At 64.7% G+C, this 114,134-nt stretch carries 107 protein-coding genes and 3 tRNA genes (2 of these 110 running past the window's edge); 36 read left to right on the forward strand and 74 right to left on the reverse strand.

Going from position 1 to position 114,134, the window contains the following annotated elements; translation table 11 throughout:
• The 6 genes from bamA to frr form a co-directional block, all read right to left on the reverse strand.
• On the reverse strand, window positions 1–1,622 hold the 5' portion of the coding sequence (gene bamA, locus C4S73_RS06485) for an outer membrane protein assembly factor BamA (protein ID WP_103871645.1). 868 nt of this gene lie to the left of the window's left edge; only the first 1,622 of its 2,490 coding nucleotides appear in the window; it begins with the start codon at window positions 1,620–1,622; its stop codon lies beyond the left edge, outside the window.
• Window positions 1,623–1,838: 216 nt separating this feature from the next.
• Complete coding sequence (gene rseP / locus C4S73_RS06490; RefSeq protein ID WP_103871646.1) at window positions 1,839–2,987, reverse strand: RIP metalloprotease RseP; 1,149 nt, start codon at window positions 2,985–2,987, stop codon at window positions 1,839–1,841.
• A gap of 24 nt (window positions 2,988–3,011) precedes the next feature.
• Window positions 3,012–4,190, reverse strand: a complete 1,179-nt coding sequence (gene dxr, locus C4S73_RS06495) for a 1-deoxy-D-xylulose-5-phosphate reductoisomerase (protein WP_103871647.1) — start codon at window positions 4,188–4,190, stop codon at window positions 3,012–3,014.
• 7 nt (window positions 4,191–4,197) lie between these two features.
• On the reverse strand, window positions 4,198–5,028 hold the full coding sequence (locus C4S73_RS06500) for a phosphatidate cytidylyltransferase (RefSeq protein WP_244595466.1): 831 nt from the start codon (window positions 5,026–5,028) through the stop codon (window positions 4,198–4,200).
• Window positions 5,025–5,786, reverse strand: a complete 762-nt coding sequence (locus tag C4S73_RS06505; protein WP_103871648.1) for an isoprenyl transferase — start codon at window positions 5,784–5,786, stop codon at window positions 5,025–5,027. Before C4S73_RS06505 ends, C4S73_RS06500 begins: the two co-directional genes overlap by 4 nt.
• Window positions 5,787–5,901: 115 nt before the next feature.
• Entirely contained in the window at window positions 5,902–6,465 is a 564-nt protein-coding gene (gene frr / locus C4S73_RS06510) for a ribosome recycling factor (protein ID WP_103871868.1), read from the reverse strand.
• 190 nt (window positions 6,466–6,655) lie between these two features.
• On the opposite strand from frr, the gene C4S73_RS06515 reads away from it, so the two are divergent.
• Complete coding sequence (locus C4S73_RS06515; protein WP_103871649.1) at window positions 6,656–7,069, forward strand: VOC family protein; 414 nt, start codon at window positions 6,656–6,658, stop codon at window positions 7,067–7,069.
• A 31-nt stretch (window positions 7,070–7,100) separates the two neighbouring features.
• Here the strand turns inward: C4S73_RS06515 and pyrH are convergent, their stop codons facing one another.
• From pyrH to C4S73_RS28865, 13 genes are all read right to left on the reverse strand, one after another.
• Entirely contained in the window at window positions 7,101–7,808 is a 708-nt protein-coding gene (pyrH, locus tag C4S73_RS06520) for a UMP kinase (RefSeq protein ID WP_103871650.1), read from the reverse strand.
• 122 nt (window positions 7,809–7,930) lie between these two features.
• Entirely contained in the window at window positions 7,931–8,854 is a 924-nt protein-coding gene (gene tsf / locus C4S73_RS06525; protein ID WP_103871651.1) for a translation elongation factor Ts, read from the reverse strand.
• A 193-nt stretch (window positions 8,855–9,047) separates the two neighbouring features.
• On the reverse strand, window positions 9,048–10,058 hold the full coding sequence (locus C4S73_RS06530; protein ID WP_103871652.1) for a 30S ribosomal protein S2: 1,011 nt from the start codon (window positions 10,056–10,058) through the stop codon (window positions 9,048–9,050).
• A gap of 227 nt (window positions 10,059–10,285) precedes the next feature.
• The gene (locus C4S73_RS06535; protein WP_103871653.1) at window positions 10,286–10,630 is read right to left on the reverse strand and encodes an MmcQ/YjbR family DNA-binding protein; all 345 of its coding nucleotides are present in this window, start codon (window positions 10,628–10,630) and stop codon (window positions 10,286–10,288) included.
• Window positions 10,631–10,767: 137 nt separating this feature from the next.
• Complete coding sequence (locus C4S73_RS06540; RefSeq protein WP_103871654.1) at window positions 10,768–11,166, reverse strand: pore-forming ESAT-6 family protein; 399 nt, start codon at window positions 11,164–11,166, stop codon at window positions 10,768–10,770.
• 262 nt (window positions 11,167–11,428) lie between these two features.
• Complete coding sequence (gene pncA / locus C4S73_RS06545; RefSeq protein WP_103871655.1) at window positions 11,429–12,058, reverse strand: bifunctional nicotinamidase/pyrazinamidase; 630 nt, start codon at window positions 12,056–12,058, stop codon at window positions 11,429–11,431.
• 11 nt (window positions 12,059–12,069) lie between these two features.
• Window positions 12,070–15,543, reverse strand: a complete 3,474-nt coding sequence (gene dnaE, locus C4S73_RS06550) for a DNA polymerase III subunit alpha (RefSeq protein ID WP_103871656.1) — start codon at window positions 15,541–15,543, stop codon at window positions 12,070–12,072.
• A gap of 364 nt (window positions 15,544–15,907) precedes the next feature.
• Window positions 15,908–16,606: an ABC transporter ATP-binding protein gene (locus C4S73_RS06555; protein WP_103871657.1), complete on the reverse strand. Its 699-nt coding sequence runs from the start codon at window positions 16,604–16,606 to the stop codon at window positions 15,908–15,910.
• 7 nt (window positions 16,607–16,613) lie between these two features.
• Complete coding sequence (locus C4S73_RS06560; RefSeq protein WP_103871658.1) at window positions 16,614–17,933, reverse strand: lipoprotein-releasing ABC transporter permease subunit; 1,320 nt, start codon at window positions 17,931–17,933, stop codon at window positions 16,614–16,616.
• Window positions 17,934–17,970: 37 nt separating this feature from the next.
• Window positions 17,971–19,302: a proline--tRNA ligase gene (gene proS, locus C4S73_RS06565; RefSeq protein ID WP_103871659.1), complete on the reverse strand. Its 1,332-nt coding sequence runs from the start codon at window positions 19,300–19,302 to the stop codon at window positions 17,971–17,973.
• 136 nt (window positions 19,303–19,438) lie between these two features.
• Entirely contained in the window at window positions 19,439–19,939 is a 501-nt protein-coding gene (gene coaD / locus C4S73_RS06570) for a pantetheine-phosphate adenylyltransferase (RefSeq protein WP_103871660.1), read from the reverse strand.
• Between the two features lie 66 nt (window positions 19,940–20,005).
• On the reverse strand, window positions 20,006–22,141 hold the full coding sequence (locus C4S73_RS06575) for a methyl-accepting chemotaxis protein (protein WP_146071288.1): 2,136 nt from the start codon (window positions 22,139–22,141) through the stop codon (window positions 20,006–20,008).
• A gap of 72 nt (window positions 22,142–22,213) precedes the next feature.
• Complete coding sequence (locus C4S73_RS28865; protein WP_280177575.1) at window positions 22,214–22,336, reverse strand: hypothetical protein; 123 nt, start codon at window positions 22,334–22,336, stop codon at window positions 22,214–22,216.
• 153 nt (window positions 22,337–22,489) lie between these two features.
• On the opposite strand from C4S73_RS28865, the gene C4S73_RS06580 reads away from it, so the two are divergent.
• The gene (locus tag C4S73_RS06580; protein ID WP_103871662.1) at window positions 22,490–24,370 is read left to right on the forward strand and encodes an ABC-F family ATP-binding cassette domain-containing protein; all 1,881 of its coding nucleotides are present in this window, start codon (window positions 22,490–22,492) and stop codon (window positions 24,368–24,370) included.
• A gap of 205 nt (window positions 24,371–24,575) precedes the next feature.
• Here C4S73_RS06580 and C4S73_RS28590 read toward each other — a convergent pair whose 3' ends face one another.
• The 3 genes from C4S73_RS28590 to C4S73_RS06595 are packed head-to-tail and all read right to left on the reverse strand — an operon-like array spanning window position 24,576 to window position 26,966.
• Window positions 24,576–24,974 (reverse strand): hypothetical protein, encoded by a 399-nt coding sequence (locus C4S73_RS28590; RefSeq protein WP_244595467.1) that lies wholly within the window; start codon window positions 24,972–24,974, stop codon window positions 24,576–24,578.
• Window positions 24,971–25,423, reverse strand: a complete 453-nt coding sequence (locus C4S73_RS06590) for a DNA polymerase III subunit chi (protein ID WP_103871663.1) — start codon at window positions 25,421–25,423, stop codon at window positions 24,971–24,973. The genes C4S73_RS28590 and C4S73_RS06590 overlap by 4 nt, the downstream gene beginning before the upstream one ends.
• Before the next feature lie 49 nt (window positions 25,424–25,472).
• The gene (locus C4S73_RS06595; protein ID WP_103871664.1) at window positions 25,473–26,966 is read right to left on the reverse strand and encodes a leucyl aminopeptidase; all 1,494 of its coding nucleotides are present in this window, start codon (window positions 26,964–26,966) and stop codon (window positions 25,473–25,475) included.
• A gap of 159 nt (window positions 26,967–27,125) precedes the next feature.
• Here C4S73_RS06595 and lptF point away from each other — a divergent pair, with 159 nt between their 5' ends.
• The 5 genes from lptF to rsmA all read left to right on the forward strand — a co-directional run bounded on the left by lptF (window position 27,126) and on the right by rsmA (window position 33,919).
• Window positions 27,126–28,319, forward strand: a complete 1,194-nt coding sequence (gene lptF / locus C4S73_RS06600) for an LPS export ABC transporter permease LptF (protein ID WP_244595468.1) — start codon at window positions 27,126–27,128, stop codon at window positions 28,317–28,319.
• On the forward strand, window positions 28,319–29,410 hold the full coding sequence (gene lptG, locus C4S73_RS06605) for an LPS export ABC transporter permease LptG (RefSeq protein ID WP_103871666.1): 1,092 nt from the start codon (window positions 28,319–28,321) through the stop codon (window positions 29,408–29,410). The genes lptF and lptG overlap by 1 nt, the downstream gene beginning before the upstream one ends.
• 57 nt (window positions 29,411–29,467) lie before the next feature.
• Window positions 29,468–31,981: an LPS-assembly protein LptD gene (locus tag C4S73_RS06610; RefSeq protein WP_244595469.1), complete on the forward strand. Its 2,514-nt coding sequence runs from the start codon at window positions 29,468–29,470 to the stop codon at window positions 31,979–31,981.
• Window positions 31,982–32,054: 73 nt separating this feature from the next.
• Window positions 32,055–33,074 (forward strand): 4-hydroxythreonine-4-phosphate dehydrogenase PdxA, encoded by a 1,020-nt coding sequence (gene pdxA / locus C4S73_RS06615; RefSeq protein ID WP_200827941.1) that lies wholly within the window; start codon window positions 32,055–32,057, stop codon window positions 33,072–33,074.
• Window positions 33,071–33,919 carry a 16S rRNA (adenine(1518)-N(6)/adenine(1519)-N(6))-dimethyltransferase RsmA gene (gene rsmA / locus C4S73_RS06620; RefSeq protein ID WP_103871668.1) on the forward strand — a complete coding sequence of 283 codons (849 nt, stop codon included), beginning with the start codon at window positions 33,071–33,073 and terminating at the stop codon, window positions 33,917–33,919. The genes pdxA and rsmA overlap by 4 nt, the downstream gene beginning before the upstream one ends.
• An 18-nt stretch (window positions 33,920–33,937) precedes the next feature.
• Here rsmA and gmk read toward each other — a convergent pair whose 3' ends face one another.
• The 7 genes from gmk to fabD form a co-directional block, all read right to left on the reverse strand.
• Window positions 33,938–34,591: a guanylate kinase gene (gmk, locus tag C4S73_RS06625; RefSeq protein WP_103871669.1), complete on the reverse strand. Its 654-nt coding sequence runs from the start codon at window positions 34,589–34,591 to the stop codon at window positions 33,938–33,940.
• Window positions 34,592–34,597: 6 nt separating this feature from the next.
• A complete protein-coding gene (locus C4S73_RS06630; RefSeq protein ID WP_103871670.1) occupies window positions 34,598–35,479 on the reverse strand; it encodes a YicC/YloC family endoribonuclease in 882 nt (293 codons plus the stop codon).
• A gap of 101 nt (window positions 35,480–35,580) precedes the next feature.
• Window positions 35,581–36,966, reverse strand: a complete 1,386-nt coding sequence (gene mltG, locus C4S73_RS06635) for an endolytic transglycosylase MltG (RefSeq protein WP_244595470.1) — start codon at window positions 36,964–36,966, stop codon at window positions 35,581–35,583.
• A 196-nt stretch (window positions 36,967–37,162) separates the two neighbouring features.
• Window positions 37,163–38,434, reverse strand: coding sequence for a beta-ketoacyl-ACP synthase II (gene fabF, locus C4S73_RS06640; RefSeq protein ID WP_103871870.1), 1,272 nt, complete (start codon window positions 38,432–38,434; stop codon window positions 37,163–37,165).
• Window positions 38,435–38,491: 57 nt separating this feature from the next.
• Window positions 38,492–38,725, reverse strand: a complete 234-nt coding sequence (locus C4S73_RS06645; RefSeq protein WP_056713189.1) for an acyl carrier protein — start codon at window positions 38,723–38,725, stop codon at window positions 38,492–38,494.
• 257 nt (window positions 38,726–38,982) lie between these two features.
• Entirely contained in the window at window positions 38,983–39,720 is a 738-nt protein-coding gene (gene fabG, locus C4S73_RS06650) for a 3-oxoacyl-[acyl-carrier-protein] reductase (protein WP_103871871.1), read from the reverse strand.
• Between the two features lie 32 nt (window positions 39,721–39,752).
• Window positions 39,753–40,697 carry an ACP S-malonyltransferase gene (fabD, locus tag C4S73_RS06655; RefSeq protein ID WP_103871672.1) on the reverse strand — a complete coding sequence of 315 codons (945 nt, stop codon included), beginning with the start codon at window positions 40,695–40,697 and terminating at the stop codon, window positions 39,753–39,755.
• 353 nt (window positions 40,698–41,050) lie between these two features.
• Here fabD and rpsF point away from each other — a divergent pair, with 353 nt between their 5' ends.
• The 11 genes from rpsF to C4S73_RS06710 all read left to right on the forward strand — a co-directional run bounded on the left by rpsF (window position 41,051) and on the right by C4S73_RS06710 (window position 51,861).
• Window positions 41,051–41,518, forward strand: a complete 468-nt coding sequence (rpsF, locus tag C4S73_RS06660) for a 30S ribosomal protein S6 (protein WP_103871673.1) — start codon at window positions 41,051–41,053, stop codon at window positions 41,516–41,518.
• A 3-nt stretch (window positions 41,519–41,521) separates the two neighbouring features.
• Window positions 41,522–41,767 (forward strand): 30S ribosomal protein S18, encoded by a 246-nt coding sequence (rpsR, locus tag C4S73_RS06665; RefSeq protein WP_038367644.1) that lies wholly within the window; start codon window positions 41,522–41,524, stop codon window positions 41,765–41,767.
• Between the two features lie 162 nt (window positions 41,768–41,929).
• On the forward strand, window positions 41,930–42,877 hold the full coding sequence (locus C4S73_RS06670; protein ID WP_103871674.1) for a DUF2232 domain-containing protein: 948 nt from the start codon (window positions 41,930–41,932) through the stop codon (window positions 42,875–42,877).
• Window positions 42,878–42,913: 36 nt separating this feature from the next.
• A complete protein-coding gene (gene rplI, locus C4S73_RS06675) occupies window positions 42,914–43,477 on the forward strand; it encodes a 50S ribosomal protein L9 (protein WP_103871675.1) in 564 nt (187 codons plus the stop codon).
• 215 nt (window positions 43,478–43,692) lie between these two features.
• Entirely contained in the window at window positions 43,693–45,180 is a 1,488-nt protein-coding gene (locus C4S73_RS06680) for a replicative DNA helicase (RefSeq protein ID WP_103871872.1), read from the forward strand.
• Window positions 45,177–46,307 (forward strand): alanine racemase, encoded by a 1,131-nt coding sequence (alr, locus tag C4S73_RS06685; protein ID WP_103871676.1) that lies wholly within the window; start codon window positions 45,177–45,179, stop codon window positions 46,305–46,307. Before C4S73_RS06680 ends, alr begins: the two co-directional genes overlap by 4 nt.
• Before the next feature lie 5 nt (window positions 46,308–46,312).
• On the forward strand, window positions 46,313–47,707 hold the full coding sequence (gene radA, locus C4S73_RS06690; RefSeq protein WP_103871677.1) for a DNA repair protein RadA: 1,395 nt from the start codon (window positions 46,313–46,315) through the stop codon (window positions 47,705–47,707).
• Window positions 47,708–47,813: 106 nt separating this feature from the next.
• The gene (locus tag C4S73_RS06695; protein WP_103871678.1) at window positions 47,814–48,497 is read left to right on the forward strand and encodes a CvpA family protein; all 684 of its coding nucleotides are present in this window, start codon (window positions 47,814–47,816) and stop codon (window positions 48,495–48,497) included.
• A 44-nt stretch (window positions 48,498–48,541) separates the two neighbouring features.
• On the forward strand, window positions 48,542–50,014 hold the full coding sequence (purF, locus tag C4S73_RS06700; RefSeq protein WP_103871873.1) for an amidophosphoribosyltransferase: 1,473 nt from the start codon (window positions 48,542–48,544) through the stop codon (window positions 50,012–50,014).
• Between the two features lie 18 nt (window positions 50,015–50,032).
• On the forward strand, window positions 50,033–50,773 hold the full coding sequence (locus C4S73_RS06705) for an SDR family NAD(P)-dependent oxidoreductase (protein WP_200827942.1): 741 nt from the start codon (window positions 50,033–50,035) through the stop codon (window positions 50,771–50,773).
• A 50-nt stretch (window positions 50,774–50,823) separates the two neighbouring features.
• The gene (locus C4S73_RS06710; RefSeq protein WP_103871680.1) at window positions 50,824–51,861 is read left to right on the forward strand and encodes an alpha/beta hydrolase family protein; all 1,038 of its coding nucleotides are present in this window, start codon (window positions 50,824–50,826) and stop codon (window positions 51,859–51,861) included.
• A 68-nt stretch (window positions 51,862–51,929) separates the two neighbouring features.
• Here C4S73_RS06710 and der read toward each other — a convergent pair whose 3' ends face one another.
• The 27 genes from der to C4S73_RS06845 form a co-directional block, all read right to left on the reverse strand.
• The gene (gene der / locus C4S73_RS06715; protein WP_103871681.1) at window positions 51,930–53,351 is read right to left on the reverse strand and encodes a ribosome biogenesis GTPase Der; all 1,422 of its coding nucleotides are present in this window, start codon (window positions 53,349–53,351) and stop codon (window positions 51,930–51,932) included.
• Window positions 53,352–53,410: 59 nt separating this feature from the next.
• Window positions 53,411–54,073, reverse strand: a complete 663-nt coding sequence (locus tag C4S73_RS06720) for a tetratricopeptide repeat protein (protein WP_103871682.1) — start codon at window positions 54,071–54,073, stop codon at window positions 53,411–53,413.
• 354 nt (window positions 54,074–54,427) lie between these two features.
• A complete protein-coding gene (queA, locus tag C4S73_RS06725; protein WP_103871683.1) occupies window positions 54,428–55,522 on the reverse strand; it encodes a tRNA preQ1(34) S-adenosylmethionine ribosyltransferase-isomerase QueA in 1,095 nt (364 codons plus the stop codon).
• Window positions 55,523–55,530: 8 nt separating this feature from the next.
• The gene (locus C4S73_RS06730) at window positions 55,531–56,001 is read right to left on the reverse strand and encodes a peptidylprolyl isomerase (protein WP_103871684.1); all 471 of its coding nucleotides are present in this window, start codon (window positions 55,999–56,001) and stop codon (window positions 55,531–55,533) included.
• Window positions 56,001–56,657, reverse strand: coding sequence for a hypothetical protein (locus C4S73_RS06735; RefSeq protein WP_146071289.1), 657 nt, complete (start codon window positions 56,655–56,657; stop codon window positions 56,001–56,003). The genes C4S73_RS06730 and C4S73_RS06735 overlap by 1 nt, the downstream gene beginning before the upstream one ends.
• 20 nt (window positions 56,658–56,677) lie before the next feature.
• Window positions 56,678–57,220, reverse strand: coding sequence for a peptidylprolyl isomerase (locus C4S73_RS06740; protein ID WP_103871686.1), 543 nt, complete (start codon window positions 57,218–57,220; stop codon window positions 56,678–56,680).
• A 412-nt stretch (window positions 57,221–57,632) separates the two neighbouring features.
• On the reverse strand, window positions 57,633–57,863 hold the full coding sequence (locus C4S73_RS06745) for a DUF1467 family protein (protein ID WP_103871687.1): 231 nt from the start codon (window positions 57,861–57,863) through the stop codon (window positions 57,633–57,635).
• A 94-nt stretch (window positions 57,864–57,957) separates the two neighbouring features.
• On the reverse strand, window positions 57,958–58,368 hold the full coding sequence (locus tag C4S73_RS06750; protein WP_103871688.1) for a RidA family protein: 411 nt from the start codon (window positions 58,366–58,368) through the stop codon (window positions 57,958–57,960).
• Window positions 58,365–58,769, reverse strand: coding sequence for a methylmalonyl-CoA epimerase (gene mce, locus C4S73_RS06755; RefSeq protein WP_103871689.1), 405 nt, complete (start codon window positions 58,767–58,769; stop codon window positions 58,365–58,367). Before mce ends, C4S73_RS06750 begins: the two co-directional genes overlap by 4 nt.
• A 98-nt stretch (window positions 58,770–58,867) precedes the next feature.
• A complete protein-coding gene (locus C4S73_RS06760; protein WP_103871690.1) occupies window positions 58,868–60,538 on the reverse strand; it encodes a ribonuclease J in 1,671 nt (556 codons plus the stop codon).
• 114 nt (window positions 60,539–60,652) lie between these two features.
• Window positions 60,653–61,411 (reverse strand): biotin--[acetyl-CoA-carboxylase] ligase, encoded by a 759-nt coding sequence (locus C4S73_RS06765; protein WP_160115682.1) that lies wholly within the window; start codon window positions 61,409–61,411, stop codon window positions 60,653–60,655.
• Window positions 61,412–61,568: 157 nt separating this feature from the next.
• Complete coding sequence (gene nuoN, locus C4S73_RS06770) at window positions 61,569–62,996, reverse strand: NADH-quinone oxidoreductase subunit NuoN (RefSeq protein WP_103871692.1); 1,428 nt, start codon at window positions 62,994–62,996, stop codon at window positions 61,569–61,571.
• Window positions 62,997–63,007: 11 nt separating this feature from the next.
• Entirely contained in the window at window positions 63,008–64,519 is a 1,512-nt protein-coding gene (locus C4S73_RS06775) for an NADH-quinone oxidoreductase subunit M (protein ID WP_103871874.1), read from the reverse strand.
• A 4-nt stretch (window positions 64,520–64,523) separates the two neighbouring features.
• Window positions 64,524–66,530 (reverse strand): NADH-quinone oxidoreductase subunit L, encoded by a 2,007-nt coding sequence (gene nuoL / locus C4S73_RS06780; RefSeq protein ID WP_103871693.1) that lies wholly within the window; start codon window positions 66,528–66,530, stop codon window positions 64,524–64,526.
• A gap of 27 nt (window positions 66,531–66,557) precedes the next feature.
• Window positions 66,558–66,866, reverse strand: coding sequence for an NADH-quinone oxidoreductase subunit NuoK (gene nuoK, locus C4S73_RS06785; protein WP_092165894.1), 309 nt, complete (start codon window positions 66,864–66,866; stop codon window positions 66,558–66,560).
• Window positions 66,863–67,486, reverse strand: coding sequence for an NADH-quinone oxidoreductase subunit J (locus C4S73_RS06790; RefSeq protein ID WP_103871694.1), 624 nt, complete (start codon window positions 67,484–67,486; stop codon window positions 66,863–66,865). The genes nuoK and C4S73_RS06790 overlap by 4 nt, the downstream gene beginning before the upstream one ends.
• A gap of 260 nt (window positions 67,487–67,746) precedes the next feature.
• On the reverse strand, window positions 67,747–68,241 hold the full coding sequence (gene nuoI, locus C4S73_RS06795; protein WP_103871695.1) for an NADH-quinone oxidoreductase subunit NuoI: 495 nt from the start codon (window positions 68,239–68,241) through the stop codon (window positions 67,747–67,749).
• 20 nt (window positions 68,242–68,261) lie between these two features.
• Window positions 68,262–68,459, reverse strand: coding sequence for a hypothetical protein (locus C4S73_RS06800; protein WP_146071290.1), 198 nt, complete (start codon window positions 68,457–68,459; stop codon window positions 68,262–68,264).
• On the reverse strand, window positions 68,459–69,478 hold the full coding sequence (nuoH, locus tag C4S73_RS06805; protein ID WP_103871697.1) for an NADH-quinone oxidoreductase subunit NuoH: 1,020 nt from the start codon (window positions 69,476–69,478) through the stop codon (window positions 68,459–68,461). The genes C4S73_RS06800 and nuoH overlap by 1 nt, the downstream gene beginning before the upstream one ends.
• A 6-nt stretch (window positions 69,479–69,484) precedes the next feature.
• Window positions 69,485–71,548 carry an NADH-quinone oxidoreductase subunit NuoG gene (gene nuoG / locus C4S73_RS06810; RefSeq protein WP_103871698.1) on the reverse strand — a complete coding sequence of 688 codons (2,064 nt, stop codon included), beginning with the start codon at window positions 71,546–71,548 and terminating at the stop codon, window positions 69,485–69,487.
• 4 nt (window positions 71,549–71,552) lie between these two features.
• Window positions 71,553–72,857 (reverse strand): NADH-quinone oxidoreductase subunit NuoF, encoded by a 1,305-nt coding sequence (nuoF, locus tag C4S73_RS06815; protein ID WP_103871699.1) that lies wholly within the window; start codon window positions 72,855–72,857, stop codon window positions 71,553–71,555.
• A 10-nt stretch (window positions 72,858–72,867) separates the two neighbouring features.
• Window positions 72,868–74,148 carry an NADH-quinone oxidoreductase subunit NuoE gene (gene nuoE, locus C4S73_RS06820; protein WP_103871700.1) on the reverse strand — a complete coding sequence of 427 codons (1,281 nt, stop codon included), beginning with the start codon at window positions 74,146–74,148 and terminating at the stop codon, window positions 72,868–72,870.
• A gap of 124 nt (window positions 74,149–74,272) precedes the next feature.
• Window positions 74,273–75,463, reverse strand: a complete 1,191-nt coding sequence (locus tag C4S73_RS06825; protein WP_103871701.1) for an NADH-quinone oxidoreductase subunit D — start codon at window positions 75,461–75,463, stop codon at window positions 74,273–74,275.
• A complete protein-coding gene (locus C4S73_RS06830; protein ID WP_103871702.1) occupies window positions 75,456–75,896 on the reverse strand; it encodes a GFA family protein in 441 nt (146 codons plus the stop codon). The genes C4S73_RS06825 and C4S73_RS06830 overlap by 8 nt, the downstream gene beginning before the upstream one ends.
• Window positions 75,897–75,901: 5 nt before the next feature.
• On the reverse strand, window positions 75,902–76,504 hold the full coding sequence (locus C4S73_RS06835; protein ID WP_103871703.1) for an NADH-quinone oxidoreductase subunit C: 603 nt from the start codon (window positions 76,502–76,504) through the stop codon (window positions 75,902–75,904).
• A 9-nt stretch (window positions 76,505–76,513) separates the two neighbouring features.
• Complete coding sequence (locus C4S73_RS06840; protein WP_103871704.1) at window positions 76,514–77,098, reverse strand: NuoB/complex I 20 kDa subunit family protein; 585 nt, start codon at window positions 77,096–77,098, stop codon at window positions 76,514–76,516.
• A 66-nt stretch (window positions 77,099–77,164) separates the two neighbouring features.
• Window positions 77,165–77,545, reverse strand: coding sequence for an NADH-quinone oxidoreductase subunit A (locus C4S73_RS06845; RefSeq protein ID WP_103871705.1), 381 nt, complete (start codon window positions 77,543–77,545; stop codon window positions 77,165–77,167).
• A gap of 417 nt (window positions 77,546–77,962) precedes the next feature.
• Here C4S73_RS06845 and C4S73_RS06850 point away from each other — a divergent pair, with 417 nt between their 5' ends.
• The 3 genes from C4S73_RS06850 (at window position 77,963) to C4S73_RS06860 (ending at window position 78,930) form a co-directional block, all read left to right on the forward strand.
• Window positions 77,963–78,586, forward strand: coding sequence for a YcbK family protein (locus tag C4S73_RS06850; RefSeq protein WP_103871706.1), 624 nt, complete (start codon window positions 77,963–77,965; stop codon window positions 78,584–78,586).
• Window positions 78,587–78,666: 80 nt separating this feature from the next.
• Window positions 78,667–78,742: transfer RNA gene (locus C4S73_RS06855), tRNA-Val, on the forward strand.
• A 111-nt stretch (window positions 78,743–78,853) separates the two neighbouring features.
• Window positions 78,854–78,930: transfer RNA gene (locus C4S73_RS06860), tRNA-Asp, on the forward strand.
• A gap of 386 nt (window positions 78,931–79,316) precedes the next feature.
• On the opposite strand, the gene C4S73_RS06865 is transcribed toward C4S73_RS06860, so the two are convergent.
• From C4S73_RS06865 to C4S73_RS06890, 6 genes are all read right to left on the reverse strand, one after another.
• Window positions 79,317–81,044: a methyl-accepting chemotaxis protein gene (locus C4S73_RS06865; protein WP_160115683.1), complete on the reverse strand. Its 1,728-nt coding sequence runs from the start codon at window positions 81,042–81,044 to the stop codon at window positions 79,317–79,319.
• 340 nt (window positions 81,045–81,384) lie between these two features.
• Window positions 81,385–83,811 carry an endopeptidase La gene (gene lon, locus C4S73_RS06870; RefSeq protein ID WP_103871708.1) on the reverse strand — a complete coding sequence of 809 codons (2,427 nt, stop codon included), beginning with the start codon at window positions 83,809–83,811 and terminating at the stop codon, window positions 81,385–81,387.
• 356 nt (window positions 83,812–84,167) lie between these two features.
• Window positions 84,168–85,436: an ATP-dependent Clp protease ATP-binding subunit ClpX gene (clpX, locus tag C4S73_RS06875; protein WP_103871709.1), complete on the reverse strand. Its 1,269-nt coding sequence runs from the start codon at window positions 85,434–85,436 to the stop codon at window positions 84,168–84,170.
• Window positions 85,437–85,710: 274 nt separating this feature from the next.
• Window positions 85,711–86,334, reverse strand: coding sequence for an ATP-dependent Clp protease proteolytic subunit (locus C4S73_RS06880; RefSeq protein WP_103871875.1), 624 nt, complete (start codon window positions 86,332–86,334; stop codon window positions 85,711–85,713).
• 167 nt (window positions 86,335–86,501) lie between these two features.
• The gene (gene tig / locus C4S73_RS06885) at window positions 86,502–87,944 is read right to left on the reverse strand and encodes a trigger factor (protein WP_103871710.1); all 1,443 of its coding nucleotides are present in this window, start codon (window positions 87,942–87,944) and stop codon (window positions 86,502–86,504) included.
• 142 nt (window positions 87,945–88,086) lie between these two features.
• A tRNA-Leu gene (locus C4S73_RS06890) sits at window positions 88,087–88,171 on the reverse strand.
• Window positions 88,172–88,361: 190 nt separating this feature from the next.
• Between C4S73_RS06890 and C4S73_RS06895 the strand changes: the two genes are divergently transcribed.
• Window positions 88,362–89,810 (forward strand): multicopper oxidase family protein, encoded by a 1,449-nt coding sequence (locus tag C4S73_RS06895; protein WP_103871876.1) that lies wholly within the window; start codon window positions 88,362–88,364, stop codon window positions 89,808–89,810.
• A gap of 199 nt (window positions 89,811–90,009) precedes the next feature.
• On the opposite strand, the gene C4S73_RS06900 is transcribed toward C4S73_RS06895, so the two are convergent.
• Both C4S73_RS06900 and gnd read right to left on the reverse strand, forming a co-directional pair.
• A complete protein-coding gene (locus tag C4S73_RS06900; protein ID WP_244595471.1) occupies window positions 90,010–90,537 on the reverse strand; it encodes a gluconokinase in 528 nt (175 codons plus the stop codon).
• 6 nt (window positions 90,538–90,543) lie between these two features.
• Window positions 90,544–91,530, reverse strand: a complete 987-nt coding sequence (gene gnd / locus C4S73_RS06905; RefSeq protein ID WP_103871711.1) for a phosphogluconate dehydrogenase (NAD(+)-dependent, decarboxylating) — start codon at window positions 91,528–91,530, stop codon at window positions 90,544–90,546.
• A gap of 179 nt (window positions 91,531–91,709) precedes the next feature.
• Here gnd and C4S73_RS28870 point away from each other — a divergent pair, with 179 nt between their 5' ends.
• Complete coding sequence (locus C4S73_RS28870; RefSeq protein WP_146071291.1) at window positions 91,710–91,835, forward strand: DUF2000 domain-containing protein; 126 nt, start codon at window positions 91,710–91,712, stop codon at window positions 91,833–91,835.
• Between the two features lie 13 nt (window positions 91,836–91,848).
• Here the strand turns inward: C4S73_RS28870 and C4S73_RS06910 are convergent, their stop codons facing one another.
• Window positions 91,849–92,148, reverse strand: coding sequence for a hypothetical protein (locus C4S73_RS06910; protein WP_103871712.1), 300 nt, complete (start codon window positions 92,146–92,148; stop codon window positions 91,849–91,851).
• A 5-nt stretch (window positions 92,149–92,153) separates the two neighbouring features.
• Window positions 92,154–93,164: a 1-aminocyclopropane-1-carboxylate deaminase gene (locus C4S73_RS06915; RefSeq protein ID WP_103871713.1), complete on the reverse strand. Its 1,011-nt coding sequence runs from the start codon at window positions 93,162–93,164 to the stop codon at window positions 92,154–92,156.
• Between the two features lie 158 nt (window positions 93,165–93,322).
• On the opposite strand from C4S73_RS06915, the gene C4S73_RS06920 reads away from it, so the two are divergent.
• A complete protein-coding gene (locus tag C4S73_RS06920; RefSeq protein WP_103871878.1) occupies window positions 93,323–93,787 on the forward strand; it encodes an Lrp/AsnC family transcriptional regulator in 465 nt (154 codons plus the stop codon).
• A gap of 105 nt (window positions 93,788–93,892) precedes the next feature.
• Here C4S73_RS06920 and urtE read toward each other — a convergent pair whose 3' ends face one another.
• The 5 genes from urtE to urtA all read right to left on the reverse strand — a co-directional run bounded on the left by urtE (window position 93,893) and on the right by urtA (window position 99,838).
• Window positions 93,893–94,588 carry an urea ABC transporter ATP-binding subunit UrtE gene (gene urtE / locus C4S73_RS06925; protein WP_103871714.1) on the reverse strand — a complete coding sequence of 232 codons (696 nt, stop codon included), beginning with the start codon at window positions 94,586–94,588 and terminating at the stop codon, window positions 93,893–93,895.
• 196 nt (window positions 94,589–94,784) lie between these two features.
• Window positions 94,785–95,546, reverse strand: a complete 762-nt coding sequence (gene urtD / locus C4S73_RS06930; RefSeq protein ID WP_103871715.1) for an urea ABC transporter ATP-binding protein UrtD — start codon at window positions 95,544–95,546, stop codon at window positions 94,785–94,787.
• Between the two features lie 20 nt (window positions 95,547–95,566).
• The gene (urtC, locus tag C4S73_RS06935; protein ID WP_103871716.1) at window positions 95,567–96,706 is read right to left on the reverse strand and encodes an urea ABC transporter permease subunit UrtC; all 1,140 of its coding nucleotides are present in this window, start codon (window positions 96,704–96,706) and stop codon (window positions 95,567–95,569) included.
• Window positions 96,703–98,295, reverse strand: coding sequence for an urea ABC transporter permease subunit UrtB (gene urtB, locus C4S73_RS06940; RefSeq protein WP_103871717.1), 1,593 nt, complete (start codon window positions 98,293–98,295; stop codon window positions 96,703–96,705). Before urtB ends, urtC begins: the two co-directional genes overlap by 4 nt.
• A 256-nt stretch (window positions 98,296–98,551) precedes the next feature.
• The gene (gene urtA, locus C4S73_RS06945) at window positions 98,552–99,838 is read right to left on the reverse strand and encodes an urea ABC transporter substrate-binding protein (protein WP_103871718.1); all 1,287 of its coding nucleotides are present in this window, start codon (window positions 99,836–99,838) and stop codon (window positions 98,552–98,554) included.
• Window positions 99,839–100,498: 660 nt separating this feature from the next.
• Here urtA and rnr point away from each other — a divergent pair.
• The 5 genes from rnr to C4S73_RS06975 all read left to right on the forward strand — a co-directional run bounded on the left by rnr (window position 100,499) and on the right by C4S73_RS06975 (window position 105,461).
• Complete coding sequence (rnr, locus tag C4S73_RS06950; RefSeq protein WP_103871719.1) at window positions 100,499–102,871, forward strand: ribonuclease R; 2,373 nt, start codon at window positions 100,499–100,501, stop codon at window positions 102,869–102,871.
• Window positions 102,871–103,353 (forward strand): DUF983 domain-containing protein, encoded by a 483-nt coding sequence (locus C4S73_RS06955; protein WP_103871720.1) that lies wholly within the window; start codon window positions 102,871–102,873, stop codon window positions 103,351–103,353. Before rnr ends, C4S73_RS06955 begins: the two co-directional genes overlap by 1 nt.
• Window positions 103,354–103,360: 7 nt before the next feature.
• Complete coding sequence (locus C4S73_RS06960; RefSeq protein ID WP_103871721.1) at window positions 103,361–104,095, forward strand: NUDIX hydrolase; 735 nt, start codon at window positions 103,361–103,363, stop codon at window positions 104,093–104,095.
• A 173-nt stretch (window positions 104,096–104,268) separates the two neighbouring features.
• The gene (gene rpmG / locus C4S73_RS06965; RefSeq protein ID WP_038367996.1) at window positions 104,269–104,436 is read left to right on the forward strand and encodes a 50S ribosomal protein L33; all 168 of its coding nucleotides are present in this window, start codon (window positions 104,269–104,271) and stop codon (window positions 104,434–104,436) included.
• A gap of 824 nt (window positions 104,437–105,260) precedes the next feature.
• On the forward strand, window positions 105,261–105,461 hold the full coding sequence (locus C4S73_RS06975; RefSeq protein ID WP_103871722.1) for a hypothetical protein: 201 nt from the start codon (window positions 105,261–105,263) through the stop codon (window positions 105,459–105,461).
• Between the two features lie 389 nt (window positions 105,462–105,850).
• Here C4S73_RS06975 and C4S73_RS06980 read toward each other — a convergent pair whose 3' ends face one another.
• Window positions 105,851–107,227, reverse strand: coding sequence for a PleD family two-component system response regulator (locus C4S73_RS06980; protein ID WP_103871723.1), 1,377 nt, complete (start codon window positions 107,225–107,227; stop codon window positions 105,851–105,853).
• Between the two features lie 18 nt (window positions 107,228–107,245).
• Window positions 107,246–107,617, reverse strand: a complete 372-nt coding sequence (locus tag C4S73_RS06985) for a response regulator (RefSeq protein ID WP_054141425.1) — start codon at window positions 107,615–107,617, stop codon at window positions 107,246–107,248.
• Window positions 107,618–107,757: 140 nt separating this feature from the next.
• Here C4S73_RS06985 and C4S73_RS06990 point away from each other — a divergent pair, with 140 nt between their 5' ends.
• Together C4S73_RS06990 and C4S73_RS06995 are read left to right on the forward strand one after the other, a co-directional pair.
• Window positions 107,758–108,048: a DUF3572 domain-containing protein gene (locus tag C4S73_RS06990; RefSeq protein WP_103871724.1), complete on the forward strand. Its 291-nt coding sequence runs from the start codon at window positions 107,758–107,760 to the stop codon at window positions 108,046–108,048.
• On the forward strand, window positions 108,045–109,418 hold the full coding sequence (locus C4S73_RS06995) for a DNA polymerase IV (RefSeq protein WP_425290319.1): 1,374 nt from the start codon (window positions 108,045–108,047) through the stop codon (window positions 109,416–109,418). Before C4S73_RS06990 ends, C4S73_RS06995 begins: the two co-directional genes overlap by 4 nt.
• Here the strand turns inward: C4S73_RS06995 and C4S73_RS07000 are convergent.
• A complete protein-coding gene (locus C4S73_RS07000; RefSeq protein ID WP_103871725.1) occupies window positions 109,375–110,235 on the reverse strand; it encodes a cell envelope integrity EipB family protein in 861 nt (286 codons plus the stop codon). The two genes, C4S73_RS06995 and C4S73_RS07000, sit on opposite strands and share 44 nt — an antisense overlap.
• A gap of 227 nt (window positions 110,236–110,462) precedes the next feature.
• Here C4S73_RS07000 and C4S73_RS07005 point away from each other — a divergent pair, with 227 nt between their 5' ends.
• The 5 genes from C4S73_RS07005 to C4S73_RS07025 all read left to right on the forward strand — a co-directional run.
• On the forward strand, window positions 110,463–110,936 hold the full coding sequence (locus C4S73_RS07005; protein WP_103871726.1) for a RidA family protein: 474 nt from the start codon (window positions 110,463–110,465) through the stop codon (window positions 110,934–110,936).
• 14 nt (window positions 110,937–110,950) lie between these two features.
• On the forward strand, window positions 110,951–111,715 hold the full coding sequence (locus C4S73_RS07010; RefSeq protein WP_103871880.1) for a glycerophosphodiester phosphodiesterase family protein: 765 nt from the start codon (window positions 110,951–110,953) through the stop codon (window positions 111,713–111,715).
• Window positions 111,712–112,959, forward strand: coding sequence for a GNAT family N-acetyltransferase (locus tag C4S73_RS07015; RefSeq protein ID WP_103871727.1), 1,248 nt, complete (start codon window positions 111,712–111,714; stop codon window positions 112,957–112,959). The genes C4S73_RS07010 and C4S73_RS07015 overlap by 4 nt, the downstream gene beginning before the upstream one ends.
• Window positions 112,952–113,770: a hypothetical protein gene (locus tag C4S73_RS07020; protein WP_103871728.1), complete on the forward strand. Its 819-nt coding sequence runs from the start codon at window positions 112,952–112,954 to the stop codon at window positions 113,768–113,770. The genes C4S73_RS07015 and C4S73_RS07020 overlap by 8 nt, the downstream gene beginning before the upstream one ends.
• A gap of 64 nt (window positions 113,771–113,834) precedes the next feature.
• Window positions 113,835–114,134 carry the 5' portion of an HIT domain-containing protein gene (locus C4S73_RS07025; RefSeq protein WP_103871729.1) on the forward strand. Its footprint extends 129 nt past the window's final position, so the window shows 300 of its 429 coding nt (coding positions 1–300); the start codon lies at window positions 113,835–113,837; the stop codon falls past the right edge of the window.

A 114,134-nucleotide genomic window follows, 5' to 3' on the forward strand; every position in this document is an offset into this window, starting at 1 on the left:
TTATACGGGCGATCAGCCGTGTTCGGGATCTCGATCTCGGTCTGGTAGAGCGAGTAACGCGGCGTGATCGAGAACTCCTCCGTGATCGGGAAGGTCAGGCGCACCTGACCACCGGTCACGCGGCTCTCGAAACGGCCGGTATTGTAGTTGTCGCTGAACTTCGAGAACAGGTCGAAGCCCGCCGCGATCCGATGTCCGAGGAAATAAGGCTCGGTGAAGGAGAAGTCGACGCCCTGCGTCCGCTGTCCGAGCGTGCCCGCGATGCGGACGAACTGGCCACGGCCGAGGAAGTTGGATTCCGACAGCGAGACTTCGCCGATGATGCCGTCAGAGGTCGAGTAACCGCCGGCGATCGAGAACGAGCCCGTCGCCTTGTCCTCGACATCGATGTTCATGATGACGCGATCGGGCGCGCTGCCCGGCTCGTTGGTGATCCGAACCTTGTTGAAGAAGCCCAGATTGTTCAGGCGCCGCTCGGCCCGGTCAACCATGACCTTGTTGTAGGCATCGCCCTCGCCGAGGTCGAGCTCGCGACGCACGACATAGTCACGCGTACGGGTGTTGCCGCGCACATTGATGCGCTCGACATAGACCCGCGGGCCTTCATCGACGACATAGGTGATGCCGATCAGGCGCCCTGCCGAATCCCGATCGCCGCGCGGACGGACCTGGGCGAAGGCGTGACCGCGACGCGACACTTCGGTCGTCAGATTGACCAGCGACTTCTCGACAGCCTCGGCATTGTAGGTGTCACCAGCCGAGGTGACGACGTAACGCTGCAGCGCGGCGGCATCGACATCGCGCAAAGCGGAGTCGACCGAAACGTTGCCGACCTTGTATTGCGGTCCTTCGTCGACAGTGATGTCGATGACCCAGCCGCCCGCAGCCTCATCGAAGCGCGCCGTGTTGCCGACGACCTGGAAATCGGCATAGCCGTTCTTCAGATAGAAGCGCCGCACCAGCTCCAGATCGGACGTGACCCGATCGGCGTCATAGACGTCCGAGGTCTTGATGAAGCTGAGGAAGTTCGATTCCGTCGTGCTCATCAGGCCGCGAAGGCGGCTCGCCGAATAGGCGCCATTGCCGGAGAAGTTGATCGACTTGACGCCGGTCTTACCGCTCTCGTTGATGGTGAACACAACGTCGGAACGGCCGTTCGGCAGCGGCGCGATACGCCCGCTCACCGAGGAAAGGCCGTAGCCGGAACGGCGGTAGACCTCGCGCAGGCGCTCCACATCGGAGTCGATCAGGGCCTGGCTCATCGGCCCGCCCGCCTTCGACTGAACCTGCTGGAGCAGCATGTCGCTCTTCAAACGGCGATTGCCCTCGAAAGCGACGCGGTTGATCGAATCGTTTTCCTGAACGGAAATGACGGTCTGCGCGCCGCGGCGGCTGACCTGAACATTGGAGAACAGTCCGGTCGCGAGCAGATTCTGGCGAATCTCCTGCGGAGCGCCCTGCCCATAGGAGCGGATCGTTTCCGCATCGACGCGCCGGTTGCCCTGGACAACCACGGCCTGTGCGAGGACCACGCCACCACTTACGGCCAACATGAAGGCCGAAAGTCCGACTGATCGAGAGAGCCGCATCCTGAAACTCCGGCTCTTTGGGGTCGACGTCATCGGGTCGCCTATTCCATTTCTCTGGTCACCACCCCAACTGGGGACCGCTACCTGAAGGCAACAGCACGGGGACATTGCAGTGCAATCGCTTCTACAAAGTTTCCTGCTGGGTGCAAACCGACATTGTCGTTAACAAAATATTTTTAGCGGCCACGTTGCCATGAGGCCACGTGGCCTGCCGTGATTTTGCCGCAAAGCAGGCCGGAACGTGCCAGATCAGAGCAGTGAACGGACGTGGACGATGTCATTCCACGTTACGAACAGCATTAACATGAGCACGAGGCCGAGACCGAGGCGAAAGCCGATTTCCTGCGCGCGCTCGCTCAGCGGGCGCCCCCGGATGGCTTCATACATATAAAACATCAGATGGCCGCCATCGAGCATCGGCACCGGAAGCAGGTTCATCAGGCCGATGGAAACCGAGAGGATCGCCGCGAGGTTGAGCAGGCCAAGGAAACCACTATTCGAGGCCACCAGCCCCGAGACCTGCGCTATCCGGATCGGCCCCGACAACTGGTCTGCCGATTCTCGCCCCTTCACCAGCTTCGCCAGATAGTCATAGGTGCGCTCGACGACGAACCAGGTCTCCGACACGCCGACCTTGGCGGAATCGACGAAGCCGAATCGCTGCGTCGTCCAATCCTCGGCCTTGCGCGAGGCCTGGACGCCGACCACGCCGATCCGCTGCTTGCCGATCGGCGACGTCGTCTCGACGAGATCGGGCGTCACGGGAAGGGTCACGGAGCCACCCGCACGCTCGACCGTCACGGCAAGCGTCTCGTTCGGACGAACCGAGATCACCCGCTGCATGTCTGCAAAACTGCCGATGGGATGACCTTCGATCGCCACCACGAGATCGCCTGCGCGCAGGCCGGCGCGCTCGGCCGCGCTGCCGGCGACGACCTGGTCGATCCTGGGGATCAGGACCTGCTTGCCGAAGACGAAGACCGTCGCCGCGAAGATGAATATCGCCAGCAGGAAATTCGCGATCGGACCCGCGGCCACGATCGCGGCGCGCTCGCCGATCGACTGGGCCGGGAAGGACCGCTCCCGCTCCCGGGGCGACATGCGAGCGACCTCGGCAGTGTCGGGCGTGCTGGAAGCGTCGGCATCGCCGGAAAATTTGACGTAGCCACCCAGCGGGATCAGCGCGAAGCGCCAGCGCGTGCCGTGGCGATCATTGAAGCCGAAGATTTCGCGGCCGAACCCGATCGAGAACACCTTGACGTCGACGCCGCACCAACGACCGACCAGGAAATGGCCGAGCTCATGGATGAAGACGACCAGCGTCAGGACGAAGAGGAAGGGCAGCAGGTAGCCCAGCAAGAAATGGCCGGCGCCCCAGATTGTCGCTGCGAATTCCATCAAAATCTCCTGATCAGTTCCCCCTTAGGTGACAGCGAACACCGCCTGCGACAAGAGCTGCCGCGCGCGCTTTCTTGCTTCTTGGTCAATGGCGAGCGCGGTCGCAACATCGACCGGCGCGGCCATGCCGGCATCCGCACGACTGCAGACAGCCTCGACCAAGGCGGGGATTCCGGCAAACCCGATGCGACCCTCGATGTAAGCCGCGACCGCCACCTCATTGGCAGCATTGAGAATGACGGGCATGGCCCCACCCTGTTCCAATGCGGCCATCGCCAGGCCAAGCGCCGGAAAACGCTGGAGATCGGGCCGTTCGAATGTCAGGGGCGCCGTCATCGCCAGATCGAGAAAACGTGCCGGGGGCGCATCGAGACGAGCGTCGACACCGAGGCAATGGGCCGCAGCAACGCGCATATCCGGTAGCGCCAGGCCGGCGCTGACGGAGCCGTCGCGGAAGGTCACGAGCCCGTGGACGATCTGCTGCGGATGCACCAGCACCTCGAGCTGAGCCGGCTCGAGCCCAAACAGGAAGCAGGCCTCGATCAGCTCCAGCCCCTTGTTCATCATGCTGGCGGAATCGATCGTGATCTTGGCGCCCATCGCATAGTTGGGATGGGCCAGCGCCTGCTCCAGCCGGGCATCGGCAATCTGCTCGGCGCTCCAGGTGCGAAATGGCCCGCCCGAGGCGGTCAGGGTCATGCTGCGGATCGAGGATATCGGTTCGCTGCCCAGCACCTGGAAGAGCGCGTTATGCTCGGAATCGAGCGGGACGATGCGCGCGCCGACAATTTGTGCGCGCGCCATCACGGCTGCGCCTGCGCAGACGAGGCTTTCCTTGTTGGCGAGCGCTATGATCCGGCCTGGCGTCAGGGCTGCGAAGGTCGCCTCCAGTCCCGCAGCGCCCGAGATCGCGCTGACGACGATGTCGCTGGGCATCGCAACCGCTTCGAGCACGGCCGATCGCCCCGCACCGTTGGCAATTCCAGTGCCGGCCAGCGCATCGGCCAGAGCACGCCCGGCTTGCGGATCGGCCAGCGCTGCGAAACTCGCTCCGGTTTCGATCGCGACCTTCGCCAGCGCCTCCGCATCGCGCCCGCCGACGACCACGCCGATCGCCAGGCGATCAGGGTTTTCGGCGATCACGTCGCGAGCGGAACGGCCTACGGAGCCGGTCGCCCCCAGAAGAGTGACAATGCGGCGCATGGGACGATCAGAAATCGAGATTGATCAGGAACAGGACAAGGCCAGCGAAAACGAGCACCGCCCAATAGCCGTCGAGACGGTCAAGGAAACCGCCATGACCGGGAATGAGGCGGCTTGAATCCTTCGCGCCGAAACGACGCTTCAAGGATGATTCGAAGAGATCGCCGGCCTGACTGACGACCGAGGCGACTAACGAGCCTGCGACGACGAGAGCCGGCCCGACGATCTGGGCAGCCGACGGGGTCAACGCCCAGACGACATAGCCACCGAGCGTTCCCGCCAATGTCCCGCCGAGAGCGCCCGACCAGGTCTTCTTGGGGCTGACGCTGGGCATCAGCTTGGGACCACCCAGCTTGCGGCCGGTAAAATAGGCCGCGATGTCGGTGAACCAGACCGTCGCGAAGCTCCAGAGGATGATCGCGAAGCCGAGCTCCGGGAGAGCCCGCAAGGCGGGAGCGACGAGCGCGAAGGCGAGCGCGTAGGCGATCCCGCAGGCCTCCAGAGCCAGGCGATTGCTGACCTGCGGCGTTGCGACAGCCCCGATCAGTGCGGCGGCGGCGGCAACCCCGGCCAGAGCCGGCTGGCTGGCCGGAGAAAAGCCCAAGGCCAATCCCGCAATCGCCACGCCGATCCCGCCGGCTATCGCGTTATGACGGCTGACGATCGATAGCCACTCATAGGCGACCAGCCCGGCGACAAGCACCCAGATCAGGCGAAATGGCCAGCCGCCCCAGATCGTCGCGGCAAGAATGCCGACCGCCATGACGAGCGCGGAGGCGACCCTGAGCTTCAGCTCGCCGGGGCCTGCCGTCGGTCCAGCAGGAGCGGGCTCATTCACGCCGCGCCTGCTTTGCGATTGGCCGGCTCGGACAGGCCGCCAAAGCGGCGCTCGCGACGCGCATATTCCGCCAGGGCTTCTTCCAGCGCGGCCCGGTCGAAATCGGGCCACAGCACCGGCGTGAAGACGAATTCGGCGTAGGCAGCCTGCCAGAGCAGGAAATTCGAGATGCGCGTCTCGCCGGATGTTCGGATCACCAGTTCCGGGTCGGGCAGGTCGTGCGTATCGAGCCGCGCCACGAATGCCGTCTCGTCGATCGCAGCGGCGTCGATCCGGCCGGCTGCCGCGTCTGCGGCAAGGCGCCTGGCGGCGCGGACGATCTCGTCGCGCGAACCATAGTTGAACGCCACGACCAGCGTCATTTTGGTGTTGTCGCGCGTGACCGTCTCGGCATGCTCGACCAGTCCGCGCAGTTCGGGCGCAAGGTCGTCGCGGCCGCCGATGATGCGCACGCGCACGCCCGAGGCATTCAATTCGGCGAGATCCTTCTCGACGAAGTGCTTGAGCAGCCCCATCAGGAAGGAGACCTCGGCATGAGGCCTGCGCCAGTTCTCGGTCGAGAAGCTATAGAGTGTCAGAATCTCGATGCCGAGTTCCCCGGCATTCTTGACCGCCCGACGAAGCGATTCGAGGCCGCGTCTATGCCCCTCCTGCCGAGGCAGGCCGCGCATTTGCGCCCAGCGTCCATTCCCGTCCATGATGATTGCGACATGGGTCGGGCTGGCGGCGTGCTCTCCCTGACGCTGGCCTGCTGACATTCGATATGCCTCGTTCGGCCTAGCGCCGGAATGAATACCACGCAGGACAGCCCGGCGTGGGCGACGAAACTCAGAAAAGACGCCGGCTCAGAGCTACAGGCTCAGACCTGCAGGCTCAGACCTGCAGGATTTCCTTTTCCTTCGCCGCGAGCGCCTGGTCGATCTCGGCGATGTGCTGGTCGGTCACCTTCTGCACCTGGTCGGACTGACGCTGCACGTCATCCTTGGTGAAGTCGCCGTCCTTTTCGACCTTCTTGATGATGTCGATGGCATCGCGGCGGACATGGCGCACTGCGATCTTCGATTCCTCGGCGTATTTATGCGCGACCTTGACCATTTCCTTGCGGCGCTGCTCGTTCAGCTCGGGAATGCGGATGCGCAGCACCTGCCCTTCCGTCTGCGGATTCAGCCCCAGATCAGATTCGCGGATCGCCTTGTCCACGGCATTGACCATGCTGCGGTCCCAGACCTGGACGCTGAGCAGGCGGGCTTCAGGCACGCTCACCGTGGCAAGCTGGCTGAGCGGCGTGCGTGCGCCATAAGCCTCGACCTGGATGGGGTCGAGCATATTGGCCGAAGCGCGGCCGCTGCGGAGCGAGGCGAGATCGCCCTTGAAGGACTGGAGCGCGCCCTGCATGCGGCGCTTCACGTCAGCGAGATCGAACGTCGTCTGGGCCATCGTCTTCAAGACCTTGATATTATACGAAACCGGGCGCGACCATGGCGGCCGGTCCGCGCAGGGTCAAGGATTTCGTGCGCTAATCGCGACCTCTAGACACGGTCCACGACAGCGGCGGGGGTTGACCACCCTTCCTTAGTCGCTTCCGTCGTGGAAATCACCGCAACGCGCCCAAAAATCGGAGTCGGCCATGCCGCGCCTGAACCGCATCATCGAGACCGCGCTTTACGTCGACGATCTTGAACGGGCCTCGACCTTCTACAAGGACATTCTCGGGCTCGAGGCGATGCTGCACACGAGAACCTTGCATGCCTTTGATGTCGGTGGTGCCAGCGTATTGCTGCTGTTTGCGCGCGGAGAATCGCTCCGCAGCCAGACATCAGCTGGCGGAACCATTCCGCCGCATGACGGGTCGGGGCCGCTTCACATCTGCTTTGCCGTCGATACCAACGCCTTGTCCGAATGGGAGGAAAGGCTGAAGCAGCATGATGTCGCCATCGAAGGCGAGATGAGCTGGGAACGCGGCGGCAAGAGCCTCTATTTCCGCGACCCCGACGGCCATCTGCTCGAACTGATGACGCCGGGAATCTGGCCGAACTACTGAGCCCGCGCCCTTTTCGGGCGCAGACGTGTTCTCAAGGGGTCACATAGGTGGCCCTGCCCTCGCCGCGCAGGACGGCGGCCAGCGCGCCCTTTTCCGCGATCGAGAACACCACGATGGTGAGCCCGGCATCGCGCGCCAGGGCGAAGGCGGCGGTATCCATCACCTTGAGGTCGCGCTGGATCGCCTCGGCATGGGTGAGCGTGTCGTAGCGCGTCGCGGCCGGATCCTTCTTGGGATCGGCGGTATAGACGCCGTCGACCTGGGTCGCCTTGAGCAGATGGCTGCAATCGAGCTCGGCAGCGCGCAATGCCGCACCGGTATCGGTGGTGAAATAAGGGTTGCCAGTGCCGCCGCCGAGCACCACGACCTTGCCGTTGGTCAGATGGTCGAGCGCGCGTTTGCGGGCGTAGCTTTCGCAGAGCGAGGGCATCGGCACGGCCGACATGGCGCGCGCCGGCGCGCCGGCGCTCTCGATCGCGTGCTCCAGCGCGAGCGCGTTCATCACGGTGCCGAGCATGCCGATCGAATCGGCGCTGGTGCGGTCGAGCCCCTTGGTCAGACCCTGCACGCCGCGAAAGAAATTGCCGCCGCCGACGACGATGGCGATCTCGACACCCTCATGCGAGGCGTGAGCGATATCGGCCGCCAGCGCTGTCAGTGTGAGGCCGTCGAGACCCGTTCCCGCAGGTCCTGCAAGGGCTTCGCCGGAGAGCTTAACGAGAACACGCTTGGGTCTCATCGATCATCTCCGTTATTGTGGGCTGATGTTGCCATGGGGGAGACGATTCGTATCGTCTCCCCCCTTCCTACAAAAAAGGCCGCGCAAAGCGCGGCCTTTTTCTCATTAGCCAACAAGCTTTATCAGCCCGTCGTTCCGCCGGCCGCCGCGACTTCCGCAGCGAAATCCTGCTCTTCCTTCTCGATGCCCTCGCCAAGCGCGTAGCGGGCGAAGCCGGTCAGCTTCACCGGAGCGCCGACCTTGCCCTCGATCTCCTTGAGCACCTGGGCGACCGACTTGGAGCCGTCATGGATATAGGCCTGCTCCAGCAGGCAGTATTCCTTGGCGTAGCTCTTCAGGCCGCTTTCGGTGATCTTCTCGAGCACCTGGGGGGGCTTGCCGGCGTTCTTTTCGGCCAGGATCGCCTTCTCGCGCTCCAGAACCTCCGGAGCGACCGAAGCGAGATCGAGCGCGACGGGATTGGTCGCCGCGACATGCATGGCAAGCTGACGGCCGAGAACCGCGAGTTCGTCGGTGTTTCCAGTCGATTCCAAGGCGACGATGACGCCGATCTTGCCAAGGCCGTCGGCGACAGCGCCGTGGACATAGGAGCCGATCAGGCCGGCCGAAACCTTCAGCGTCGCGACGCGGCGAAGGGTCATGTTCTCGCCGATGGTGGCGATGGCATTGGCGATGGCCTCGGCCACCGTGCCGCCGCCGGGATAATGATGGGCGAGCACCGCATCGACGTCGCCGCCACGCTCGAGCGCGACATTGGCGATGCCGTGGGCCAGCGCCTGGAATTCCAGGTTGCGGGCGACGAAATCCGTTTCCGAGTTCAGCTCGACGACGACGCCATTATGGCCGGCGATCACGACGGCGACGAGGCCTTCGGCGGCGACGCGGCCGGCCTTCTTGGCGGCCTTTGCGAGACCCTTCGTACGCAGCCAGTCGATCGCGGCCTCGATGTCGCCGTCAACGGCGCTGAGCGCGGTCTTGCAGTCCATCATGCCCGCGCCCGTCTTGTCGCGGAGTTCCTTCACCATGCCGGCGGTGATCGCTGCCATCTGTCTTGTCCTTACTGTCGTGCGGATGGCGCCTGACGGGCGCAGCCGCGAAATCCGTGTCGAAACATCACGTGATGCGAAACATTATTTGATGAAGGAACGCCGACGATCCGTTTCCGGCCGCCGGCGCTCGTCTCGCATTATTGAAGAATGCGCTTTCGCGACGCGCCTATGACGCGTCGCGGAGTTAAGCTCAGGCGTCGGCGAGTTCACGCGCCTGGGCGACCCAGCCGTCGCGCTCGATGCGACCGGCGAGCTTCAGGTCGTGGTCGACCTTGGTCACGTCGGCAGGCGTCATCGAAGCGAACTGCCAGAAGTGGAACAGGCCGCCGTCATTGAGCTTCTGAACCAGCTCGGGACCCATGCCCGAGAGCTTCATCAGGTCGTCCGGCGCGCCGCGCGGCGCGGTCAGCAGCTCGAAAGCCGGCCCGGCATCGGTGGCGGCAACCGTCTCGGCGACGACTTCCTCGACGACCGGAGCTTCGGCAGCGCCGATGTCGATGCCATGGTCGCCCGAAGCGCGCGAGATGCCGTCGATGGCAGAGCGCGCGATCAGGTCGCAATACAGCGCGATGGCGCGGCCGGCGTCGTCATTGGCGGGAACCGGGAAGGTGATGCCATCCGGATCGCTGTTCGAATCGATGATGGCGGCGACCGGGATGCCGAGGCGCTGGGCCTCCTTGATCGCGAGCGCTTCCTTGTTGGTGTCGATGACGAAGATCATGTCGGGCGTGCCGCCCATGTCCTTGATGCCGCCGAGAGCCTTCTCGAGCTTGTCGCGCTCGCGCGCCAGCATCAGGCGCTCCTTCTTGGTCAGGCCGGTGCTGCCGCCATTCAGGAGCTCGTCGACCTTGCGCAGGCGCTGGATCGAGGCCGAGATGGTCTTCCAGTTGGTCAGCATGCCGCCGAGCCAACGCGAATTCACGTAATACTGGGCCGAGCGCTTGGCAGCATCGGCAATCGAATCCTGCGCCTGGCGCTTGGTACCGACGAAGAGCACGCGGCCGCCACGGGCCACGGTGTCGCTGACCGCCTGCAGGGCGCGCGACAGCATCGGCACCGACTGCGATAGGTCGAGAATGTGGATGTTGTTGCGCGTGCCGAAGATATAGGGCGACATCTTCGGGTTCCAGCGGTGCGACTGGTGGCCGAAATGCGCGCCTGCTTCAAGCAGCTGGCGCATGGAGAAATCTGGCAGAGCCATGGTGTCTATCGTCCTTCCGGTTGTAGCCTCTGGGGTGCGAATGAACGAGGCATAAGCTGCCAAGTCACCGGAACGCCTCGGGTATGAGGCGATGCTCCCCATGTGGGATGGGCTGCGCCATACAGGGGATGGACGGCGAATGCAAGGCGTTGCGCGTCCGAAAACCGCGTCCCGGTTTGATTTTTGGCCTGGGCGACGGGTAACGATCCCTGCGTCGGCGCGCAAACTTATCGGCGTTTCGACTTCTTATCAGTACCTGGCTTCCGCTGCACGGCGTCCGCCCACGCGATTTCGAGCGCATTCGCGAGTTCCGCCAAGCCGAGCCTGGCCAACTCCACAGTGGTCCAGCCTTGTCGGCCCCATGCATTCGGCACCGGAGCGAAGGCTTCAGGCACCATCATGCATTTGAATTCCTGCTCGTCGGGCGAGAATTTGAGATTCGCACTAAGCCCGTCGGCGGCGAGCGTGACGTAGATCCGCGCGACCTTGAACGCCGCGCGGTCGAAATGCGGGGCCTCGGACGTGCCCTCCAACGATAGCGCCAGACGGCGCAGATCACTCCCGGTTGCCATGCCCCTCCAGCCGCATTGCCGTTGCAACTTGCAGAACTTCGCAGCGATACGATCTCTGCATGTGCTGGCGTAGCGTATGGCATATCGCACATACGCTACGCTGACTGATGTTGCCTGGGACGCCTGTCCTTGAGGCCTTATTTGGGCAGGGCCGCGCCGGCCTGCTTGATCGCGTCGCCGACCTGCTTGCAGAATGTCGCGGCGGTCCCGTTCTGCGCCTTTGCGATCGCCTCGATGTCCTGTTCCATGCCCATTGCCGCGATGGTGCCCTTGCGACCCTGTGCTTCGGCGGCATCGCCGGCGCTTTTGTCGGCAGGCACCGGAATCATGCCGATCATGTTCTTCTGGATTTCAACGACGTCGGCACCGACAAAGCCTTTGTCGGCGCAATAGGCCATCAGACCGATCTGGTTCCGGCCCGCCTGATAAGCAAGCTTGAGCTGGTCGGCCTGTGTCTGAGCGTGGGATGCCGACCCCGAGGCCAGGAACGCCGTCACGGCTGCGGCAATGCAAAGCGGTTTCGCGAAAGAGATCATCCAAATACTTCCTTGCTTTAATTCGCATCTTGTCGATGCGTGCCCCTTCTCCCGGACCCGGGACTATCGTTGTCGAGCTCGCAATACAATCTCGTGACGACCTATGACGCCTCTTTCCCACCATCTCCGCGGATCGCGCGAGCAGCCAAGACAGGGCTGGAGGGGGCAATCCATTGCCTGCATCGCAAGCGCTATGCCGTTCGCGCCTCGCGCCACGTGGGGCGATGTTCCTCGTTCAGGCCCGCAGCGAGCCACATCCGGCTCACCTCAGCAACGCCGCTGCGGTTCCGACGCGCTTGACACCCAACGCCGCCATCTCAGCCCAGGCCCGATCCAGCGAACCGTCGAGATCGATCGCGCGGCAGGCCTCCTCGACCACCAGCGTCTCGAGCCCAGCCTTCGCCGCATCCTGCGCCGTCCAGTTGACGCAGAAATCGGTGGCAAGGCCGACGATGACGGCGCGAGTCACCCCGCGCTCCCGCAGATAGCCGCCCAGACCTGTAGAGGTCTTGCGGTCTGCCTCCATGAAACCGGAATAGCTGTCGATCTCGCGCCGATAGCCCTTCCGGATGACGGTCTGAGCGTGGGGCAGATCGAGATCGGGATGGAACTCCGCGCCTCCAGTGCCCTGCACGCAATGGTCGGGCCAGAGAATCTGCGGGCCATAGGGCAGTTCGATCAGTTCGAAGGGCTCCCTGCCGGGATGGCTCGATGCGAAGGAGGAATGACCGGGCGGATGCCAGTCCTGCGTCAGGATGACAGTGGCGAAGCGCCTGCCGAGCGCGTTGATGACCGGCACCACCTCGTTGCCTCCTGGCACGGCTAGACTGCCGCCCGGGCAGAAATCATTCTGCACGTCGACGACGATCAGGGCGGTCCGCTCGTCGATCATCGCGCCTGCTCCTACCGCAGTTCGACGCTGACCACGCCGGGGGCCGCGCGCACGGCATTGGCGATCTGCTGGTTCACCGGGTAGCGCCCGGGCAGCTCGATCTCGACCTCCTGGGCGCCGTCGTTCAGGATCATCACGAGCGCTATCTTGCCTTCGGCGCGGATGCCGTCGCTGCGCGGCCGAACCCGTTCGGCGATCGAGGCCAGGGCCTTGTCGTCGCGCAGATAGACCAGCAGGTCCTGCTTCTGGCGCGCTGCCAGATCATCCAGCACCTCGACATCCTCGATGCGCGGACGAACATCGTCGCCATCGAGCACCGCCGACAGGCGCAGGACAAGCGCCCTGCCCGGTTCCAGCAGGTCGCGGTAGCGCTGCAGCCCTTCGGAGAACAGGATCGCCTCGAACTGTCCGCTGGGATCCGACAGGTTGACGATGCCCATCTTGGAGCCGGATTTCGTGCGCCGCTCGGACTTGTCGATGACGGAGACCGCGACCTTGGCGACGCCGGTACCGTTGGCGCGCACGGTCTGGGCGAACTCGGCGAAGCGCTGCACGCGCAGCCGCTTCAGCACATGCTCGTAATCGTCGAGAGGATGCCCCGAAAGGAAGAAACCGACCGCATCATGCTCGCGCCGCAGCCGCTCGGCCGGTGCCCAGGGCTCGACCGGCGGAATGCGGAAGGCCTCCTGGACCGTGCCGCCTCCGAACAGCTCCGATTGACCGCCGGCAGCGGCATCACGCGTCCGGTTCGACAGGGCCAGCATGCCGTCGATGGCAGCCATGGCCCGAGCCCGTTCGGGCTCGAGCTCGTCCATCGCCCCGGCCGCGATCAGCGCCTCGATGGTACGGCGATTGACCAGTTTGGTATCGATGCGGCGAGCGAAATCCGCGAGATCCCGGAAATCCCCCGCAACCCGGCGCGCGACAACGACGGATTCGACCGCGGCGCGTCCGACCCCCTTGATGGCGCCGAGCGCGTAGCGGATCGCGCCGTCGGCGACGTCGAACTCGACGCCGGAGCGATTGATCGCCGGCCGTTCGACCTTGATGCCGAGGCGCTCCGCATCGCGGCGGAATTCCGAGAGCTTGTCGGTGTTGCCCATGTCGAGCGTCATCGAGGCCGCCAGGAACTCGACCGGGAAATTCGCCTTGAGATAGGCGGTCTGGAAGGCGACGACGGCATAGGCCGCCGCATGGCTCTTGTTGAAGCCGTAATCGGCGAATTTCGCCAGCAGGTCGAAGATCTCGGACGAAATGTCCTTGGTCATGCCGCCTTCGATGGCGCCCCGCACGAAACGGTCGCGCTGCGCGTCCATCTCGGCCTTGATCTTCTTGCCCATGGCGCGGCGCAGCAGGTCGGCCTCGCCGAGCGAATAGCCCGACAGCGCCTGCGCCACCTGCATCACCTGCTCCTGGTAGACGATGATGCCATGCGTCTCGGCAAGGATCGGCTCCAGCTTGGGGTGAAGATAGGTCGGCTCTTCCTGCCCGAGCTTGCGGCGGCAATAGCTCGGGATGTTGTCCATCGGGCCCGGCCGGTAGAGCGCGACCAGCGCGATCAGATCCTCGATCCGGTCGGCCTTCATCTCGACCAGCGCCTTGCGCATGCCGACGCTTTCCACCTGGAACACGCCGACCGTCTCGCCCCGCGCCAGCATCTCGTAGCTCTTGGGGTCGTCGAAAGGCAGGCTCGCCAGATCGACCGCGATGCCGCGCTGGGCGATCAGTGTCACCGCCGTGGTCAGCGTGGTCAGCGTCTTCAGGCCGAGGAAGTCGAACTTCACCAGCCCGGCCTGCTCGACCCATTTCATGTTGAACTGGGTGACGCGCATGCCGGTGCGCGGATCGACCGAGAGCGCGACGAGTTCTTCCAGCGGCCGATCGCCGATCACCACGCCTGCGGCGTGAGTCGAAGCATGACGGTGAAGCCCTTCCAGCTTCTGGGCAATCTCGAGCAGCCGCGCGACGACCGGCTCTTCCTCCGCCGCCTGCTGCAGTTTGGGCTCGCCCTTGATGGCTTCGGCCAGCGAGATCGGCTTGGCCGGGTTCTGCGGCACCAGCTTGGTCAGCTTGTCGACCTGGCCGTAGGGCATTTCCAGCACGCGGCCGACGTCGCGCAGCACGCCGCGGGCCTGCAAGGTGCCGAAGGTGATGATCTGCGCGACGCGTTCCTTGCCATAGTGCTGCTGGACGTAGTCGATCACCTCTTCACGCCGGTTCTGGCAGAAGTCGATATCGAAGTCGGGCATCGAGACGCGGTCGGGATTGAGAAAGCGCTCGAACAGCAGGCCGAAGCGCAGCGGATCGACATCGGTGATCGTCAGCGCGTAGGCGACGAGCGAGCCCGCGCCCGAACCACGGCCCGGGCCGACCGGAATACCGTGATCCTTGGCCCATTTGATGAAATCCGAGACGATCAGGAAGTAGCCCGGATATTTCATCCGGGAGATGACCGAGAGCTCGAAATCCAGCCGCTTCTCGTAATCCTCGATGCTGAATCCCGGGGATGGACCATGCTTGTCGAGACGCGCCGCGAGACCGATCTTGGCCTGCCGTTCGAGTTCGAGCCCCTCATCGGTTCCATCCGCGCCGAAGCGCGGCAGGATCGGCTTGCGCAGGCCGACGCGCCAATGGCAGCGCATGGCGATCTCGACGGTGGCCGATAATGCCTCGGGAAGATCGGCGAAGCGCCGCTTCATCTCTGCCCGGCTGGCAAAATAATGTTCGGTCGTGACGCGGCGGCGCTCGCCATCCGAGACCAGCCGCCCTTCGGCGACGGCCAGCAGCGCGTCATGTGAATCATAATCGGCAGGCTTGGCGAAGAAGGATTCGTTGGTCGCCACGATCGCCAGATCGGCGTCATAGGCGAGGCGCAGCAGATGCGCCTCGATCGCCGCCTCGCCATCGCCGCCATGGCGCTGGAGCTCGACATAGAGCCGATCGCCAAAGATGCGGGCCAGCGTATCGAGTCGCGCCTTGGCCTGCGGCAGCTGCCCATTGCGCAAGGCGAGATCGACCGGGCCGCCATGGCCTCCGGTGAGCGCAATCAACCCGTCATGATGGGCCGCCAGCCGCTCGATCGTCGAAAGCGGCTGCCCGCTCCCGCCGCTGGCGAGGCAGGCTTCGGTGACGAGCTTCATCAGGTTGCCGTAGCCGGCTTCCGTCATGGCGAGCAGGACGATATGTGGCACGACCTGCTGGACCGGCTTGCGCCCGCCCTCCGCCTCATCGGCGAAGTCGACCGAGAGCTGCACGCCAGCGATGGGTTGAAGCCCGGCACTGGTAAGCTTCTCCGAGAATTCGAGAGCGCCGAACAGGTTATTGGTGTCGGTCAGCGCCAGCGCCGGCTGGCCGTCGGCCGCCGCGAGCTTGGCAAGCGTGCCCACCATGGTCGCGCCTTCGAGCAGCGAATAGCTCGAATGAACGTGGAGATGGACGAAGCCGACCTCGGACAGAGTGCGTGCCTCTCCGGATTCCCGTCCCATCATCCGTCCCTGCGGTTTCTGCGACTCGCCGCGTCGCCTCTGCGTTCATATGCGGCGGTTGCGAGCCCTGCGTCGAGGGGACGGTTTGCCGCCTGTGGACGGCTGGGCAGTCGGGGTCGGAGCCTCAGACCTGAGGACCCGAGAGCAGTGCCGCCCAGACCCAGATCATGCCGAGAAAGAGTCCGAGCGAAACGACTTCCGCCATTCCCGCCGCCAGCTTCCGAGCTACAATCATGTCGACCTCCACGCGTTCTATCTATGTTCAGATTAATTCATGTTTTGTTCTCGTCAATGCCTATAGGTAAAACCTCGCTGGCGCAGAGCGAGGGCGGTTAATCATCGATTAACAGGAAAGCGGAGCTCGTCAGAGCGGGACGACGAGCCCATCCCGAATCGTCACCTGGCGATCCATGCGCCGGGCCAGATCGAGATTGTGTGTCGCAATCAGCGCAGCCAGCCCCGATGCCCGCGCAAGCGCGACAAGCGTGTTGAAGACATGGAGCGAGGTGTGCGGATCGAGATTGCCGGTCGGCTCATCCGCCAGAAGCAGGCGCGGCGTGTTGGCAACGGCACGACCAATGGCGACGCGTTGCTGCTCGCCGCCGGAGAGTTCACCCGGCAGATGGTCGAGCCGTTCGCCGAGGCCGAGAAAAGTCAGAAGCTCCGCTGCGCGCTCCTCCGCCAGCCCCTTGCCGAGGCCGCGAATGCGCTGCGGCAGCACGACATTCTCCAACGCGCTGAATTCCGGCAGCAGATGGTGGAACTGGTAGACGAAGCCGATCTCGGTCCGGCGCAGCCGCGTACGTCCCTTGTCGTCCAGTTTCGCGGTCGCCATGCCGCCGATGAAGACTTCTCCGGCATCGGGCTTTTCGAGCAGCCCCGCGACATGGAGCAGCGTCGACTTGCCGGTGCCGCTCGGTGCGACCAACGCGACGAGTTCGCCCGGCCAGAGCGCGAAATCCGCCTTGCGCAGGATTTCGAGCGGGGCGTCGGTCTGTGGATAGAAGCGCTCGACCTGGGACAGGAAGAGGGCTGGCGTTTCGCGTTTCACGGGCGTGGCCATGTGTGTCTCAGCCCATCCGCAGTGCTTCGACGGGATCGAGACGTGCCGCCTTCCAGGCCGGGTAGAGCGTCGCCAGCAAAGACAGGACAAGCGCCATCAGAACGACGCTCGCAACCTCGCGCCAGTCGATGACGGAGGGAATGTCACTGAGGAAGCGCACAGTCGGGTCCCAGAGGTTGGCGCCGGTCAGCCAGTTCAGCGCCGCCATGATCGCCTTGATGTTGTTGGCGAAGAGGACGCCGATTCCCAGGCCCGCAAGCGTGCCGAAGACGCCGATGGCGGCCCCCGTGATCAGGAAGACGCGCAGCACCGTGCCGCGGGAGGCACCCATGGTGCGCATGATCGCGATATCCGCGGTCTTGTCCTTCACCAGCATGATCAGGCCCGACACGATGTTCAGTGCCGCGACCAGCACGATCAGGGTCAGGATGATGAACATGACGTTGCGCTCGACCTCGAGCGCATTGAAGAAGGTTCGGTTGCGCTGGCGCCAGTCCGACAGCACCAGCGGGCGTGGCGCGTCGGCCTCGATCGCGTCACGCACGGCTTGCGTATTGTCGGGATTATCCACGAAGATCTCGATGACGTTCACATCGCCTTCGCGGTTGAAATAGGCCTGCGCCTCGGTCAGCGGCATGAAGACGAAGGATGCGTCGAATTCGGTCATGCCGATCTCGAATACCGCCTGCACCGGATAGGCTTTTATGCGAGGGGCCGTGCCGAAGGGCGTCGATGCGCCCTTGGGCGAGACGATGGTGATGGTATCGCCGGCCTGAATCCCGAGCGAATCCGCCAGCCGCTTGCCGATCGCCACGCCGCCGGCCGTATCGAAACCATCGAGCGTGCCGCGCCGGATGTTGCCGCCGACGAAGGGAATCGACTTGATGTCGGCCTCGCGGATGCCGCGAACGAGAACGCCGCCATTGCCGGTCTGCGAGGAAGCCAGCGCCTGCCCCTCGACCAGCGGAATGGCGAGCTTGATGCCTTGTATGCGACGCAGCCGCGTGGCGACGGAATCGTAGTCGTCGAGCGGGCGATCGATCGGCGTCGCGAAGATATGGCCGTTCACGCCGACGATCTTCTCCAGCAACTCCTTGCGGAAGCCGTTCATGACCGACATCACGATGATCAGCGTGGCGACGCCCAGCAGGATGCCGAGGAACGAGAAGCCGGCGATAACCGAGACGAAGCCCTCGCGCCGGCGCGTGCGCAGATAGCGACCCGCCAGCAGCCACTCGAAGCCGGCGAACGGCCGGGTGCCGGTGGGCTGTTCACGCTCTGCGTGAGGTGTTGCCTCCGCAGCATTCACTTGCGTCGCCACTGTCATCGGCGATTGCCCTGCCTTGCGTGTTCAGCGCGTTGCGTCACGCCGCCTTGCCCTTGAAGCGATCGAGCGCCGCCTCGAGCGAGACGAGTTCGCGCTCGCCGTCGGCGCGGCGCTTGATCTCGACCTTGCCCTCGGCCAGGCCCTTGGGCCCGACGATGATCTGCCAGGGCACGCCGATCAGGTCGGCGGTGGCGAACTTGCCGCCCGGGCGGGTGTCGGTGTCGTCGTAGAGCGCGTCATAGCCCTTGGCGAGCAGCGCCTTGTAGAGCTGTTCGCAGGCGCCGTCGGTCGCGGCATCGCCGACCTTCAGGTTCAGCACCGCGATGTCGAAGGGCGCGATCTCGTCGGGCCAGATGATGCCGCCGTCATCATGGCCGGCCTCGATCAGCGCGGCGACAAGCCGACTCGGGCCGATGCCGTAGGAGCCCATGTGAACCGGCGCGGGCGTACCGTCGGGCCCGGCCACGGTCGCGCCCATCGGTTCGGAATATTTCGTGCCGAAATAGAAGATATGACCGACCTCGATGCCGCGCGCCGAGAGCTGGCTCTCGGCGGGAAGCGCTTCAAAAGCCGGAGCCTCATGCATCTCCTCGGTCGCGGCGTAGAGGCTCGTCCATTTGTCGACGATGCCCTGCAGGCCCTCCACGCTGTCGAAATCGGTGTCGATCGCAGGCGTCTCGAAGTCGAGATAGTCCTTGTGGCAGAACACCTGGCTCTCGCCGGTCGAGGCCAGCACGATGAATTCATGGCTGAGATCGCCGCCGATCGGGCCGGTATCGGCGCGCATCGGGATCGCCTTCAGGCCGAGCCGCGCGAAGGTGCGCAGATAGGCCGTGAACATGCGGTTATAGGCGTGCCGCGCCGCGTCCTTGTCGATATCGAAGGAATAGGCGTCCTTCATCAGGAATTCGCGCCCGCGCATCACGCCGAAACGCGGCCTGACCTCATCGCGGAACTTCCACTGGATGTGGTAGAGATTCAGCGGCAAGTCTTTGTAGGACTTGACGTAGGAACGGAAGATGTCGGTGACCATCTCCTCGTTGGTCGGGCCGAAGAGCATGTCGCGCTCGTGCCGGTCCTTGATGCGCAGCATTTCCTTGCCATAGGCATCGTAACGCCCGCTCTCGCGCCAGAGATCGGCCGACTGGATCGTCGGCATCAGGATCTCGATGGCGCCCGAACGGTTCTGCTCCTCGCGCACCACCGCATTGATCTTGTTCAGCACCCGCAGGCCCAGCGGCAACCACGAATAGATGCCGGCCGATTGCTGGCGGATCATGCCCGCGCGCAGCATCAGGCGGTGCGAGACGATCTCGGCCTCCTTGGGCGTATCACGCAGGATGGGCAGGAAATAACGGGAGAGGCGCATTGGAGAACTCTTTGGGGGGCGATACGCAGCGAATGGCGCACCGAGTCACTTCATCCCAGAGACACCATCGCTGTTTGCAAAATGCAAACCAAAATCCACAAGCACGAACAAAGATGGCGCAGTTGTGTGCTGGAGGTCAGCGCGCCGCGAATTTCGTCCTGAGCGCGGCCAGCACGGCAGGCGGCACGAAGGGCGAGACATCGCCGCCCATGCTGGTGATCTGCCGGACGAGCGTCGCGGTGATATGGCGCACGTCGGCCGAGGCCGGCAGGAAGACAGTCTGCAGATCGGGAGCCATCGCCTCGTTCATGCCCGAGAGCTGCATCTCGTAGTCGAAATCCGTCGCATCGCGCAGGCCCCTGATCATCAACGTCGCGCCGGCATCGCGCGCCGCGCGCACAGTCAGGTGGTCGAAGGTCACGACTTCAAGCGAGACGCCGGCTGCGCTTGCAATCGGCAGGGCGACCTCGCGCAGCAACGCGGCCCGCTCTTCCGCCGAAAAGATCGGCGTCTTGCCGGGGTGGACGCCGATGGCGAGCACAAGCCGGTCGCAAAGCCGGCAGGAGCCCGAAATTACGTCGACATGGCCGTTGGTGACGGGGTCGAACGACCCGGCATAGAAGGCGGTGCGTGTCATGAGACAGGGTTAGCCGCTGGCCTTGCTTCCGACAAGGCCGACGCAGTCAATCGACAAGGCGCCGGATCAGGCCGCCCTCACCTGGGCGATGAACTGGTCGACGCGCGACTTCAGCGATTGAGCCAGGCCCGTCAGCTCGCTCGACGCACGCGACACCGCCGCAGCCGCCTCCGAGGTCTGCTGCGAAGCCGAGGAGACCAGGCTCGTCGCCTCGCCGATACGGCTGAACTCGCCGGTCGCGGCGCCGACATCGGCTACGATGGCATGGGTCACGCCATGCTGATGCCGCATCGTCTCGGCCGTTCGGCGCACCGCGTCGCTCAAGCCGCCGATCATGTCACGGATACCGGCGATGGCCTCGACGGTTGCCGACGTCGCCTGGTTCATCGTCGCGATCTGGCGCGAAATGTCGTCGATGGCGCGCGCAGTCTGACCCGACAGCCCTTTCACCTCCAGGGCGACGACGGCGAAGCCGCGGCCGGCCTCACCGGCGCGGGCAGCCTCGATGGTGGCGTTGAGTGCGAGAAGATTGGTCTGCGCCGCGATTTCCGAGATCAGGCCGATCACGTCCGACACGCGCGCAGCTCCGGTCGCAAGCGAATCGACCACCGTCCCCATTTCGTCGGCATAGTCCTTGGCCGAGCGCGCGGAACGATCCGAAGACTGCACGTCGCTGTCGAGGCGATCGATAGCATGCCGCAATTCCTGCGCCGCGCCTTCGATAGAGCGGATGCTGGCAATCGCGCGCGAGGTCGAATCATGCACGGTGCCGGCGCTGGCCTGCGTCTGCCTTGCGCCGCTGGAGAGTTCGTTGGCGGTCACACTGAGCTCTTCGGCCGCAGCCGAGACAGCGCCCGTCACGCCCAGGATCGAGCGCTCCAGGTCGCTGGCGAGGTCGGAGAGCAAGGTGGCCCGCTGAAGCTGGCCTTCCCTGTCGCTCTCCTCTCGTTCGCGCCGTCGCGCCTCCTCGTCCTCAAGCAGATTCTCGCGAATGCGTTGCACCGCTCTGGCGATCGCGCCGATCTCGTCGCGACGATCCGCGCCTGGGATACGCATATTCGTCCGGCCCGCGGCAACGCCGGCCAGCGCCACGGCAAGGCCGCCGATCGGCCGCGCCACCGAGAGACCGAGCACAAGCGCAACCAGCAGCAGCGGCCCGAGCACGCTCAGGCCGGCGACGAAGATCGCCCGGTCGATCTTCTTGACGACGGCGAAGGCGGCCTCCTCCGGCTCCGTCAGCCACAGCAGCCATGTTGCATTGCCGATCCGCACCTCGCGGCCGGCGGCGACCAGGGGAGCGTCGTCCCGGCTGGTCAATTGCAGCATGTTTCCGCCGGCCGCCACGAGGCGGCGCTGATCCAGCGTTTCGCGGGGGGCCGAAGCCAGCCGGCGGGCAGCGGGATCCGACCGCATGAAGCCGTCATTGCCGACGACATAAGTGCTGATGTCGCGCGAGGCCCCGGAAATCGTCGCCAGGACATTGTCGATGAAGGACGTGCTGATCGCGATGACGAGCGTGCCCATCTGTGCGTCGGAATCGTCTTCCACGCTCCTGAACTGCTGCGCCAGAAAGGCTCGGGGCTCACCACCGGCCAGATCATAGGGCGTGAAATCAAGAGCAACCTGCTCACCCGCAGGCGCAGTGGCTGCCGCGGCCACGACTTTGGCCAAATTGGTATCGGCCAGATCGGCCTCGCTCAGGAGCCTGCCGAATTCCGGGCCCTTGGTCACGCTGTAGACGACGCGCCCCTTGTGCGAGATCAGGAAGATATCGGCATAGTCGAACTGCTTCAGCGCGGCGAGATAGGTCTGGTGGATCGGGAGATGGCGCCAGGAATAGCCGTGCGGATGCCCGGCGCCTGTCCTGGTCATGCGCGCGTCCTGATCGAGCGAGGCGTCGCCACGGTAATACGACGTCACAGCTTTCAGATCGTGGGGACCGAGCTCCATCCATTTGCCGATTTCGTCGAGCGAACTGACGGCATAGGCGCTGCGCGCCTGGACGGACAGCTCCGAACGCAGCCGATCCCAGCGGCGCTCGATGGCCTTGGCGTGGCTCTCAGCCAGCAGATTCAGGCGTTCATGGACGGCATCGCGCGCCCAGACCGACACTGCGTGATAGGCCGACCAACCGACCGCGAGGGCCGCGAGGCAGGCCAGAGCGAGCATGGCGGCGGGTAGCCTTACCCTAAGGCTGAACAAGCTACGCGTCTCCGGAAGCGGCAAGTTCCGAAGAGTGAGGCGTGTTTGGTTAAATTTCGTTGAAGAGACCGGTCAAACCAGAGGCATCAAAGCTGCAAGCGCGGCGGCGCTGCCAACGATGACCGACAGGAAGACGAGCAATGACGCCGCAACGGATATCCGGCGAGGACTGATGTAACGCGGATCGACCTGCATGGTTTGCCTCTGCGAATCGCGGAAACCTCCGCTTCCTTTGCGTGAAGCGATGAGCCGGCTGCCTGAAGGCGGCAGCGTGGCGAAAACATGGCTGGCCTGCCGTGGACGGTTTCTCGATTGCATTGGGGCCCGCTTCACGCCTAAACCCCCGCCATGCTTACCTTGAACGACATCACCTACCGTCTCGGCGAACGGTTGCTCCTCGACCATGCCAGCGCCTCCCTGCCCGATGGCTCGCGTGTCGGGCTCGTCGGCCGCAACGGCACTGGGAAAACCACGCTGTTCCGCATCATCACCGGCGATCTCTCGCCGGAAGGCGGCAGCGTCAGCCTACCCAAGGGCCGGCGCATCGGCGGCGTGGCGCAGGAAGCGCCGGGCGGCCCCGAAACGCTGATCGAAGTCGTGCTGGCAGCCGACACCGAGCGCGCCGCGCTGATGGCTGAATCCGAGACGGCCAAGGACCCGCACCGCATCGCCGAAATCGAAACCCGGCTCGCGGACATCAATGCCCATTCCGCTCCGGCCCGCGCCGCGACCGTGCTGCATGGGCTCGGCTTCAATGAGGAGGCCCAGCAGCGGCCCTGCTCCGACTTCTCGGGCGGCTGGCGCATGCGCGTCGCGCTCGCAGCTGTGCTGTTCTCCGAGCCCGACCTGCTCCTGCTCGACGAACCGACCAACTATCTCGATCTCGAAGGCACGCTCTGGCTCTACGACTATCTCGAGCGCTATCCGCACACCGTTCTGGTCGTCAGCCATGATCGCGAACTGCTCGACACCTGCGTCGACCACATCCTGCATCTCGACCAGGGCAAGCTGACGATCTATCGCGGCGGCTATACCTCCTTCGCCAAGCAGCGCGCCGAAAAGCAGATGCAGCTCTCGAAGGCGCGCGAAAAGCAGGACGCCGAGCGCAAGCATCTCCAGGCCTTCGTCGACCGCTTCAAGGCCAAGGCCTCGAAGGCGCGTCAGGCGCAGTCGCGCGTCAAGCGGCTGGAGAAGATGGAGTCGATCGCAACTATCGTCGACCGCGACGTGCAGCCCTTCAGCCTGCCGGGCCCCGAGCGCCCGCTGTCGCCACCGATGATCGTTCTGAACAATGCCAGCGCGGGTTATGGCGACCGCACCGTGCTGTCGAAGCTCAATCTGACGCTTCTGCCCGACGACCGCATCGCGCTCCTCGGCTCCAACGGCAACGGCAAGTCCACCTTCTGCAAATTGATCGGTGGGCGTCTGCCGCCCCTCACCGGCGAGATGCGCCGCTCGTCGAAACTGGAAACGGCCTATTTCGCCCAGCATCAGCTCGACGAACTACGCATGGAGGATACGCCGGTTGCGCATCTGCGCGACCTGATGCCCGACGCGCCCGAGGCCAAGGTCCGCGCCAAGGCAGCGCAGATCGGCTTTCCCGCGCAAAAGGCCGAGACGCCGGTTAAGAACCTCTCGGGCGGCGAGAAGGCGCGATTGATGCTGGGCCTGGCGGCGTTCGGCGGCCCGCATCTGCTGATCCTCGACGAGCCGACGAACCATCTCGACATCGACAGCCGCACGGCATTGGTCAATGCGATCAACGACTATCCCGGCGCCGTCATCCTCGTCAGCCACGACCGCTTCCTGATCGAATCCTGCGCCGACCGGCTCTGGCTGGTGGGCGACGGCACAGTGAAGAATTTCGACGGCGACATGGAGGACTATCGCAGCTTCGTGCTCGGCACCGCCAAGGCGGCCAAGCGCGAGAAGTCCACGACCGATGCAGCCTCGTCGGGCAATGGCAAGGCAGACGAGCGCAAGGGCGCGGCGGTCAAGCGCGTCGCACAGGGCCCGTTGCGCCAGAAGCTCAATCTCGCCGAGGCGAAGATCGCCAAGCTGACCGGGCTGATCGAAAAGGTCGACGGCGTGCTCGGCAACGGCTCGGCCTTCGCCCGCGATCCCGAGAAGGCCCGCCTCCTGTCGCGCCAGCGCGCGGATCTGGCCGAGGCGCTTGCGGCCGCCGAGGAAGAATGGCTGGGCCTGAGCGAGGAGCTCGAGAACGCCTGAGGCAGCAAATGGCTGCTGCCTTGGGACGGAAACCCGCCGTCATTCCGGGGCTTCGCGGAGCGAAGAGCCCAGAACCGATGCGTTTCGTCACCGGGGCTACACTGTCGGAGCGCTCTTTGGAAAGCCTCAGCGGTTCTGGATTCCGGGCTCAGGCCTGTGGCCTGCCCCGGAATGACGGCGCTGTTCCGTTCAAGAACGGCAGGCCCTAGCCCTGCCCGGGCTTCAGAATCCGGTCCAGGCGGTTGTCGATGAACATGTAGATCTCGCGACCGCCTGGCTCGGCATAGAGCACCTGCGTTTCGCGCTGGCCCTTGCCGCTCTCGCCGACCAGCACGTCGGTCGGCCGCGTGCCCTTGAGCTTGACGAGCTCGCATTCGGTGATGCCCGGCGCGATCTCCTTGGGCAGTGGGCGTGTCGAAGGGTCGAGCGAAACATCCGCACTGCATTCGCCATCGGGCAGCAGGCGCGCCTCCTGCGTCGAGACGCTGGCGGTCACGCTGCTTGTGCGCGAGCCCTTGTCATCGGATGTGAAGGCGAAACCGCCCATGTCGACGGAGCAACCCCCGAGGACAACGGCACAGGCGAACAGAATCGGCAGGTTCACGCTTTTTTCTCCCAGCGGCCGGTTTCGTCCTGCTGCCAGTAGCTGGCGGCAAGGCCCGAGGCCCTGGCCTTCTTCCAATCCTCGCGCGCAGCTGTCAGCGCGTCGGGATCGTCACCATCGAATATCAGTACCACGCGCTCGTAATCCTGCATTGAGTCGGGAATACGGACGCCCTCGGCGCAGATCCTGACCTGGGCGGCATTGGGGTTGTGGCCCTGCGTCGTCAGCACGATGGGGTTTTGCGCCGCATCCGCTTCCATGGCCGTGACATGAGGCAGGAAGCTCTCGTCGGAATAGGCCCAGAGATGGTCGTCGAGCGCGCTCAGCCGCTCCTGGCTGGAGACTTCGACAACGACGTTCTGGCCGCGCGCCAGCGCCCGGTCGAGAATGGTCGGCAAGACCTGCTCGAGCGGCCGGGACTGGAGATGGAAGAACAGGATTTCAGCCATCGAAATCCTTTCCCCTCAACGCTTTGTCAAAGCAAGCTGTGAAATCGAATCAGCTCTCGTAATGGTCCGACACCAGCCGGTCGAGCAGACGCACGCCCCAGCCCGAGCCCCAGGAACGGTTGGTCTCAGAATTCGGCGAGCTCATGCCGGTCCCGGCGATGTCGAGATGCACCCATGGGATGTCGTTGACATGGCGCTGAAGGAACTGGGCGGCGGTGATCGAGCCGCCGTGACGGCCCGCCGCGTTCTTCATGTCGGCGAATTTCGAGTCGATCATCTTGTCGTAGGCCTTGCCGAGCGGCATGCGCCAGACCGTCTCGCCCGTCTCCTTGCCGGCGACCGCGAGCCTCTCGGCCAATTCGTCGCTGTTTGAGAACAGCCCGGCGTGCTCCTGGGCAAGAGCAACCAGGATCGCACCGGTCAGGGTCGCGAGGTTGATCATGAAGCGCGGCTGGTACTGCTCCTGCGTGTACCAGAGCACGTCGGCCAGAACGAGGCGGCCTTCCGCGTCGGTGTTGATGATTTCGATGGTCTGGCCCGACAGCGAGGTCACGATATCGCCGGGCCGCTGGGCATTGCCGTCAGGCATGTTCTCGACAAGGCCGATCACGCCGATCGCGTTGACCTTGGCCTTGCGGGCGGCAAGCGCGTGCATCAGGCCGGTCACGCAGGCAGCGCCCGCCATGTCGCCCTTCATGTCCTCCATCCCGGCGCCGGGCTTGAGCGAGACGCCGCCGGTATCGAAGGTCACGCCCTTGCCGACGAATGCTACGGGCTGGGTGCCGCTCTTGGCGCCGTTCCAGCGCATGACGACGACGCGGCTCTCGCGGCGCGAGCCCTGCCCCACGGCGAGCAGAGCGCGCATCCCGATCTTGCGAAGTTGCTTCTCGTCGAGGATCTCGATCTCGACACCGAGCTTCTCGAGCTTCGCGGCACGGTCGGCGAACTCCTCGGGAAACAGGACATTGGGCGGCTCGTTGACGAGATCGCGCGCCAGATTGACGCCGGCAGCAATCGCGTCGCGCGCCTTCAGCGCCTTCTTGGTTGGCGCGGGATCGGCCGCACGCAATGTCACGGTGATCGGCTCGGCCTCGTCGGCCTCCTTGCTCTTGGTCTTGTACTGATCGAACGCATAGGTTCGCAGCCGCATGCCCAATGCCAGTTCGGCCGCCTGGTCGCCGCTCAATTCTGCGTCCGGCAGGCTGAGAATCACATCGGCGCTGCGGCCATGGCCGAGACGGCCGGCGATAGCGCCGCCGAGCTTGGCGAAATCGAGCTTTCCGCGCTCGGCTTCCGGCCCGGTCCCGACCACGATCAGCCGCTCATAGCCTGCGCCATCGGGAGCAAGCAGCGTCAGGGTGGAAAGCGCCTTGCCCTTGAAGCGCTCGGCTGCAGCGGCCCGCGCCAGCAGGCCATGGGCACCCTCGCCCAGCCACTCCTCGGCCGCTCGCGGCGGGGTCACCGCATCCGAGACGAGGATCACGAGATCCTGACCGGCAATCGCGTTCAGGGCTTTGATCTCGAGCTTCAGGCGCTGCGACATGATCCGCTCACAATGTTGCGAAAAAGGCTTGGGGGAAGGACGAACTGGTTTGCCGCAAGCAATTCCTGTTTGCGCCATCATTGCGCCTATACCATAGGGTGTGTTCGTCGAACCACCCACAGGGAGCATCCGTCTCCCTGCCCAATCGGAAGCCCAAGCGTGATCCTTCAGCGCCTCGACCGCTACATCCTGAAGATCGCCACGGTCGCGGCCATCGTCCTGCTCGTCGGGCTGACGAGCGTGATCTGGGTGACGCAGGCGCTTCGCGAGGTCGACCTGATCACCGGCAAGGGTCAGACGATCCTGATCTTCTTCACGGTGACGCTGCTTTCGCTGCCGGCCCTGATCGGCGGCATCGCGCCTGTCGCGCTGTTCATGGCGACGCTCTACACGCTGAACCGGCTCAACAGCGATTCCGAGCTGATCGTGATGAATGCCGCGGGCGTAGCGCCGCACCGCATCGCCCGCCCCTTCCTCGTGCTGACGATCGCGACCTCGCTGCTGGTGTGCTGGATGACGCTGTCGGTCATGCCCGCGGGGTTTCGGATGCTGCGCGACCTGATCACGCTCATCCGCGCCGATTTCGTCGCCAATGTCGTCAAGGAAGGCCAGTTCGCCTCGCTCGATTCCGGCGTGACCTTCCATTATCGGGAGAAGTCCGGCGACGCGCTGGTCGGCATTTTCATGCAGGATCGGCGCGATCCGAACCAGCCATCGATCTATATCGCAGAGCGTGGCCGCACGGTCGATGTCGACGGCAGCAGCTTCCTGATGCTGGAAAAGGGCACGATCCAGCGCGAGACCAAGCACACGGATACGACCTCCATCATCTCCTTCGAGCGCTATGCGCTCAATCTGTCGGCTCTCTCGGGCGACGCCACTGGCGGCGCCGGCGAAGGCGATGGCGACAGGGTCGTCTACAAACCGCGCGAGCGCTCGACCTGGCAATTGCTCAACCAGGATACCAACGAGCCCTACTACAAATTCCAGGAAGGCCGTTTTCGAGCGGAGCTGCATAATCGCCTCTCGGCCCCGCTTTATCCGATCGCGTTCATGCTGATCGCCTTCGCCGCAATCGGCGAAGCGCGCACGACGCGCCAGGGGCGGGCCGTCGCAATCCAGGCGGCGATCCTTATCGTCGGGGCGACACGCATTGCCGCTTATGCCGCCTGGACGGCGAGCGTCCGCTCGAGCTTTGCCGCCATGCTCCTGTACATCCTGCCCGTGGTGGCCATCGTGCTTGCGACATTCGTCATTCTGTTCGCAGAACGCCTCCGACCGGTGCTGGGGCGCATGACCGCGCCATTGCTGCTGCCCTTCACCGCGCTGGCCGCGAAACTCAGGCGCGCCTGATGCTGCTCACATCGACTTTTGGTCGCTATCTGACCAAGCGCTTCGCGCGGGCTATCATCGGCGTGTTCAGCACGTTCTTCTTCCTGATCGGGACGCTGGATTTCGTCGAACTGATGCGCCGCGCCGGCGATTCGCCGGTCGCCACGACGCCGCTGATCGTGCAACTCGCGCTCTTCAGGGCGCCAAGCGTGGCCGAGCAGATCTTCCCGTTCGCTGCCCTGTTCGGCGGCATGTTCGCGCTGCTGACATTGAGCCGAAAGCTCGAACTTGTCGTCGCCCGGGCTGTTGGCGTTTCCGCCTGGCAGTTCCTGCAGCCCGCCGTTGTCGTGGCCGGCGTGCTGGGGCTGGTTTCGATCCTGATCTATAATCCTGCGGCAGCCGAAATGAAGCGGCGGGCATCGGCGCTCGAGATGAAGCTGTTCGTCCGTGCGGGCCAGTCGACGGCCAGTGCGCCGGAAATCTGGCTTCGACAGCGCAGCGTCGATGGCCAGGCCATCATCCGGGCGGCCGGCGCGCTGCCTGATGGCGACGGTCTGTCGCAGGTCGCGATCTTCAACTTCTCGCCGGGCGGCGGCTTCAGCGAGCGGATCGACGCCAGGCAGGCCGTGCTCCGTCCCGGCTATTGGGAATTGACGGATGCGCGCGTCGTCTCCGCCACGGAAGAGCCACAGAATTACAAGAGCTATGTGCTGGCCACGACATTGGAGCCCGATCAGGTGAGGCAGAGTTTTACCCCACCGGATGCTGTCGGCTTCTGGTCGATGCCGACCGTCATCGAACGCACGCAACGGGCCGGGCTCGACACCACGCGCTATGAGCTGCGCTATCAATCGCTCATGGCGCGACCATTGCTGCTCATCGCGATGGTGCTGGTGGCCGCATCCGTTTCCTTAAGATTTTTCAGGTTTGGTGGTGTGACCAGACTGGTGGTAGGTGGTGTGGCGGCGGGCTTCGTGCTCTATGTTGCGACGCAACTGTCGGAGGAACTCGGGTCGTCGGGAATCGTCAATCCGGTGGTCGCGGCGTGGTTGCCGGCGACCTTGGGGACGATGCTCGGCGCCCTTGCACTCCTTCATCAGGAAGACGGGTGATCGTACTGTGCCTATGGTTAATTTAGGGTTGAGCGTATGGTTTTGGGCGTGAGACGCATGGCACGCTTTGCTGCGGCGACCGCCCTCGCCTCTAGCCTCGCCTACATTCTGGTCGCGGCCGGAACCGCCTCGGCACAGACTCCGCCTGCGAAGCAGGATCGGATGGTCGTGGACGCGCGCGAACTCGTCTATGACAACGACAAGAAAACCGTCGCGGCCGTCGGCGACGTCCAGATTCTCTATCAGGGCCGCACGATCGAGGCCGACCGCGTCGTCTATGACCAGGCCGGCAAGCGCGTCGTCGCGACCGGAAACGCCCGCATCACCGAAGCGAACGGCACCGTCATCACCGGCGACCGCTTCAACCTGACCGACGATTTCCGTGACGGCTTCATCGATTCGCTGCGCGTCGTGAATCCGGACAAGACCCGATTCTCGGCGCCGCGCGCCGAACGGACCGACGGCGAGACCTTCGTCTTCGAAAAGGGCATCTACACCGCCTGCGAGCCCTGCAAGGACAATCCCGAGAGGCCGCCGCTCTGGCAGGTCCGCTCAGCGCGGATCATCCACAAGAAGGCCGAGCAGACGATCTATTACGAGGACGCCCGGATCGAATTCCTGGGCGTTCCGATGGCCTATATCCCTTATATGTCGGGGCCGGATTCGACGGTTAAGCGCAAATCCGGCTTCCTGGCGCCGAAATTCCTGAACACCGGGCCGCTCGGCTATGGCGTCGGCCTGCCGTATTTCCTTAACCTGGCGCCGAATTACGATGTCACGGTCACGCCGACCTATCTGACGCGGCAGGGCCTGCTCGGGCAGGCGGAATGGCGTCATCGCCTGGTCAACGGCTCATACTCCATCCGCGGTTCCGGAATCTTCCAGCAGGAACCCGAAGCTTTCCTGGCGAGCCCGCTGGGTCCGCGCGACAAGGACTTCCGCGGCTCAATCGAGACGAACGGCCGATTCTTCATCAATCCGCGCTGGACCTTCGGGTGGAGCGCGGCGATGTCGACCGACCGGTGGTTCTACAAGAACTACCGTATCAGGAACGAGAGCATCAGCTCGACCACCTATCTCCAGGAATCGATCTCGACCGCCTATCTGAACGGACAGAGTTCGACCGCCTGGTTCGACATGCGTGGTTATTATTTCCAGCCGCTGACCTCGTCGGACTGGCAGAAGCAGCAGCCGGTGGTCTTGCCGGTGCTCGACTACAACAAGCGCCTTCACAAGCCGTCCTTCCTCGGCGGCGAGTTGTCGTTCAACGTCAACATCACCAATCTGTCGCGTGACGCGGCGGCCTTCTCGGAACTGCCGAAGCAGCAGACCTATCTGATCACGACGCCGAGCTATTCGCTGTATGATGGTTGCGCAGTCTATCAGAAGAGCACCTGCCTCGTGCGCGGCCTCGCCGGCAATGTCGCGCGGGCGACGGCCGAGGTGTCCTGGCGGCGCAACTTCATCGACCCGTTGGGGCAGGTGTGGACGCCTTACGCCTCGCTGCGTGCCGACATCTTCTCGATCAATCCGAACACGACGAAGTACTTCAACGCGAATGTCGCGACGATCGCGGACACGTCCGACGAGGTGTTCGGGCGGGCTATGCCGGCGATCGGCCTGATGTATCGCTATCCCTTCGTCGCCAAGACGTCCTGGGGGACGCATATAATCGAGCCGGTGGCGCAGATCGTGGCGCGGCCCAACGAGACGAACAGCCTGCGTATCGCGAATGAGGATGCCCAAAGCCTCGTCTTCGACGCGAACAACCTGTTCGAATGGAGCAGCAAGTTCTCCGGCTATGATCGCGTCGAAGGTGGCTCGCGGGCCAATGTCGGCGCGCTCTATACCGGCCGGTTCGGCAAGGACGCTTTTGCAAACCTGCTGCTCGGCCAGTCCTACCAGCTCGGCGGCCGCAACTCCTTCTCCGCCGGAGACCTCGTCAATACCGGCCTCAATTCCGGTCTCGATACGGATACGTCCGACATTGTCGCGCGCGCCCAGATCTCGCCCGCCAAGGGCTTCTTCCTGACCGGCGCCACGCGCCTCAACCAGACGACATACGAGATGCAGCGCATCGACGCCGCAGCCACCTATTCCAACAGCGTGATATCGACGTCAGTCGGCTACGGACGTTATGAGCCGCAGCCGGAGCTTGGTATCGTCAGGCGCCGGGAAGGCCTGTCGCTGAACGGCTCCGTCCTGGTTGCGCAGAACTGGCGGCTACGCGCCGGCGTGTTGTTCGACCTGGACAAGTACAAGCTGGACCGCGAGAATTTCCGGACAGCCTATGCGTCCTTTCTGACGAACGGCGGAGTTGCCCCGGCCTACCCGAATACGGGCCCGTTCCAGACCGCGTCCACATCGTTCGGAATCAATTATACGGACGAATGCACGGTCTTCGATGTCAGCTATTCGCAGAGCTACGCGGATCGGCAGTCCGGCGCGACCAAAGACTCGCGCACCGTGATGTTCCGTCTCGAACTGCGCACCCTGGGTGAGATCAGCTACTCGCAGAACCTCGACAGTTCGTCGGTGGGCGACGGCGTCAGCTCCTCTTCCACCCGTTGAGCCGGGCTGACGCTGCTGCGATCTCAGGAGCGGCCATGATTCGCGGAGCCTTGCGAGATTCGCGGAGACCGATGTGTCGATAGCGCCGCTGGCTCTGACGCAGGGCGATCCCGCCGGTGTCGGGCCCGAACTGACATTGGTCGCATGGCAGCGCCGGGAGGCATTGTCGCTTCCCGCCTTCGCCTGCATCGCCGATATCGATCATCTGGCGCGGCTGGCTCGGCGGCTGGGTCTCGACGTGCCCTTGCAGGCTTGTGACTGGAATCAGGTCGCGGAGCTCTTCCCCACCTCCCTGCCGGTGATCCCCTTGGGACACATCGCAGCAGTCGAGGCGGGGAGACCGGACAGTGCGAGTGCGGACGGCACGATCGCCTCGATCGCGCGGGCTGTGACGGCCGTCCGCGAGGGCAAGGCGAGCGCCCTCGTCACGAACCCGATCTCGAAGGTGGTGCTGTACAAGGCCGGCTTCTCTCACCCGGGCCACACGGAATATCTCGCCCATCTCGCTGGCGATGATGGCAAACCGCCCCATCCGGTCATGATGCTGTGGTGCGAGGATCTCGCGGTCGTGCCGGTCACCATCCACGTGCCGTTGCGCGCGGTGCCGGCGCTGCTGACGACGGAGCTGATCGTCGAGACCGGGCGGATCGTTGCCGCAGCACTCAAGCATCAGTTCGGAATCGACGCGCCGCGTCTAGCTCTCAGCGGCCTGAACCCGCATGCCGGGGAGAACGGCGCCATGGGCGATGAGGATCAGGCGGTGATCGCGCCTGCGGTGAGCCAGCTGCGCGCACTCGGCATCGATGCGAGTGGCCCCTATCCGGCGGACACGATGTTTCATGCGCGCGCACGCGCCGGTTATGATGCTGCGCTTGCGATGTATCACGATCAGGCGCTGATCCCGATCAAGACGATCGCCTTCGACGAAGGCGTCAATGTCACGCTCGGCCTGCCCTTCATCCGCACATCCCCCGATCACGGCACCGCCTTCGACATCGCAGGCAAGGGCATTGCACGGCCAGACAGCCTGTGCGCCGCCCTGCGGCTTGCCGCACGCATGGTTGCCGCCCAGCAGACGAACCCAGCCTCATGAGCCAGATCGATAGCCTGCCGCCCTTGCGCGAGGTCGTCGAGCGCCATGGCTTGATGGCCCAGAAGGCGCTCGGCCAGAACTTCCTGTTCGACCTCAATCTCACGGGCCGCATTGCGCGTTCTGCCGGCCCGCTCGAAGGCGGGACGGTCGTCGAGATCGGCCCCGGCCCCGGTGGGCTGACGCGCGCGCTGCTCGCCAATGGGGCAGCCCGTGTCATCGCAATCGAACGCGACCGGCGTTGCCTGCCTGCCCTAGCCGAGATCGCGGCGCATTATCCGGGACGGCTCGAAGTGATCGACGGCGACGCTCTGGCGGTCGACCTTTCGCCGTATCTGGCAGGCGGCCGCGCGCGGATCGTCGCCAACCTGCCCTATAATATCGGAACGCCGCTGCTCGTCGGCTGGCTCAGCCTCGAGCCCTGGCCGGCCTGGTGGACGTCATTGACCCTGATGTTCCAGCGCGAGGTGGCCGAGCGGATCGTCGCGACGCCCGAGCAGCGGGCCGATTACGGACGGCTGGCGGTGCTCGCCGGCTGGCGCTGCGAGGCCAAAATCCTGTTCGACGTGCCGCGCACCGCCTTCGTGCCGCAGCCGAAGATCACGTCGTCCATCGTGCATCTGGTGCCGCGCGAAGAGCCCGAGCCTTGCCAGCAGCGGCTGCTGGAGCGCGTTACGCTCGCAGCCTTCGGCCAGCGCCGCAAGATGCTGCGCCAGAGCCTCAAGGCTGTGCTGGCCGACCCGATGCCCCTCATCGAGGAAGCGGGAGTATCTCCGACAGCGCGCGCCGAGGAGGTGCCGGTCTCCGGCTTCGTGCGCCTTGCCAACGCGCTGGCTGCCCGTCTCTGACGAGCCGCGCGGTCCCGCTCAGGGCAAGGTTTCGTTCAGCAGGCGCTCGACGAAATCGCCCAATCCGACCGCACGGCTGCGCTTCAGCCGCTCCGCCGCGAGGATCGACCGCACGGCCTCATAAGCGCGTTCGAGATCGTCGTTGACGATGACATAGTCGTAGACTTCCCAGCGCGCGATCTCGTCACGGGCATTGGCGAGCCGCTTGGCGATAATGTCGGGCGCATCCTCGGCGCGCCGGACCAATCGGGAGCGCAGCTCGGCCATCGACGGCGGCAGGATAAAGATCGTCACGACATCCTCGCGCGCCCGCTCGAGAATCTGCTGCGTGCCCTGCCAGTCGATGTCGAACAGCACATCGCGGCCGGCCTTCAGCGAGGCCTCGACGGGCTTGCGCGGCGTGCCGTAGCCATTGCCGTGCACCTCAGCCCATTCGAGCAGTTCGTCGCGCTCGCGTAGTTCGTCGAAGCTGGCGCGATCGATAAAGTGATAATGAACGCCCTCGATCTCGGAGGGGCGCTTCGGGCGCGTCGTCACGGAAATCGACAGGTCGAGATTGGTCTCGGCTGCCGATTTGGACAGGGTGCGCGTCAGGGTGGATTTGCCCGCGCCGGAGGGCGAGGACATGATCATGATCAGGCCGCGTCGGGCCGGGCGCATAGATTCGGCCATCAGCCCTCACTCCACATTCTGGACTTGTTCGCGCATCTGATCGACCACCGTGCGCAGATCGAGGCCGATGCGCGACAGGCCAGCATCGCCCGCCTTGGCGCAGAGCGTCGAAGCCTCGCGGCCGAATTCCTGCGACAGGAAGTCGAGCTTGCGACCGATCGGCCCGCCCTGTCCGAGCAGGACGCGCAGGGCAGCGACATGGGCGTGCAAGCGGTCGATCTCCTCGCGGATATCCGCCCGGACGGCCAGCAGCGCCGCCTCCTGATGCAATCGCTGGGGATCCAGAGTCTGGCTCGCTTCCAGCAGGGTCTTGACCTGTGCCGCGATCCGTTCGCGGATCGCATCGACACCGCGCGCCGGATGCAGCTCGGCCTCGCTCGTCAGCCTGGTGATGCTCTCCAGCTGACCGGTGACGAGAGCCTCGAGTGCTCGCCCCTCGCTGGCCCTCGCCTCCTTCAAGGCAAGCACCACAGCCTCCAGCCCAGCCAGAACCGGCGCCTCGATGGCAGCCAGCGTATCATCGCTCTCATCTGCGAGTTCTACGACCCCTCGGATACCGAGCAGCCCGTCATAGGACGGTGGCCGAATGGAATCCGAGGCGGGCAGGCGCGCCACGGCTTCGAGCAAAGCCGCCAGCGCCGCCTCGTTGATGCGCGGCCGCGGCGGCCTTGCATCGCTGCTGATGGAGAGATTGACGTGCAACGTCCCGCGGGCGAACGCGCCGGTCAGACGCTTGCGCGCCGCTTCGGCCAGGATCTCGAAACCGGGGGGAACGCGGACGCGCACATCGAGGCCACGGCCGTTGACGCTGCGGATTTCCCAGGCCCAGGCATGGATGCCGGCAGTGCCCGCCACACGGGCAAAACCCGTCATGCTTTCAATGGCCATAAATCTATCGCTCCGCCGTTTTAGTGCGGCGGGACCGTAGTGGCCGGCTCGGCCGGCGGCAAGCGCGCGGCCAAGGAAGATGGGGATGGAGCCCCGGCCGATCAGGGCTTCAGCGCCGGCACCTGCTTGGGAGAGTTGAGGTCGAAACTCCGGTTCAGCAACGGGTCCCTCGCGGTCCCCTCCGACGCGTCGAAGGCGCGCGCGCGGGAGCCAGCAACGCCGGCCTGAATATTGCCGCCGGTCTGCGACGCGCCTGCGCGGCGGTTGCCGGGGACAGGATAGGTCTCGACATCTCCGGTGTCGGCATTGGTCGGCTGCGCTCCGGGAGCCTCGGTGCGGGTATCGGGAGCCGGTGGCGGCTCGACCTTGTCGACGGAAGTCTCCGACGGAGGCTTGCCCGGCTCGCGGCGAACCGCCTCGATCTGGCGCCAGCGCCCGACATTGCGGTTGTGCTGGTCGAGCGTCTCGGCAAACGCGTGCCCTCCGCTGCCATCGGCGACGAAGTAGAGATCCTTGGTGCGCGAATGGTTGACCACGGCTTCCATCGCCGCACGGCCTGGATTGGCGATCGGTCCGGGCGGCAAGCCGTCGATGACATAGGTATTGTAGGGCGTCGGCTGCGTGATCTCGTTGCGCATGATCGAGCGACCCAGCGTGCCCTTGCCGCCGACGATGCCGTAAACGATCGTCGGGTCGGACTGGAGCTTCATCTTGCGGTTGAGGCGGTTGATGAAGACGCCAGCGACACGCGGCCGCTCGTCGGCGCGCCCGGTCTCCTTCTCGACGATCGAAGCGAGAATGACGAGTTCCTGCGGCGTCTTGATCGGCAGGTCGGCCGGGCGGCGCGTCCAGACATCGTTGAGGATGCGGCGCTGATCGCGCGTCATGCGGTCGACCATGGCCTGGCGGGTCGAGCCGCGCTGGAACTTGTAGGTGTCGGGCAGGATCGAGCCTTCGCGCGGCACCTGGATGACGTCACCGCTCAAGAGATCGTTCTCGCGCAGGCGAGCAATGATCTGCTCGCTGGTCAGGCCTTCAGGCACGGTGATCGAATGCTCGACAGCCTTGCCCTCGCCGATGATGTCGAGAATCTCCTGCTGGCTGACGCGCGCCTTGAACAGATATTCGCCCGCCTTGAGCTTGGTCCAGCTGCCACTGATCAGCGCCGAGACGCGGAAAGCCCAGGGATGTTCGATCAGCCCCTCGCGCTGCAGCAGGTCGGAGATCTCCGTCAGACCGCTCTCCTTCGGGATGATCAGGACCCGGTCGGCGCTGAGAGGCCCCGGCGCCTTGCTCTGGCTGCTGACCATCGCGATGCCTGCTCCCGCAAGGCCCGCAACGACCAGCGCGGCCGTGAAGAGGCCGCTGAGCATGGCGATGAAGGGGCTGCGGCGACGGCGACGCGCCTTCGGCGGCGGCGCGGGTGGCGCAACCGGCTTGAGAGCCTCGCTGGGGCTTTTGGGGGCAACGCGTGGCGGTTGATTCACGGATATAGCGCTCGCACTAGGGGCATGGTCACGACACGCAACGATTCAGCCACGTGACAGGCAGCGAACCGGAAGCAACGGGGCATCGCCAACCCGATAGAACCGGATTCACGGCGCCTGTGAAAGCAAATTCGCGTCCTCGAACGCGCTGCGCACTCTAGCCAAAATTATGGCGAAAGCGCGCTGCCCGCCCGGTTCACGCGCCGTTGGCGTAGCGCCTCATCACCAAAGAGGCGTTCGTGCCACCAAATCCGAAGGAATTCGACAAAACGAGGTCGATTTCACGCTTGCGCGCAACATGCGGCACAAGATCGAGATCCGTCTCGACCGAAGGATTGTCGAGGTTGATCGTCGGCGGAGCGACCTGATCGCGAATCGCGAGAATCGCGAAGATCGCTTCGATCGCACCTGCTGCTCCCAGCAAATGGCCGGTCGCCGACTTGGTCGAGGACATGGCCGGCTTCCGGGGAGCATTGGCCAGCAGGCGCTCGACGGCGCGAAGCTCGATCTCATCGCCAAGCTGCGTCGAGGTGCCATGTGCGTTGATATAGTCGAGATCACCCGCCGTGACGCCCGCGCGGTTCAACGCCGCCGACATGCAGCGATAGGCGCCATCGCCATCTTCTGCCGGCGAAGTGATGTGATAGGCGTCGCCCGACATGCCGTAGCCGACGACCTCGGCATAGATGCGTGCGCCGCGCGCCAGGGCATGGTCGAGCTCTTCGAGCACGACAACACCGGCGCCCTCGCCCATCACGAAGCCGTCGCGATCCTTGTCATAGGGACGCGAGGCCTTTTCGGGCGTGTCGTTGAAATTGGTCGAGAGAGCGCGGCAGGCGCAGAAGCCGGCAATGCCGAGCCGGTTGATCGCCGATTCGGCGCCGCCGGCGACCATGACCTCGGCATCGCCGAGCGCGATCATGCGCGAGGCATCGCCGATCGCATGCGCACCAGTCGAACAGGCGGTGACGACGGCGTGATTCGGCCCCTTGAGGCCGTGCTCGATCGACACATAGCCAGCTGCCAGATTGCTCAGGCGCCCCGGGATGAAGAAGGGGGAGAGACGGCGCGGGCCGCGCTCCTTCAACAGGATCGAGGCTTCGTAAATTCCGCCCAATCCGCCAATGCCGGAACCGATCGCGACACCGGTCGCGACCTGATCCTCCTGGGATTCGGGCTTCCAGTTCGCGTCGGTGAGCGCCTGCTTGGCGGCTGCCATCGCGAAAACGATGAAATCATCGACCTTGCGCTGCTCCTTGGGCTCCATCCAGTCATCTGGATTGAAGGTCCCGTCGGAGCCGTCGCCACGCGGAATGCTGCACGCAATCCGCGCCGGCAGGTCGCTGGCATCGAAGCTGGTGATGGGGCCGGCGCCACTGGCGCCGGCAAGAATACGAGACCAGGTCAGCTCGACGCCACAAGCAAGTGGGGTCACCATGCCGAGCCCGGTCACGACGACACGTCGCATCGGATAACTGCGTGAAACCATGGCGCTTTCGGCGGCGAGCGACCCCAAAGGGGCCGGTCAGGCGCTCTTCGACAGGAACTTGACGGCGTCGCCGACGGTCACGATCGTCTCGGCAGCGTCATCGGGGATTTCGACGCCGAACTCTTCCTCGAACGCCATCACGAGCTCGACCGTGTCGAGGCTGTCCGCACCCAAATCCTCGATGAAATTGGCGCCATCGACAACCTTCTCAGGCTCGACGCCGAGATGCTCGACCACGATCTTCTTCACGCGCTCGGCGACATCGCTCATGGGTCTATTCCTTAAAAATTGAAAACACATCGCTGGATCGCGAGGCGTATATGGACCTTCACTCCTGCATCCCGCTTCACCGTTTCGGTGTCAGCGAGCCGGAACTCTTGAAGCCTGCACAAACGCAACAACCGGGTTCCCGTCAAGTCCCCCAGCTCCGGCACCGCAGTGCGACGGCGCTAGTTATCACACAGGATCGGGGCTGGCGAGAGCATCGCGGCGCCGTCGAAACCTGTTTAGAATCTTTCACAAATGGTTCAAATCATTGTCATTCCGCCGTTCACGTGAAGGGTCTGCCCCGTCACGTAAGCGGCTTCGCCGCTGGCGAGATAGGCGACTGCAGCGGCGACATCAACCCCCGCGCCAAGCCGTCCCATCGGAACGTCCGAGAGAATGCCTTCGCGCTGCTTGTCGTTCAGAGCCTGTGTCATCGGCGACTCGATGAAGCCCGGCGAGACGACATTGACGGTGATGTTGCGGCTGGCGACCTCGGCGGCGAGCGCCTTCGACATGCCGATCAGGCCGGCTTTTGATGCCGCATAATTCCCCTGGCCGGGATTGCCGCTCGTGCCCACGACGGAGCCGATAGAGATGATTCGGCCATAGCGCCGGCGCATCATGCTCTTCACCGCCGCGCGCGACAGCCTGAACGCAGCGGTCAGATTGATGGCGATGACGCTGTCCCAATCCTCGTCCTTCAGACGAAGGAAAAGGTTGTCGCGGGTGACGCCGGCATTGTTGACGAGGATATCGAGCCCGCCGAGCTTCTCTTCGGCAGCGGGAACGAGCGCCTCGACCGACTCCTTGTCGGCGAGATTGCAAGGGGTGATCACCACCCGCTCGCCGAGTTCGGCCGCGAGAGCCTCCAGCGACTCGATACGGGTGCCCGACAGCGCGACGCTGGCGCCCTGGGCATGGAGGGTGCGCGCGATCGCGCCGCCCAGGCCGCCGGTCGCGCCGGTGACCAGGGCTTTCTTGCCCGTCAGATCAAACATCGTCTCTCCCTTTGGTTCGGCGTTCTGCCGTTTCACCCGTTCCGGGTCTTGTAGCTCGCGATATCATCGGCGGTTCCAACCGAGATCGGCGTGACGCCGGTAGCGATCCGCTTGACCAGACCTGCCAGCACCTTGCCGCTGCCGACTTCGATGAAGTCCGTCACGCCGGCCTCAGTCATCGCCAGCACGCATTCGCGCCAGCGCACGGTCCCCGTGACCTGCGCCACCAGTGAGGCGCGGATTGCCTCGGGATCGCTCAGCGGTGCGGCGCCGACATTCGCCATGACCGGCACGCAAGGCGCCTGCATCGAGACCTCGGCCAATGCCTCGCGCATGGCGTCGGCGGCGGGCTGCATCAGGGCGCAATGGAAGGGGGCCGAGACCGGCAGCAACATGGCGCGCTTGACGCCGCGCTCGGCCGAAAGCGCGATAGCCCGATCGATCGCCGCCTTGGCGCCGGAGAGCACGACCTGGCCGCCGCCATTATCGTTGGCAACCTGGCAGACCTGCCCTTGCGCCGCGTCTGCAGCGATCGCGCGGGCGAGATCGAGTTCGGCGCCGAGCAGGGCCGCCATGGCGCCCTCGCCCGCCGGCACGGCCTTCTGCATCGCGTCGCCACGAATGCGCAGGAGCCTTGCGGCATCGGTGATCGAGAACGTGCCAGCAGCTGCAAGCGCCGAATACTCGCCAAGCGAATGACCGGCCACGAAGGCGGCGTCACGCTGCAGCGACAGGCCAGCTTCGGCCTCCAGCACACGAATGACTGCCAGGCTGACAGCCATCAAGGCCGGCTGGGCGTTGGCGGTCAGCGTCAGCTCCTCGGAAGGCCCATCCCACATCAGGGTAGAGAGCTTCTGGGAGAGTGCGGCATCGACCTCGTCGAAGACAGCCTTCGCAACCGGGAAAGCCTCGACCAGAGTCTTGCCCATGCCGACGGCCTGTGAACCCTGGCCGGGAAAGATGAATGCTGTCGTCATTCGGTCGAGCCTCAAATTCACACTTCGCTTACCAAGACGGCGCTGTCACATCGCTGGCGCTGCCAAGTCAAGCGTGGGATGCTACTTTTCTCCTACTCGTCAACGCCGCCAAACGGAATTTGCAAACGGAATTTGGTTGCGTAAGGAGCCGCGAGGCTGTAACGACCGCCTCCTGTTTGTTCGGCCGGAGGCTGAACGGATGGCGGGATTCTGTCCGCAGGTCATCCCGCAGGCTCGTGGTTGCGAGCCGCCATCCCGTGTCTCCGCCTTCGATGAAATCCTGTCGGGCCTTATCCAGGGGCTCGGAGGGCTCCGCGCCGAACGAAGCAGGGTGAAACTAAGGAAGGCCAATCATGGCATTGTACGAGCATGTGCTGCTCGCGCGACAAGATGTCAGCGCGCAGCAGGTTGAAGCTCTTGTCGAACAGTTCAAGGGCATTATCGAGGCGAATGGCGGCTCGGTTCCGAAGGTCGAGTACTGGGGCGTGAAGTCGCTCGGGTATCGCATCAACAAGAACCGCAAGGCTCACTACTCGCTGCTGAACATCGACGCCCCCTCCGCCGCCGTGCTGGAGATGGAGCGCCAGATGCGCATCAACGAAGACGTCCTGCGCTTCCTGACCATCCGCGTCGAGGAGCTCGAGGAAGGCCAGTCGGCCATGCTTCAGAAGCGCGACCGCGATGATCGCGGCGAGCGTGGCGATCGCTTCGATCGCGGCGCTGGTGGCGGCGACCGTTTCGACCGTGACCGCGGCCCGCGCCGCGACCGCCCGCGTCGTGACGACGAAGGCACCGAAACCACAACTGGCGCGGAGGCCTGATCCATGTCGACTGCATCAGCTGGCGCACGCCGCCCCTTCTTCCGCCGCCGCAAGTCCTGCCCCTTCTCGGGCGAAGGCGCTCCGAAGATCGACTACAAGGATGTGCGTCTGCTTTCGCGCTACATCTCCGAGCGCGGCAAGATCGTGCCCTCGCGCATCACGGCCGTTTCGGCCAAGAAGCAGCGCGAACTCGCTCAGGCGATCAAGCGCGCCCGCTTCCTGGGCCTGCTGCCCTACGTCATCCGCTGAGCGGATCTTGGACTTCCCGGCGGCGCGTCAGCGCCGCCGGTTCATCGAACTGATCACTCTTGGTCGCCCGGCGGTGAAACTCCTCCGGGTATGTTGAGGCGAGACGCCTCTCACCCTGTCGGGCCTTGAAGGCCTCGAGCAGCGGGACAGCAGGACGAAAGCATGCTTCCGATCGTCGGCATCGGCGCGGGCCTGGTAGCGGCCCTGCTCTTTTCAGTGGTGATCACAGGATCGCCGCTGGCCGTCGTGCTGTATTCTGCAGCCCCCCTTCCGATTTTCATTGCCGCGCTGGGCTGGAACCACCGTTCCGGATTGTTCGCCTGTGGCGCCGGTGCTCTTGCCGTGGCTGTTGCGTTGACGCCGTCGGCGGGCGCAGCCTTTGCCGTCATCATTGCCCTGCCGGCATGGTGGATCGGCTATCTCGCGCTGCTGGCGCGGGGCGACGGGCACGGCACCACCGAATGGTATCCGCTCGGCAATCTGTTGATCTGGATTGCCGCCACCGCGACGCTGGCCACGATCGGCAGCGCGCTGGTCATGACGACGGATTACGACACTTACCGCACCGTCATCGCCCGGGTCATCGAGAACCTGCTGAACGAGATGGTGCGCGGCAAGCTGATCACCCTGCCTGCGGACGTCACCGTCAGCGAACTGGCGCAGGGCCTTGCACCGATGGTTCCGGTCGGGATCGGCGCGTCCTTCGTGACGACCATTACCGCCAATCTATGGCTTGCCGCCAAGGCGGTTCAGGTTTCGGGCCGGCTGCCCCGTCCCTGGCCTTTCATTCCCGGCACGACCTTGCCACGCCAGGCGCTGCTTCTGCTGGCGGCCTCCGTGGTGACGGCGCTGCTGGGCGGCTTTATCGGCCTTGCCGGCGCCGCCATGGCCGGCGCGCTGCTGGCCGCCTTCATGTTCAGCGGACTCGCCATGCTGCACGACCTGTCGCGCGGCCGTCCCTGGCGTACGCCGATGCTGATCTCGATCTATGTCGCGCTTGTCGTGATGCAGGCCATCCTGACGCCGCTGCTGGCGGTGGTGGGCCTGTTCGACACTCTTTTCGGCCTGCGCAAGCGGGCCGCGATGCCTCCACCGCCTCCCACAGCCTGAAAACACACAAACCGAAGACAACAAGGAGACAAGACAATGGAAGTGATCCTGCTCGAACGCGTCGCCAAGCTCGGCCAGATGGGTGAAGTCGTGCGCGTGCGCGACGGCTTCGGCCGCAACTACCTGCTTGCCCGCGGCAAGGCGCTGCGCGCCACCGAGGACAACCGCAAGCGCTTCGAGACCCAGCGCATCGAACTCGAGACCCGCAATCTCGAGCTGAAGTCGGAAGCCGAAGCCGTCGCCGAGACGCTGAACGGCCACTCGGTCGTGATCCTGCGCCAGTCGGGCGAATCCGGCGTGCTCTACGGCTCGGTCTCGACCCGCGATATCGCCGAATCCCTGACCAGCGACGGCTTCCATGTCGCGCGCAGCCAGGTGACACTCAACGCGCCGATCAAGACGCTCGGGCTGCACACCGTGCCGGTCGTGCTGCACCCGGAAGTCTCGGTCACCGTCACCGTCAACGTCGCCCGTTCGAAGGAAGAGGCCGAGCGCCAGGTCCGCGGCGAGAACGTCACGGCCCGCGAGGAATTCGACCTCGACGATCTCGGCCTTGAGGTCGGTGCGGCGCTGGCCGAGGCCGGCGAAGACGATCGCTGAGCCTTCCCGGCTTCGCAACGAGTCAAGGGGCGCCATGGCAACATGGCGCCCTTTTCGTTGGACGGGCTGTGGACTGCGGGGATGGCGGATTCGGTGCTGGCGCAAACCGTCAGGGTGCTAGATTAACGTCGCTTCCGACTCAGGCCAGCTTGCGACTGAAACGCGGCTGCCTTCCGGGTTTGAGCAACCAGCCACTCGTGATGATCAGGATGGCCATGGCCACTGCCACCGCCCTCGTCGCCCGCCTCGACAATCGCGAGGCCGAATACCGCGTCCAGCCTCACAATATCGAGGCCGAGCAGGCGCTGCTGGGCGCGATCCTGGTCAATAACGACGCTTTCTACCGGGTCTCCGACTTCCTGCTGCCGGACCATTTCTTCGAGGCGATCCACCAGCGCGTCTTCGAGCTGATGTCGAGCCTGATCCGCGCCGGCAAGATCGCGACGCCGATCACGCTCAAGACCTTCGTCGGCGAGATGGATCTCGGCGGCATCACCGCCTCGCAATATCTTGCCCGCCTCGCGGCGGAAGCGACGACCGTCATCAATGCGCAGGACTACGGCCGCAACGTCTACGACCTCGCCATCCGTCGCCAGCTCATCGGCGTCGGCGAGGAACTGGTCAACGTCGCCTATGACGCCCCCGTCGAGATGCCGCCGCGCGAGCAGATCGAGGAAGCCGAGCGCAAGCTCTATGAACTGGCCGAGAAGGGCCGCTACGAAGGCGGCTTCCAGAAATTCGACGGGGCTCTGCGCACCGCGATCGACATGGCCGCGAGCGCCTATCAACGGGCCGGCGGCCTGTCGGGCATCTCGTCGGGCCTGCGCGATCTCGACCAGCGGATGGGCGGCCTGCAGGGCTCAGACCTGATCGTGCTGGCCGGCCGCCCCGCCATGGGCAAGACCTCGCTGGCGACCAATATCGCCTTCAATATCGCCAAGGCCTGGCGCGGCGAGCGCCAGCCGGACGGCTCGATGAAGACCGTCGATGGTGGCATCGTCGCGTTCTTCTCGCTCGAAATGTCGGCCGACCAGCTGGCGACGCGTATCGTGGCCGAGCAGTCCGGCATTTCCTCCTACAAGATCAGGCAGGGGCGCATCACCGAGGGCGATTTCGCCCGGCTGACCGATGTCGCCGGCCAGATCGAAAAGCTGCCGCTCTATATCGACCAGACCGGCGGCATCTCGATCGCGCAGCTCGTCGCCCGCGCCCGCAGGCTCAAGCGGCAGAAGGGGCTCGACGTCCTCTTCATCGACTACCTCCAGCTCCTCTCCGGCTCGGCCAAGAACGGGCAGAACCGCGTGCAGGAACTCACCGAGATCACGACCAGCCTGAAGGCCCTGGCGAAGGAGCTCGTCGTGCCGGTCATCGCGCTTTCGCAGCTCTCGCGTCAGGTCGAGAACCGCGAAGACAAGCGCCCGCAGCTCTCGGACTTGCGCGAATCGGGTTCGATCGAGCAGGACGCCGACGTGGTCATGTTCGTGTACCGCGAGGAGTATTACCTCAAGGGCAAGGAGCCGCGCCCCGGCACCGAAGAACACAACAAGTGGCAGATCGAGATGGAAGCCGCGCACGGACTGGCCGAACTCATCATCGGCAAGCAGCGCCATGGCCCCACCGGCACGATCGGCCTCCAGTTCGACGCCGAAGTGACGCGGTTCTCCGACCGTGCCGACGAGGCCCATTTTCCGGATCGCGAATGAGCATTTTCGATACAGCCGAGACCGCATCCTCCAGCGCCACGCTGACGGTCGATCTCGCGGCACTGGTCGCCAACTGGCGCGCTCTGGGCGCACGGGCCGGCACCGAGGCCTCGGCCGTGGTGAAGGCCAACGCCTATGGCATCGGCATCGAGCCGGCCGCAACGGCGCTGGCGGCGGCGGGATGCACCAGCTTCTTCGTCGCGCATCTCTCCGAAGGCATCCGTGTCCGGGCCGTCGCGCCCGACGCCACGGTCTATGTGCTCAACGGCCTGCTGCCCGGCACTTGCGGCTCCTATGCGCAGCATGGCCTCTCACCGGTGCTCGGTTCGCATGAGGAGCTGCTGGAATGGGCGGCGTTCCGCCAGACCGGCGCCAACGTCCGTCCGGCCGCGCTGCATGTCGATACGGCGATGAACCGGCTCGGCCTGTGGAAGGGCGAAGGGCTGACGTTAGCGCGCGAGCGGAGCGGTGTGATTTCCGCCGCGGATATCGGGTTGGTGATGAGCCATTTCGCGTCTTCGGAAGACGAGGCGGACCCGGCCAATGCGCGCCAGATCGAGGCATTCGCCGAGGTCACAGCCGCTCTTCCCGGCATTCCGGCTTCGCTGAAGAATTCGTCGGGGCATTTCCTGAAGGGTTGCCCATCCTATCAGCTGACCCGGCCGGGCTATGCGCTGTATGGCGGCAACCCCACTCCGGGCCTGCCCAACCCGATGCAGCCGGTCATCGGGCTGACGGCGCCCATCCTCCAGCTGCGCGAGGTCGAGGGCGGCACGCAAGTCGGCTATAATGGCCGCTGGACCGCAAAGGGGCGGCGCAAGCTCGCCACCATCTGCCTCGGCTATGCCGACGGCTATCCGCGCAATGCGAGCGGGACCGGTACGAGCACGGGCGGCTCGGCGCTTGTCGGAGGGGTACTCTGCCCCTTCGTCGGCACCGTCTCGATGGACCTGATCATCGTCGATGTCAGCGATGCGCCCATCGCCGCCTTGCAGCGCGGCGAGCTGGTGACGCTGATCGGCGGTCGGCTCGATCTGGAAACGGTCGGCACGAGCGCCAAGACGATCGGCTACGAAATCCTGACCAGCCTCGGGCGGCGTTACGCCCGCCGTTACATCGGCCTCTAGAGCGCGTGGCAAAGCGCGGTCCGACCTATATCTGCCAGGCCTGCGGCGCGGTTTATCATCGCTGGCAGGGCAAGTGCGATTCCTGCGGCACCTGGTCCTCTTTGTCCGAGGAGGCGCAGGCCGCCCCTGTCCCGGGCGCTCGCGGCTCCAGCGGCAAGGCGCGCGGCCGCGTCTTCGCCCTGGAAAGCCTCAAGGGCGACACGCAGGACGCGCCGCGCATCGTCTCGGGGATCAGCGAGCTCGACCGGGTCACCGGCGGCGGTTTCGTCCCGGGCTCGGTGCTGCTGATCGGCGGCGATCCGGGAATCGGCAAATCGACCCTGCTGATGCAGGCCTGCGCGGCGCTGGCGCTGAGCGGACGCCGTGTCGTCTACGTCTCCGGCGAGGAATCGACCGGGCAGGTCCGCTTGCGGGCCGAGCGCATGGGGCTGGCCGACGCGCCGGTCGATCTCGCGGCCGAGACAAATGTCGAGGACATCATCGCGACGCTGGGCCAGGGCAACCGCCCTGCCCTCGTGGTGATCGATTCGATCCAGACCATGTGGTCAGGCGAGGTCGAGAGTGCGCCGGGCACGGTGACGCAGGTGCGCGGCTCCGCGCAGGCGCTGATTCGCTACGCCAAGACCAGTGGCGCCTGCATGATTCTCGTCGGCCATGTCACCAAGGACGGGCAGATCGCCGGACCGCGCGTCGTCGAGCACATGGTCGATGCCGTGCTGTCCTTCGAGGGCGAAGGCGCCCATGCCTTCCGCATCCTGCGCGGCCAGAAGAACCGTTTCGGCGCCACCGACGAGATCGGCGTGTTCGAGATGACCGGCAAAGGCCTGTCGGAGGTCACGAACCCCTCGGCCCTGTTCCTGGCGGGGCGCGATCAGGCCGCGCCCGGCGCTGCCGTTTTCGCCGGAATCGAAGGCACGCGGCCAGTGCTGGTCGAAATCCAGGCGCTGGTCGCGCCGACATCGCTGGGCACACCGCGCCGCGCGGTGGTCGGCTGGGAGAACAGCCGGCTCGCCATGGTGCTGGCCGTGCTCGAAACGCATAGCGGCCTCAAACTGGGCCAGCACGACGTCTATCTCAACGTCGCCGGCGGCCTGCGGGTGAACGAGCCCGCGGCCGATCTGGCGGTGGCGGCAGCGTTGGTGTCCTCGCTCAGCGGCGCAATCCTGCCCCCTGAATCGGTTTATTTCGGCGAGATCGCGCTGTCTGGCGCCATTCGCCCGGTCTCAGTGGCCGCAGCCCGGCTGCGCGAGGCGTCCAAGCTCGGTTTCGAGGCCGCGCTCATGCCCTCGGGCGGCGCCGATCATGGCGACGGCGGCGGGCTCAGCCTGCGGCGCTTTGGCCATGTCACGGAACTCGTTGCAGATATCGCGGCCCGTGCACCTCGCAGAGATGTGAAATGACACCTACATAATGGTGACGCAGACAGCCGGAGCGCGTATAGCAAAGCCGATGCGGCCAGCCCATTTCTTGCAGGCCATCCCGAGACCATAGCGAAGCGGCCCATACATGCCTGTAACCATCCTCGATCTCGTCGTCATCGGCGTGGTTCTGATCTCGGCATTGCTGGCCGCCGTGCGCGGCCTGACACGCGAAGTCCTTGCGATTGCCTCCTGGGTCGCTGCAGCTGCAGTGGCCTGGGTCTTTCACCCGCAGCTTCTGCCTATTGCCAAGCAGTATATCCCCAACGACACGATCGCCCTGATCGCCTCGATTGCGGCTTTGTTCCTGCTGACCTTGATCGTCGTCTCGCTTGTGACGGCCCGGATTTCCGATTTCGTGCTGGATTCGCGCATCGGCGCGCTCGACCGCACGCTCGGCTTCGTCTTCGGCGCCGCCCGCGGCGTTCTGCTTGCCGTGATCGGATATCTCTTCTTCGCCGCCTTGATGGGCGACAAGAACATGCCGGTCTGGGCCAAGGACGCGAAGGCCAAGCCGATGCTGGAGGAGACCGGCCGTTCCTTGATCGCGATGCTGCCGCAGGACGTCAACGCCGACTTCATCAAGAAGCTGCTGAAGCCCAAAACCGGCGACGAGCCGACCGAGGCCCCCGCCGATGAGCCGCGGACGCCTGCCAGCCCTACGGCCGATCCGCAGCGCCGCACCGAAGTTCCCAACGCTACCGACCGCCAGGCGCTGCAGCGCGCCATAGACGGTACCCGCCCGACGACGCCTGCCCCAACCCGTCCGTAATTCGAGCGTAAAGACAGCCCCTGTCCTCGCGCGTGGAGCCCGACATGATCTCGCAGACCGAGACTGACGCCGCTTTCGACCCCAATGCCGACCGGCTGCGGGAGGAATGCGGTGTCTTCGGCATCTACGGCCACGCCGACGCGGCAGCCCTGACGGCGCTGGGCCTGCACGCTCTGCAGCATCGCGGTCAGGAGGCGGCCGGCATCGTCTCCTTCGACGGCAGCCGCTTCCATTCGGAGCGCCGGCTCGGCCTCGTCGGCGACGCTTTCTCGGAAGCTTCGGTGATCGAGAAGCTGAAAGGTCCGCAGGCGATCGGCCATGTCCGTTATTCGACGACGGGCGAGACGATCCTGCGCAACGTCCAGCCGCTATTTGCCGAACTGCATGGCGGCGGCTTCGCGGTCGCCCATAACGGCAACCTGACCAATGGCCTGACGCTGCGTCGCAACCTCGTTCGCGACGGCGCGATCTACCAGTCGACCTCCGACACCGAGGTCCTGCTGCATCTCGTCGCGCGCAGCCGCAAGACGCGCTTCATCGAACGCTTCGTCGATGCGATCCGCCAGATCGAGGGTGCCTACGCCTTCGTCGGCATCACCAACAAGAAGCTGATCGGCGCGCGCGATCCGCTCGGCATCCGCCCGCTGGTGCTCGGCGAACTCGACGGCTGCCCCATCCTGACCTCGGAGACCTGCGCGCTCGACATCATCGGCGCGAAGTTCATCCGCGAGGTCGAGAACGGCGAAATCGTCGTCATCTCGGAAAGCGGCATCGAGAGCCACAAGCCCTTCCCGCCGGTCGCCGAACGGCCCTGCATCTTCGAATACATCTATTTCGCCCGCCCCGATTCCATCGTGAAGGGCCAGAGCATCTATGAGCGTCGCAAGCGCATGGGCGCCCAGCTGTCGCTCGAAGCGCCCGCCAATGCCGACGTCATCGTGCCCGTGCCCGATTCCGGCGTGCCGGCAGCGCTGGGCTTCTCCCAGGCGAGCGGCATTCCCTTCGAGCTCGGCATCATCCGCAACCACTATGTCGGCCGCACCTTCATCGAGCCGACGCAGAAGGTCCGCGAGCTCGGCGTGCGCCTGAAGCATTCGGCCAATCGCAGCGTCGTCGAGGGCAAGAGCATCGTCCTCGTCGACGATTCGATCGTGCGCGGCACGACCTCCTTCAAGATCGTGAAGATGATGCGCGAGGCCGGGGCGAAAGAGGTGCATTTCCGCATCTCCTCGCCGCCGATCACCCATCCCGACTATTACGGGATCGACACGCCCGACCGTGAGAAGCTGCTGGCGGCGACGCATACGCTCGAGGAAATGCGCCAGTTCGTCGGCGCCGATTCGCTGGCGTTCCTGTCGGTGGACGGGCTCTACCGCGCCATGGGCCATGAACGGCGCGATCCGGTCCGGCCGCAATTCACCGACCATTGCTTCACCGGCGATTACCCGACCTCGCTGACGGACGTGGTCGGAGAAAGCGCCAAGCAGCAGATTTCGCTGCTCGCAGAAGCCGGCTGACAGCTTTCCAGGACCATCATGACCAAGCCTCTCCAAGGGCGCGTCGCGCTCGTCACCGGCGCGTCGCGCGGCATTGGCCGGGCTGCGGCGCTCGCCTTCGCTGAAGCCGGCGCCCATGTCGTCGCGCTGGCCCGCACCACCGGCGCGCTCGAGGAACTCGACGACGAGATCAATGCCGTCGGCGGGAGCGCCACCCTGGTGCCGCTCGATCTTGCCGATGCCCCCGCCATCGAGCGGCTCGGGCCGGCCCTGCTCCAGCGCTGGGGTAAGCTCGATATCCTGCTGGCGAATGCCGGCATTCTCGGGCCGCTCTCGCCCCTGACCCACGCCTCCGCGAAGGAGTGGGCGAATGTGTTCGACACCAATGTCACCGCCAATTGGCGGCTGCTGAAATCGGTCGAGCCCGCACTGCAGGCCTCCGCTTCCGGGCGCGTGATCCTGATGTCGTCGGGTGCCGCGCATAAATGCCTGGCCTATTGGGGGCCGTATTCGATCTCCAAGGCCGCCGTCGAGGCGATGGCGCGCACCTATGCCGCCGAGACCGCCACGACGCCGCTGAAGGTCATGCTGGTCAATCCGGGCCCGCTGCGCACGCGCATGCGCGCCGAGGCAATGCCGGGCGAGGACCCGCTGACGCTGAAGACACCGGAAGATCTCGCGCCGCATCTGGTCGAGATCGCCTCGCCTGCATGGGAGCAAACCGGCAAGATCTTCGATTTCCCGCAGGGCAAGGTGTTGACGCCGCAGATGCCGGCGTAACGCCCGCGTCATCCTCGGCGCTTAGCTTTGGCTCGTAATCGGAGGTTACGATGTCAAGGCTCGTCGTTGCTCTCGTTCCGCTGCTGGTCGTCGTTTTCGCAACTCTCGCGCAGGCCGCTACGATTGGCTTCCGCGAGACGGAATTGACCGATATTGCCGGGCCTCGAAGCCTGCAGGTCAGCCTGTGGTATCCAACCGATGACACTGGTCCCGCGGTGCCGATTGGCGAGAATCGCGTTTTCTACGGCGTCCCGGCCGTCAGGAACGCCAAGCCGGCCAATGATGCACGCCCGCTCGTCGCTCTCTCCCACGGAAATGGCGGCAGCTGGCGAAATCTGGCCTGGCTCGCCGGCGTCCTCGCCGAAAAGGGCTACATTGTCGTTGCGCCCAACCATCCCGGCACCACGACACTCAACAAGGACGCCGCCGAGGCGGCAAAGCTCTGGGAACGCCCGCGCGACCTCAGCCGCGTCATCGATGTCGTGACCAAGGATGAGAACTTGGCAGGCAAGGTCGATCCGACCCGCATTGCCGCAATCGGACACTCGCTGGGCGGCTGGACGGCAACGGCTCTCGCGGGCGGGCGCTTCAACACTCCACGCTTCGCTCGAGAGTGCCGAGCGCATCCCAACCCACGCATCTGCCGCCTCTCCTCCACACGAGCCGATGAGCCTTCCCCCAGCTCAAAGCTGAACGACGATTTGCGCGACACGAGAGTCGGCGCAATCGTCTCGCTGGATCTCGGGCTGGCGCGCGGTTTCACGCCGGAAAGCCTTGCAGCCTTTCCCGTGCCGGCCCTCATCATCGGCGCGGGAACCGATATCGGCGACCTGCCGGCGAAACTCGAATCCGGCTTCCTGGCGGAGCACATGCCGGCCTCGACAACACGCTATGTCGAAATTCCCGACGCCATGCATTTCAGCTTCATGCAGCTCTGCAAGCCGGGAGCCGCCGCCCTGATCGAGGCGGACAGTCCCGGCGACGGCATCGTTTGCCGGGATGGCGGCACGCGCGGCCGGGCGGCGATCCACCAAGAGGTGGCGGATCTGATCGTCGCATTTCTGGAGAAATCCATTCCTCCAAAATAAGCTGGGCCTTTTTGCCGCTCAGGAGATTCTCGGGCTGCGTTGCGCCGCGCCCGAGAATGATGCGTCCGTCACCCAGCCCGCTTGTTCTTGTCGTAGGGATTCTCGCCGCCGCGCGTGTGCAGCCGGATCGGCGTGCCCGGCAGGTCGAAGGCCTCGCGCAGATTATTGACGAGATAGCGGGTGTAGGACACCGGCAGATGGTCGAGCTGGTTGCCGAACAGCGCGAAGGTCGGCGGGCGCGCCTTGGCCTGCGTCATGTAGCGGATCTTGATGCGACGGCCGGCCACGGCTGGCGGCGGATGGGCGGACAGCACCCCGTCCAGCCAGCGGTTGATCCGGGCGGTCGAGATGCGCCGGTTCCAGACGTCGTAGCTTGCGAATACGGCCTGCATCAGCCGGTCGATGCCCTCGCCGGCGAGCCCTGAGAGCGGAACGATCGGCACGCCCCGGACCTGCGCCAGCAGATGGGTGGCCTTCTCCTTCAGCTCGGCCAGAAGGCCGTTCTTGTCGGCAACGAGATCCCATTTGTTCAGGCCGATGACGACGGTACGGCCTTCGCGCTCGGTGAAATCCACCAGCGTCAGATCCTGCTTCTCGAACGGGATGGTGGCATCCAGCAAGACGACGACGACCTCGGCGAAGCGGATCGCGCGCAGCGCGTCCTGCACCGACATCTTCTCGAGCTTCTCCTCGATGCGGGCGCGCTTGCGCATGCCGGCGGTGTCGAAGAGCTTCACTGGGCGGCCGCGCCACTCATAGTCGACGGAGATGGTGTCGCGCGTGATGCCCGCTTCGGGACCGACGAGCAGGCGGTCCTCGCCGATCATGCGGTTGACCAGCGTCGACTTGCCGGCATTGGGACGGCCGATAATGGTGACGCGCAGCGGCTTGTTCGGGTCGCTATACTCTTCGTCTTCGTCGCTGACGGCGGCCGGCGCCTCGACCCAGCGCTTGTCGCCATAGCTCTCGTCGAAGGCCTCTTCCTCTTCCGGCTCCACATCCACGAAGGGCGCGAGCGCCTCCAGGAGGTCCGAGGTGCCCTCGCCATGCTCGGCGGAAAACGGCACCGGATCGCCTAGCCCAAGCGCGTAGGATTCGAAGATGCCGTCGAGGCCCTTCCTGCCTTCCGCCTTGTTGGCGAGCAGGATGACGGGCTTGCCGGATTTACGCACCAGATCGGCAAAGGGCTGGTCCATCGGCGTGATGCCCAGCCGCGCATCGATCATGAACAGGATGACATCGGCCTGCTCGATCGCGGTCTCGGTCTGCGCGCGCATGCGCCCGGCAAGCGATTCCTTGTCGGCCTCTTCGAGCCCGGCGGTATCGATGATGGTGAAGCGCAGATGGCCGAGCGCGGCCTCGCCCTCACGCCGATCGCGGGTGACGCCCGGCCGGTCGTCGACCAGCGCGAGCTTCTTGCCGACGAGCCGGTTGAACAGCGTCGATTTCCCGACATTGGGCCGGCCGATGATGGCGACGGTGGCAGTCATTGCGTGTGATAGAATCCTGTTCGGCGGTCACGAGCGCGCCGATCTGGACGCGCTCCCACTCAGTTCTTGGTCTCGACCGGCCCGCCGCGCACCAGCGCGAGGTAGAGGTCGGTCCGCTGGCGCAGCACCTGCGGCGATTGCGGATCGGTGATGATGGCATCGAACCAGCGCCCGGCATCCTCGAAGAGATTGGCCTTCAGCGCAGCGATCCCCAGAAATTCCCGGGCGGAATGGCGCCAGACGCCCTGCGCCGTCGCCAATGGCTCCAGCGGCGTCCTGATCTCGGCATAAGGCACGAGGTCGACGCGCAGCATGCCGGCACGCAGCCGGGCAAGATCGCGATAGAGCTGCTCGAGCGAGCCGTCATTGGCGAGCGCGTCAAAAGCGGTGGCACCAGCCGCCGCGTCGCGCTTGCCGACTTCGGCGGCCAGGCGGAAACGCGCGATCTGGCGATAACCCGCCGGCGCACTGGCCGCGAGCTCGCCCAAAATCGACTCGGCCTCGGTACCATTGCCGTCGCGCGAGGATTTCAGCGCGGCCTCGAACCGTGCTCCGACGATCTGCGAGGCCTGCTGCTCGCGATGCAGCCAGAACTGCCAGCCGGCAACCGCCAGCACCGCCAGAACGGCGAGCCCGGTGATGACCACGCCATATTTGCTCCAGAGCGCCGCCGCCTTGTCGCGGCGAACCTCTTCATCGATCTCACGAAAAATATCGGCCATGGCCCGTCAAATTCCTTGCTGTGTGCCGGGTAGCATTTTCATGACACGATTGCGAGCCGGATCGACCAAGAACAGGTGCGTTGGCAAGAACCTCGGCGAAAAGCTGCCGAGGAAGCTGAAAACCACCGGCTGCCCGTTCCGATGGACGGCGAGACCGCCCGACCTGGAGCATGGTGCAGTTTCGTGGAAACGCGGGTCATCCCGGCCGGAGCCCTCGGGTCCGACCTACGGTCGGCCCAAGGATAAACTCCGCGGAGACCCGGAATCCATACCCGAATGTTGATCGCAAGCGCTCCGGCATGGATCCCGGGTCAAGCCCGGGATGACCCAGTGTTTCCCAGTGAAATCAGCCCCCTAGCCTCCCGGAGCGCCCCTGAACAATAGGCTTCCGTCGCCATAGGAATAGAAGCGATATTTCTCTGCGATCGCATGGGCATAGGCCCGTTTCATGATGTCCGCTCCGCAAAAGGCGGAGACCAGCATGAACAATGTCGAGCGCGGCAGGTGAAAGTTCGTCATCAGCACGTCGACCGCGCGGAAGCGATAGCCCGGCGTTATGAAGATCGCCGTGTCGCCGGAGAAGGGCGCGATGACGCCGTCTTCACCCGTCGCGCTTTCGAGCAGCCGCAGCGAGGTCGTGCCGACAGCTATGACCCGCCCGCCCTTCGCCTTGACGGCATTGAGGGCAGCGGCGGTCTCGGGCGAAACGCTGCCCCATTCGGCGTGCATGCGGTGGTCGCGCGTATCCTGCGCCTTGACCGGCAGGAAGGTGCCCGCGCCGACATGCAGCGTGACGAAATGGCGGGAGACGCCATGCGCCTCCAGCGCCGCGAAAAGCTCAGGCGTGAAATGCAGCCCTGCCGTCGGTGCAGCGACCGCGCCGTCCTCGCGGGCATGGACCGTCTGATAGTCGATCTCGTCGGCCTGGTCGGTCGGGCGCTTGCCGGCGATATATGGCGGCAGCGGCAGTTCGCCGAAACGGGCGATGGCCTCGTCCAGGAAGGCTCCCGAGAAAGCGAAGCGCAACTCGACTTCGCCGCCCTCGCTTCTGTCGACGACCTCGGCCTGCAACCGCCCGAGCTCGCAGGCGATCCCCTCGCTATCGTCGCCGAAGGTGATGGTATCGCCCAGCGCCAGCTTCTTGGCGGGCCTCGCAAAGGCGCGCCAGAGATCGGCTCCCTCGCGCTTATGCAGCATGATCTCGATGCGCGCCGATGTCTCGCCGCGATAGCGCCGGCCATAGAGTCGCGACGGGATCACTCTGGTGTCGTTGAGGACGAGCGCATCGCCCGGCCTCAACAACGAGACGAGGTCGCGGATACCGCGATCCTCGAAAGGCTCGACTGCGTCGGGCCTGACGACAAGCATCCGCGCCGCGTCGCGTGGGCTGACAGGCCTCAGCGCGATACGGTCTTCCGGAAGCTCGAAGTCGAAAAGCCCGACATCCACAGTCGTGATCAGGCCACGTCGGCCAGAACCTTCATGGACACGATCGAATCGGGATCGCGCACAGGCTCGCCGCGCTTGATCTTGTCGACATTCTCCATGCCTTCAACGACTTCGCCCCAAGCGGTGTACTGCTTGTCGAGGAAGCGGGCGTCGTCGAACACGATGAAGAACTGGCTGTTGGCCGAGTTCGGGTTCTGCGAGCGGGCCATCGAGCAGATGCCGCGCACATGCGGCTCGGCATTGAACTCGGCCTTCAGGTCGGGAAGGTCCGAACCGCCGGTGCCGGTGCCGTGCGGGCAGCCGACCTGGGCCATGAAGCCGTCGATGACTCGGTGGAAAACAATGCCGTCATAAAAACCCTGGCGCGACAGCGTCTTCAGGCGCTCGACATGGCCCGGGGCCAGATCGGGACGCAGCTTGATGACGACGCGGCCCTTCGTGGTTTCCATGACCAGGGTGTTCTCGGGATCGTGGGACATCAGATCGGCCTTTCGTTTGACGGCGCGCGGCCGTGGAAGCGGATGGTGAAGGGTCGCCCCGCGATACTCGCTCCGAAGCTCGACGACAACCTCAGCGGCGTGCATGAGCGAATGGCGGTTACGACCGATTGCGTGAAGCGTTCCCGAAGATCGGGATCGTTGCGCCGCGCCTCCCAGGTGACGCGCGGCTGTCCGAAGAGCGTGCCGTCCCGGCGCAGGCTGAACCGCACCGAGGCCATAGCGCCATCGTTCGGCCCATCGATGACCGGCGGATCCCAGCAGCGCCGCAGCGCCGGCGCGATGTCGGAGAGGCGGCTGACCTCATTGCCCTCAAAATTGCGGGTGGCCGGCGAAAGCGAGCCGGAGATGCTGGAATCACCACCGGGAGGCTGACGCGGCACGACCGGACGGACGCCGCCACTACCGAAACGGCCGCCGACTCCGGGCATATAGCGTTGCCCGGACTCCGGCGGGAGCACCGGGTTCTGCGAACCCGATGGCGGCGGCAGCACCGGGTTCTGGAAACCGGAGGCCGGAGGCAGGCCGAGATCGCGCGTGTCCTGAGCTTCAGCCTGGCCGAGACCGGCCAAGCCAAAAACCGCTACGCCAAGACCGCCCAAGCTGAAAGCGATCAGGAGAGATGCGGACATGCGCATGACGGGCCCGCTCCCCCTGCTTACTTGGCGTCGGCCTGCAGGCGCATGCGGACGATCTTGTCGGGGCCGCTGACCTGGCCGCTACCTTGCGCGCCCTTCTTGATCTTGCGCACCGCATCCATGCCGGAGACGACCTCGCCGAAGAGCGTGTACTGGCCGGTCAGCGACCCGCAACCCTCAAAGCAGATGAAGAACTGCGAATTGGCGGAGTCGGGCGACTGGGAGCGCGCCATGCCGACGGAGCCCACCTTGTAAGGGGTCGGCGTGAATTCGGCCGGCAGGTTCGGCATGTCGGACTTGCCCGTGCCCGTCCCGGTCGGATCGCCCGTCTGCGCCATGAAGCCGTCGATGACGCGATGGAAGACGATGCCGTCGTAGAAGCCCTTCTTGGTCAGCGCCTTGATCTGCGCGACATGCTTGGGAGCAAGGTCAGGCCGCAGGCGGATCGTCACCGGGCCGTCCTTGGTCTCCAGTACCAGCGTATTATTGGGATCGGGCGCCTGCGCCTGGGCGAAACCGAGCGACGCCAGGACAGCGAGGGTAGCGAGCGAGCTGCGCAGCATAGAAATCTCCGTGGCCACCGGCGAACCCGGCGCATTGTACCGGGCGGGGTCGTAGCGGCGTACTTTGGCTGGAACAAGGCGCAGTTGTGATGCGAATCGCGCTTTGCTGCACTGCACAAGTGCAAATGAGAATAATCTTGCAAAAAGATCAGGCCCGCCCTGCCTAAACTGGTGACAGAGCCGTCACAATCCGCTAATCATTTTTCCGCTGGGCGCGCTTTTCTGGACAAAGCGCCGCGGACCAGGTCTCGGGAGGAACAAACGCCCGCCTAGTACACGAGTCGCACGCGAATAGACGCGCGCCGGTACTGCGGTAAAAATAGACTCCCAAGGCAAGGCATCGGCCTTGCCTTTTTCTTTTGTGGCGACCGTGGCCGGCTAAAGATCGCGACAGATCAGAGACCGCGAGACGTTAGAGATCGAACGTCGCCCAAGCGTACCAGACCAGTCCGAATACGAAGGCCGCGATGACCGAGGTTATCAGCGCCTTCTTGAGCAATCCCGGCAAAACTGGCGCGCCCGGCTCCGTGCCCTCGGTGACATTGCCGGTTTCCGCCTGACTGTGCACGCCGAACGGCAGGACGGCGAAGAGCACCGTCCACCAGATCACGAAGTAAAGCGCCAGCCCTCCAACAATCGTCACAGTGCTGTCCTTTCCGCGGCGGCAGAATTGCCGCCGGATCTTGTGTTGGCGGCGACATCTTGCGCAGCATCTTCGGCGCTCTTCCCAGGCGCCGTCATGGCTGCCCCACGCCGGCCAGGGCAATGCAGGAGAAGGCGACCCTCGCTTCCGTCGGAACACCGAAGCGCGCGGTATGTCTGGCAGGCAGGCCGCCGGGGAAATGCTTCACATATTCGGCGTTGCAGGCGGCATAATCTTCTGGGTTCGTGATCAGCATCGTGACCTGCACGACGCGCTCCAGCGCACTGCCCGCATCCGCGAGAATGCTTGAGACCTTCGCCAGAGCGTTGCGGACTTCATCGGCCGGCGTCTGCCCACGAAAAACGCCCTTGGCGGGATCGTGCGGGGCCGATTGCCCGGAGATGAAGACCAGCCCTGCCGCGACCGTCGCGGCGCTGAAAGGGCGCGGCGAGCCGGCCTCGGGTTCACCAATAAACGCGATCGCCGGCGCTTCCACCGGGATCACGCCTGTTCCAGTTCAACGAGCGTGCCGTTGAAATCCTTGGGGTGCAGGAACAGTACCGGCTTGCCATGCGCACCGATGCGCGGCTCGCCGGAGCCAAGCACCCGGGCGCCCTGCGCCTTCAGCCGATCGCGGGCGGCCAGGATGTCCTCGACCTCGTAGCAGATGTGGTGCACGCCGCCATCGGGATTGCGTTCAAGGAATTTCGCAATCGGAGAGTCGGCGCCGAGCGGCTCCAGCAGTTCGATCTTGCTGTTGGGCAGTTCGACGAAGACGACGGTCACGCCATGGTCCGGCTGCGGCAATTGCTGCGACACATGCGCGCCGAGCGTGTCGCGATAAAGCGCCGTCGCAGCCGCTAGATCCTTCACCGCGATGGCGACGTGGTTGAGGCGTCCGATCATTCAGGGCTCCGGGGCGAAGGGGAATGGCTAACGGCGCTGCGAGGGCAGCAGCCGTTCTTACCACTCGCCCTTCGCTATCCGCTACTCGCCCGCGACCGTTAAACCTCGATCACCAGCGCGTGCACCAGCGGCTTCTTGCCCCACTCCTCATTGACGGCGCTGCGCAGGCCGCGCTCGAGCGCATTGCGAAGCGCCTCCGGGTCGCGACGCCGTGCCTTGGGAATGCCGTCGATCAGTTCGGAAACGGCATCGGCGACATACTCGTCGAAATCCGTGCCGTCGCGCGTCCGGGGCGGCAGGCCGAGAACCGCGATTTCCGGATCGCCCGCGAGCCCGCCCTTGCTGTCGATCGCGACTGCGACCGAGATCATGCCGGCGAAGGAGAGCTTGCGACGCTCGGAGATCGTCTTCTCCAGCGCGTTCACCAGCAGCATGCCATCCTGATAGAGGCGGCCATGCGGGACTTCGTCGATCTTGCCGGCGCCATCGGCGGTGATCCCGATGACGTCGCCATTGCCGGCTCGCACGACGATCTTGACGCCAAGCCCGCGCGCGAAGGTCGCATGCTCGGACAGGTGCAGGTCCTCGCCATGGGCGGGGATGACGATCTTCGGCTTGAGCCAGCCATAGAGCCTGGCCATCTCCTCGCGACGCGGATGGCCGGAGACATGCACGAGATGGGTGCGGTCGGTGATGATCTCGATATTGTCGCGGGCCAGCGCGTTCAGGATGTTGCCGACCGACTTCTCATTGCCGGGGATGGTGCGGGACGAGAAGATGACCCGGTCGCCGGGCGACAGCGTGATCTCGGGATGGTCGTCAGACGCGATGCGGGAGAGCGCGGCGCGTGGCTCGCCTTGGCTGCCGGTCAGGAGCGCCACGACCTTGTCGCGCGGCAGGTAGCCATAGGTATCGGCGGAGCGGAAGGCCGGGATTCCGTCGAGATAGCCGCATTCGCGGGCGACGTCGATGACGCGGTCCATGGCGCGGCCGACGACGACGACCTCGCGCTGGTCGGCCATTGCAGCCTCTGCGACAGCGCGCAGGCGCGCGACGTTCGAGGCGAAGGTGGTAACGGCGACGCGGCCCGGGGCGGAGTGGACCAGTTCCTTGATCTTGGCAGCGACGTCGGCCTCGCTCGGGCTGGTGCCGTCGCGCATGACATTGGTCGAATCGCAGATCAGAGCCAGTACGCCTTCATCGCCGAGTTCGCGCAGGCGCTTCTCATCGGTGGGGAGGCCAACCTGGGGCGTCGGGTCGATCTTCCAGTCGCCGGTATGGACGACGAGACCGACGGGCGTGCGGATCGCCAGCGCATTCGATTCCGGGATCGAGTGGGCGACGGGAACGAATTCGATATCGAAGGGGCCAAGGGTGATCCGGCCGCCCTGGGCCACGACATGCATCGGCACCTTCGGCGCGCCCGGCTCCGAGAGCCGGCGCGTCGCCAGCAGGCCTGCGGCGAATTTCGTGCAGTAGACCGGGGCGCGCAGCTGGGGCCACAACGCGGCGAGCGCGCCGATATGGTCCTCATGGGCATGGGTGATCACGATGCCAAGCAGATTGGCGCGCTCTTCGATGATGTAGCGCAGGTCGGGCAGGATGATGTCGACACCCGGCGCATCGGGACCGGCAAAGGACAGTCCGCAATCGACCAGAATCCATTTCCGCCGGCCTTCCGGGCCGAACCCGTAAAGCGCGGCGTTCATGCCGATCTCGCCGAGGCCGCCAAGAGGTACGAAGACGAGCTGGTCACTGGAACGGGTCACAGGCAATCCTGACTTGAGCAACAGGCGACGCAGGGGCGCCGCAAAACGTGACGAGAGCCGTAGCACGCTGGCAAGGCGGTCTCCAGACCACGCGGACGCGATCGAACAGTCGCGTCAGCGCGGCCCGCCGAAATAGAGATCGCCGGCGTCGATCAGTCGTCGCCCCGCCTCGGTCTCGAGTTCGAGCCGGCCGCCCGGATCGAGGCCGGTGAAGCGGCCGCTGACAGGGCCTTCGCTCAGCCTGATCGTGATGGTGTCGCCGAGAAAGGCAGCGCGTTCGAGCCAGGCAGCACGCGTCGGCCCAAAGCCGCCCGGCTGCGACCAGGCGGCGAAGCGCGCGACCCAGGCCGTGCTGAGCGCAGCCAGCATCGTCTCGACGCTCGCCCTGGGCTGCTGCTGCTTCAGAAAGGTCGCCGGATAAGGCGTGTCATCCGGGCAGGAGGCGATGTTGACGCCGAAGCCGATGATCACGCTAAGCCGCCCTGCCCGGCTTTCACCCTCCAGCAGCAGGCCGGCGGTCTTGGCTTTCTCGAACAGCAGATCGTTGGGCCATTTCAGGGCGAGCGATGGCGAGGATATCCCGACGACGCTGGCAGCCGCATCATGCAAGGCGAGACCAGCGACGAAACCCAGCTGCGGTGCGAGCGCGGGTTCGCAGGGCGCGACCAGCAGGAGGCTGGCGTAGAGATTGCCGGGAGGCGACCCCCATTGCCGGCCGTGGCGACCGCGCCCGGCATTCTGGCTGCGCGCCACGATCCAGAGATCGCCCGGCTCGCCCTGATCGAGCGCGCGGCGCGCCTCCTCCATGGTGGAGCCGACCTCGTCGCGGACGATCAGCCGATATCCGGCCGCGCGGGCCGCTTCACCGAGCATGTGACGGGGACCTGACGACCTCGACGTCATCCTGGCCGGAGCGAAGCGGAGCGCCGGGATCCATTCTAAAGCTACGGAGCTCTCCGATGGATCCCGGAACGACCTTTGGTCGTCCAGGATGACGGACGTGGTTCAGAGAGAACAAGGTCTTCGTCGCTCAGAACAGCGACTTCGCCGCGGCGGCAGCGGAGTTGAACAGCGGCGCCGGCAGCAGCGAGAGAGCCAGCACGAACAGCGCGCAGACCAGCAGCACGGCACGCACGCCGAGATCGGCCTTCTCGAAGGCAGGCTTCGCCTCGTCGAAATAGATCACCTTGACCAGGCGCAGATAGTAATAGGCGCCGACCACGCTGGTCACCACGCCGACGACCGCGAGCGTGTAGAGCTTTGCATCGATGGCGGCGAGGAAGACGTAGAACTTCGCCCAGAAGCCGGCGAGCGGCGGGATGCCGGCCAGCGAGAACATCATCATCGACAGCGCAAACGCCATCCAGGGATTGGTGCGCGACAGGCCGGCGAGTTCGTTGATGTCCTCGACCGGCTGGCCGTCGCGGCGCATCATCAGCACGCAGGCAAAGGCGCCAAGCGTCGTGGCGAGATAGATCGCCATATAGACCATGACGCCCTGCACGCCGCCGGCGGTGCCGGTCGCAAGGCCGACAAGCGCGTAGCCCATATTCGCGATCGAGGAATAGGCGAGCAGCCGCTTGATGTTGCTCTGCCCGATCGCCGCGAAGGCGCCCAGCGCCATCGAGGCGATCGAGATGAAAATGATGATCTGCTGCCAGTCGTGGATCGCGCCGGGGAAGGCGCCGACGAAGACACGCACCACCATCGCCATCGCCGCCATCTTGGGCGCCGAGGCGAAGAAGGCTGCGACCGGGGTCGGGGCGCCCTCATAGACGTCGGGCGTCCACATGTGGAACGGCACGGCTGAAATCTTGAAAGCGACGCCGGCTGCGATGAAGACGATGCCGAAGATCAGGCCGAGACCGGCATGGCCTCCTTGCGTCGCCGCAGCGATGCCCGGGAACGTGACCGTCCCGGTGAAGCCATAGACCAGCGACGCGCCGTAAAGCAGCATGCCCGAGGAGAGCGCGCCAAGTACGAAGTATTTCAGGCCGGCTTCGGTCGAGCGGGTGTTGTCACGGTCGAAAGCAGCGACGACATAGAGCGCCAGCGACTGCAGCTCGAGGCCGACATAGAGGCTGATCAGATCGTTGGCCGAGATCATCATCATCATGCCGACAGTGGCGAGCACGATGAGGATCGGGAACTCGAAGCGCATCGAGCCGGCACGGCGCAGGGCATCCGCCGAAAGCAGGATCGCACCAGCCGCGCCCAGAAGCGTCAGCACCTTCATGAAGCGGGCAAAGCCGTCGGCGATGAAGCCGCCATTGAAGGTCACCAGCTTGCCCTCGCCGGAGAGCACGAGGACGAGCGCCAGCGCGAACAGCGCCAGCGCGATGCCCTCCAGCATGCGCGTGGCACGCTCGCCCTGGATCGCGCCGATCAGCACCATCGTGATGGCGCCGATGGCGAGGATGATTTCCGGCAGGGCCGGGCCGAGAGCGGGCAGAGCCATCCGTCGAGACCTTACTGAACGACCAGCATCGCCGTTTTCGCGGCGGTGAGTGCGGCCTGATAATTCTTGATGAGTGCTTCGGTCGGCGCAGCGAAAGCGTCGAGGATCGTACCGGGGCGGATGCCGTACCAGATCGTCAGCAGGACGAGCGGCACGAGAATGACCGCCTCACGGACATTCAGATCGGCGATGCCCTTCAGCTCGGGCTTCACCAGCTCGCCGAAGACGACGCGGCGATAGAGCCACAGCGCATAGGCCGCCGAGAGGATGACGCCCGACGTCGCCATGAAGGCGACCCAGGGATTGGCCTTGAAGGCGCCGAGCAGCGTCAGGAACTCCCCGACGAAACCGGCAGTGCCGGGAAGACCGACATTGGCCATGGTGAAGATCATAAAGATGACGGCGTAGACCGGCATGCGATTGACCAGACCGCCATAGGCCGCAATCTCGCGGGTATGCATGCGGTCGTAGATCACGCCGACGCAGAGGAAGAGCGCGCCGGAGACGAGGCCGTGGCTCACCATCTGGAACATCGCGCCCTGAATGCCCTGCGGCGTCAGCGTGAACAGGCCCATGGTGACGAAGCCCATATGCGCCACCGACGAGTAGGCGATCAGCTTCTTGATGTCCTCCTGCATCAGCGCCACCAGCGAGGTGTAGACGATGGCGACGACGGAGAGCGCGAAGACGAAGGGTGCGAAATACTGCGACGCCTCGGGGAACATCGGGATCGAGAAGCGGATGAAGCCGTAGCCGCCCATCTTCAGCAGGATCGCCGCCAGGATGACCGAGCCCGCGGTCGGCGCTTCCACGTGAGCGTCGGGCAACCAGGTATGGACCGGCCACATCGGCATCTTCACGGCGAAGGAGGCGAAGAAGGCGAGCCAGAGCCAGGTCTGCATGCCCGCCGGGAACTTGTGGCCGAGCAGCGTCGGTATGTCGGTGGTCCCGGCGTTCCAGTACATCGCCATCAGCGCCAGCAGCATCAGCACCGAGCCGAGCAGCGTGTAGAGGAAGAACTTGTAGGCCGCATAGACCCGGCGCTTGCCGCCCCAGATGCCGATGATCAGGAACATCGGGATCAGGCCGGCTTCGAAGAACAGGTAGAACAGCACGAGGTCGAGCGCCACGAAGACGCCGATCATCAGCGTCTCCAGGACCAGGAACGCGACCATGTATTCGCGCACCCGCTTCGTCACCGAGGTCCAGGACGCCAGGATGCAGAACGGCATCAGGAAGGCGGTCAGAACGACGAAGGGGAAGGAGAAGCCGTCGACCCCGAGCTTGAACCTGATCGCGTCAGAGACCCAGCCATGGGTCTCGACCAGCTGGAAGCCGGGGTTGGACGAATCGAACTGGCCCCAGGCCACGCAAGCGAGCACGAAGGTCGCGATCGTCGCGGCCAGCGCCGCATAGCGCGCATTGGAATCGACCGAAGCCTCGTCGCCGCGCTGGGCCAGAATAAAGGCCGCGCCGACAAGCGGCAGGACGAGAAGACCGGTGAGGATACCGAAACCGAACATCATCTCACCCGCGCGCCAGAAGATACCAGGTCACAAAGCCCGCGACGCCGATCAGCATGGCGAAGGCATAGTGATAGACATAGCCGGTCTGGAGGCGAACCACCCGGTTGGTCACGTCGACGACGCGAGCCGAAATTCCATCGGGGCCCATGCCGTCGATGACAAGGCCGTCGCCCTTCTTCCAGAGGAACCTGCCCAGCCACATCGACGGCTTCACGAACAGGAAGTCGTAGATCTCGTCGAAATACCATTTGTTGAGCAGGAACCGGTAGAGCACCGGATTTGCGGCAGCCAGCTTGCCGGGAATATCGGGACGCAGCACGTAGAAATACAGCGCGAACACGAAGCCCAGCACCATCGCGATGAAGGGCGATGCGACGACCCAGCCCGGCACTTCATGCATCGCATGCAAGATGTGGTTGTCCTTGCCCGTGAACAGCGCGCCCTTCCAGAAGTGCTCGTAGTCGTGGCCGATAAAGGCCTCCTTGAAGGCGAAGCCGGCAGCAACCGCGCCAAGCGAAAGCAAGGCAAGCGGGATCAGCATCGAGAGCGGGCTCTCATGCGGGGTATGAGCGTGACCATGGCCGTGATCGTCGTGGCCGTGAGCGGCATGCGCATGATCATCGTGACCATGAGCCTCATGACCGTGGCCGGCCCAGCGCGGCCTGCCCTCGAAGGTCATGAAATAGAGCCGCCAGGAATAGAAGGAGGTGAAGCAGGCCGCGACCACCAGCAGCACGAAGGCATAGGACGCGGCGAAGCCCGTATGCGCGACTGCGGCGTAGGCGCTCTCGATGATGGCGTCCTTCGAGAAGTAGCCGGCGAAGAAGGGGAAGCCGGTCAGCGCCAGCGTGCCGATCGTCATGGCCGCCGCCGTCAGCGGGATGTGCTTCCGCAGACCGCCCATGTGGCGCATGTCCTGCTCGTGATGCATCGCGTGGATGACCGAGCCGGCTCCGAGGAACAGCAGCGCCTTGAAGAAGGCGTGGGTGAAGAGGTGGAAGATGGCCGGCGCATAGGCGCCGACGCCCAGCGCGACGAACATGTAGCCGAGCTGCGAGCAGGTCGAATAAGCGATGACGCGCTTGATGTCGTTCTGCACGAGACCGACGGTCGCGGCGAAGAAGGCAGTCGTGGCTCCCACCACGACGACGACGGTGAGCGCCACCGGCGCGTATTCGAAGATCGGCGACAGGCGCGCGACCATGAAGACACCGGCGGTGACCATGGTCGCGGCATGAATCAGCGCCGAGACCGGGGTCGGGCCCTCCATCGCGTCCGGCAGCCAGGTGTGCAGCAGGAACTGCGCCGATTTGCCCATGGCGCCCATGAACAGCAGCAGGCAGGTCAGCGTCAGCGCATTCCACTCATAGCCGAGGAAGCGGAAGGTCTGCGTCGTCAGCTCGCCGACGCGCGGGAAGATCGACTCGAACCCGACCGTGCCGAACAGCACGAAGACTAGGAAGATGCCGAGCAGGAAGCCGAAATCGCCGACGCGGTTGACGATGAAGGCTTTCATCGCTGCCGCATTGGCCGACGGCTTCTGGTACCAGAAGCCGATCAGCAGATAGGAGGCGAGGCCCACCCCTTCCCAGCCGAAGAACATCTGGACGAGGTTATCGGCCGTCACCAGCATCAGCATGGCGAAGGTGAAGAGCGAAAGGTAGGCGAAGAACCGCGGCCGGTGCGGATCCTCGGCCATGTAGCCGATCGAGTAGACGTGCACGAGCGACGACACGGTGTTGACGACGACGAGCATCACCACGGTCAGCGTGTCGATCCGGAAGGCCCAGTCGACCCGCAGATCGCCCGAGGCCAGCCAGGTCGCGACCTGAATACGCGTGGTGCCGGAGCCGAAACCGACATTGAAGAGGGCGACCCAGGACAGCACGGCCGAAACGACCAGCAGCGAGGTTGTGAGTATCTCCGAGCCGCGCGGCCCGATCAGCCGGCCAAAAAGGCCGGCGATCAGGAAGCCGATCAAGGGGAGGAAGACGATCGCGTGATACATGGGCTTAGGTCCAGGCGCTTGCTGCGCTCAGCCTTTCATCATGTTGATGTCTTCCACCGCGATCGTGCCGCGGTTGCGGAAGTAGACGACGAGGATGGCGAGACCGATCGCGGCTTCGGCCGCAGCGACGGTCAGCACCAGGAGCGCGAAAACCTGACCGACGATGTCATTCAGGAAGCTCGAGAACGCGACGAAGTTGATATTGACCGCCAGCAGGATGAGCTCGATCGACATCAGGATGACGATGACGTTCTTGCGGTTGATGAAAATGCCGAGCACGCCGAGCGTGAACAGGATCGCGCTGACGGCGAGATAGTGACCAAGTCCGATCATCAGACCGTCTCCTCCGGCAGGCCGGCATGCGAGGGCACTTTGCGCACGTCCATGGCGGAGGCCTTGGTGCGGGCGTTCTGCGCGACGACATTCTGGCGCTTGATGCCGACCCGCTCGCGCAGCGTCAGCACGATGGCGCCGATCATGGCGACCAGCAGCACGAGCCCCGCAGCCTGGAAGTAGTAGATATACTGCGTGTACAGCACGCGCCCGAGCGCCTCGGTGTTGCTGATATTGGCGGGAATCGCCGCGACGGGCGCCTTGACGATCTGCGGGTCGATGACCCAGGCGCCGACGACCAGCAGCAGCTCGATTGCGAAGATGAGGGCGACCAGCGCGCCGATCGGCAGGTAGTTCAGGAAGCCCTGGCGGAATTCGGCGAAATCGACGTCGAGCATCATCACGACGAAAAGGAAGAGCACCGCGACCGCGCCGACATAGACGACGATCAGCAGCATCGCCAGGAACTCGGCGCCGAGCAGCATGAACAGCCCCGCCGCGTTGACGAAGGCGAGAATCAGGAAGAGCACCGAGTGAACGGGGTTGCGCGACGTGACCACCATGAACGCCGAAGCGACGGTGACACCCGCAAACAGATAGAAGAAAGCCGCTGCGGCATTCATCTCGGTCAGCCTTTCCGCCCCTGCGGGCGGCTCACGTTTCGATCAAACGCCGGGTCGATCCCCGACGCAGTTTGGAGCGTCTATAGTCAGGCCCGGAGCAGCGGACAACCGCGCGACGGGTCTGGCTCGGTCTCATTCCCACCCTCTCCGTCATTCCGGGCGAAGACCCGGAATCCATCGTAGAGCGCAGCGGCCTCCGATGGATTCCGGATCGGCGCTGCTGCGCAGCTTGTCCGGAATGACGTCGGAGATTGATCTAGTCAGCGATACGGCGCATCCATCGCGATGTTGCGCGCGATTTCGCGTTCCCAGCGGGCGCCGTTCGCGAGCAGCTTGTCCTTGTCGTAGAACAATTCCTCGCGCGTCTCGGTGGCGAACTCGAAGTTCGGCCCCTCGACGATCGCGTCGACCGGGCAGGCTTCCTGGCAGAAACCGCAATAGATGCATTTGGTCATGTCGATGTCGTAGCGCGTCGTCCGGCGCGTGCCGTCATTGCGGCGCGGGCCGGCTTCGATCGTGATCGCCTGTGCCGGGCAAATCGCCTCGCAGAGCTTGCAGGCAATGCAGCGCTCCTCGCCATTGGGATAACGGCGCAAGGCGTGCTCGCCACGGAAACGGGGGCTGAGCATGCCCTTCTCGAAGGGGTAGTTCAGCGTTGCCTTCGGCTTGAAGAAATAGCGCATCGACAGCGCGAACGCGCCGACGAACTCCTTCAGCAGCAGGCCCTTGGCGGCTTGGCCAAATGCGGTTGCCATGATCCTAGCCTTGTCCAATCTCAGCCGGCGACGAAGCCGGCCAGTTCAACGATCTTGTATCCAACGAAGCCACCGACGACAGCTGCGGCAAACCCACCACCAAGCCCGACATCGAAGGCATCGAACACCTTGCTTCTACGCAGCGTCCATGACGCAGCAATATAAACCAGAACACCGCAAACAATGCCGATCATCGGGCCGACGACCGACATCGGCATCAGCGCACCGGCCCCCATCCCGTGACCTGAAGCACGAAGGCAACGACCACGACAGAGATCAGCGACAGCGGCAGGAAGACCTTCCAGCCCAGGCGCATCAGCTGATCATAGCGGTAGCGCGGCACGAAGGCCTTCACCATCGCGAACATGAAGAAGACGAGGCTGACCTTGAGGATGAACCAGATCACGCCCGGCACCCAGGTGAACGGCGCGATCGGGAACGGAGGCAGCCAGCCGCCGAGGAACAGGATCGTCGTCAGCGAGCACATGGTCATGATCGCCACGTATTCGCCGAGCATGAACAGCAGATACGGCGTCGAGGAGTACTCGACCATGAAGCCGGCGACGAGTTCCGATTCGGCTTCGGGCAGATCGAAGGGCGGGCGGTTCGTCTCGGCCAGCGCCGAGATGAAGAACACGACGAACATCGGGAACAGCGGCAGCCAGTACCAGCGCAGCATGCCCCAGCTGGTGTTCTGCGCTTCGACGATCGCCGTCAGGTTCAGCGAACCGACGCACAGCAGCACGGTGATGATGACGAAGCCGATCGAGACTTCATACGACACCATCTGGGCCGCCGAGCGCAGCGCGCCCATGAACGGATATTTCGAGTTCGAGGCCCAGCCGGCCATGATCACGCCGTAGACGCCCAGCGACGAGATCGCGAGGATGTAGAGCACGCCGACATTGATGTCGGCGATCGCCCAGCCTTCCGCCACCGGAATGACGGCCCAGGCGCCGAGCGCCAGCAGGCAGGAGATGAACGGCGCCAGCAGGAACACGCCCTTATTGGCGCCCGACGGAATGATCGGCTCCTTGAAGGCGAATTTCAGCAGGTCGGCGAAGCTCTGGAACAGGCCGAAGGGGCCGACTACGTTGGGCCCGCGCCGCAGCTGCACCGCTGCCCAGATCTTGCGATCGGCAAGCAGGATGTAGGCGATGAAGACCAGCAGGCAGACCAGCAGCAGCAGGCTCTTGCCGAACATGATCGCGATGTCGAGGACGATATCCCAGTTCATGGCCGCTTACTCCGCCGCCTGCAGCAGCCGGCCCGAAGCCAGCGCCGAGCATTCGGCCATCACGGCGGAAGCGCGCGCGATCGGGTTGGTCTGGTAGAAGTCGCTGACCGCCGAGACGAAGCCCGCCTTATCGGCCTTGCCGCCAAGACCGGCAAGCTGGCCAAGACCGCTCGCATCGGAGACAGGCAGCGTGTCCAGCGCCGCAAAATGCGGATGCGCCTCATAGAGCGCCCTGCGCAGGCCCGACAGCGAATCGAATGGCAGGGTCTTGCCGAGCACGGCCGAAAGCGCGCGCAGGATCGCCCAGTCCTCGCGGGCGTCGCCCGGCGGGAAGGTGGCGCGATCGGTCATCTGCACCCTGCCCTCGGTATTGGCATAGGTTCCCGACTTCTCGGTATAGGCCGAGCCCGGCAGGATGACATCGGCGCGGTGCGCGCCCTTGTCGCCATGCGTGCCCTGATAGATCACGAAGGCTCCCGCGGGCACCTCGATCTCGTCGGCGCCCAGCAGGAACAGCACGTCGAGCGCGCCGGGACTGATCATGCCGGCGACATCGAGCCCGTTCTCGCCCGGCACGAAGCCGAGATCGAGCGCGCCGACGCGAGCGGCTGCGGTATGCAGCACGCCAAAGCCGTTCCAGCCTTCGGTCGAACTGCCAAGCAGCTGCGCGGCCTTGGCCGCCATCGACAGGATTGCCTCGCCATCGGGACGGGCAAGAGCGCCCTGCCCGACCAGCACCATCGGCCGGGCCTTGTCGGCAGTGGCGCGCTTGATCAGATCGGCGAGCGTATCGGTGCCGGCGCCGAGATAATCGTAGTCATAGGTCAGGTCGGCCTTCTCGCCGATGACGCTGACCTTGAAATCGCCGCGCAGCCAGCGCTTGCGGATGCGTGCGTTCAGGATCGGCGCTTCCTTGCGCGGGTTCGCGCCGATGATCAGCAGCGAATCCGCCTGATCGATCCCGGAGATGCCGGCATTGAGGACGTAAGAGGCCCGCCCGAACTTCGGATGCAGCCCGGCGCCGTCCTGGCGGCAGTCGAGATTGGCGCTGCCGAGCGAAGCGATCAGGCTTTTCAGCGCATAGATCTCCTCGACAGCGGCGAGATCGCCGGCGATCGCACCGATGCGCTGCGGGCTCGCAGCGTTGACCTTGGTGGCGATCAGCGCGAAGGCCTCGCTCCAGCTCGCCGGGCGCAGGGCGCCGTTCTCGCGGATATAGGGGCGGTCCAGCCGCTGCGTGCGCAGGCCGTCGACGATGTGGCGGGTCTTGTCGGAGATCCACTCCTCGTTCACGGCCTCATTCAGGCGCGGCAGGATGCGCATGACCTCCTTGCCACGCGAATCAACCCGGATGGCCGAGCCGAGCGCGTCCATCACGTCGATGGATTCGGTCTTGGTCAGCTCCCAGGGCCGGGCCTTGTTCTGGTAGGGCTTCGAGGTCAGCGCGCCGACAGGGCAGAGGTCGACGATATTGCCCTGAAGCTCGGAGGTCATCGCCTGCTCGAGATAGGTCGTGATCTCCATATCCTCGCCACGACCGATCGCGCCGAGATCGGAGCCGCCAGCGACTTCCGTGGTGAAGCGGACGCAGCGCGTGCACTGGATGCAGCGCGTCATCGAGGTCTTCACCAGCGGGCCGATATATTTGTCCTCGACCGCGCGCTTGTTCTCGGCATAGCGGGAGTTGTCCACGCCATAGGCCATGGCCTGATCCTGCAGGTCGCATTCGCCGCCCTGGTCGCAGATCGGGCAATCCAGCGGGTGGTTGATCAGGAGGAACTCCATGACCCCCTCGCGCGCCTTCTTGACCATCGGCGACTTGGTCGAGACGACCGGCGGCTCGCCATTGGGGCCTGGGCGCAGGTCGCGCACGCCAATGGCGCAGGAGGCCTGCGGCTTCGGCGGGCCGCCTTTCACCTCGACGAGGCACATCCGGCAATTGCCGGCGATCGAAAGCCGTTCATGGAAGCAGAAGCGCGGCACCTCGGCGCCAGCGACCTCGCAGGCCTGAAGCAGCGTGTACTCGGCGGGTACGTCGACCTCGATGCCGTCGATGAGGAGTTTGGTCATGATCTCACTCCGCCGCCATCAGTCGAACCGGCTCGGAATGCGGGTTCGCGGCATAATCGTCGATGCGCTTCTCGATCTCGTGACGGAAATGCGCGATCAGGCCCTGGATCGGCCAGGCAGCGGCGTCGCCGAGCGCGCAGATCGTGTGGCCCTCGATCTGCTTGGTGACGTCGAGCAGCATGTCGATCTCGCGCTTCTGCGCCCTGCCCTCGGCCATGCGGTTGAGCACACGCCACATCCAACCCGTGCCTTCGCGGCAGGGCGTGCACTGGCCGCAGCTCTCATGCTTGTAGAAATAGCTGATGCGGGCGATGGCGCGGACGATGTCGGTCGACTTGTCCATGACGATGACGGCGGCCGTGCCGAGGCCCGATTTGAGCTTCGACAGCGAGTCGAAATCCATCGGCGTGTCGATGATCTGCTCGGCCGGCACCATGCGCACCGACGAGCCGCCGGGGATGACGGCCATGAGGTTGTCCCAGCCGCCGCGCACGCCGCCGCAATGGCGGTCGATCAGTTCGCGGAAGGGGATGCCCATCACCTCTTCGACATTGCAGGGCTTGTTCACATGGCCGGAGACGCAGAACAGCTTCGTGCCGACATTGTTGGGGTTGCCGAGCGAGGAGAACCAGGCTGCGCCGCGGCGCAGGATGGTCGGCGCGACCGCAATCGACTCGACGTTGTTGACGGTGGTGGGGCAGCCATACAGGCCGACATTGGCGGGGAATGGCGGCTTCATCCGCGGCATGCCCTTCTTACCCTCGAGGCTCTCGAGCAGGGCGGTCTCTTCGCCGCAGATATAGGCGCCGGCGCCGTGATGGACATATAGATCGAACGGATAGCCGTGCTTGTTGTTCTTGCCGATGAGGTTGGCCTCATAGGCCTCGTCGACGGCCCGCTGCAGCGCCTCGCGCTCACGGACATATTCGCCGCGAATGTAGATGTAGGCCGCATGCGCGCCCATGGCGAAGGAGGCGATCAGGCAGCCCTCGACCAGCGTATGCGGGTCGTTGCGCATGATCTCGCGATCCTTGCAGGTGCCCGGCTCCGACTCGTCGGCATTCACCACGAGATAGCTCGGCCGGCCATCGCTGACCTTGGGCATGAACGACCATTTCAGCCCGGTCGGGAAGCCCGCGCCACCGCGTCCGCGCAGGCCGGACTTCTTCATCTCGTCGATGATCCAGTCCTTGCCCTGTTCGAGCAGGAATTTCGTGCCATCCCAGGCGCCACGCGCCATCGCGCCCTTCAGCGAGAGGTCGTGCCGGCCGTAGAGATTGGTGAAGATACGGTCGCGATCAGCAAGCATTGTCCTGGCCTCACTTCACCGGCTTGTCGCCGAGGGCCGATTCCGGCCTCCAGCCTGTCGCGAGCTTCTTGGCCTGCGAAATCCAGTCGTCGCGCGTGGCGCGGCCCTTGAAGCCGGTCAGGCGTGCATCGACCCAGGCGAGCTCCTCAGCGGTCCAGCTCGCGACCTGGTCGAAATGCCAGACGCCCATTGCATTGAGCATCTTCGCAAGCTTGGGACCGACGCCCCAGATCAGTTCGAGATCATCGCCCTTGCCGCCCCGCGCCGCAGTCAGCAGCTCCGGCTTGGTCTCAGCGGTCGCAGCGTCCGTCGGCTCTGATGCCTTGGCAGGAGCGGCGGGCTCGGCTGGCTTGGCAGATTCCTTGACCGCCTCGGGGCTCGGCTTGCCGCCAGCCGCAGGCGTGTCATTGGCGGCGCCCGAAGGCTGTGCGGGGGCAGAGGGTTTTGGCCTGGCCGCAGCAGCGGTCTCGCTCGCCGGCTTGGTTTCGACAGCGACCGGAGTAGCCTCCGCCTTCTTGGCTTCCGCGTTCTTGGCTTCCGCGTTCTTGGCCTCGGCGTTCTTGGCCTCCGCGTTCTTGGCCTCGGCCTCGGCGGCGGCCTTTGCGGCGGCGGCCTCGGCGGCCACCTTGCGCTGTTCGGTCACGCGCTTCTGCCAATCGCCGGCGCCGATCACGGTGCCGTCATAAAGCGCGGGATCCTTCAGCGTCTCGCCACCGCCGACCGGCTCCGAGCAGGAGCGGTCGATCTGCGGACCGGGCTTGGTCGGGCGGCCCTGGCGCAAATCGTCGAGCAGCACGCGGAAATTGGCGGGGGTCAGGTCTTCGTAATAGTCGAAATTGATCTGCGCCATCGGGGCGTTGCAGCAGGCGCCAAGGCACTCGACCTCGAGCCAGGACAGCTTGCCATCTGCCGTCACGGTCGATTGCGGGCCGATGACGTCTTCGCAGACCTTCTTCAGCGCTTCGGCGCCGCGCAAGGCGCAAGGCGTGGTTCCGCAGAGCTGGATGAAATGCTCACCCACCGGCTGCAGGTTGAACATGGTGTAGAAGGTCGCGATCTCCAGCACGCGCATCGGCGCCATCTGGAGCTTGCGGGCGACCTCCTCGATCGCGGCGCGCGGAACCCAGCCGTGATGCTGCTCCTGCGCCTTCCACAGCAGCGGAATCACGGCCGAGGCCTGCCGACCTTCCGGGTATTTTGCGATCTGCTGGTCAGCCCAGTTCTCGTTCGCCACATCGAAGGCGAAGGAGGCGGGCTGGACGTGATCGGGCGCGAGACGACGGACGGACATCTTCAATTCACTCCACGCGCGTCATGCCCGGGCCTGACCCGGGCATCTCGGACTCGCTGGCAGGCGGTGACAACTTGGCAAGAGATGGTCGGGTCAAGCCCGACCATGACGGCTGCGGGACGGTTCACCGATCGACCTCCCCGAACACGATGTCCAGCGAGCCCAGGATCGCGCTGACATCTGCCAGCATGTGCTTGCGGCACATGAAATCCATGGCCTGGAGATGGGCGAAGCCCGGCGCCTTGATCTTGCAGCGGTAGGGCTTGTTGGTGCCATCCGACACCAGATAGACGCCGAATTCGCCCTTGGGAGCCTCGACGGCGGCGTAGACCTCGCCGGCGGGCACCTTATAGCCTTCGGTGTAGAGCTTGAAATGGTGGATCAGCGCTTCCATCGAGCGCTTCATCTCGCCGCGCTTGGGCGGCACCATCTTGCCGTCGAGCGAGGAGACCGGCCCTCCGCCATCGGCCGCCAGCAGCTTGGCGCAGCACTGCTTCATGATCGAAGCGGACTGGCGCATCTCTTCCATGCGGATGTGGTAGCGGTCGTAGCAGTCGCCGTTCTTGCCGATCGGGATGTCGAAATCCATCTCCTCGTAGCACTCGTAGGGCTGCGACTTGCGCAGGTCCCAGGCAGCGCCCGAGCCGCGCACCATCACGCCCGAAAAGCCCCATTTCCAGCAAGTATCGAGATCGACCACGCCGATATCGACATTGCGCTGCTTGAAGATGCGGTTGTCGGTGAGCAGCGTCTCCAGATCGTCGCAGACCTTGAGGAACGGGTCGCACCATTCGGCGATGTCGTGAATCAGCGAGGTCGGCAGGTCTTGGTGGACGCCGCCGGGCCGGACATAGGCCGCATGCATGCGCGAGCCGCTGGCGCGCTCGTAGAAGATCATCAGCTTCTCGCGCTCCTCGAAGCCCCAGAGCGGCGGCGTCAACGCGCCGACGTCCATCGCCTGCGTGGTGACGTTGAGGATATGCGAGAGGATGCGACCGATCTCGGAATAGAGGACGCGGATGAGCTGGCCACGGCGCGGAACCGTGACGCCCATCAGCTTCTCGACCGCGAGCGAATAGGCATGCTCCTGGTTCATCGGCGCGACATAGTCGAGCCGATCGAAATAGGGCAGCGCCTGCAGGTAGGTCTTGGCCTCGATCAGTTTCTCGGTGCCGCGATGGAGCAGGCCGATATGCGGGTCGACGCGCTCGACGATCTCGCCGTCGAGTTCCAGCACAAGGCGCAGAACGCCGTGGGCCGCAGGGTGCTGCGGGCCGAAATTGATAGAAAAATTCCGGATGTTGTGTTCACTCATGTCCGGATTCCTGCTGCGCCTCGAACCGCGCCATCACTTCGGCGCCGGTCAGGCGCGGGCGCTCGCCGGCGAAGGCGTAAAGCGGCGGCTTCTCGTCGATGAAGATTTCCTCGACGAAGGTGAAGGAACTGGTCTCGTCAAAACTCTGGAAGGCCACCGCGACATGGTCTTCCTTGTCGCGCAGGCGCCAGAACAGGCTCGTGCCGCAATTCCGGCAGAACTGCCGCTTGGCCCAGTCGGATGAGATGTAGCTGCCGAGTTGCGTGGCATCCTCTACGGCGACATCGGTGCAAGACACCGCCATGAAGACACCGCCGCTCCAGCGCCGGCACATGCCGCAATGGCAGACATCCATCTCGGGCTTGGTAGGCGTCGCCGTGTAACGGACTGCGCCGCACAGACAACCACCAGACAATCGCGTGCTCGTGGCCATCGCGCTCAGCTCGCTTTCGCTTTCTCGTCGCCCGGCAGCACGTAGTCCGTGCCTTCCCAGGGCGAGAGGAAGTCGAAGTTGCGGAACTCCTGGCTCAGCTTCACCGGCTCGTAAACGACGCGCTTCTGCTCGTCGTCATAGCGAACCTCGACGAAGCCGGTCAGCGGGAAGTCCTTGCGCAGCGGATAGCCCTCGAAACCGTAATCGGTGAGGATGCGGCGCAGGTCGGGATGGCCGGAGAACAGGATGCCGTAGAAATCATAGGCCTCGCGCTCATACCAGTTCGCCGCGGGAAAAACCTCGATTACCGAGGGAACGGGCGTCGCCTCGTCGGTCTGGATCTTCACGCGGACGCGGTGGTTATGATGCGGCGCCAGCAGATGGTAGACGACGTCGAAGCGCTTCTCGCGCTCAGGATAGTCGGCGCCGGCGATGTCGGTGAAATTCACGAAGCGGAAGCGCTTGTCCTCGCGCAACGTCTTCAGAACCTCGACGATGGAAGCCGCCTCGGCATGAACGGTGAGTTCGCCGAAGGCAACCGCAGCATCCGTCACCGCGCCGGGCAACGCCGCCTTGATGTCTTCGCCGAGAGCAAGGAGATCGCTCATATCAGATCCTCAGCGCTCGATCGTGCCGGTGCGGCGGATTTTCTTCTGCAGCAGCAGCACGCCATAGAGCAGCGCTTCCGCAGTCGGCGGGCAGCCGGGCACATAGATGTCGATCGGCACGATGCGGTCGCAGCCGCGCACAACCGAATAGCTGTAGTGGTAGTAGCCGCCGCCATTGGCGCAGGAGCCCATCGAGATGACGTAGCGCGGCTCCGGCATCTGGTCGTAGACCTTGCGCAGCGCGGGAGCCATCTTGTTGGTCAACGTGCCCGCGACGATCATCACGTCCGACTGGCGCGGTGAGGCGCGCGGCGCGAAACCAAAGCGCTCGACATCGTAACGCGGCATCGAAAGCTGCATCATCTCGACCGCGCAGCAGGCCAACCCGAAGGTCATCCACATCAGCGACCCCGTGCGCGACCAGTTGATCAGGTCGTCGGTCGCGGTGACGAGGAAGCCCTTGTCGGCCAGCTCGTTATTGATGTCGGTGAAGAAGGGGTCGCGGTGGCCGACGGGCTGGCCGTCAGGGCCAAGCAGCCCCTTGGGCGCAGGCGCAACGAGCGGGTCGCCGCGATCGATCGCTGTGATTGCCATTCCAGATACCTCGTGAAGTCGTAGTCGTCAGATTAAGTCGCGAAGCGAAAGCCTGCGATCTGACGACTAGTCCCACTCCAGCGCGCCCTTGCGCCACTCATAGACAAAACCGACCGTGAGCACGCCGAGAAAGATCATCATCGAGCAGAAACCATACCAGCCGAGCCCGCCAAACGCGACGGCCCAGGGAAACAGGAAGGCGACCTCGAGATCGAAGATGATGAACAGGATCGCGACCAGATAGAACCGGACGTCGAACTTCATGCGCGCGTCGTCGAAAGCGTTGAAGCCGCATTCATAGGCCGAGAGCTTTTCCGCATCCGGCTTCGAATAGGCGATCGCGAAGGGGGCGATCAGCAGGGCCAGACCGATGACCGCCGCAACGCCGATGAAGATCACCAGCGGCAGATAGTCGGTCAGCAGAGAGGGTACTGGAAGTGCTTGCATGGTCGAACCCGCTTCAGGCGGCCGGCGACGGCGCGCTGGCTCAGTCGATTAGCCCTTGGATTAGAATGAAGCAAGACTCTGCCGCGTCGCACAATCGCGCGTCCGCGTTGAGCGCAGCGCAGGGATAGGCCCGTTTGCGGCCGATTAAGCCTCAGTCAGATCGACGACCAGATCGACCTGGCCCGATATTTACAGCATATCGTGGAATTTCAGACTCGCCGAATCCCTGCGCGACGCACGACACTGCACGAATCGGCCTCTCGCGGCGAGAGGTCGCACTTTGGGGAAAGGCGCCACCATGGATCTGCGTCCCAGGCGCTCCGCTGTCATGCGACGATCTATCGTCGCGCTATTTCGGCCTCCCCTCGCCGACACTCCGTATCGCCCCTTCTGCTTGCAAGCCGCGGCTCTCTGAGCGTGCCGCTCCGCTTGCGAACCGCGCCGCTGCTGGCGCTTGTCTGCCTTTTGCAGGTCGCCAGTGCCTCTGCGCAGGACGGGCAGACCGTGCGCGCGCCGCTGCCGCCGCAGCGCCCGTTCGATCTCGACCTGCTCGGCAGCCCCACTTTGCCGCCGATCATCGTCCCGCCCGCCGCGGCGATTCCGGACAGCCCGACGCCCGGCACGATCGAAACGGCCACTTCGGAACCCGATGAGGGCGAAGGGCCGGAATGGCCCACGCTCACGCCCGGCCAGAAGGCCGGCGCCGAACCGGCTTTCGACCCGAACGAGAAGGCCGAAAGCCCGGGCATCTCGACCGATCCGGGCACATCGATCGCGTGCCTGCCATCGCGGCTCAAACTCATTCTCGTCAAGATCGCCGACAAATACGGCGCGGTGAAAGTGACCTCGACCTGGCGGCCGCCCTGGCGCGCCCGGCGCGGCTCCTATCACAAGCGCTGCGAGGCGATGGATTTCCGCGTGCCCGGCGTTCGTCCGCGCGTCGTGCTGGAATGGGCGCGCGCGCTGCCCGACGTCGGCGGGCACAAGGTCTACTGGAACGGCCTTATCCACATCGACACCGGCCCGCGACGCCCCTGGTAGGGCCGGCAGCGGCATCAGCGTGGAATCATCTGCCGCGAGGCTTGAAGGAGCGGCGGCAAGGCCTTAAACCGGCTGCGCAAGGGCGGTTAGCTCAGTTGGTAGAGCATCTCGTTTACACCGAGAGGGTCGGCGGTTCGAGCCCGTCACCGCCCACCAGACGAGGATAATGGTGAAGCTTCAAATTACTGTCGCTGACGTGCTTGACACTTCGAGCCGATCCCCATAATCCCAACACCGCTGAGGGCCGAGGCCTTCAGCGCGCCCTGCGCGGGCGTAGCTCAGTTGGTTAGAGTGCCGGCCTGTCACGCCGGAGGTCGCGGGTTCGAGCCCCGTCGCCCGCGCCATTAAAATCAAATACATAGCGAAGAATCCGTACCGCCCGTCACAGTCGACGGGCCGAGTGCGTTGCGCGTCGATGCGGGCTTTGTTCTCCGCGACCGCCTCGGTCGAAGCGAGGCGTGACTGGCTTCCCGAACCGCTCCAGCAACCGTCTACTTTCGCCGGAAAAGACCCTTTTCGCTTCCCTCGACGGCAGCAGGAATGCACGGTCGAGCCCGCTGAGATGTCCCCATTTTGGGAATCTTTTTGCTCCCATTACTGATGGCGCTGCCCAGACTCGATTCGTCGCCTGATTTTGATCGTCACGTCGGCAACTCGAAAGTCCTTTGGCGCGATTGACCGCGAAGTCCTTGCGCTGGAAATTGCGGCGAATCGCCGTCAGGTCAGGCCCTCAAAGCGCCGTCAGTTCGCCGGAGAAGGCCGCGGCGCGGCGTCCGAGCATCTGGACGGACTGATCGACGCGCTGCGAGGCTTCGTCCAGCGCCTGTGCGCTCTGCTGCGTCGAGCTGGCCTCCGCCCTGATCTCGTCGAGGGTTTTGAGCAGCGAGCGCGCCTCGTCGAAGACGATGCGGAGATGCAGGCCGACATCGCTGGATACGCGGACATGCTCCTTCAGCCGGCGACTGAGCTGCTCGGCCGTTTCGCCATCATCCGCCAGGCCGGCCATGATTGCAGTGATCGATCCCGCGACATCCCCGGCCGTCGTCTGGATCGCGTCGATTCGGCCGGCGATATCGGCGGTCGCCGCCGCCGTTCGGCTGGCGAGCTGCTTCACTTCGGCAGCCACGACGGCAAACCCCCTGCCCGCATCGCCCGCCCGCGCCGCTTCGATGGTCGCGTTCAAGGCCAGAAGATTGGTCTGCCCGGCGACATCGCGGATCATCCCGATGACATCGCCGATGCGCGAAGCGTCGTCGACCAGCCGCTGCATCAGCGCATCCGTCTCGCCTGAGCGCCGGATGGCGTCCTCGGCGCGGCGCGTCGTGGTGTCGAGATGGCTCTCGACCTCGCCGACCGCAACGATGACGCTCTCGGTCCGCAGCAGCACGTTGGAGCCGGCTGCGTCGAGCCGGTTCGCCTGTTCCTCGGCACGGGCGACGATATCGGTGCTCGCCACCGACAATGTCGTCATCTCCCGGACAGCCCCTCGGATCGCCAGCGACGAGCTCTCGACCTCGCGCCGAACCTGCTGCAGCTCCTGCTCGAACTCGGCTGCGAAGTCCTCCAGCCTGACTGCGCGCTCGATTCGCTTCTGCGCCTCGCACGACGCCGTCTGCTGCGAGGCCAGGCCCTGCTGGCGCTGTCGTTTCAGCACCGTCAAGGCGCGCGCGACGATGCCGAGCTCGTCACGCCGCCGAACATGGGGAATCGTCAGGTCGAGCTTGTCCTCAGCCAGCCCCTCGATCGCGCCTGCCAACCCCCGCAGCGGCACGACCACCCGCATCGTCACGGCGAGCATGACCAGCAGCAGCACAAGCGCCGCCAGGGCAGCTCCAACCGTCAGGCGCAGCGCGATATCGCGCGCCTCGGCCGTGATGGCGGCTAGCGGCTGCCTGAGCTCGATCATGCCGCGTACGTCGCCGACCTTCCAGCCGCGCATCGGCGATTGCGCATGAGTGTTGTGGCAATTCACGCAGCTCTGGCTCATCCGGTCGGCAATGGCGACCCGCAGCACCGAATTCTCGCCTGAACCTTCGATCCGGCTGAAGGCGGCTTCCGATTTATCCGACAGGGCACGCCAGGCATCGGCCTGAAATCCGTCAAAGCTCGGGCGGTCTTTCCGGTTGGGCCATGGGAAAGGGCTGATGAGCCGAATCTCATTGCCGCCCGCCTGCAATTGCGCCGTGAAATCGAGAATGAAAGTGGTGGGAACCGGAATCGTGCGCGCCTTGTCGCGGTGATCGGCCTGCGCCCCGACATCGCTCGCGCCGGCGATCTTGGCGATGACATGGTCCGAATAGAAGCTGCGCAGGGCCAGCATCTGCTCAGCTGCCGCAATGGCGCGCTCGCGCGCCGACTTCGTCTCCACGGCGATGATCGATTGCGGAACGTACAGCGAAATCGCGACGAGAAGGATCGCGCTGACCAGGAGGATGGGAAGGATGATCGACCAGCGCAAGGAGTGCAAACCAAGCCGCGCGACGCGATCAGCCCCCGATATCGGATTTACTTCGCCGGCAACACTCTGAAATTGCATAATCGACAACCACCACTCCATACTCAGAGCGGCATAATCTTGTTTTGTATTTAAAATTCCGTAGCGTCACTCTCCGAAAAATGACGCTGAGCCGGGCTGTTTGCCACTCTATCCGCTATTAAAACCTGTACTTGGCCCAAGCCTTGCTGCGAGATGCGCCATGGCCGGTTTTGCGACCCGCTGCCGCCGGCTGCGGAATTGCCGAAAAAAAGGCCGCCGGGCGAACCCGGCGGCCTTGCTGTTGTGGCTTTGCGTCGCAGGGTCAGTGCGCGACCAGACCCGCTGCATCGTCGTCCGCGACCGGATGAGCCGGCGTCGGCAGGGTCTCTTCCCAGACGATCGGAACCGGCTGGCGCGTCAGCGCGTGCTGCAGCACCTGCTCCATCCGCGAGACCGGGACGATCTCCATGCCCTCCTTCACCGACTTGGGCAGGTCGACCAGATCCTTGGCGTTGTCCTCCGGGATCAGCACCTTCTTGATGCCGCCGCGCAGGGCCGCCAGGAGCTTCTCCTTGAGGCCGCCGATCGGCAGCACCCTGCCCCGCAATGTGACTTCACCGGTCATGGCGAGGTCGCGCCGCGTTGGGATGCCGGTCAGGATCGAGACGATGGTCGTAGCCATCGCGATACCGGCCGAAGGGCCGTCCTTGGGGGTCGCCCCTTCGGGAACGTGGACGTGGATGTCGCGGCGATCGAACAAGGGCGGCTCGATGCCGAAATCGATGGCGCGCGAGCGGACATAGGACGCCGCCGCCGAAATCGATTCCTTCATCACGTCCTTGAGGTTGCCCGTGACGGTCATCTTGCCCTTGCCGGGCATCATGACGCCTTCGATCGTCAGCAACTCGCCGCCGACCTCGGTCCAGGCCAGGCCGGTGACGACACCAACCTGATCCTCGGTCTCCGCCATGCCATAGCGATAGCGCGGCGGGCCGAGATACTCTTCCAGCACCGGGGTGGTGACGGCGACCTTCTTCTTCTTCGTCAGGACGATGTCCTTCACAGCCTTGCGGACCGTGTTGGACAGCTCACGCTCGAGGTTGCGGACGCCCGCCTCCCGCGTATAGCGGCGGACCAGCGTCATCAGCGCCTCGTCGTCGATCGACCATTCCTTGGATTCGAGACCGTGCTTCTTGATCGCGTTCGGGATCAGGTGACGCCGTGCGATCTCGGTCTTCTCGTCTTCGGTGTAGCCGGCGATGCGAATCACCTCCATCCGGTCCAGCAGGGCCGGCGGGATGTTCAGCGTGTTGGCCGTCGTCACGAACATCACGTTCGACAGATCGTAGTCGACCTCAAGATAATGGTCGTTGAAGGTGCCGTTCTGCTCGGGATCGAGCACCTCCAGCAGGGCAGCCGAGGGGTCGCCACGGAAGTCCTGTCCCATCTTGTCGATCTCGTCGAGCAGGATGAGCGGGTTGGAGGTCTTGGCCTTCTTCATCGACTGGATGATCTTGCCGGGCATCGAGCCGATATAGGTGCGCCGATGTCCGCGGATCTCGGCCTCGTCACGCACGCCGCCGAGCGACATGCGCACGAACTCACGGCCGGTCGCCTTGGCGATCGACTTGCCGAGCGAGGTCTTGCCGACACCGGGAGGGCCGACGAGGCACAGGATCGGGCCGGCGAGCTTGTTCGTCCGCTGCTGCACTGCGAGATATTCGACGATCCGGTCCTTGACCTTGTCGAGACCGAAATGATCGTCATCAAGGACCGCCTGGGCCGCGTTGAGGTCCTTCTTGATCTTGGACCGCTTGTTCCAGGGAATGCCGAGCATCCAGTCGAGATAGTTGCGCACGACCGTCGCCTCGGCAGACATCGGCGACATCTGGCGCAGCTTCTTCATCTCCGCGACGGCCTTGTCACGGGCCTCCTTGGAGAGCTTCGTGCGGGCGATGCGCTCTTCCAGCTCGGCCAGCTCGTCACGGCCTTCCTCGCCGTCGCCCAGCTCCTTCTGGATCGCCTTCATCTGCTCGTTGAGGTAGTACTCGCGCTGGGTCTTCTCCATCTGGCGCTTGACGCGCGAGCGGATGCGCTTCTCGACCTGAAGCACCGACATCTCGCTTTCCATCAGCGAGAGGACCTTCTCCAGCCGATGCGCGACCTGGGTGATCTCGAGCACCGCCTGGCGGTCGGCGATCTTGACCGCCAGATGCGAGGCCACGGTATCGGCGAGCTTGGAGGGCTCCTCGATCTGCGAGACCGCGGCGACGACCTCGGGCGAGATCTTCTTGTTGAGCTTCACATAGCTCTCGAACTCGCTGACGACCGAACGACCGAGCGCCTCGACCTCGACCTTCTTGCCGTCTTCCTCGGCAAGGCCGACGGCCTCTGCCTGATAGAAGGCCTCATCGGCGACATAGGCCGTCGCCTTGGCGCGGCCGACGCCCTCGACCAGCACCTTCACGGTGGAATCGGGCAGCTTCAGCAATTGCAGCACGCGCGCGAGCGTGCCGATCTCGTAGATGTCCTTGGTCTCCGGATCGTCGTCGCCGGCGTTCTTCTGCGTGGCGAGCAGGATCAGACCATCGGTCTTGACCACCTCTTCGAGCGCGCGGATCGACTTCTCGCGGCCGACGAAGAGCGGGACGATCATATGAGGGAATACGACGATGTCGCGCAGGGGGAGCACCGGATAAAGACCGGTCTCACCAGAAACGAAAGGAGCGCGGGGCGCCGAGCCAGTCATGACTTTTCCTTTGTGGTTGCGCCCGGCGGACCCCCAAGATGGGCGGAGCGATCGGACGTACGCGACCGGAGCGACCATTCACTCCGTCCGCCCTCGCGCATCGCACCCTCAACAGGCGTGCGACTCTCGCGAGTGCACCTAAAGTGGAGACTTCCTCGCCGGCTTTCAAGCGAGGCATCCGAGGGAGTTCCGGATAACCAACGCATGAAGTCGTGGGAGGATCGGCTCCAGCTTCGTGGCATTATGCTCCAACCGGCCCGTTGCAAGGTGGCACAGTCGGTGCGCTACGTTCCTCAAGACGCAAAACGCGCGCCAAGAGGGCGCGCGTTTGCGATTTAAAGCTGTGGATGACGAGATCAGGCCGAGGCCGACTTCGCCTCATCCTCGCGCTCCGAATAGATGAAGAGCGGACGCGACTTGGTTTCGACGGCCTCCGGTCCGATCACGACCTGCTCGACGCCTTCGAGACCCGGCAGCTCGTACATGGTCTCGAGCAGGATGCTCTCCATGATCGAACGCAGGCCGCGCGCACCGGTCTTCCGGTCGATCGCCTTGCGCGCGATCAGGCTGACGGCCTCATCGGTGAAGGTGAGCTCGGTATCCTCCATCTCGAACAGGCGCTGATACTGCTTGACCAGAGCGTTCTTCGGCTCGGTCAGGATGGTCTTCAGCGCGGCTTCGTCGAGATCCTCCAGCGTCGCCAGAACGGGCAGACGGCCGACGAATTCCGGGATCAGGCCGAATTTCAGCAGATCCTCGGGCTCGACCTCGCGGAAGATCGCGCCGGCGCGGCGGTCGTCGGGGCCCTTCACCGTCGCGCCGAAACCGATCGAGGTCCCCTTGCCACGGCTGGAGATGATCTTGTCCAGCCCGGCGAAGGCGCCGCCGCAGATGAACAGGATGTTGGTGGTGTCGACCTGCAGAAATTCCTGCTGGGGATGCTTGCGCCCGCCCTGCGGCGGCACGGAGGCGACGGTGCCTTCCATGATCTTGAGCAGGGCCTGCTGCACGCCCTCGCCCGAGACGTCCCGGGTGATCGAGGGATTGTCCGACTTGCGGCTGATCTTGTCGATCTCGTCGATATAGACGATGCCGCGCTGCGCCCGCTCGACATTGTAATCGGAGGCCTGGAGCAGCTTGAGGATGATGTTCTCGACATCCTCGCCGACATAACCGGCTTCGGTCAGCGTCGTGGCGTCGGCCATCGTGAACGGCACGTCGAGGATGCGGGCGAGCGTCTGCGCGAGCAGCGTCTTGCCCGAGCCCGTCGGCCCGATCAGCAGGATGTTCGACTTGGCGAGCTCGACGTCATTGTGCTTCGAGGCGTGGGACAACCGCTTGTAATGGTTGTGGACCGCGACCGAGAGCACCTTCTTGGCGTGCTCCTGGCCAATGACGTAGTCGTCCAGGACCTTGCGGATCTCCTTGGGAGTCGGCACGCCGTCCTTCGACTTCACCAGCGCGGACTTCGATTCCTCGCGGATGATGTCCATGCAGAGCTCGACGCATTCGTCGCAGATGAACACGGTCGGGCCCGCAATAAGCTTGCGAACCTCGTGCTGGCTCTTGCCGCAGAAGGAGCAATAGAGCGTGCTCTTTGAATCGCCGCTGCTGACCTTACTCATCGTCCATCTCCATTCTCGGAGCCGGAGACCACATCAGCCGGGGCGGATGCAACCGTCGTCTCATCGTCATAATAGGCGCTTCAGATCACGATCATTAGGTTAACGCTCCGTTCCGGCACATCCGGACATTGAAGCTGACCCAAAACCGGATCGCTGTGGAGCGCCTGACCGCTCATCCGATTCCCCATGCAAACATGAGGCCGGTACCCTTGCAATATGGGAGCTTGAGAACGTCAAGCCAACCCACAGGATCGGGACCGCTAGTCGCAGCCACTCAGACCACGGCTTCCTCGGCGCGCTTGTCGATGACCTTGTCGATCAATCCGAAGTCGCGCGCCTGCTCGGCCGTCATGAAATTATCACGCTCGAGCGCAGCTTCCACCTCGGCGTAGCTGCGGCCGGTGTGGTTGACGTAAATCTCGTTCAGCCGGCGCTTCAGGCTCTCGACCTCGCGGGCGTGAATCAGGATATCGGTGACCTGACCCTGGAAGCCGCCTGAAGGCTGATGCACCATGATACGGGCGTTGGGCAGGGCAAAGCGCATGTCCTTGGCGCCCGCCGTCAGCAACAACGATCCCATAGACGCAGCCTGGCCCACACACAATGTCGTGACCGGGCAGCGGATGAACTGCATCGTGTCATAAATCGAAAGGCCAGAGGTCACCACGCCGCCCGGCGAGTTGATGTAGAAGGAAATCTCCTTCTTGGGGTTCTCGGCCTCGAGGAACAAAAGCTGTGCCACGATCAGCGACGCCGAATAATCCTCGACCGGTCCGGTCAGGAAGATGATCCGCTCGCGCAGCAGGCGCGAATAAATGTCGAACGCCCGCTCGCCGCGGCTGGACTGCTCGACCACCATCGGGACGAGATTGTTATAGGTCTCGATCGGATCGCGCAGCATGGGCATGTCCTTGGATGGCTTGCGCCGATAAACGGCGATGTTTCGAATCAGCGGCTGTCTTGAGAAGACATCCACATAAGCACGGCAAAGGCGGCTGAAAAGAGAAGCGCCGCCCAGCTGGCAGCCAGGCGGCGTGTTTGTTGCCGTTAAGGTTGCCGCGAGGCTCAGGCAGAGGCGTCGTCGGCCGTCTCGTCGGCTTTGGCTTCGGCCTTCTTGGCCTTCTTGGCAGCCTTCTTCGGCTTCGCCTCGGCGGTCGCCTCGTCGGCGTCCTCGTCAGCGTAGAGCGCCTCGCGCGAAACGGTCTGGTCGTCCACCTTCACCTGCTCGAGCAGGTGGTCGACGACCTTCTCCTCGAAGATCGGAGCGCGGATCTCGGCGAGCGCCTGCGGGTTCTTGCGATAGAACTCCCAGACCTGCTTCTCCTGACCGGGGAACTGGCGGGCGCGCTCGACCAGGGCCTGCGTCACTTCGTCATCCGAGATCTGGACCTTGGCCTGCTCGCCGATCTCGGCCAGCACGAGGCCGAGACGAACGCGACGCTCCGCGATCTTGCGATAGTCGGCCTTGGCGGCCTCCTCGGTCGTGTCCTCGTCCTCGAAGGACTTCTTGGCTTCCCTCATGTCCGTCTCGACCTGGCTCCAGACGCTGGCGAACTCCTGTTCGACCAGGGTCGGGGGCAGCTCGAAGCTGTACTTGCCGTCGAGCGCGTCGAGCAGGCTCTTCTTGAGCTTGCGGCGCGACTGCTGGCCGAAATCGCGGCCGATCTGGTCGCGAATCGCGGTCTTCAGCGCATCGAGCGATTCCATGCCGAAGGACTTGGCGAGCTCGTCGTCGATCTTGACGGGCTCGGGAGCCTGAACCTCGGTGACCGTAACCTCGAACTCGGCCGGCTTACCGGCGAGATGGGTGGCGGTGTAGTTCTCGGGGAAGGTGACCTTGACGGTGCGCGTCTCGCCCGCCTTGGCGCCCTCGAGCTGCTCCTCGAAACCGGGGATGAACTGGCCGGCGCCGAGATCGAGCGGAATACCCTCGCCCGTGCCGCCGTCGAAGGGCTTGCCTTCGAGCGTGCCGACGAAGGAGATCATCAGGCGGTCGCCGCTGGCGGCCTTGGCCTTCTCGCCCTTGTTGGCGAAGGTGCGGTTCTGCGAGGCCATGCGCTCCAGCGCCTGGTCGACATCGCTGTCGGGCACTTCGGCGACGGGCTTGGTCAGCGAGATGTCCGAGAGATCGGCGAGCTCGATCTTGGGCAGGACTTCGAGCGCGACGGTGAAGGCGAGATCGCCCTTGGCCTCCATCGCGGCCTCGATCTCGTCCTTGTTCTCGGGGAAGCGGATCTGCGGCTCGAAAGCGAGCTTCAGGCCGTTATCCGTGACGATCTTCTGGTTGGCTTCGTTGACCGCGTTCTGCAGCACATCGGACATGACCGAGCGGCCATAGAGACGGCGCAGATGCTCGACCGGCACCTTGCCGGGGCGGAAGCCGTTGATCTTGGCCTTGCCTTGCAGGCCCTGGAGGCCATCATCGAGCCTGGTTTTGAGGTCGGCGGCGTTGAGCACCACCTGAAACTCGCGCTTGAGGCCCTGCGACAGGGTTTCGGTCACGTTCATCGTTCTGATCCGCCAACAGCTCGTTACTTCAATGTCCAAAGCGCGACGCCGGGTGACCGCCGCCGCGCTCGCGAAATCCATGTTTCTTCAGCTAACGCTTCCCGCGCCACGACGACAAGGTCATGATGCGATGCACGCTTGCTGGTGCGGGCGGAGGGACTCGAACCCCCACGACTTTCGCCGCTGGTACCTAAAACCAGTGCGTCTACCAATTCCGCCACGCCCGCCGGCCCGATAGCGCTGCACGCGAGCAAACGCAGCGCGGCCATCGTTGGGCCGCGGTGCTATACGCATTTCGGCCGCGCCATGCAGCAAAAAAATGACGGTTCTGCAAAGGTGCCTTGCCAACGCGGCCCTGGACGGTCGCCGGAGCACCACCTCTCGCCAGACGACGCGGCACCGATTATGCCGGTCGCCATGAGCGATCTTCCTCCGGAACACCCTGCCCTCGCGACGCGCCGCTCGGTGCTTGCCGGCCTCACGGCGACAGCAGTCCTTCTGCCTGCGGGCGGACGGGCGCAGCAGGCCGCGCCCGCCAGGCCGTCTGCAAACGAGCCTCCCCTCGAGCCTGCCCTGCGGACGCTGACGGCAGCGCCGGCCAAGGCGCGCCTTCGTCCAACGCCGGCTCCCGAGACCGAAATCTGGGCGTTCGATGGCACCACGCCCGGCCCCGCCTTGCGAATCAAACAGGGCGAAACCCTGCGCGTGAAGCTGGAGAACAAGACTGCAAATCCACTCTCGCTGCATTGGCACGGGCTGCGCGGCGAGGCGGCGATGGATGGCGTCGGCGGCTTCAGCCAGCCTCCCGTCGCTCCCGGCGAGAGCTTCGAATACCGGCTGCGCCCGTCTGAATCCGGCACGATCCTGTATCGCCCCTTCGTCATAGGCGGCTCTTCCGAACCCGCCGGACGCGGGCTCGGCGGTATACTCGTCGTCGAAGAGCCCGAACCGCCGGTGGTCGACCTCGATCTGCCGGTGCTCGTCACGGACTGGCTGCTTGGAGACGATCACGTCATTCGGCCATTCGTGACGGCAAGTCCCGAAAGCGCTGCCGCCGGCCGGCTCGGGAGCTGGGTCACCGTCAACGGCGGGTCGCCGCCGCAGCGCGTAGCGGTCGCGCCCGGCGCCCGCGTCAGGCTGCGGCTGGCGAATGGCTGCAACGCGCGGATCATGCGGCTGCGTTTCGATGGGGTGAAAGCCGTCGTCATCGCAGTCGACGGCCAGCCGACGGATTCCTTCGAGCCCGTGCGCTCGCAGCTGCCCTTCGCGCCGGGCTCGCGCTACGACCTGATCGTCGACATGCCGGAAGAGGCGGGCGCGACGGCCATGGTCACCGCGCTGGTCGGCTCCGGCGTGCCTCTGGTCAGGCTCGTCACCGAGGGCGGGAGGAAGCCCGCCGCGACTGCGCCGGCCGCCCTGAAAGCCAACCCGTCCTTGCCGGCTGCCGTACGCATGCAGGACGCGCTGAGGCCTGAGATCGTGATCGAGGGCGGCGCAAAGGCCGGGCCCGATCAGAAGCTCGATCTTTCCGGCCTCGATCTCGAACGGCCCTGGCGGATCAATGGCGGCGTTGGCGCGGTCGGGTCAAAGCCGCTGTTCAGCGCCAGGCGCGGCACCCCGATCGTGCTCGCCATCGAGAACAAGACGGCGTTCTTCCAGCCGATGCACGTGCACGGGCACTGCTTCCGCCTGCTGCATCCGCTCGACGATGGCTGGGAGCCCTATTTCCTCGACACCGTGCAGATTCCCGACGGCAAGCGCCTGCACGTTGCCTTCATCGCCGAGAATCCCGGCCGATGGCTGATCTCCTCGACCGTGCTGGAACGCTTTGACCTTGGCCTGTGGAGCTGGTTCGAGGTGACTTGACCCCGTCATTGGCCATCGGAAACACGCCGTCATTCCGGGGCGACCCACAGGTCGAGCCCCGAACCCAGAAGCGCGGATGGTGACTGACCGAGCGCGGCCGACGACGAGGCCCGATGCCCGGCTTCATTGGTTCTGGGTTCCGGGCTCTACGCTTCGCGTAGCCCCGGAATGACGGCGTGTTTCTGCCGTCAAGCCTCCATCAGACGAGGCCCAGTTCCCTCAGCACTTCGCGCTGGATCTCATCCTTGGGCAGGTCGACGGGCACGACCAAGGGAAGCTCGTCGTCGCCCGGCTCCTCCAGCGTGGCGAACTGGCTGTCCAGCAGCGCGGGCGGCATGAAGTGATGCTGCCGTGCCGCCATCCGTTCGCCGATCAGCGCGCGCGAGCCCTTGAGATAGACCAGTGCCACATCGGGCCGGTCTCCGACTATGACGCGGCGATAGGCCCGCTTCAGCGCCGAGCAGGTGACGATGCCGTGCTCGCCCTTGGCGCGAAGCTCGTCGATCCATGCGGCGATCGCCGCGAGCCAGGGCTTGCGGTCCTCGTCGTTCAACGGCGTGCCGCCCGCCATCTTGGCGACGTTCTCCGGCGGATGGAACGAATCGGCGTCCCGGAACGGCCAGCCCAGATGCGCGGCGAGGCGCTCGCCCAGCGAGGTCTTGCCCGAGCTGGCGACGCCCATGACGACGATGACCGCCGGCTTGCGGCCCTTTTGCTGCAGGGTCACGACGCGTCAGACCGGCTTCTTGGGCTCGACATGCCCCCCGAAGCCAGCCCGCATGGCCGACAGCACCTTCTCGGCAAAGGTATGGTCCTTGCGCGAGCGGAAGCGGGTGTAGAGCGAGGAGGTCAGCACTTCGGCCGGCGTCGCAGTCTCGATGGCAGCCTGCACGGTCCAGCGCCCCTCGCCCGAATCGGACACGGTGCCGGAATAGGCCGACAGGTCCTCATCGGCGGCGAGTGCCTCCGCCGTCAGGTCGAGCAGCCAGGAGGTGACGACCGAGCCGCGCCGCCAGACCTCGGAAATCTCGGCAACGTCGAAGTCGAAGCCATATTCCGGCGGCAGGCCTTCCTTGGCCGAGGCATTGCGCAACAGGTCGAACCCCTCCGCGAAAGCCTGCATCATGCCGTATTCGATGCCGTTATGGACCATCTTGACGAAGTGCCCGGCGCCATTGGGCCCGCAATGCAGATAGCCCTCCTCGCTGCGCGGATTGCGGCCATCGCGATGGCGGGTCGGCTGGATATCGCCCTTGCCGGGAGCCAGCGCCTTCAGGAGCGGGTCGAGCCGTTCGACGGTTCCCTTGTCGCCACCGATCATCAGGCAATAGCCGCGATCGAGCCCATGGACGCCGCCGCTGGTGCCGATGTCGAGATAATGCAGCCCCTTGGCGGCGAGTTCCTGCCCGCGCCGGACATCGTCCTTCCAGAAGGCGTTGCCGCCATCGATCAGCGTGTCACCGGGAGAGACCAGCGCGGACAACTCAGCGAGCGTCTTCTCGGTGATCTCGCCGGCGGGCAGCATCACCCAGATCGCGCGCGGTGCCTTGAGCTTCGCGACCATGTCCTTGAGGTCGGCCGCAACGAGCGCGTCCTCGCCGGCCAGCGCGGCGCCGGGTTTGGGATCGCGGTCATAGACGACGCATTCGTGACCGGCCTGCATCAGGCGGCGTACGATATTGGCTCCCATACGGCCAAAGCCGATCATTCCAAGCTGCATAGCCACTCAAGTCCTTGCTCGGCCCGGAACGCCTGAGGCGGCTCGGCCTTGCCCCAGTTCATGCCCCGCCGGGACGCGTCCGGCAAGCCGGCGCAACATTGGCGGCAGGCATGGCAGCCATTCGCTGCAGGTCCCGCCAGCGCCCCGGAGGCGCGCCCCTACACGCTTTGCGACCGGCAATGATGTGGACAACCGAGCCAGTCACGGCAGTGCCGACGGCGGAGCCGAACCTTGTCGGCATGGCGATCCACCCGGAGAGCAAGGAGGCCGACAAGACCACCAAAGGGCTCAAGCTGCACGGCTGAGGCGGCGGCGGGCCTACGGAAACATCACCGCCAGCGGCTCGATCGACCAGACCGGCTCGACGCGCAACAGGCGCATCTCGACCGCTTTCGGAAAGGCCGGGTCGCTCGTCCAGCGCTGCATGATCGCCTTCGCCGTCTGCGCGCTGCGGAAACCGAGCGCGATGACTTCAGCGGTGCGAATGTCGTCGCGCTCGGTCCCGACGAAACTGAGCCGGGCATCCCCGCTCAGGGAGAGAGGAGCGATGCGGTCGAGCAGGCAGGACCGCACGCCCGACGCGCCCGACGCGAACTCCAGGAAGACGACGGCCTCCATGACGCTCAGCCGTTGCGGAAGGTGTAGCTGTAGCCGTTGATCGCGGGCACACCACCGAGATGGGCATAGAGTACCTTCGACCCTTCAGGAAAAAAGCCTTTCCGGACCAGATCGATCATGCCCTGCATCGATTTCCCCTCATAGACCGGGTCGGTCATCATGCCTTCGAGCCGCGCGGACAGCCGGATCGCCTCGATCGTCTCCTTGGAAGGCACGCCGTAGACGGGATAGGCGTAGTCCTCGTTCAGGACGATATCGTCGTCGGCGATATCCTTGCCACCGATCAGGGCCGAGGTGTTGCGCGCGATCTCAAGGACCTGGGCGCGCGTCTGGGCCGGCGTTGCCGAGGCATCGATGCCGATGACATTGCGCTGGCGTCCGTCCTTGGCGAAGCCGACCACCATGCCGGCATGGGTCGAGCCCGTCACGGTGCAGACCACGATAAAGTCGAACTTGAAGCCCAGATCGGCCTCCTGCGCCCTGACCTCCTCGGCGAAAGCGACATAGCCGAGGCCGCCGAACTTGTGGACCGAGGCGCCGGCCGGGATCGCGTAGGGCTTGCCGCCCCTCGCCTTCACATCCTCCAGCGCCTTTTCCCAGCTTGCGCGGATTCCGATGTCGAACCCTTCATCCACCAGCTGGACTTCGGCGCCCATGACCCGCGACATCAGGATGTTGCCGACGCGGTCATAGACGGCATCCTCATGCGGCACCCAGCTCTCCTGGATGAGCCGGCATTTCATCCCGATCTTCGCGGCCGTCGCCGCCACCATGCGGGTGTGGTTCGACTGCACGCCACCGATGGAGACCAGCGTATCGGCGCCGCTGGCGATCGCGTCGGGCACGATATATTCGAGCTTGCGCAGCTTGTTGCCACCGAAGGCCAGCCCGGAATTGCAATCCTCGCGTTTTGCAAAGATTTCGACCTGGCCGCCGAGATGCGCCGAAAGGCGCTCCAGTTTCTCGATTGGCGAAGGACCGAACGTCAGCGGATAGCGATCAAATTTCGTCAGCATGGCAGCCTCGTTTCCGTGCGAATTACGGCCCCGAAACTACCTTTCAAGCGCTGAAACGTCCTCTCAAAGATCGAGCTTCTTTAGCGCTCAGCTTCCGCCTATGGTCGCCAAATCAGATTCTGACCTCATAATTTTACATCGAAATGGAAGAATCTTCCATGCGTGCCGAACTCGACAAAACCGACATGAAAATTCTTCGCCTGCTGCAGGCGGACGGGCGGCTGGGTAATGCCGAGATCGCCAAGCGCGTGAACACCAGCCCGGCTACCTGCCATCGCCGGATTCAGCGCCTTTTCACCGAAGGCTATGTCACTTCGGTGCGGGCACAGATCTCGCCTGCCCTCGTCGAGATGGGCACGCTGGCCTTCGTCGGCGTGGTGCTCGATCGATCGACGCCCGAGAGTTTCGGCGATTTCGAGGCCGCCATCCGGAACATGCCCGTCGTCCTCGACTGCCACATCGTTGCGGGCGATTTCGACTACATCCTCAAGATCCGGGTTCGCGATATGGCGGACTTCAACAAACTGCATGCCGACAAGCTGATCGCGCTGCCCGGCGTCAGGCAGACACGGACCTTCTTCGTGATGAAGGAGGTCGTCGATAACGCTCCGCTGGCGTTTTGAGCGGTGGCACGCGGTTGGACCAACCGTCATGAGCATCTCAGGCCAAGAAGAGCTGGTTGAAGAGATGCTCGGGTCAAGCCCGAGCATGACGAGCTGAGCCGCATCTCATACCTGGATCAGGCGCTGAACCTGATTGGCGTCGAGATCCTTCATCTGTCCGGAGAGCACGACCTCACCACGATCCATCACGAACATCGTATCGGCGAGATCGCGGGCGAAATCGAAATATTGCTCGACCAGCACGATCGCCATGTCGCCCTTCTGGCGGAGATAGTCGATCGCGCGGCCGATATCCTTGATGACCGAAGGCTGAATGCCCTCGGTCGGCTCGTCGAGCACCAGCAGTTTGGGCCGGGTGACCAACGCTCGCGCTATGGCGAGCTGCTGTTGTTGGCCACCCGAGAGGTCTCCGCCGCGCCGGCCCAGCATGGACTTGAGCACGGGGAAAAGGTCGAAGAGTTCGTCGGGGACGTAGCGGTCCCTGCGCTTTAGCGGCGCGTAACCGGTTTCCAGATTTTCCTTCACCGAGAGCAGCGGGAAGACCTCCCGGCCCTGCGGCACATAGGCGATGCCGGCCCGCGCGCGATCCTCGCTGCGCAGCTTCGAGATGTCCTCTCCGGAGAAACTGATCCTGCCGCTGCTGATCGCCTGATGGCCGACGATGGCGCGCATCAGCGTGGTCTTCCCGACGCCGTTGCGACCCATGACGCAGGTGACCTTGCCGATTTCGGCGGCAACCGAGACGCGGCGCAGCGCCTGGGCGGCACCGTAATGCAGATCGATGGCGTCGACGCTCAGCATGTGGTCGGCCCCACCCCGGACATGAGATCACTCGGAAACACACCGTCATCCTGGCCGGAGCGAGGCGGAGTGCCGGGATCCATCGGAGGGCTCGGGAGCGCTACGACGGATCCCGGATCTGCGCCGCTTCGCGGCTTGTCCAGGATGACGGCGCGGTTTGAAGATCGGTCGGTGCCAGCAGAACGAGCCATCCTCATCATCGTCCCAGATACACTTCGACGACGCGCTCGTTGGCGCTGACCTGATCGAGCGGGCCTTCTGCCAGCACCGAACCTTCATGAAGCACCGTGACCTTCACCCCGAGCTCCCGGATGAAGCCCATGTCGTGCTCGACCACGATCACCGAGTGATCCCTGGCGATTTCCTTGAGCAGCACGGCCGTCTCGGCAGTCTCGCCGTCGGTCATGCCGGCTGCGGGTTCATCGACCAGCAGGAGCTTGGGGTCCTGAGCCAGCAGCATGCCGATCTCGAGCCACTGCTTCTGGCCATGCGAGAGCGAGCCGGCGAGCCGGGCCCGGGCATCGCCGAGCTTGATGACGCCGAGAATGTGGTCGATGCGCTTCTGGTCGGCATTGGCCGTCTTCCAGAACAAGGTCCGGCGCACCGTGCGCTTCGATTTCAGCGCAAGCAGGATATTGTCCTCGATCGTATGAAAATCGAACACAGTCGGCTTCTGGAACTTGCGGCCGATGCCGAGATTGGCGATCGCGGCCTCGTCGAGCCTGGTCAGATCGACCGAGCCGCCAAACATCACCGTGCCCGCATCGGGCCGGGTCTTGCCGGTGATGATATCCATCATCGTGGTCTTGCCGGCGCCATTGGGGCCGATGATGGCGCGCATCTCGCCGGGCGCGATCACGAGCGACAGGCCGCGAATGGCCTTGAAACCGTCGAAGGAAACGCTGACGCCGTCGAGATACAGCAGCGAGGAGGTCAGGGTCGGCGTGGAGGTGCTCATGAGGGCGGTGCTCATCGCGCTCACTCCGCCGGAGCCGGTTCGGCCGTGGCGACAGGCTCGGGCTTGCGACGCTTGCTCCACCAGTCCTGCGCGGTTCCCAGAATGCCCTTGGGCATGAACAGGGTCACGAGGACGAAGAGTGCTCCGAGCGCAAACAGCCAGTAAGGCGCCATGAAGCCGGAGGTGAAGACGGTCTTGGCGTAGTTGACCACGACCGCGCCCAGCGCCGCGCCGACCAGCGTTCCGCGCCCGCCGACGGCGACCCAGATGACGGTTTCGATCGAGTTCGCAGGCGCGAACTCGCTGGGGTTGATGATGCCGACCTGCGGCACATAGAGCGCCCCGGCGACGCCGGCCATGCAGGCCGAAACGGTGAAGACGAAGAGCTTGAAGCGGTCGACCCTGTAGCCGAGGAATCGCGTGCGCGACTCGGCATCGCGGATCGCGATGACGACCTTGCCGAGCTTCGAGACCACAATGCCGCGCGCAATCAGGAAGCCGGCGATCAGCATGATGCAGGTCATCGCGAAGAGCGCCGCGCGCGTCGTCTGCGCCTGCACGTTGAAGCCGAGAATGTCCTTGAAATCGGTCAGGCCATTATTGCCGCCGAAGCCCATGTCGTTGCGGAAAAACGCCAGCAGCAGCGCATAGGTCAGCGCCTGCGTGATGATCGAGAGATAGACGCCGGTGACCCGGCTGCGGAAAGCGAACCAGCCGAAAACGAAGGCGAGCAGCCCCGGCACCGCCAGCACCATCAGCATGGCGAAGGGAAAGGAGGAGAAGCCGTACCAGTACCAGGGAAGCTCGCTCCAGTTCAGGAAGACCATGAAATCGGGCAGGATCGGATTGCCATAGGTCCCGCGCGAACCGATCTGGCGCATCAGATACATGCCCATCGCGTAGCCGCCGAGCGCGAAGAAGGCGCCGTGGCCGAGGCTGAGGATTCCGCAGTAACCCCAGACAAGGTCGAGCGAAATCGCCAGCAGGGCATAGCAGAGATATTTGCCCCACAACGACATCGTCGAAGTCGGAACGTGGAAAAGCGAGCCCGGCGGCAGCAACAGATTGGCGAGCGGCACGAGGACGGCGATAGCCGCGATCAGGCACAGGAAAACCAGCCCGCGCTTGTCCATGCCCTGGATGAGGAAGCGCGTGATCATGCTTCCACCGCCCTGCCCTTGAGCGCGAACAGGCCGCGCGGGCGCTTCTGAATGAAGAGGATGATGAAGACGAGCAGCGCGATCTTGCCCAGCACCGCGCCGGCATAGGGTTCGAGCAGCTTGTTGGCGATACCGAGCGTCAGCGCGCCGACCAGCGTGCCCCAGAGATTGCCGACGCCACCGAAGACCACGACCATGAACGAGTCGATGATGTAGCTCTGGCCGAGATTGGGGCTGACATTGTCGATCTGCGACAGCGCGACGCCGGCGAGCCCCGCGACGCCCGAGCCGAGCCCGAAGGTCAGCGCATCGACGCGGCCTGTGCGGATGCCCATGGCCGAGGCCATGCGGCGGTTCTGGGTGACGGCGCGCATCTGCAGGCCGATCGGAGTGAGCTTCAGAATCGCCAGCAGGGCTGCGAACACCAGCGCCGCGAAGACGATGATCCAGAGCCGGTTCCAGGTGATGGCGAGCCCGCCGAGTTCGAAGGCGCCGGACATGAAATTGGGCGCGCCGACCTCGCGGTTGGTGGGCCCAAACGCAGTGCGCACCGCCTGCTGCAGGATCAGGCTGATGCCCCAGGTCGCCAGCAGCGTCTCAAGCGGCCGGCCATAAAGAAAGCGGATCACGCCGCGTTCGATGGCGATGCCGACGAGGCCGGCGACCAGGAAGGCCAGCGGCAGCGCAATCGCCAGCGAATAGTCGAACAGACCGGGAAAGCGGGCGCGGATCACCTCCTGCACGATGAAGGTGGTGTAGGCCCCCAGCATCACCATCTCGCCATGGGCCATGTTGATCACGCCCATCACCCCGAAGGTGATCGCCAGACCGATGGCGGCCAGCAGCAGAACCGAGCCGAGCGAAAGCCCGTACCAGAGGTTCTGAACCGTGCGCCACAGCGCCAGCTTGCCCTCGATATCGGCGACCGCCCGCGCCTGCGCATCCTTGAGTGCCGGCGAGGCGTCGCCCGGCAGCGAGCGCAGGGTGGCCAGCGCGTCCTGGTCGCCGCGCTCGCGCAGCACGTCCACGGCAGCCAACCGGTCGAAGGGCGGCGCATCGGTCTTGGCGATCAGGATCGCGGCCTGGGCCTGGCGCAGGGCGGCCTTGGCCCGCGTGTCGGTCTCCCGGCTTATCGCGGTCTCGATCACCGGAAGCAGGCTGACATCGCGCGATTTGAAGACGGCCTCGGCCGCGGCGATGCGCTTGGCCGTATCGGGATTGAGCAGGCCGAGCCCGCCGAGCGCAGCCTGGATGTTGCGGCGAACACCATTGTTGAGACGCACGGGGTTCAAGCCCGGCGGCTCCGAAGCAAGCGCGGCGCCGGTCCTGGCGTCCAGCAGCTTGCCGTCCTTGGTCTTCACGACGACCGCGCCGCCGCCTGCCAGAAGCCTGCCCTCGGCGAGCGCCTCGATGATCACGGCAGCCTGGGGATGGGCGCCCGCGATCAGGAGCTCGATGGCGCGATTGGTGTCGGAGAAACTGTCGGCACCGAGCCTGGTGAAGGCCTCATCGGCGCTCTGGGCGCGTGCAGCACCGGCAGAAAGCGCAACCGCCAGGATGAGAGCAATCATGCGTAGCAAACGGGTCATTGAGCGCTTTTCGTCCGGCCTGTTGCTGAACCTCAGCCCTCATCCTGAGGAGCAGCCTTCAGGCTGCGTCTCGAAGGATGTTCCAGCGGGAACGGGAGCATCCTTCGAGACGCCGCTTCGCGGCTCCTCAGGATGAGGGCTGAGCTTTTTCGAGCGATCCCGGACGGATCGTGGTCTAAACAGGACCGTCCGGGATACTCTGGAATTGTGAGGGACGGCCGGGCTTTCCGACCGTGCCGTCCCTCCCCTCATGACCTCATGCGCCGCCGCACTTGCCGGTCTTGACGTTGAAGTTGCCGCATTTCTTCTCGACCCAGTCGCCGACCAGATCCTTGGAGCCGTCGAGCTCCTTCGACCAGGCGTCGCCGGCGACGAGGCCGGTCTTCGAGACCACGTCGAACTGGCCGTCAGCCTTGATCTCGCCGATCAGCACGGGCTTGGTGATGTGGTGGTTGGGAAGCATCTTGGAGATGCCGCCGGTCAGGTTCGGCGCCTCGATGCCCGGCAGCGCGTCGATGACCTTGTCGGGATCGGTGGACTTGGCCTTCTCGACCGCCTTCACCCACATGGCGAAGCCGATGACATGGGCCTCCATCGGGTCATTGGTGACGGCTTTGTCGGACTTCTTGTAGGCCTTCCACTGCTTGATGAAGGCCTCGTTCTCGGGCGTCTTGACCGACTGGAAGTAGTTCCACGCGGCGAGATGGCCGAGCAGCGGCTTGGTGTCGATGCCCGCAAGCTCTTCCTCGCCGACCGAGAAGGCCACGACCGGAATGTCGGTGGCCTTGATGCCCTGGTTGCCGAGTTCCTTGTAGAACGGCACGTTGGCGTCGCCGTTGATGGTCGAGACGACGGCGGTCTTCTTGCCGGCCGAGCCGAACTTCTTGATGTCGGAGACGATCGTCTGCCAGTCGGAATGACCGAAGGGCGTGTAGTTGATCATGATGTCCTCGGCCGGAACGCCTTTGGACTTCAGATACGCCTCGAGGATCTTGTTGGTCGTGCGCGGATAGACATAGTCGGTGCCGGCGAGCACCCAACGCTGGACCTTCTCCTCCTTGGCGAGATAGTCGACAGCCGGGATCGCCTGCTGGTTCGGCGCGGCGCCGGTGTAGAACACGTTGCGCTCGCTCTCCTCGCCCTCGTACTGGACGGGGTAGAACAGCACCGAGTTCAGCTCCTTGAACACCGGCAATACCGATTTGCGCGACACGGACGTCCAGCAGCCGAACACGGCCGAGACCTTGTCCTTGGCGATGAGTTCGCGCGCCTTCTCGGCGAAGAGCGGCCAGTTCGAGGCGGGATCGACGACGACGGCCTCGAGCTTCTTGCCGAGCACGCCACCCTTCTTGTTCTGCTCCTCGATGAGCATGAGCATGACGTCCTTCAACGTCGTCTCGGAGATTGCCATCGTGCCCGAGAGCGAGTGCAGGATGCCGACCTTGATGGTCTCCTGCGCTGCAGCCGGCAGAAAGGATCCCAGAATTGTTGCTCCCGCGAGAGCGGCGCCCAAAACGACGCGACGAGTGGTGTTCACGGACATGTCCCCCGAACCATCCCTTGTTGGACGGGCCCTTCAGCGAGCTCCGACAGGCCCACCGGCCCGGAGGCTGCTCTGGCAAGCCACGTGCCAACGCCGGTCCAGCGAAGCCGCCCCGCCGCAAATCTCTGCGGTCAGGCGAGAGACTGCCGCATTTCCTGCGATTTGAGCGGAGCGTCACGCAATGATGTCGCGCATTCGCCAAAATTGCTCGTTCTATAGGCAAAATGACTGCCTGCTTTGCGGGCACCAGCTCGATTGCTGAAAAAACCGCCGGCAACTCGGGCTTTTCGTTGTTGGGAACAGCGTGTTTTTTGTCATTTACGAAGCTGGGAGAATCGCCTTAGCCTCCTTCTTGTCGGTAACAACTGAAAGGAGGTGATCCAGTGTCTCATTGTCATCAACCGCTGGTGCAAGGCGGGCGGACCTGGACTTCTTCTATACGGGGTCTTTGTTCCGCGTGAGTTTTCGCGCCTTTGGGTCCGGTTCGCCGGACCGCGGTTCGACAATGGAAGGGCTGCCCGCAAGGGCGGCCCTTCTTTCTTTTCCGGCGCGCACCTGTCCAGGACACGCTTCCATTGCAGGACACGGTCTCCAGGCCGGTTCTGGCGTCGGCGCGGCGTCCGTGGCAGATAAGGGGCGTGTCTTTCCTCACCACCCCCTATCGCAAGAGCCGCCCCAGTGACCGCGTCCGCGCCTGAACCCAGCCGCGAGGCCATCCTGGACTTCATCGAATCCGAGCGCGGCGCCGGCCGCGAGGTCGGGCGGCGCGACATCGCCAAAGCGTTCGGGTTGTCGTCTGGCGGCAAGATCTGGCTCAAGCGGCTGCTCAAGGAACTCGCCGAGGATGGCGAGCTGAGCGGCGACGGCAAGGACAGGCCTGTGCATCCGCGCGGTGCATTGCCGCCCGTTCTGCTCTCGGAGATCAAGTCCAAGGACCGCGATGGCGATCTCGTGGCCGCTCCCCTTGAGTGGAACGAGACGGAGGACGGCCCCGCCCCCCGCATCCTGATCGAGCGGCCGCGCGAGTTCCGCACTCGCAAGACCGCCGCCACCGCGCCCGGCGTCGGCGATCACGTGCTGCTCAAGCTGACGAGGCTCAAGGGCATCGACGGCTTCGCCTATTCCGGCCGCGTGCTGAAGGTGATGGGCAAGGCGAAAGCCCAGGTGCTCGGCATCTTCCGCGCCCTGCCCGATGGCAGTGGCCGCCTGATCCCGATCGACAAGAAGGCGCAGGGACGCGAGGCCGATATCCCGAAAGGGCAGACCGGCGGCGCAGAGGATGGCGACCTGGTCTCGGTGGCTTTGCGGGCCGGCACGCGGTTTGGGCCATCCGAAGCCCATGTGCGCGAGCGCCTGGGATCGCTCAAATCGGAACGCGCCGTCAGCCTGATCGCGATTCACGCCCACGGCATCCCCAATGTCTTCTCGCCGGCGACGATCGCTGAGGCAGATGCGGTGAAGCCCGCCGGCACGGCCGGGCGCGAGGATTGGCGCGCGCTGCCGCTCATCACGATCGATCCCGCCGACGCCAAGGACCATGACGACGCGGTCCATGCCGCTGAAGACGACGACCCCGACAATGCCGGCGGCTATGTCGTCACCGTCGCGATCGCCGATGTCGCGGCATACGTCCGGCCAGGCTCCAGCCTCGACCGCGAGGCGCTGGAGCGCGGCAACTCGGTCTATTTCCCCGACCGTGTCGTGCCGATGCTGCCCGAGCGCATCTCGAACGACCTCTGCTCGCTGCGCGGCGGCGAAGACCGGCCGGCGCTGGCCGTCAGGCTCGTCCTGAAGGCCGACGGCTCCAAGAAGACGCACAGCTTCCACCGCATCCTGATGCGTTCGGCCGCCAAGCTCTCATACCAACAGGCTCAGGCCGCGATCGACGGCAAGACCGACGAGACGACCGCGCCGATCCGCAACAGCATCCTGATGCCGCTCTGGGCGGCCTATGGCGTGGCGTCGCGCGCCCGCGACGCGCGCCAGCCGCTCGATCTGGACCTGCCCGAGCGCAAGCTCGTGCTGAAGCCCGATGGCTCTGTCGACCGCGTCATCGTGCCGGAGCGGCTGGCGGCGCATAAGTTGATCGAGGAGTTCATGATCCTCGCCAATGTCGCCGCGGCAGAGACATTGGAAAAGGCCGGCAGCCTTTTGATCTATCGCTGCCATGACGAGCCCTCGCTCGAGAAGATGCGGGTGCTCGGCGAAGTGCTGGCCTCGATCGGCATCAAGCTGCCCAAGGACGGCGCGCTCCGGCCGGTTCTGTTCAACCGCATTTTGGCGATGATCAAGGGTTCGGAGAACGAGCTCTTCCTCAACGAGGTCGTGCTGCGCACACAGGCGCAGGCCGAATATGTCGCCGAGAACTACGGCCATTTCGGCTTGAACCTGCGCCGCTACGCGCATTTCACCTCGCCAATCCGGCGCTATGCCGACCTCATCGTCCATCGCGCACTGGTCTCGGCGCTGAGGCTGGGCGATGACGGATTGCCGAAGGGAGCGACGCTCGCCGAACTGCGCGAGGTCTCGACGCGCATCTCGGCGGCCGAACGGCGCGCCATGGCAGCCGAGCGCGAAACCACCGACCGGCTGATCGCACATTTCCTCGCCGACCAGATCGGCTCGTCCTTCGACGGGCGGGTCGGCGGCGTCAATCGCGCCGGGTTGTTCGTCAAGCTCGATGGCACCGGAGCCGATGGCTTCATCCCGGCCTCGACGCTCGGCGCCGACTATTACCGCTATGACGAAGCGGGCCATGCGCTGATCGGCGAGCGCAGCGGCGAAAGCTGGCGGCTGGGCGACCGCGTGCATGTCAAACTGGTCGAAGCCGCGCCGGTGGCGGGCGCCTTGCGTTTCGAATTGCTCTCCGAAGGCCGGCGTGTGACACCAGAGCGCTCTGGCAGACGGTCGGGCCGCACGCCATTTGCGGGCGGTACGAAGGCCGGCTCCCCTTTCGGCGGGGCAGGCAGGGGCAAATCGGGCAAGCCCGGCCAGGGCAAGTCTGGCAAGGGTAAGCCCGGCAAGAGGCGGTAATGTCAGTTCAGATCCACGGCTCCATCGCACAGGAGCCGGAGCGCGAATGGCGCAAGGCGATCGGCCACGGCCTGAAAGGCCGCTGCCCGCATTGCGGGCGAGGCCGGCTTTTCCGGGCCTTCCTCAAGCCGGTCGATACCTGCGAGGCTTGCGGCGAGCCGCTGCATCACCAGCGCGCCGATGATCTGCCACCTTATGTGGTGATCACGATCGTTGGCCATATCATCGTCGGCGGCCTGCTTCTGGCCGAGAAATATGCGGACTGGCCGATGTCGCTGCATATGGCGATCTGGCCGGCATTGACTGTCCTGCTCTCCCTCATCCTGATGCAGCCTGTGAAGGGCGGCGTCATCGGCCTGCAATGGGCCCTGCGCATGCACGGCTTCGGCGGTGAGCCCGACGACAGGCCCGAACGTCAGCCCTCGCCACACCAGCCCTCGCCAGCTCAGCCTATGCCAGGCCAGCCCGGCCACCATCGGTAGAACACCCATGACAGACCACGCCGTCACATTGACCCAGGCCGAGCGCGTGCGCGTCGCGAGCAATATCCGGCCCAAGGACGCGGCCACGATGATGATTCTGGATCGCAGCGGCCCCAAGCCGCGCGTCCTGATGGGCAAGCGTCATCCCAGCCACAAGTTCATGCCGGGGAAATACGTCTTTCCGGGTGGTCGCGTCGATGTCGGCGACCGCAAAATGGCAGCGACCGGCGCCCTGCCCCAGATTTGCGAGGACAGGCTGGCGGCCAGGACCGTGCGCCCGAGCCCCGCCAAGGCCCGCGCGCTGGCTTTGGCGGCCATCCGCGAGACCTTCGAGGAGACCGGGCTGCTGTTCGGCTCGACGGAATTCGGCAAGCCGGAGAGCGCGCCTGAGGGCAGCTGGGCCGATTTCGCGCGCCACGGCATCTATCCTGATCTTTCGACCGTGACCTTCGTCGCGCGAGCGATCACGCCGCCGCGTCGGCCGAAGCGTTTCGACACGCGCTTCTTCACGGTCGATTCGACCGGAATCGCAGGGCGCGTCGAGGGCGTCACCGGGCCGGATTCGGAGCTGATCGATCTGGTCTGGGTCGATTTCGACGAGGCGAAGGAACTCGACCTGCCGACGATCACCAAGGTGATCATCGAAGAGGTCGAGGCCCGGATCGCGGCCGGTTTCGCCCCCTATCTGCCCGTCCCGTTCTTCTGGGAGAAGAATCTGCGTTTCGTGCGCGAGGAACTCTGAGGCCGGATGTCGGCCCAGACGACTGTGCCGGCAGGCAATTCTCGCCTGCGCGGCATTCTTTCTTGACTTCACCGGCCTGTTGCGGCATTCCCCCACCCGACGGTTTGCCGGGTCCGCCCGGCCATTTCTTTTTCTAAGGGCCTCACCCGCCCCCCAGGCTCGAGGATATTCCCATGGCCAAGGCCGTGACCATCAAGATCAAATTGCTTTCGACCGCGGACACCGGCTTCTTCTACGTGACGAAGAAGAACTCGCGCACGATGACCGAGAAGATGTCGAAGAAGAAGTACGACCCCGTCGCGCGCAAGCACGTCGAGTTCAAGGAAACCAAGATCAAGTGATCTTGGTTACGCGTCGGGCATGACGATATCCGGCACGACAATATTCTGATTGACCGCTCGGATTTCCGGGCGGTTTTTCGTTTGAGCCAGCGTGACGCCGGCTAGAGCATCGGCCCGAAAAGTGGAATGCGGTTTTCGGGAAAAGCCGATGCAAAAACAAAGAGCTAGATGGTCTAGTAGGCCGGCTTCGGCACGAACAGGCAATATGGCCTTTGCGATGGGGCGATGACGGTGCCCGTCAGGGTTCCTCCGCTCCGGCAGATGTGAAAGCGTCCGTCTTTCGAAACCCGCGTCGCGCTTTCGGGCACGAAATGACCATCATGGGTGAGGTATCCACCTGGGACGATGCGGGGCTCGGGCTCTCGGGCGTCGGCGTCCAGCCCCATGGGCCAGCAATCGCGGTCGCTGCAGCAGTCGTAAGGGTACCAACTATGCGCGTAGACAAGCCCTCCGCCCCACGATGAGGTAGCGAGGCAGAGCGCCAATGCGATGATACGCATGGGTCGCTCCAACGGTTGAGGATGTCAGGCCAGCATCTTCACAGTCGCAAACAATTATGGCTGCGAATCGTCATCAGCATATCATGGACCGCAGCTATCGGGCACAGCCCATGCTGCACCGCAGCATAAGATCGCGACAGGGCCGCAATTCGCTTTCAAATTCCGGCCGGCTGCGACGATTATGTCACGCCGCGCGCCGCATGACGGTGCAAGTATGGCTTTTGGCTCTTTTTGTGGGCTTGAGCCAGAATGCGATGCTTGAAAGCCCCTCGCCGCCGCCTACTTGCATTCGACTCGACCGTCCCTCGCATCAGGAAGCGCGCCTTGGCCAGCGGCGACAAGAAGATCGAACAGCCGAACGGCCCACACGGGCTGCTGCGGAGCATGCTGAAGCTCATCGTGGAAATCGATTCCTCGCGCTTCCTGCGGAATCGCGTCGGTGCGGCGCTATTGCTGATCGGCCTGCTCGCCGCCTTCGCGGGCATCGGCTACGGGCTGCCAGCGCTGCTGTCGCGCTACTTCTGAGCGGGACAATCTGGACCGCGAAACGAGGGTGGCCGGCCAGCGACGGTTCTGAGGAGGCCAGAATGTCCGTCACCGACCGGCCGAGCCCTACGGTTTCCCAGGAGATGCGGCGGACCTGAGCACCCGAGGGGCGTTACGGAGCGGCTCGACGCCGCTGCGTTGAAACGACCCTACAGGCGGCCCGGGCCGAATCAATTGAATACGATCGATTCGCCAGCGTTCATCGGTCTTTAACCTTACCTGCTAAGCTTAAAGCTGAAGCTGAAATTGCGACGCGCGCCGAAATTAGCGAATCGATGCAGGCAGTTGCGAGCCGGTCTTCAACTGGACCCGCGGGAGCCTTGTCCGTCGCGCGTTAACCAATGCCGGGCGACCCGGCATCGCAAGGTTCAGGCGGCGTTGGCCACGATGACGCGGTTGCGGCCGCTTGCCTTGGCGCGATAAACCGCATCGTCGGCACGCTTCATCATCTCGGCCGATGACACATCCCCCGCACGACGGCTAGCCACGCCGATCGAGACCGTCACGGGGATCGCGTTGCTGTTGTTGTGAATGGCGAACGGCTCCATCTCGACGCGCTCGCGAATACGTTCGGCCACGGCATAGGCGGCATCGAGCGTCGTATCGGGCAGCACGACCACGACCTCTTCCCCGCCCATGCGGGCGACGAGATCGATGCCGCGCGTGCAGGCGCGCACCCTGTCGGCGAATTCCCGGAGTACCTCGTCGCCTGCGTCATGGCCCCAGCTGTCATTGACGACCTTGAAGTGGTCGACATCGAGGACGAGCATCGCCAGCGAGCGCGCCCGCAATGCGGATTCGTCGAACATCACCGCCATGCGGCTGTCCATGAAGCGGCGGTTATGCAGACCAGTGAGCTGGTCCATCACCGCCATTTCCATCGAGGACTGCACGCTGTCGCGCAGCTTCTCGGTGAAGCGCTTGCGGCGCACCTGCGTGCGCACCCGGGCGAGGAGCTCGTTGCGATCGATCGGGCGGATCAGGAAGTCATGCGCGCCGATCTCGAGGCCGCGCAGGATGCGGGCGCGATCCTCCGTCTCGCCCATCATCAGAACCGAGATGTTGCGTGTCCGCTCCAGCGAGCGCAGCTGGCTGCAAAGGCGCAAGCCGTCATGTCCCTTGAGGTCGAGGCTGACCAGAACGCTGTCGAACTCACCCTCGACCGCACGCACCAGCGCCTGATGCGGATCGGGTTCGACCTCGACGGAGTGGAAAGCCGAAAGCGCGCTCTGCAGCCGCTCGGTCACGCTTGGCCGATCCTCCACCAGCAGGATGCGCCCGTTCAGGCCAGTTTCCAAAGCCGCGGCCGCCAGCGGGTCGGCGATCCCGAGCCGGCGCGAGGCGAGCGCGCGATTGCGCAACTCGTCGGTCATCGACTTCAGGCGGACCAGGCTGCGCACACGCGCGAACAAAGCGGTATCGTCGAGCGGCTTGGTCAGGAAATCGTCGGCGCCGGCATCCAGCCCCTGCAGCCGGTCGCTCGGCTGGTCCAGGGCCGTGACCATCACGACCGGAATGTGAGCGGTGGTCGCCTCGCTCTTCAGGCGCCGGCAGACCTCGAAGCCGTTCATGCCCGGCATCATCACGTCGAGCAGGACGATATCGGCCTCGCCACGTTCGCAGATGGCCAGGGCTTCAAGCCCGTTCAGCGCGGTGACGACGCCGAAATACTCCGCAGAGAGCTTCGCCTCGAGCAGCTTCACATTCGTGATGATGTCGTCGACGATCAGAACTCGGGCTGACATAGGCTTGCTTTCGAAGGCTCAGGCCGCGCCGGCATAGGCGCGCACAGTCTCCAGGAATTTGGCGACCGAGATCGGCTTGGAGAGATAGGCCTCGCAGCCGCCTTCGCGGATGCGCTCCTCGTCACCCTTCATCGCAAAGGCCGTGACGGCGATCACCGGGATCGATTTCAGGTCGTCATCCTCCTTGATCCATTTCGTGACCTCCAGCCCCGAAACCTCCGGCAGCTGGATATCCATCAGGATCAGGTCGGGATGATGGGTCCGCGCAAGCTCGATCGCCTCGATGCCATCGGCGGTCTTCAGCGTGGCGTAGCCATGGGCCTCGAGCAGATCATTGAAGAGCTTCATGTTGAGCTCGTTGTCTTCGACGATCAGAACCGTCTTCATCATGCCGCCCTTCATTCGCGCCAAGGACGAGACCCGGATCAATCCGGATTGTCCAAGCTGGCGGCCTCGTTCAATTTTTACGCTAACATGCGAGCAGTTGACGAAACGCAAACCCAATACCCGACTCCGGAGCCTGTCACGCCATGGCGCAACGACTGACCCAACAGGACGCCGAGACCCTGGCGCTACGCGCATTGGCCTTCCTGGCAGCCGAACCGGAGCGGCTGGAGCCCTTTCTGGCCGCAACCGGGCTTGGACCGGCCACTCTGAGGGCTGCAGCGAGCGAACCCGGCTTTCTCGTCGCTGTCCTCGATCATATCTCAGGCAGCGATTCGCTCCTGCTTGAGTTTGCCGGAAATTTAAGCCTGAATCCGGAAATCATCGCCGACGCCCGCAGATTGCTCGGCGGCACCGCGCCCGGCGACTTCACTTGAGCGAGCCCGGCGGTTCGGCGGCCGGACGTTTCCTGTGCCGCGATTGCCTCATCGACCACGAGGGCGGTGGCCCTGCGCCGCGCCGTTGCACCGCCTGCGGCTCGCCGCGACTGCTTCAGCATGCCGAGCGCGATAGCCTGAGCCTCGCCCATATCGATTGCGACGCCTTCTATGCGGCGGTCGAGAAGCGCGACGACCCATCCCTGATCGACAAGCCGGTGATCATCGGCGGCGGCAAGCGCGGCGTGGTTTCGACGGCCTGCTACATTGCCCGGACCTATGGCGTGCGCTCGGCCATGCCGATGTTCAAGGCTCTGAAGGCCTGCCCGGAGGCTGTCGTCGTCAAGCCGAACATGGCGAAATACGTCACTGTGGGCCGGCAGGTGCGCGCGCTGATGCAGGAGCTCACACCGCTGGTCGAGCCGATCTCGATCGACGAGGCGTTCCTCGATCTCGCGGGGACGCAGCGGCTGCACCATGCCAGCCCGGCGCTGACGCTGGCGCGCTTTGCCAAACGCATCGAGACCGAGATCGGGATCACCGTCTCGATCGGCCTGTCCTATGCCAAGTTCCTGGCCAAGGTCGCCTCGGACATGGACAAGCCGCGTGGTTTCTCGATCATCGGCCGGGCCGAGGCCGTCGCCTTCCTGGCCAACAAGCCGGTCGGCCTCATTCCGGGCATCGGGCAGGCAAGCGCGGCGAAGCTCGCCGAGGCGGGCTTCCGGCTGATCGGCGATCTGCGCGAGGCCCCGGTCGAGAAGCTTTTCCGGCTTGCCGGCAAGGACGGACCGCGCCTCAAGAACCTCGCCAACGGCATCGACGCGCGGAAGGTCTCGCCTGAACGAGAGACCAAGAGCGTCTCCAGCGAAACCACGCTGGATATCGACCTCTCGCTGTTCGAGGAGCTTGAACCCGTGCTCTGGCGGCTTTGCGAGAAAACCTCGAAAAGACTGAAGGCACAGGAGCTTGCGGGCCGAACCATCACCCTGAAACTGAAGACCGCCGAGTTCCACTCGATCACGCGGGCGAGCCGCCTGCCGGAACCAACTCAGCTCGCCGCGCGCCTGTTCGTGGCGGGGCGCGACCTGCTCCGGCGCGAGTGCACCGGCCAGCGCTACCGCCTGATCGGCATCGGCGCGAGCGACTTCAGCAGCCCGGAAGAGGCTGACCATGGCGATCTCGCCGATGTCGCGACGCCAAAGCTCAAGGCCATGGAAGGCGCGCTCGATTCCCTGCGCGCGCGCTTCGGCGATGAAGCGATCGGCAAGGGCTTGAGCCTGCGCCTGCCGCAGCGACGCCCTGCGAGTGGTCCTGCGTCGGCCGATCCTACTTCGCGCAAGCCTGCTGCGGCAGAAGATCCAGACGTGTGAGCGTGCCGCGCAGCGCGAAGCTGCCATAGTCCAGCCGGATCGCGCCGGTGATGCCGTTCTCGTAGAGTTCGAACGCGATGGTGTAGGCCGGCGTCGTCTCGCCGGAGCCGACCTTGAAATAGGAAATCGTCACCGGCCAGCGCGCCATGGCCTCGAATTCCGGCTTTTGCAGCGGCTCCTCCGACGGCTTGGCCTCGATGCGCTTCCCGATCACGGAGAGCGTGTCGTAGACCTCCTTGCCGCTGTTGGCGCCATCATAGAGCCGGACGTTCAGAGTGGTCTGGCCGGCGCGCGCCGCCTGGATCACCGCTTTCATCTGGGCATTGGGGAAGAGAGCGTCCGCCGCCTCGCGATGTGTCTCCGCCTTGGGCGCGCGCAGCTTGACCTCATAGCCGTCAGTGGATTTCTCCGCCGATCCGTCGACGGTCTCGGGCGGCGAGCCGCTGGCCGAGCTTTCGGTCTTGAAGCGGTAGCTGGCGCCGTCGCCGGCCTCGAAGCTCGTCGTGCGCGCGTCGATGGTGCGCGGACCACCCTCGCCGCTGCTCAACTGCGTCACCTGCCTGAACGACAGTGCGTAGCCCTCGCAGGCATCGCCCGTGAAATCGAAGGCGATGCGCCCGCGCGCCGCCTCGACATTCTTGGCAGGCTTGCCGTTATCCAGCACGAGGTCATAGACGGCGCGATGCGGCGCAAGCACCACCCGCCCCATGGTCGGTGCGCTTTGGGACGCGGCCCCTTGCGCCCATGCACCGGTCCCGGCCGCCAGCAACACCGTCGCGCCGAGAAGCCCCGCGAGGCCCAAACCATCTTTGCTCATGACGTCTGCGTTCCGCTTTCAACTTGATTGAATCTAGGTGCATTGCGGCAATGGCGCAAACAAGGCGCGATGCCACCAATCTATGCGACTGCCGGCCCTGCCGGGAGGGCATGACGCCCGCGCTTGCGGCTTGTCCGGGCATCGGCCATGAAAGGCAGGCCATAAAAGACAGGCCGTGAAAGACCTGCTTTGCTGAAGACACCTGCCTTTGCTGTGGAGTCCGCCCGATGAACGCCGTTGAAGCCAACCTCGCCAAACTCGGCATCACGCTGCCCACCCCGGCCGCGCCGATCGCGAATTATGTGCCCTATGTCATCACCGGCAACCTGCTGATCATTTCGGGGCAGATCTGCTTCGGGCCCGACGGCAAGCTGGCCGATGCCCATAAGGGCAAGCTCGGGGCCGAAATCTTCAATGAAGCCGGCCTGGAAGCGGCGCGTCTCTGCGCCATCAACGTGCTGGCGCAGGCCAAGGCGGCGCTGGGCGGCGATCTCGGCCGCATCACGCGCTGCGTCCGTCTCGGCGGATTCATCAATGCCACGCCGCATTTCGCCGCGCTGCCGGCGATCATGAACGGGGCCTCCGACCTGATGGTCGAAGTCCTCGGCGACAGGGGCCGCCATGCCCGCTCGACCGTAGGCGTCGCCGAATTGCCGGCCGATGCCGCTGTCGAGGTCGAGGCCATGTTCGAGATCGCGTGATGCGGGACAGCGTCATGAACGAGCGCGCCCGCCCCGGCCTCGACTGGCTGGTGGCCCGGCCCATCGCCCATCGCGGCCTGCACGACCTCGCCGCTGGGGTGATCGAGAACAGCATCTCGGCCGCCGAGGCCGCGATCGCGGGCCGCTTCGGCATCGAATGCGACGTCCAGCTCAGCGCCGACGGTCAGGCGATGGTGTTTCACGATTTCGTGCTCGACCGGCTGACGGGAGCGACCGGATCCGTGGCCGCGCAGAAGGCGGATGCGCTGGCGGCGATCACGTTGAAGGGCAGCGAAGATCGTATCCCGACCTTGAGCGCTTTCCTCGACCGCATTGCCGGCCGGGTTCCGCTCATCATCGAGATCAAGAGCCGCTTCAATGGCGACCTCGCCCTGACCCGCCGCGCCGCCGAGATCGTCGCGGGCTATGCCGGGCAGCCGATCGTGTTCAAATCATTCGATCCGGAGGTCGTCACGGCGCTGCGTGAGATTGCACCTGCGATCCCGCGCGGCATCGTCGCGATGAACGAATATGCCTATGGCGACTATGACCGCCTCGACAAGGCCCGCAAGCACGCGCTCGCGAACCTGCTGCATTTCAACGAAAGCAGGCCTGACTTCCTGTCCTGGAAGGTCACGGATCTGGAGAGCGCCGCGCCCTATCTCTGCCGCAACGCACTCGGCATGCCCTTGATGAGCTGGACCGTGCGCACGCCGGAAGAGCGCGAACAGGCGGCCCGCCATGCCGACCAGATGGTTTTCGAGGGTTTCCACCCTTGAGCTCGGATGGGCGCGACGACCTCCGGGTCCGTGTCGCGACCTCCCTGCAAAGCGTGCCGGCCGGCGCCTGGAATGCCTGCGCTAATCCCGCGGCGCTGCGCGCCGCCCTGTCATTCGATGAGGCATGCGCGCCCGCGGTAGCGGACGCTGGCGTGGATACCGACAATCCCTTCGTCTCGCATGCCTTCCTGCGGGCTCTCGAAGAAAGCCGCTGCGTCGGTGGGCGGACGGGCTGGTCGCCGGCCTACCTGCTCGTCGAGGATGGCGAGGGCAATCTGCTTGCCGCCTCGCCCAGCTTCCTCAAGAGCCACAGCCAGGGCGAATATGTCTTTGACCATGCCTGGGCCGATGCCTATGAGCGCGCCGGCGGGCACTACTACCCCAAGCTACAGGTTGCAGCGCCTTTCACCCCGGCGACGGGACCGCGCCTCCTCGTTGCCGACGGCCCGCGCGCCGAGGAGGCTCGCGCCGGCCTGATCGCGGGGCTCGCTGCGCTGCGCAGCCAGGCCGAAGCGTCTTCGATCCATGTCACCTTCGTGCAGGAGCCGGACGTGACGGCACTCAAGCAGGCCGGCTATCTCGAACGCCACGACCTGCAGTTTCACTGGCAGAACGAAGGCTTTGAAACCTATGATGATTTCTTGGCGACGCTGGCCTCGCGCAAGCGCAAGGCGCTGAAGCGCGAGCGGCGCGAAGCCCTGTCCGCTGGCATCACGGTCGAGGTGCTCTCGGGTGCGGACCTGACCGAGGCGGTCTGGGACGATTTCCATTCGTTCTACGAGGATACCGGCTCGCGCAAATGGGGGCGGCCCTATCTGAACAGGGCGTTCTTCTCGGCAGTCGGCGCGGCAATGGGCGAGCGCATCGTGCTGGTGATGGCAAGGCGCGCGGGTCGCTATATCGCTGGCGCGATCAATTTCCGGGGCGCAAATACGCTTTACGGTCGCAATTGGGGTTGCATCGAAGACCACCCCTTCCTGCATTTCGAGATCTGCTACCATCAGGCCATCGACTACGCGATTGCGCATCGTCTCGCCTGCGTCGAGGCCGGCGCGCAGGGCGAGCACAAGCTGGCGCGCGGCTATCGCCCGGTGCTCACGCGCTCGATGCATTATCTTGCGGATCCCGGCCTGCGGCGTGCCGTCGCCGCCTATCTCGACAATGAACGCGAGCACATCGCGCAGGCGCAGGAGGTCCTTGCGGCCGAGAGCCCTTTCCGCAAATCCGGAGGTGTCGATGACTGAGCTGGGGGATGGGTTGGAACAGCGTCGGAGCTCGACGGAGTTCTGCGACGATGCGCAACTCGGTTATCAGCGCAGCCGCACCGACTTTGCAGCCGGTGCTCCGCTGACCCTCGACGAGAGCTATCGTCTGGCGCATCTGCCGCTGGTCGCGGCCGGACATCCCGGCGTGATCGCGCGACAGGACGGGCGCTTCTACGAAATGGGCCGCCATCCCCGCATCTTCTCGCTGGTCCTGCCGGTTGATGATTCAGCGCTACGAGCGTCGGCTGCCTTCGCGAGCCTGGAAGGCGAACTGAAGGCCGCGCCTTTCGCGCACAAGATCGCCTGGGAGCTGCTGCCAAGGCGCAGCGACCGGCTGCATGCGACGATCTGCGGTTCGCTGGCGACCGGCCAGCCACCGAACGTCGATCCCAAATGGCTGGATGCGCTGTCGCAGATCGGGCCGTTTCGCGTCGAATTGCGCGGCCTGTTTTCCGGCAACGTCAATCGCGGCCGGCTCTATCTGAAGGTCTATCCGGAGAGCCGGCACGGCGAGAACCCGATCAAGGCGATGCAGGCCGCGCTGGGCCGGCCGCAAACCGACCTCTATCTCGTCGGCCTCTACAATCTCACCGATGATCTCGACGCGGCGGAGACGCAGGCGCTCGCGGCACTGATCGCGCGCTGGTGGGATGTCTCGCTGCTGCGCCTGGAGGCGACGCATCTCTGGCTGCTGGGCGCCTGCGACGACCTCGTACTGGACGCGACCGTCTCCGGGACGTTGCCGCTTGGTGCGGAGGCGCACAGCCGGGCGCCTGCCTTACACCCTTGACGCGGGCCGCCCGCGCGCGACAGGCTGGCTGATCCTCGCCCCTCCCCAATGCTTGAGACCCAGCATGACCGCCTATGACACCAACAACGTCTTCGCCAAGATTCTGCGTGGCGAGTTGCCGTCCCACACCGTCTATGAAGACGCCGAGACGCTGGCGATCATGGACATCATGCCTCGCGCCGACGGGCATGTGCTCGTCGTCCCGAAAGCGACCTGCCGCAATGTGCTGGATGCCCCGCCTGAGGCGCTGAAAGCCGTGGCATTGACCACGCAGAAGCTCGCGCGGGCCGTGAAGGCCGCTTTCGCCGCCGACGGCGTGACCATCCAGCAGTTCAACGAGGCCGCCGGCGGGCAGGTCGTGTTT

The organism is Allobosea lathyri (genome assembly GCF_900108245.1).
GTDB lineage: Bacteria > Pseudomonadota > Alphaproteobacteria > Rhizobiales > Beijerinckiaceae > Allobosea > Allobosea lathyri.

Bases quoted from the DNA above. Each gene is read 5' to 3' on its own strand.
- gnd (WP_103871711.1), bottom strand. From the start codon at position 91,530: ATGCAGCTTGGAATGATCGGCTTTGGCCGTATGGGAGCCAATATCGTA.
- C4S73_RS06705 (WP_200827942.1), top strand. From the start codon at position 50,033: ATGACCAAGCCTCTCCAAGGGCGCGTCGCGCTCGTCACCGGCGCGTCG.
- dnaE (WP_103871656.1), bottom strand. From the start codon at position 15,543: ATGGGACGGGAATCCGGAGAGGCACGCACTCTGTCCGAGGTCGGCTTC.
- C4S73_RS06710 (WP_103871680.1), top strand. From the start codon at position 50,824: ATGTCAAGGCTCGTCGTTGCTCTCGTTCCGCTGCTGGTCGTCGTTTTC.
- C4S73_RS06955 (WP_103871720.1), top strand. From the start codon at position 102,871: ATGTCAGTTCAGATCCACGGCTCCATCGCACAGGAGCCGGAGCGCGAA.
- C4S73_RS07005 (WP_103871726.1), top strand. From the start codon at position 110,463: ATGAACGCCGTTGAAGCCAACCTCGCCAAACTCGGCATCACGCTGCCC.
- dxr (WP_103871647.1), bottom strand. From the start codon at position 4,190: ATGCGCCGCATTGTCACTCTTCTGGGGGCGACCGGCTCCGTAGGCCGT.
- C4S73_RS06530 (WP_103871652.1), bottom strand. From the start codon at position 10,058: ATGGCTCTGCCAGATTTCTCCATGCGCCAGCTGCTTGAAGCAGGCGCG.
- C4S73_RS07000 (WP_103871725.1), bottom strand. From the start codon at position 110,235: ATGAGCAAAGATGGTTTGGGCCTCGCGGGGCTTCTCGGCGCGACGGTG.
- tsf (WP_103871651.1), bottom strand. From the start codon at position 8,854: ATGGCAGCGATCACCGCCGGCATGGTGAAGGAACTCCGCGACAAGACG.
- proS (WP_103871659.1), bottom strand. From the start codon at position 19,302: ATGCGCCTCTCCCGTTATTTCCTGCCCATCCTGCGTGATACGCCCAAG.
- C4S73_RS06680 (WP_103871872.1), top strand. From the start codon at position 43,693: ATGGCCACTGCCACCGCCCTCGTCGCCCGCCTCGACAATCGCGAGGCC.
- rplI (WP_103871675.1), top strand. From the start codon at position 42,914: ATGGAAGTGATCCTGCTCGAACGCGTCGCCAAGCTCGGCCAGATGGGT.
- clpX (WP_103871709.1), bottom strand. From the start codon at position 85,436: ATGAGTAAGGTCAGCAGCGGCGATTCAAAGAGCACGCTCTATTGCTCC.
- urtE (WP_103871714.1), bottom strand. From the start codon at position 94,588: ATGCTGAGCGTCGACGCCATCGATCTGCATTACGGTGCCGCCCAGGCG.
- C4S73_RS06800 (WP_146071290.1), bottom strand. From the start codon at position 68,459: ATGCCGATGTCGGTCGTCGGCCCGATGATCGGCATTGTTTGCGGTGTT.
- urtD (WP_103871715.1), bottom strand. From the start codon at position 95,546: ATGAGCACCTCCACGCCGACCCTGACCTCCTCGCTGCTGTATCTCGAC.
- fabD (WP_103871672.1), bottom strand. From the start codon at position 40,697: ATGACGACAGCATTCATCTTTCCCGGCCAGGGTTCACAGGCCGTCGGC.
- mce (WP_103871689.1), bottom strand. From the start codon at position 58,769: ATGATCGGACGCCTCAACCACGTCGCCATCGCGGTGAAGGATCTAGCG.
- C4S73_RS06845 (WP_103871705.1), bottom strand. From the start codon at position 77,545: ATGCAAGCACTTCCAGTACCCTCTCTGCTGACCGACTATCTGCCGCTG.
- C4S73_RS28865 (WP_280177575.1), bottom strand. From the start codon at position 22,336: ATGCAGGTCGATCCGCGTTACATCAGTCCTCGCCGGATATCCGTTGCG.
- pncA (WP_103871655.1), bottom strand. From the start codon at position 12,058: ATGATCGACGAGCGGACCGCCCTGATCGTCGTCGACGTGCAGAATGAT.
- rpsF (WP_103871673.1), top strand. From the start codon at position 41,051: ATGGCATTGTACGAGCATGTGCTGCTCGCGCGACAAGATGTCAGCGCG.
- C4S73_RS06765 (WP_160115682.1), bottom strand. From the start codon at position 61,411: ATGCTCGGTGAAGCGGCCCGCGCGGCCGGATATCGGCTGATCGTCCGC.
- coaD (WP_103871660.1), bottom strand. From the start codon at position 19,939: ATGACACGCACCGCCTTCTATGCCGGGTCGTTCGACCCCGTCACCAAC.
- nuoF (WP_103871699.1), bottom strand. From the start codon at position 72,857: ATGCTTGCTGATCGCGACCGTATCTTCACCAATCTCTACGGCCGGCAC.
- tig (WP_103871710.1), bottom strand. From the start codon at position 87,944: ATGAACGTGACCGAAACCCTGTCGCAGGGCCTCAAGCGCGAGTTTCAG.
- C4S73_RS06645 (WP_056713189.1), bottom strand. From the start codon at position 38,725: ATGAGCGATGTCGCCGAGCGCGTGAAGAAGATCGTGGTCGAGCATCTC.
- C4S73_RS06505 (WP_103871648.1), bottom strand. From the start codon at position 5,786: ATGTCAGCAGGCCAGCGTCAGGGAGAGCACGCCGCCAGCCCGACCCAT.
- C4S73_RS06535 (WP_103871653.1), bottom strand. From the start codon at position 10,630: ATGGCAACCGGGAGTGATCTGCGCCGTCTGGCGCTATCGTTGGAGGGC.
- C4S73_RS28870 (WP_146071291.1), top strand. From the start codon at position 91,710: ATGATGTGGACAACCGAGCCAGTCACGGCAGTGCCGACGGCGGAGCCG.
- C4S73_RS06895 (WP_103871876.1), top strand. From the start codon at position 88,362: ATGAGCGATCTTCCTCCGGAACACCCTGCCCTCGCGACGCGCCGCTCG.
- rpsR (WP_038367644.1), top strand. From the start codon at position 41,522: ATGTCGACTGCATCAGCTGGCGCACGCCGCCCCTTCTTCCGCCGCCGC.
- nuoE (WP_103871700.1), bottom strand. From the start codon at position 74,148: ATGTCCGTCCGTCGTCTCGCGCCCGATCACGTCCAGCCCGCCTCCTTC.
- C4S73_RS06515 (WP_103871649.1), top strand. From the start codon at position 6,656: ATGCCGCGCCTGAACCGCATCATCGAGACCGCGCTTTACGTCGACGAT.
- C4S73_RS06835 (WP_103871703.1), bottom strand. From the start codon at position 76,504: ATGAGCGATCTCCTTGCTCTCGGCGAAGACATCAAGGCGGCGTTGCCC.
- C4S73_RS06590 (WP_103871663.1), bottom strand. From the start codon at position 25,423: ATGGCTGAAATCCTGTTCTTCCATCTCCAGTCCCGGCCGCTCGAGCAG.
- C4S73_RS06670 (WP_103871674.1), top strand. From the start codon at position 41,930: ATGCTTCCGATCGTCGGCATCGGCGCGGGCCTGGTAGCGGCCCTGCTC.
- C4S73_RS07010 (WP_103871880.1), top strand. From the start codon at position 110,951: ATGAACGAGCGCGCCCGCCCCGGCCTCGACTGGCTGGTGGCCCGGCCC.
- C4S73_RS06840 (WP_103871704.1), bottom strand. From the start codon at position 77,098: ATGGCAATCACAGCGATCGATCGCGGCGACCCGCTCGTTGCGCCTGCG.
- C4S73_RS06825 (WP_103871701.1), bottom strand. From the start codon at position 75,463: ATGAGTGAACACAACATCCGGAATTTTTCTATCAATTTCGGCCCGCAG.
- C4S73_RS06915 (WP_103871713.1), bottom strand. From the start codon at position 93,164: ATGCTGACGAAATTTGATCGCTATCCGCTGACGTTCGGTCCTTCGCCA.
- C4S73_RS06910 (WP_103871712.1), bottom strand. From the start codon at position 92,148: ATGGAGGCCGTCGTCTTCCTGGAGTTCGCGTCGGGCGCGTCGGGCGTG.
- der (WP_103871681.1), bottom strand. From the start codon at position 53,351: ATGACTGCCACCGTCGCCATCATCGGCCGGCCCAATGTCGGGAAATCG.
- C4S73_RS06580 (WP_103871662.1), top strand. From the start codon at position 22,490: ATGCTTACCTTGAACGACATCACCTACCGTCTCGGCGAACGGTTGCTC.
- C4S73_RS06730 (WP_103871684.1), bottom strand. From the start codon at position 56,001: ATGTCCCACGATCCCGAGAACACCCTGGTCATGGAAACCACGAAGGGC.
- C4S73_RS06990 (WP_103871724.1), top strand. From the start codon at position 107,758: ATGGCGCAACGACTGACCCAACAGGACGCCGAGACCCTGGCGCTACGC.
- urtC (WP_103871716.1), bottom strand. From the start codon at position 96,706: ATGATCACGCGCTTCCTCATCCAGGGCATGGACAAGCGCGGGCTGGTT.
- frr (WP_103871868.1), bottom strand. From the start codon at position 6,465: ATGGCCCAGACGACGTTCGATCTCGCTGACGTGAAGCGCCGCATGCAG.
- rpmG (WP_038367996.1), top strand. From the start codon at position 104,269: ATGGCCAAGGCCGTGACCATCAAGATCAAATTGCTTTCGACCGCGGAC.
- C4S73_RS06595 (WP_103871664.1), bottom strand. From the start codon at position 26,966: ATGTCGCAGCGCCTGAAGCTCGAGATCAAAGCCCTGAACGCGATTGCC.
- nuoG (WP_103871698.1), bottom strand. From the start codon at position 71,548: ATGACCAAACTCCTCATCGACGGCATCGAGGTCGACGTACCCGCCGAG.
- C4S73_RS06540 (WP_103871654.1), bottom strand. From the start codon at position 11,166: ATGATCTCTTTCGCGAAACCGCTTTGCATTGCCGCAGCCGTGACGGCG.
- C4S73_RS06720 (WP_103871682.1), bottom strand. From the start codon at position 54,073: ATGGCCGATATTTTTCGTGAGATCGATGAAGAGGTTCGCCGCGACAAG.
- C4S73_RS06980 (WP_103871723.1), bottom strand. From the start codon at position 107,227: ATGTCAGCCCGAGTTCTGATCGTCGACGACATCATCACGAATGTGAAG.
- alr (WP_103871676.1), top strand. From the start codon at position 45,177: ATGAGCATTTTCGATACAGCCGAGACCGCATCCTCCAGCGCCACGCTG.
- nuoH (WP_103871697.1), bottom strand. From the start codon at position 69,478: ATGAACTGGGATATCGTCCTCGACATCGCGATCATGTTCGGCAAGAGC.
- pyrH (WP_103871650.1), bottom strand. From the start codon at position 7,808: ATGAGACCCAAGCGTGTTCTCGTTAAGCTCTCCGGCGAAGCCCTTGCA.
- rsmA (WP_103871668.1), top strand. From the start codon at position 33,071: ATGAGCCAGATCGATAGCCTGCCGCCCTTGCGCGAGGTCGTCGAGCGC.
- urtB (WP_103871717.1), bottom strand. From the start codon at position 98,295: ATGACCCGTTTGCTACGCATGATTGCTCTCATCCTGGCGGTTGCGCTT.
- C4S73_RS06985 (WP_054141425.1), bottom strand. From the start codon at position 107,617: ATGATGAAGACGGTTCTGATCGTCGAAGACAACGAGCTCAACATGAAG.
- C4S73_RS06775 (WP_103871874.1), bottom strand. From the start codon at position 64,519: ATGTTCGGTTTCGGTATCCTCACCGGTCTTCTCGTCCTGCCGCTTGTC.
- C4S73_RS06735 (WP_146071289.1), bottom strand. From the start codon at position 56,657: ATGCGCATGTCCGCATCTCTCCTGATCGCTTTCAGCTTGGGCGGTCTT.
- lon (WP_103871708.1), bottom strand. From the start codon at position 83,811: ATGACTGGCTCGGCGCCCCGCGCTCCTTTCGTTTCTGGTGAGACCGGT.
- C4S73_RS06630 (WP_103871670.1), bottom strand. From the start codon at position 35,479: ATGGCCATTGAAAGCATGACGGGTTTTGCCCGTGTGGCGGGCACTGCC.
- C4S73_RS06560 (WP_103871658.1), bottom strand. From the start codon at position 17,933: ATGACAGTGGCGACGCAAGTGAATGCTGCGGAGGCAACACCTCACGCA.
- gmk (WP_103871669.1), bottom strand. From the start codon at position 34,591: ATGGCCGAATCTATGCGCCCGGCCCGACGCGGCCTGATCATGATCATG.
- lptG (WP_103871666.1), top strand. From the start codon at position 28,319: ATGCTGCTCACATCGACTTTTGGTCGCTATCTGACCAAGCGCTTCGCG.
- C4S73_RS06790 (WP_103871694.1), bottom strand. From the start codon at position 67,486: ATGAATGCCGCAGCGGCTTTCTTCTATCTGTTTGCGGGTGTCACCGTC.
- C4S73_RS06960 (WP_103871721.1), top strand. From the start codon at position 103,361: ATGACAGACCACGCCGTCACATTGACCCAGGCCGAGCGCGTGCGCGTC.
- purF (WP_103871873.1), top strand. From the start codon at position 48,542: ATGATCTCGCAGACCGAGACTGACGCCGCTTTCGACCCCAATGCCGAC.
- nuoN (WP_103871692.1), bottom strand. From the start codon at position 62,996: ATGGCTCTGCCCGCTCTCGGCCCGGCCCTGCCGGAAATCATCCTCGCC.
- nuoI (WP_103871695.1), bottom strand. From the start codon at position 68,241: ATGGCAACCGCATTTGGCCAAGCCGCCAAGGGCCTGCTGCTGAAGGAG.
- fabG (WP_103871871.1), bottom strand. From the start codon at position 39,720: ATGTTTGATCTGACGGGCAAGAAAGCCCTGGTCACCGGCGCGACCGGC.
- C4S73_RS07020 (WP_103871728.1), top strand. From the start codon at position 112,952: ATGACTGAGCTGGGGGATGGGTTGGAACAGCGTCGGAGCTCGACGGAG.
- urtA (WP_103871718.1), bottom strand. From the start codon at position 99,838: ATGTCCGTGAACACCACTCGTCGCGTCGTTTTGGGCGCCGCTCTCGCG.
- C4S73_RS06695 (WP_103871678.1), top strand. From the start codon at position 47,814: ATGCCTGTAACCATCCTCGATCTCGTCGTCATCGGCGTGGTTCTGATC.
- C4S73_RS06610 (WP_244595469.1), top strand. From the start codon at position 29,468: ATGGCACGCTTTGCTGCGGCGACCGCCCTCGCCTCTAGCCTCGCCTAC.
- C4S73_RS06920 (WP_103871878.1), top strand. From the start codon at position 93,323: ATGCGTGCCGAACTCGACAAAACCGACATGAAAATTCTTCGCCTGCTG.
- C4S73_RS06555 (WP_103871657.1), bottom strand. From the start codon at position 16,606: ATGGCCACGCCCGTGAAACGCGAAACGCCAGCCCTCTTCCTGTCCCAG.
- C4S73_RS06830 (WP_103871702.1), bottom strand. From the start codon at position 75,896: ATGGCCACGAGCACGCGATTGTCTGGTGGTTGTCTGTGCGGCGCAGTC.
- C4S73_RS06740 (WP_103871686.1), bottom strand. From the start codon at position 57,220: ATGCTGCGCAGCTCGCTCGCTACCCTCGCTGTCCTGGCGTCGCTCGGT.
- fabF (WP_103871870.1), bottom strand. From the start codon at position 38,434: ATGCGACGTGTCGTCGTGACCGGGCTCGGCATGGTGACCCCACTTGCT.
- rseP (WP_103871646.1), bottom strand. From the start codon at position 2,987: ATGGAATTCGCAGCGACAATCTGGGGCGCCGGCCATTTCTTGCTGGGC.
- nuoL (WP_103871693.1), bottom strand. From the start codon at position 66,530: ATGTATCACGCGATCGTCTTCCTCCCCTTGATCGGCTTCCTGATCGCC.